Origin of the sequence: Trinickia sp. EG282A (genome assembly GCF_040965455.1) — a bacterium.
GTDB classification, from domain to species: Bacteria; Pseudomonadota; Gammaproteobacteria; order Burkholderiales; family Burkholderiaceae; genus Trinickia; species Trinickia symbiotica.
The window spans coordinates 1,193,381-1,308,723 of sequence record NZ_JBFRCC010000001.1; the positions used below are offsets into that span (position 1 = coordinate 1,193,381).

The 115,343-nt window shown below is 61.8% G+C and carries 95 protein-coding genes, 1 tRNA gene and 3 pseudogenes (2 of these 99 running past the window's edge); 68 read left to right on the forward strand and 31 right to left on the reverse strand.

Annotated elements, in window-relative coordinates; all coding sequences use genetic code 11:
- Positions 1-669 carry the 3' portion of an Ldh family oxidoreductase gene (locus AB4Y31_RS05530; protein WP_368673032.1) on the forward strand. It extends 306 nt beyond the left edge of the window, so only the last 669 of its 975 coding nucleotides appear in the window; its start codon lies beyond the left edge, outside the window; it ends in the stop codon at positions 667-669.
- Between the two features lie 168 nt (positions 670-837).
- Here the strand turns inward: AB4Y31_RS05530 and fdhA are convergent, their stop codons facing one another.
- The 3 genes from fdhA to AB4Y31_RS05545 all read right to left on the reverse strand — a co-directional run bounded on the left by fdhA (position 838) and on the right by AB4Y31_RS05545 (position 4,601).
- Positions 838-2,037 (reverse strand): formaldehyde dehydrogenase, glutathione-independent, encoded by a 1,200-nt coding sequence (gene fdhA / locus AB4Y31_RS05535; protein ID WP_368673033.1) that lies wholly within the window; start codon positions 2,035-2,037, stop codon positions 838-840.
- Between the two features lie 50 nt (positions 2,038-2,087).
- Entirely contained in the window at positions 2,088-3,317 is a 1,230-nt protein-coding gene (locus AB4Y31_RS05540; protein WP_368673034.1) for a M24 family metallopeptidase, read from the reverse strand.
- A gap of 129 nt (positions 3,318-3,446) precedes the next feature.
- Positions 3,447-4,601 (reverse strand): 2Fe-2S iron-sulfur cluster-binding protein, encoded by a 1,155-nt coding sequence (locus AB4Y31_RS05545; protein ID WP_368673035.1) that lies wholly within the window; start codon positions 4,599-4,601, stop codon positions 3,447-3,449.
- Positions 4,602-5,008: 407 nt separating this feature from the next.
- Here AB4Y31_RS05545 and AB4Y31_RS05550 point away from each other — a divergent pair, with 407 nt between their 5' ends.
- From AB4Y31_RS05550 to AB4Y31_RS05615, 14 genes and pseudogenes are all read left to right on the forward strand, one after another.
- Entirely contained in the window at positions 5,009-5,734 is a 726-nt protein-coding gene (locus AB4Y31_RS05550) for a GntR family transcriptional regulator (protein WP_368673036.1), read from the forward strand.
- A gap of 58 nt (positions 5,735-5,792) precedes the next feature.
- Positions 5,793-7,292 (forward strand): aldehyde dehydrogenase, encoded by a 1,500-nt coding sequence (locus AB4Y31_RS05555; RefSeq protein ID WP_368673037.1) that lies wholly within the window; start codon positions 5,793-5,795, stop codon positions 7,290-7,292.
- Between the two features lie 4 nt (positions 7,293-7,296).
- The gene (locus AB4Y31_RS05560) at positions 7,297-8,190 is read left to right on the forward strand and encodes a dihydrodipicolinate synthase family protein (protein WP_368673038.1); all 894 of its coding nucleotides are present in this window, start codon (positions 7,297-7,299) and stop codon (positions 8,188-8,190) included.
- Positions 8,191-8,205: 15 nt separating this feature from the next.
- Positions 8,206-9,534 carry an NAD(P)/FAD-dependent oxidoreductase gene (locus AB4Y31_RS05565; RefSeq protein ID WP_368673039.1) on the forward strand — a complete coding sequence of 443 codons (1,329 nt, stop codon included), beginning with the start codon at positions 8,206-8,208 and terminating at the stop codon, positions 9,532-9,534.
- 64 nt (positions 9,535-9,598) lie between these two features.
- Positions 9,599-10,486 (forward strand): ABC transporter permease, encoded by an 888-nt coding sequence (locus AB4Y31_RS05570; RefSeq protein ID WP_368673040.1) that lies wholly within the window; start codon positions 9,599-9,601, stop codon positions 10,484-10,486.
- The gene (locus AB4Y31_RS05575) at positions 10,479-11,597 is read left to right on the forward strand and encodes a glycine betaine/L-proline ABC transporter ATP-binding protein (RefSeq protein WP_368673041.1); all 1,119 of its coding nucleotides are present in this window, start codon (positions 10,479-10,481) and stop codon (positions 11,595-11,597) included. The genes AB4Y31_RS05570 and AB4Y31_RS05575 overlap by 8 nt, the downstream gene beginning before the upstream one ends.
- Before the next feature lie 303 nt (positions 11,598-11,900).
- Positions 11,901-12,902 (forward strand): glycine betaine ABC transporter substrate-binding protein, encoded by a 1,002-nt coding sequence (locus AB4Y31_RS05580; protein WP_368673042.1) that lies wholly within the window; start codon positions 11,901-11,903, stop codon positions 12,900-12,902.
- Between the two features lie 37 nt (positions 12,903-12,939).
- Positions 12,940-13,857 carry a LysR substrate-binding domain-containing protein gene (locus AB4Y31_RS05585; protein ID WP_368673043.1) on the forward strand — a complete coding sequence of 306 codons (918 nt, stop codon included), beginning with the start codon at positions 12,940-12,942 and terminating at the stop codon, positions 13,855-13,857.
- Positions 13,858-14,026: 169 nt separating this feature from the next.
- On the forward strand, positions 14,027-14,971 hold the full coding sequence (locus AB4Y31_RS05590; protein ID WP_368673044.1) for a DMT family transporter: 945 nt from the start codon (positions 14,027-14,029) through the stop codon (positions 14,969-14,971).
- Positions 14,972-15,092: 121 nt separating this feature from the next.
- Positions 15,093-15,524: pseudogene (locus AB4Y31_RS05595) on the forward strand (alcohol dehydrogenase catalytic domain-containing protein); the annotation flags it as partial.
- Between the two features lie 15 nt (positions 15,525-15,539).
- A complete protein-coding gene (locus tag AB4Y31_RS05600; protein ID WP_368673457.1) occupies positions 15,540-16,172 on the forward strand; it encodes a zinc-binding dehydrogenase in 633 nt (210 codons plus the stop codon).
- A complete protein-coding gene (locus AB4Y31_RS05605) occupies positions 16,169-17,272 on the forward strand; it encodes a mandelate racemase/muconate lactonizing enzyme family protein (protein WP_368673045.1) in 1,104 nt (367 codons plus the stop codon). Before AB4Y31_RS05600 ends, AB4Y31_RS05605 begins: the two co-directional genes overlap by 4 nt.
- A 161-nt stretch (positions 17,273-17,433) precedes the next feature.
- Positions 17,434-18,690, forward strand: a complete 1,257-nt coding sequence (locus AB4Y31_RS05610; protein WP_368673046.1) for an SRPBCC family protein — start codon at positions 17,434-17,436, stop codon at positions 18,688-18,690.
- Positions 18,691-18,777: 87 nt separating this feature from the next.
- A complete protein-coding gene (locus AB4Y31_RS05615) occupies positions 18,778-19,548 on the forward strand; it encodes a pyrroline-5-carboxylate reductase (protein ID WP_368673458.1) in 771 nt (256 codons plus the stop codon).
- A gap of 92 nt (positions 19,549-19,640) precedes the next feature.
- Here AB4Y31_RS05615 and AB4Y31_RS05620 read toward each other — a convergent pair whose 3' ends face one another.
- Complete coding sequence (locus AB4Y31_RS05620; RefSeq protein WP_368673047.1) at positions 19,641-21,002, reverse strand: MFS transporter; 1,362 nt, start codon at positions 21,000-21,002, stop codon at positions 19,641-19,643.
- A 208-nt stretch (positions 21,003-21,210) separates the two neighbouring features.
- Here AB4Y31_RS05620 and AB4Y31_RS05625 point away from each other — a divergent pair, with 208 nt between their 5' ends.
- The 6 genes from AB4Y31_RS05625 to AB4Y31_RS05650 all read left to right on the forward strand — a co-directional run bounded on the left by AB4Y31_RS05625 (position 21,211) and on the right by AB4Y31_RS05650 (position 27,889).
- A complete protein-coding gene (locus tag AB4Y31_RS05625) occupies positions 21,211-22,071 on the forward strand; it encodes an N-formylglutamate amidohydrolase (protein ID WP_368673048.1) in 861 nt (286 codons plus the stop codon).
- Positions 22,072-22,143: 72 nt separating this feature from the next.
- Positions 22,144-23,145: a LysR family transcriptional regulator gene (locus tag AB4Y31_RS05630; RefSeq protein ID WP_368673049.1), complete on the forward strand. Its 1,002-nt coding sequence runs from the start codon at positions 22,144-22,146 to the stop codon at positions 23,143-23,145.
- 307 nt (positions 23,146-23,452) lie between these two features.
- Positions 23,453-24,496, forward strand: a complete 1,044-nt coding sequence (locus tag AB4Y31_RS05635) for an ABC transporter substrate-binding protein (protein ID WP_368673050.1) — start codon at positions 23,453-23,455, stop codon at positions 24,494-24,496.
- Between the two features lie 449 nt (positions 24,497-24,945).
- Positions 24,946-26,274 carry an NAD(P)/FAD-dependent oxidoreductase gene (locus AB4Y31_RS05640; protein WP_368673051.1) on the forward strand — a complete coding sequence of 443 codons (1,329 nt, stop codon included), beginning with the start codon at positions 24,946-24,948 and terminating at the stop codon, positions 26,272-26,274.
- A gap of 37 nt (positions 26,275-26,311) precedes the next feature.
- A complete protein-coding gene (locus tag AB4Y31_RS05645; RefSeq protein WP_368673052.1) occupies positions 26,312-26,665 on the forward strand; it encodes a RidA family protein in 354 nt (117 codons plus the stop codon).
- A gap of 75 nt (positions 26,666-26,740) precedes the next feature.
- Positions 26,741-27,889 (forward strand): branched-chain amino acid ABC transporter substrate-binding protein, encoded by a 1,149-nt coding sequence (locus tag AB4Y31_RS05650; RefSeq protein ID WP_368673053.1) that lies wholly within the window; start codon positions 26,741-26,743, stop codon positions 27,887-27,889.
- 231 nt (positions 27,890-28,120) lie between these two features.
- Here the strand turns inward: AB4Y31_RS05650 and AB4Y31_RS05655 are convergent, their stop codons facing one another.
- On the reverse strand, positions 28,121-29,173 hold the full coding sequence (locus tag AB4Y31_RS05655; RefSeq protein ID WP_368673054.1) for a proline racemase family protein: 1,053 nt from the start codon (positions 29,171-29,173) through the stop codon (positions 28,121-28,123).
- 299 nt (positions 29,174-29,472) lie between these two features.
- Here AB4Y31_RS05655 and AB4Y31_RS05660 point away from each other — a divergent pair, with 299 nt between their 5' ends.
- The gene (locus AB4Y31_RS05660) at positions 29,473-30,015 is read left to right on the forward strand and encodes a MarR family winged helix-turn-helix transcriptional regulator (protein ID WP_368673055.1); all 543 of its coding nucleotides are present in this window, start codon (positions 29,473-29,475) and stop codon (positions 30,013-30,015) included.
- Positions 30,016-30,175: 160 nt separating this feature from the next.
- On the opposite strand, the gene AB4Y31_RS05665 is transcribed toward AB4Y31_RS05660, so the two are convergent.
- Positions 30,176-30,820 (reverse strand): TetR family transcriptional regulator, encoded by a 645-nt coding sequence (locus AB4Y31_RS05665; RefSeq protein WP_368673056.1) that lies wholly within the window; start codon positions 30,818-30,820, stop codon positions 30,176-30,178.
- A gap of 218 nt (positions 30,821-31,038) precedes the next feature.
- Between AB4Y31_RS05665 and AB4Y31_RS05670 the strand changes: the two genes are divergently transcribed.
- Positions 31,039-33,075, forward strand: a complete 2,037-nt coding sequence (locus AB4Y31_RS05670) for an FAD-dependent oxidoreductase (protein WP_368673057.1) — start codon at positions 31,039-31,041, stop codon at positions 33,073-33,075.
- A 9-nt stretch (positions 33,076-33,084) separates the two neighbouring features.
- On the opposite strand, the gene AB4Y31_RS05675 is transcribed toward AB4Y31_RS05670, so the two are convergent.
- A complete protein-coding gene (locus AB4Y31_RS05675) occupies positions 33,085-33,741 on the reverse strand; it encodes a TetR family transcriptional regulator C-terminal domain-containing protein (RefSeq protein ID WP_368673058.1) in 657 nt (218 codons plus the stop codon).
- A 609-nt stretch (positions 33,742-34,350) separates the two neighbouring features.
- Between AB4Y31_RS05675 and pruA the strand changes: the two genes are divergently transcribed.
- From pruA to hutG, 6 genes are all read left to right on the forward strand, one after another.
- Positions 34,351-35,961: an L-glutamate gamma-semialdehyde dehydrogenase gene (gene pruA / locus AB4Y31_RS05680; RefSeq protein ID WP_368673059.1), complete on the forward strand. Its 1,611-nt coding sequence runs from the start codon at positions 34,351-34,353 to the stop codon at positions 35,959-35,961.
- Positions 35,962-36,005: 44 nt separating this feature from the next.
- Positions 36,006-37,082 (forward strand): ABC transporter ATP-binding protein, encoded by a 1,077-nt coding sequence (locus AB4Y31_RS05685; RefSeq protein WP_368673060.1) that lies wholly within the window; start codon positions 36,006-36,008, stop codon positions 37,080-37,082.
- A 206-nt stretch (positions 37,083-37,288) separates the two neighbouring features.
- Positions 37,289-38,572, forward strand: coding sequence for an ABC transporter permease (locus AB4Y31_RS05690; RefSeq protein ID WP_368673061.1), 1,284 nt, complete (start codon positions 37,289-37,291; stop codon positions 38,570-38,572).
- Positions 38,573-38,576: 4 nt separating this feature from the next.
- Positions 38,577-39,413, forward strand: coding sequence for an ABC transporter permease (locus tag AB4Y31_RS05695; RefSeq protein ID WP_368673062.1), 837 nt, complete (start codon positions 38,577-38,579; stop codon positions 39,411-39,413).
- 85 nt (positions 39,414-39,498) lie between these two features.
- On the forward strand, positions 39,499-43,257 hold the full coding sequence (gene putA, locus AB4Y31_RS05700) for a bifunctional proline dehydrogenase/L-glutamate gamma-semialdehyde dehydrogenase PutA (protein ID WP_368673063.1): 3,759 nt from the start codon (positions 39,499-39,501) through the stop codon (positions 43,255-43,257).
- A gap of 106 nt (positions 43,258-43,363) precedes the next feature.
- Positions 43,364-44,167: an N-formylglutamate deformylase gene (hutG, locus tag AB4Y31_RS05705; protein ID WP_368673064.1), complete on the forward strand. Its 804-nt coding sequence runs from the start codon at positions 43,364-43,366 to the stop codon at positions 44,165-44,167.
- Positions 44,168-44,246: 79 nt separating this feature from the next.
- Here the strand turns inward: hutG and AB4Y31_RS05710 are convergent, their stop codons facing one another.
- The 5 genes and pseudogenes from AB4Y31_RS05710 to AB4Y31_RS05730 form a co-directional block, all read right to left on the reverse strand.
- Positions 44,247-44,531 carry an XRE family transcriptional regulator gene (locus AB4Y31_RS05710; RefSeq protein WP_107151575.1) on the reverse strand — a complete coding sequence of 95 codons (285 nt, stop codon included), beginning with the start codon at positions 44,529-44,531 and terminating at the stop codon, positions 44,247-44,249.
- Complete coding sequence (locus AB4Y31_RS05715; RefSeq protein ID WP_368673459.1) at positions 44,506-44,910, reverse strand: type II toxin-antitoxin system RelE/ParE family toxin; 405 nt, start codon at positions 44,908-44,910, stop codon at positions 44,506-44,508. Before AB4Y31_RS05715 ends, AB4Y31_RS05710 begins: the two co-directional genes overlap by 26 nt.
- A 184-nt stretch (positions 44,911-45,094) precedes the next feature.
- Positions 45,095-45,553: pseudogene (locus AB4Y31_RS05720) on the reverse strand (electron transfer flavoprotein subunit alpha/FixB family protein); the annotation flags it as partial.
- A 22-nt stretch (positions 45,554-45,575) separates the two neighbouring features.
- Complete coding sequence (locus AB4Y31_RS05725; protein WP_368673065.1) at positions 45,576-46,166, reverse strand: HutD family protein; 591 nt, start codon at positions 46,164-46,166, stop codon at positions 45,576-45,578.
- A 10-nt stretch (positions 46,167-46,176) separates the two neighbouring features.
- Positions 46,177-47,364, reverse strand: coding sequence for an NAD(P)/FAD-dependent oxidoreductase (locus tag AB4Y31_RS05730; RefSeq protein ID WP_368673066.1), 1,188 nt, complete (start codon positions 47,362-47,364; stop codon positions 46,177-46,179).
- A 170-nt stretch (positions 47,365-47,534) separates the two neighbouring features.
- Between AB4Y31_RS05730 and AB4Y31_RS05735 the strand changes: the two genes are divergently transcribed.
- Entirely contained in the window at positions 47,535-49,208 is a 1,674-nt protein-coding gene (locus AB4Y31_RS05735) for an electron transfer flavoprotein-ubiquinone oxidoreductase (RefSeq protein WP_368673067.1), read from the forward strand.
- A 72-nt stretch (positions 49,209-49,280) separates the two neighbouring features.
- Here the strand turns inward: AB4Y31_RS05735 and AB4Y31_RS05740 are convergent, their stop codons facing one another.
- Entirely contained in the window at positions 49,281-49,661 is a 381-nt protein-coding gene (locus AB4Y31_RS05740) for a VOC family protein (protein WP_368673068.1), read from the reverse strand.
- Between the two features lie 110 nt (positions 49,662-49,771).
- Here AB4Y31_RS05740 and AB4Y31_RS05745 point away from each other — a divergent pair, with 110 nt between their 5' ends.
- The 3 genes from AB4Y31_RS05745 to AB4Y31_RS05755 all read left to right on the forward strand — a co-directional run bounded on the left by AB4Y31_RS05745 (position 49,772) and on the right by AB4Y31_RS05755 (position 52,291).
- Positions 49,772-50,338, forward strand: a complete 567-nt coding sequence (locus tag AB4Y31_RS05745; protein WP_368673069.1) for an RBBP9/YdeN family alpha/beta hydrolase — start codon at positions 49,772-49,774, stop codon at positions 50,336-50,338.
- Between the two features lie 355 nt (positions 50,339-50,693).
- Positions 50,694-51,266 carry a YbhB/YbcL family Raf kinase inhibitor-like protein gene (locus tag AB4Y31_RS05750; protein ID WP_368673070.1) on the forward strand — a complete coding sequence of 191 codons (573 nt, stop codon included), beginning with the start codon at positions 50,694-50,696 and terminating at the stop codon, positions 51,264-51,266.
- A 26-nt stretch (positions 51,267-51,292) separates the two neighbouring features.
- Positions 51,293-52,291: a bestrophin family protein gene (locus AB4Y31_RS05755; protein WP_368673071.1), complete on the forward strand. Its 999-nt coding sequence runs from the start codon at positions 51,293-51,295 to the stop codon at positions 52,289-52,291.
- 94 nt (positions 52,292-52,385) lie between these two features.
- Here AB4Y31_RS05755 and AB4Y31_RS05760 read toward each other — a convergent pair whose 3' ends face one another.
- Both AB4Y31_RS05760 and AB4Y31_RS05765 read right to left on the reverse strand, forming a co-directional pair.
- Positions 52,386-53,399, reverse strand: coding sequence for a LysR substrate-binding domain-containing protein (locus AB4Y31_RS05760; RefSeq protein WP_368673072.1), 1,014 nt, complete (start codon positions 53,397-53,399; stop codon positions 52,386-52,388).
- 79 nt (positions 53,400-53,478) lie between these two features.
- Entirely contained in the window at positions 53,479-54,360 is an 882-nt protein-coding gene (locus AB4Y31_RS05765) for an RNA polymerase sigma-70 factor (protein WP_368673073.1), read from the reverse strand.
- A gap of 187 nt (positions 54,361-54,547) precedes the next feature.
- Between AB4Y31_RS05765 and AB4Y31_RS05770 the strand changes: the two genes are divergently transcribed.
- Positions 54,548-55,315, forward strand: a complete 768-nt coding sequence (locus AB4Y31_RS05770; protein ID WP_368673074.1) for an SDR family oxidoreductase — start codon at positions 54,548-54,550, stop codon at positions 55,313-55,315.
- Positions 55,316-55,348: 33 nt separating this feature from the next.
- Entirely contained in the window at positions 55,349-56,344 is a 996-nt protein-coding gene (locus AB4Y31_RS05775) for an MDR family oxidoreductase (RefSeq protein WP_368673075.1), read from the forward strand.
- A 35-nt stretch (positions 56,345-56,379) separates the two neighbouring features.
- Here AB4Y31_RS05775 and AB4Y31_RS05780 read toward each other — a convergent pair whose 3' ends face one another.
- Positions 56,380-57,513, reverse strand: a complete 1,134-nt coding sequence (locus tag AB4Y31_RS05780; protein ID WP_368673076.1) for a lactonase family protein — start codon at positions 57,511-57,513, stop codon at positions 56,380-56,382.
- Positions 57,514-57,628: 115 nt separating this feature from the next.
- Between AB4Y31_RS05780 and AB4Y31_RS05785 the strand changes: the two genes are divergently transcribed.
- From AB4Y31_RS05785 to AB4Y31_RS05800, 4 genes are read left to right on the forward strand one after another with little or no spacing between them, the layout of a single operon-like run.
- On the forward strand, positions 57,629-58,675 hold the full coding sequence (locus tag AB4Y31_RS05785; RefSeq protein ID WP_368673077.1) for an ABC transporter substrate-binding protein: 1,047 nt from the start codon (positions 57,629-57,631) through the stop codon (positions 58,673-58,675).
- A 20-nt stretch (positions 58,676-58,695) separates the two neighbouring features.
- On the forward strand, positions 58,696-60,192 hold the full coding sequence (locus tag AB4Y31_RS05790) for a sugar ABC transporter ATP-binding protein (RefSeq protein WP_368673078.1): 1,497 nt from the start codon (positions 58,696-58,698) through the stop codon (positions 60,190-60,192).
- A complete protein-coding gene (locus AB4Y31_RS05795) occupies positions 60,192-61,139 on the forward strand; it encodes an ABC transporter permease (RefSeq protein WP_368673460.1) in 948 nt (315 codons plus the stop codon). Before AB4Y31_RS05790 ends, AB4Y31_RS05795 begins: the two co-directional genes overlap by 1 nt.
- Entirely contained in the window at positions 61,136-62,083 is a 948-nt protein-coding gene (locus AB4Y31_RS05800; RefSeq protein ID WP_368673079.1) for an ABC transporter permease, read from the forward strand. Before AB4Y31_RS05795 ends, AB4Y31_RS05800 begins: the two co-directional genes overlap by 4 nt.
- A gap of 1 nt (position 62,084) precedes the next feature.
- Here the strand turns inward: AB4Y31_RS05800 and AB4Y31_RS05805 are convergent, their stop codons facing one another.
- A complete protein-coding gene (locus AB4Y31_RS05805; protein ID WP_368673080.1) occupies positions 62,085-63,563 on the reverse strand; it encodes a mannitol dehydrogenase family protein in 1,479 nt (492 codons plus the stop codon).
- A gap of 70 nt (positions 63,564-63,633) precedes the next feature.
- Between AB4Y31_RS05805 and manD the strand changes: the two genes are divergently transcribed.
- The 4 genes and pseudogenes from manD to AB4Y31_RS05825 all read left to right on the forward strand — a co-directional run bounded on the left by manD (position 63,634) and on the right by AB4Y31_RS05825 (position 67,233).
- Positions 63,634-64,842: a D-mannonate dehydratase ManD gene (gene manD, locus AB4Y31_RS05810; protein ID WP_368673081.1), complete on the forward strand. Its 1,209-nt coding sequence runs from the start codon at positions 63,634-63,636 to the stop codon at positions 64,840-64,842.
- 10 nt (positions 64,843-64,852) lie between these two features.
- Positions 64,853-65,890, forward strand: coding sequence for an L-idonate 5-dehydrogenase (locus tag AB4Y31_RS05815; RefSeq protein ID WP_368673082.1), 1,038 nt, complete (start codon positions 64,853-64,855; stop codon positions 65,888-65,890).
- Between the two features lie 83 nt (positions 65,891-65,973).
- Positions 65,974-66,294, forward strand: a pseudogene (locus tag AB4Y31_RS05820) (MFS transporter); the annotation flags it as partial.
- Between the two features lie 105 nt (positions 66,295-66,399).
- Positions 66,400-67,233, forward strand: a complete 834-nt coding sequence (locus tag AB4Y31_RS05825) for a GntR family transcriptional regulator (RefSeq protein WP_368673083.1) — start codon at positions 66,400-66,402, stop codon at positions 67,231-67,233.
- Positions 67,234-67,340: 107 nt separating this feature from the next.
- On the opposite strand, the gene AB4Y31_RS05830 is transcribed toward AB4Y31_RS05825, so the two are convergent.
- The 8 genes from AB4Y31_RS05830 to AB4Y31_RS05865 all read right to left on the reverse strand — a co-directional run bounded on the left by AB4Y31_RS05830 (position 67,341) and on the right by AB4Y31_RS05865 (position 75,266).
- The gene (locus tag AB4Y31_RS05830; RefSeq protein ID WP_368673084.1) at positions 67,341-68,516 is read right to left on the reverse strand and encodes an NAD(P)/FAD-dependent oxidoreductase; all 1,176 of its coding nucleotides are present in this window, start codon (positions 68,514-68,516) and stop codon (positions 67,341-67,343) included.
- Positions 68,513-69,895 (reverse strand): NAD(P)/FAD-dependent oxidoreductase, encoded by a 1,383-nt coding sequence (locus tag AB4Y31_RS05835; protein ID WP_368673085.1) that lies wholly within the window; start codon positions 69,893-69,895, stop codon positions 68,513-68,515. Before AB4Y31_RS05835 ends, AB4Y31_RS05830 begins: the two co-directional genes overlap by 4 nt.
- Positions 69,882-70,229, reverse strand: coding sequence for a (2Fe-2S)-binding protein (locus tag AB4Y31_RS05840; protein ID WP_368673086.1), 348 nt, complete (start codon positions 70,227-70,229; stop codon positions 69,882-69,884). The genes AB4Y31_RS05835 and AB4Y31_RS05840 overlap by 14 nt, the downstream gene beginning before the upstream one ends.
- On the reverse strand, positions 70,219-71,352 hold the full coding sequence (locus AB4Y31_RS05845; RefSeq protein WP_368673087.1) for an NAD(P)/FAD-dependent oxidoreductase: 1,134 nt from the start codon (positions 71,350-71,352) through the stop codon (positions 70,219-70,221). Before AB4Y31_RS05845 ends, AB4Y31_RS05840 begins: the two co-directional genes overlap by 11 nt.
- A gap of 7 nt (positions 71,353-71,359) precedes the next feature.
- Positions 71,360-72,154 (reverse strand): ABC transporter permease, encoded by a 795-nt coding sequence (locus tag AB4Y31_RS05850; RefSeq protein ID WP_368673088.1) that lies wholly within the window; start codon positions 72,152-72,154, stop codon positions 71,360-71,362.
- A gap of 14 nt (positions 72,155-72,168) precedes the next feature.
- The gene (locus AB4Y31_RS05855) at positions 72,169-73,074 is read right to left on the reverse strand and encodes an ABC transporter permease (protein ID WP_018444103.1); all 906 of its coding nucleotides are present in this window, start codon (positions 73,072-73,074) and stop codon (positions 72,169-72,171) included.
- Complete coding sequence (locus AB4Y31_RS05860) at positions 73,067-74,134, reverse strand: ABC transporter ATP-binding protein (protein WP_368673089.1); 1,068 nt, start codon at positions 74,132-74,134, stop codon at positions 73,067-73,069. Before AB4Y31_RS05860 ends, AB4Y31_RS05855 begins: the two co-directional genes overlap by 8 nt.
- Before the next feature lie 94 nt (positions 74,135-74,228).
- Positions 74,229-75,266, reverse strand: a complete 1,038-nt coding sequence (locus AB4Y31_RS05865) for an ABC transporter substrate-binding protein (RefSeq protein WP_368673090.1) — start codon at positions 75,264-75,266, stop codon at positions 74,229-74,231.
- Positions 75,267-75,469: 203 nt separating this feature from the next.
- Here AB4Y31_RS05865 and AB4Y31_RS05870 point away from each other — a divergent pair, with 203 nt between their 5' ends.
- Together AB4Y31_RS05870 and AB4Y31_RS05875 are read left to right on the forward strand one after the other, a co-directional pair.
- Positions 75,470-76,378, forward strand: a complete 909-nt coding sequence (locus AB4Y31_RS05870; protein WP_368673091.1) for a LysR substrate-binding domain-containing protein — start codon at positions 75,470-75,472, stop codon at positions 76,376-76,378.
- A gap of 160 nt (positions 76,379-76,538) precedes the next feature.
- Positions 76,539-76,871 (forward strand): hypothetical protein, encoded by a 333-nt coding sequence (locus AB4Y31_RS05875; protein WP_026230305.1) that lies wholly within the window; start codon positions 76,539-76,541, stop codon positions 76,869-76,871.
- Between the two features lie 176 nt (positions 76,872-77,047).
- Here the strand turns inward: AB4Y31_RS05875 and fabI are convergent, their stop codons facing one another.
- Complete coding sequence (fabI, locus tag AB4Y31_RS05880; RefSeq protein WP_368673092.1) at positions 77,048-77,839, reverse strand: enoyl-ACP reductase FabI; 792 nt, start codon at positions 77,837-77,839, stop codon at positions 77,048-77,050.
- A gap of 129 nt (positions 77,840-77,968) precedes the next feature.
- Between fabI and AB4Y31_RS05885 the strand changes: the two genes are divergently transcribed.
- The 5 genes from AB4Y31_RS05885 to AB4Y31_RS05905 all read left to right on the forward strand — a co-directional run bounded on the left by AB4Y31_RS05885 (position 77,969) and on the right by AB4Y31_RS05905 (position 84,477).
- Positions 77,969-79,837, forward strand: coding sequence for an extracellular solute-binding protein (locus AB4Y31_RS05885; RefSeq protein ID WP_368673093.1), 1,869 nt, complete (start codon positions 77,969-77,971; stop codon positions 79,835-79,837).
- Positions 79,838-79,843: 6 nt separating this feature from the next.
- A complete protein-coding gene (locus tag AB4Y31_RS05890; protein WP_018444110.1) occupies positions 79,844-80,896 on the forward strand; it encodes a microcin C ABC transporter permease YejB in 1,053 nt (350 codons plus the stop codon).
- 52 nt (positions 80,897-80,948) lie between these two features.
- Complete coding sequence (locus AB4Y31_RS05895; protein ID WP_368673461.1) at positions 80,949-82,010, forward strand: ABC transporter permease; 1,062 nt, start codon at positions 80,949-80,951, stop codon at positions 82,008-82,010.
- Positions 82,007-83,653, forward strand: a complete 1,647-nt coding sequence (locus AB4Y31_RS05900) for an ABC transporter ATP-binding protein (RefSeq protein ID WP_368673094.1) — start codon at positions 82,007-82,009, stop codon at positions 83,651-83,653. The genes AB4Y31_RS05895 and AB4Y31_RS05900 overlap by 4 nt, the downstream gene beginning before the upstream one ends.
- Positions 83,654-83,793: 140 nt before the next feature.
- Entirely contained in the window at positions 83,794-84,477 is a 684-nt protein-coding gene (locus tag AB4Y31_RS05905) for a C40 family peptidase (protein ID WP_368673095.1), read from the forward strand.
- A gap of 405 nt (positions 84,478-84,882) precedes the next feature.
- Here AB4Y31_RS05905 and AB4Y31_RS05910 read toward each other — a convergent pair whose 3' ends face one another.
- Positions 84,883-85,842, reverse strand: a complete 960-nt coding sequence (locus AB4Y31_RS05910; RefSeq protein WP_368673096.1) for a patatin-like phospholipase family protein — start codon at positions 85,840-85,842, stop codon at positions 84,883-84,885.
- Positions 85,843-86,117: 275 nt separating this feature from the next.
- Here AB4Y31_RS05910 and gltX point away from each other — a divergent pair, with 275 nt between their 5' ends.
- Together gltX and AB4Y31_RS05920 are read left to right on the forward strand one after the other, a co-directional pair.
- Positions 86,118-87,530, forward strand: a complete 1,413-nt coding sequence (gene gltX / locus AB4Y31_RS05915; protein WP_368673097.1) for a glutamate--tRNA ligase — start codon at positions 86,118-86,120, stop codon at positions 87,528-87,530.
- 136 nt (positions 87,531-87,666) lie between these two features.
- A tRNA-Ala gene (locus tag AB4Y31_RS05920) sits at positions 87,667-87,742 on the forward strand.
- A 132-nt stretch (positions 87,743-87,874) separates the two neighbouring features.
- Here AB4Y31_RS05920 and AB4Y31_RS05925 read toward each other — a convergent pair.
- On the reverse strand, positions 87,875-89,065 hold the full coding sequence (locus tag AB4Y31_RS05925; RefSeq protein WP_368673098.1) for an MFS transporter: 1,191 nt from the start codon (positions 89,063-89,065) through the stop codon (positions 87,875-87,877).
- A gap of 308 nt (positions 89,066-89,373) precedes the next feature.
- Here AB4Y31_RS05925 and AB4Y31_RS05930 point away from each other — a divergent pair, with 308 nt between their 5' ends.
- Complete coding sequence (locus tag AB4Y31_RS05930) at positions 89,374-90,678, forward strand: MFS transporter (RefSeq protein WP_368673099.1); 1,305 nt, start codon at positions 89,374-89,376, stop codon at positions 90,676-90,678.
- Positions 90,679-90,691: 13 nt separating this feature from the next.
- A complete protein-coding gene (locus AB4Y31_RS05935; protein WP_368673100.1) occupies positions 90,692-91,486 on the forward strand; it encodes a substrate-binding domain-containing protein in 795 nt (264 codons plus the stop codon).
- A 116-nt stretch (positions 91,487-91,602) separates the two neighbouring features.
- On the opposite strand, the gene AB4Y31_RS05940 is transcribed toward AB4Y31_RS05935, so the two are convergent.
- Positions 91,603-92,544: a LysR family transcriptional regulator gene (locus AB4Y31_RS05940; protein ID WP_368673101.1), complete on the reverse strand. Its 942-nt coding sequence runs from the start codon at positions 92,542-92,544 to the stop codon at positions 91,603-91,605.
- Positions 92,545-92,901: 357 nt separating this feature from the next.
- Between AB4Y31_RS05940 and gabT the strand changes: the two genes are divergently transcribed.
- The 7 genes from gabT (at position 92,902) to AB4Y31_RS05975 (ending at position 103,939) form a co-directional block, all read left to right on the forward strand.
- Positions 92,902-94,179, forward strand: coding sequence for a 4-aminobutyrate--2-oxoglutarate transaminase (gene gabT / locus AB4Y31_RS05945; protein WP_368673102.1), 1,278 nt, complete (start codon positions 92,902-92,904; stop codon positions 94,177-94,179).
- Entirely contained in the window at positions 94,176-95,609 is a 1,434-nt protein-coding gene (locus AB4Y31_RS05950) for an aldehyde dehydrogenase family protein (protein ID WP_368673103.1), read from the forward strand. The genes gabT and AB4Y31_RS05950 overlap by 4 nt, the downstream gene beginning before the upstream one ends.
- Before the next feature lie 361 nt (positions 95,610-95,970).
- Positions 95,971-97,737 carry a hydantoinase B/oxoprolinase family protein gene (locus AB4Y31_RS05955; RefSeq protein ID WP_368673104.1) on the forward strand — a complete coding sequence of 589 codons (1,767 nt, stop codon included), beginning with the start codon at positions 95,971-95,973 and terminating at the stop codon, positions 97,735-97,737.
- Between the two features lie 10 nt (positions 97,738-97,747).
- Positions 97,748-99,838, forward strand: coding sequence for a hydantoinase/oxoprolinase family protein (locus tag AB4Y31_RS05960; protein ID WP_368673105.1), 2,091 nt, complete (start codon positions 97,748-97,750; stop codon positions 99,836-99,838).
- A gap of 142 nt (positions 99,839-99,980) precedes the next feature.
- Positions 99,981-101,345, forward strand: a complete 1,365-nt coding sequence (locus AB4Y31_RS05965) for a cytosine permease (RefSeq protein ID WP_368673106.1) — start codon at positions 99,981-99,983, stop codon at positions 101,343-101,345.
- Positions 101,346-101,434: 89 nt separating this feature from the next.
- A complete protein-coding gene (locus tag AB4Y31_RS05970) occupies positions 101,435-102,571 on the forward strand; it encodes a porin (protein ID WP_368673107.1) in 1,137 nt (378 codons plus the stop codon).
- A gap of 78 nt (positions 102,572-102,649) precedes the next feature.
- Positions 102,650-103,939: a PAS domain-containing protein gene (locus tag AB4Y31_RS05975; protein ID WP_368673108.1), complete on the forward strand. Its 1,290-nt coding sequence runs from the start codon at positions 102,650-102,652 to the stop codon at positions 103,937-103,939.
- Here AB4Y31_RS05975 and AB4Y31_RS05980 read toward each other — a convergent pair.
- Positions 103,894-105,285 (reverse strand): PLP-dependent aminotransferase family protein, encoded by a 1,392-nt coding sequence (locus tag AB4Y31_RS05980; RefSeq protein WP_368673109.1) that lies wholly within the window; start codon positions 105,283-105,285, stop codon positions 103,894-103,896. The two genes, AB4Y31_RS05975 and AB4Y31_RS05980, sit on opposite strands and share 46 nt — an antisense overlap.
- A 201-nt stretch (positions 105,286-105,486) precedes the next feature.
- Entirely contained in the window at positions 105,487-106,467 is a 981-nt protein-coding gene (locus tag AB4Y31_RS05985; protein ID WP_368673110.1) for an AraC family transcriptional regulator, read from the reverse strand.
- Positions 106,468-106,817: 350 nt separating this feature from the next.
- Here AB4Y31_RS05985 and AB4Y31_RS05990 point away from each other — a divergent pair, with 350 nt between their 5' ends.
- The 7 genes from AB4Y31_RS05990 to AB4Y31_RS06020 form a co-directional block, all read left to right on the forward strand.
- A complete protein-coding gene (locus AB4Y31_RS05990) occupies positions 106,818-107,684 on the forward strand; it encodes a xanthine dehydrogenase family protein subunit M (RefSeq protein WP_368673111.1) in 867 nt (288 codons plus the stop codon).
- Between the two features lie 14 nt (positions 107,685-107,698).
- Complete coding sequence (locus AB4Y31_RS05995) at positions 107,699-108,157, forward strand: (2Fe-2S)-binding protein (RefSeq protein WP_368673112.1); 459 nt, start codon at positions 107,699-107,701, stop codon at positions 108,155-108,157.
- Positions 108,158-108,169: 12 nt separating this feature from the next.
- Positions 108,170-110,533, forward strand: coding sequence for a xanthine dehydrogenase family protein molybdopterin-binding subunit (locus AB4Y31_RS06000; protein WP_368673113.1), 2,364 nt, complete (start codon positions 108,170-108,172; stop codon positions 110,531-110,533).
- Between the two features lie 14 nt (positions 110,534-110,547).
- Positions 110,548-111,504, forward strand: a complete 957-nt coding sequence (locus AB4Y31_RS06005; protein ID WP_368673114.1) for an AAA family ATPase — start codon at positions 110,548-110,550, stop codon at positions 111,502-111,504.
- A complete protein-coding gene (locus tag AB4Y31_RS06010; RefSeq protein WP_368673115.1) occupies positions 111,501-112,706 on the forward strand; it encodes a VWA domain-containing protein in 1,206 nt (401 codons plus the stop codon). The genes AB4Y31_RS06005 and AB4Y31_RS06010 overlap by 4 nt, the downstream gene beginning before the upstream one ends.
- A gap of 277 nt (positions 112,707-112,983) precedes the next feature.
- Positions 112,984-114,255 carry an efflux RND transporter periplasmic adaptor subunit gene (locus AB4Y31_RS06015; protein WP_368673116.1) on the forward strand — a complete coding sequence of 424 codons (1,272 nt, stop codon included), beginning with the start codon at positions 112,984-112,986 and terminating at the stop codon, positions 114,253-114,255.
- 18 nt (positions 114,256-114,273) lie between these two features.
- Positions 114,274-115,343, forward strand: the 5' portion of a protein-coding gene (locus AB4Y31_RS06020; protein ID WP_368673117.1) for an efflux RND transporter permease subunit. Its footprint extends 2,041 nt past the window's final position; 1,070 of the gene's 3,111 nt are visible here — the first part of the coding sequence; the start codon lies at positions 114,274-114,276; the stop codon falls past the right edge of the window.

Below are 115,343 nucleotides of genomic sequence, written 5' to 3' on the forward strand. Positions count from 1 at the left end.
AAGGCGTTCGGCGTCACCGTCTTTGCACAGGTTAACAATTTTACTGCGGGTGAACTGGGCTACTACCCGCGGCGCTTGGCGGAGCAGGGCTTGGTAGCCCTCGCGGTGACGAACGCGACTGCGCAGATGACGACGCTCGAAAGCCGCAAGCCGGTCTATGCGACCAACCCGATGGCATTTGCGGCACCGCGTGCCGGCGGCAAGCCATTCGTGATCGATCAAGCAACCAGTGCGACGGCTTTCGTCAACGTGAGGCAAGCGGCCGAGCGTGGTGATTCCATACCGGAAGGCTGGGCGGTCGATGCGAATGGCGAGCCGACCACCGATGCACGCAAAGCGGTCGAAGGACTCCTGCTCGCCTTCGGCGGTGCCCGTGGCGCCAACCTCGCGCTCATGATCGAAATCCTGGCGGCCGGTATGACGGGCGGAAATTGGTCGATGGATGCGCCGTCGTTTGCGACGGGCAGCGATTGCCCGGCAGTCGGCCTTTTTATCGTTGCCATCAAGCCGGATCTGCTCGTGCCGAACTTTGTCGAAAGGCTATCGGCGCAAATTGAAAGGCTTGCGGGGCAGGGCGTGAGGATTCCCGGCAGTCATCTGAATGTCACGGAACTCAATGTTCCCGATGATTTGATCGAGAGAGTTCGCGCGTTCAATCGGGTGGCGTGATTGGGGTGGCGTGAAGCCGGCGGTGGGTGCCGCGGGTGCGCGGGGCCCTCAAGGGCCCCGTTCGATGATGATGCGCCGCGCATCGCTTCCCCGGCCAGCGACGATGAACAAGCGCTGCACTTGCGGCCGAAACCCGGGTCGCGTCGTTGGACGCGGACCCGTTGCCGATCAGGCCGCCTTAAGGCTACCGTGCGGATCGATCACGAATTTCTTCGGCACGCCCGAATCGAATTCGGCGTAGCCGCTCGGCGCTTGATCGAGCTCGATGACGTTCACGTTGACGACTTCGGCGATGTTCAGACGGTCGAACAAAATCGCCTGCATCAGATTGCGGTTGTACTTCATGACCGGCGTCTGACCTGTGAAGAACGAATGCGACTTCGCCCAGCCTAGGCCGAAGCGTACCGAAAGGCTGCCTTGCTTCGCCGCTGAATCCACGGCGCCCGGATCGTCTGTCACGTACAAACCGGGGACGCCGATCTTGCCGGCGGCCCGCGTGATTTCCATCAGTGAGTTGAGCACGGTGGCGGGCGCCTCGTGTTGCGAACCCGAGTGGCCATGGCCACGAGCCTCGAAGCCGACGCAATCGATGGCGCAGTCCACTTCCGGTTCACCGAGCAGAGCGGCGATTTGGTCCGCTAGCGAAGCATCTTGCGAAAGATCGACGGTTTCAAAGCCGACGCGTCGAGCGTGTTCGAGGCGCTTCGGATTGACGTCGCCGATGATCGTCACGGCTGCACCGAGCAATCCAGCGGATGCCGCCGCGGCCAAGCCGACGGGGCCGGCGCCCGCAATATAGACCGTCGAGCCGGGGCCTACGCCGGCAGTCACCGCACCGTGATAGCCGGTGGGCAGAATATCCGACAAACACGTGAGATCCCGAATCTTGGCCATCGCGCGGTCGCGGTCCGGGAACTTGAGCAGATTGAAATCCGCATACGGAATCATGACGTATTCGGCTTGGCCGCCGATCCAGCCGCCCATATCGACGTAGCCGTAAGCGCCGCCTGCACGCGCTGGGTTGACGGTGAGACAGACGCCGGTGTTTTGCCCCTTACACATCGGGCAACGGCCGCAAGCAACGTTGAACGGGACCGAAACCAAGTCGCCTTTTTTCAGCGTGACGACGTCGGAACCCACGTCGATGATTTCGCCGGTGATTTCATGACCGAGAACGAGCCCAGCCGGCGCCGTGGTACGGCCGCGAACCATATGCTGGTCAGAGCCGCAAATGTTCGTGGCGACCACTCGAAGAATGACGCCGTGATTGGCCTTGCGGCCGGCAGGATCGACGAGTTCCGGGAAGGCGATGCTGCGCACCTCGACTTTCCCAGGACCCACGTACACGACTCCACGATTACCTGACATGATGTCTCCCAGTGCTATGAAGATTTGAAAGCGTGCTTGAACGGCAACACTTACAGCCAGTCGGTCTCGAAGCTGCAATCAGTGAGCGAGACGCAACCGTGCTCGGTGAGTACGACTTGCTGTTCGAGCTTGACGCCCTGCGTGCCCCCGTCCGCACCGATGTAGCTTTCGACGCACACCGTCATGCCGACTTCGAATCGGCCGTCGTAACCCGCGCTTTGCCAATCGACGCTATGTGCGATCGAGGGGTATTCGTCGACCATACCGATGCCGTGCGCCAGGCAGCAATACCGGTTCTTGACGTATTGATCGGGAATTTTCCAAGCTTTTTCCGAAAACTCGCGGAACGTCATGCCCGGCTGTAGAAGGTTCATGTTGAAATGAACCTGCGTGTAGGCAAGCTCGTATAGCTTGCGCTGCTCGTCCGAGGGGCGCCCGTCCCCGACGAGCCATGTGCGCGAAATATCCGAGCAGTAGCCGTTCGGTCCGACCATGTCCGTGTCGAAGGCGAGCAAGTCGCCCTTTTGCAGGACACGCGAAGAACACTCGTGCATCCACGGATTCGTGCGGTCGCCGGAGGCGAGCAGCCGGGTTTCGATCCACTCGCCGCCGTGCCGGATGTTCTCGTAATGAAGGTTGGCCCAGAGGTCGTTCTCGGTGATGCCGGGGCGCAACTCGCGCCGCATGCGCTCGATGCCCTTTTCGGCGGTACGCAGGGATTCGCCCATCAAGACGAGTTCGCCGGCCGACTTGATCAGGCGGGCCGTCTCCATGAGTGCCTGGCCGTCGAGCAGGGTGATACCGTTCTTTTCCAGGTAGGCGGTGCCGAACGGATCGAGACGGTCGACTGCCAGCAGGCGCTCGCCCGGGGCATGCTTGCGGAAGACGTCTACGATATCGGCGCCCCAGGTCTGCGCGCGTTGCTCGGCTTCATGGCCTGCGTTGAAGAAAGTCCAACTGACGGGGTGGCGCAGTTCGACATCGTGGCCTAGCCCATCCCACACATGATCGCTGCTATGAAACTCCCAGGCGATAATGCGGCCGTCCGCGAAAACCATGATGTATCGAGCGGGATTGCGGCCACACCAAACCGACATGTTGGACGAATCGGTCGCATAGCGAATGTTTACCGGGTCGTACAGCAGGATCGCCGGGCATTGATGTTTGAGCAGTTGCTCCTGCACGCGAGCGAGCCGATACGATCGTACCTCGCGCAAGATCGCCTCCTTGCCGCCCGCTTGAACTGTACTGTGTGCATCGGAAAGCTGGTCGCCCGCCATCCTGCGTCTCCTTGAATGATTTTGATCCTGCGTTTTCGGGGGATAAGCGGATCCGACGGGTGGTGTGAACCCGCTTCAAAACATGCCGTGACTACATCGCTTGCGTTTTCGTCGACGAACTGGGGGTGACTACAGTTCGAGCACCAAGTCCGACGTCGGGCGGCTGCAGCAGAGCAAGCGGAATCCTTTCTGGACTTCTCGATCGCGAATGCCGCCGTTGTGTTTCATGTCGACCTCGCCTTCGAGCACCTTCGTCTTGCACGTGCCGCAGATGCCTTGGCTGCAAGACGAGGGGATGGCGACGCCGGCTTTTTTCGCGGCGGCGAGCACGGTTTCCGACGCGCTCATCGTGAACGTCTTCGACGAGCGCGAGAGTTTCACGGTGAACGTCCCTTGCGATGCATCGCCCTGTGGCGCGGCGGTTTCCGCGGTCTGTGCCGTCTCCATCGTTGCCGCACCCGCCGAGAAATCGAAGCTTTCCTGGTGATAGCGCGCCGGGTTGTGACCGCCTTCGCGCAGCAATGTCTGCGCGGCTTTCATGTAGCCGGCGGGGCCGCAAGTGAACACCTCGCGCTCGGCGTAGTCCGGTACCCATTCGGAAAGCTGCTGCAGACTGAGGCGGCCGATGGGCCCCGACCAATCGCTTTCGTTTCCGATCGCTTCGCAAAGGAAGAATGTGCGCAGGCGAGGCGACAGCGCCACGAGCCTTTCGAGTTCTTTGCGGAAGACGATATCCGCCGGCGTCCTTGCGCTGTGTACGAATACGATGTCTCGATCGAGACCAAGATCGATGCTCGCACGCGTCATCGACATCAGCGGCGTGACGCCGGAACCGGCGGACAGGTAAAGCGATTTCTTGGCGGCGGGCGCTGCTGTCGGCGTGAAGCTGCCGGACGGGCCGTACGCGCGCAGCTGGCTGCCGGGCTTCATGTTGTCGTGAAGCCAGTTGGACACGATGCCGCCCGGCACTCGCTTTACGGTGATCGACAACAGATACGGCCGCGTCGGCGGAGACGAAATCGTGTAGCAGCGCTGGACCGTCTGACCTTGTACGTTTGCCGACACGGTCATGAACTGGCCCGGTTCGAAGCGAACCGGCGTGCCGTCGCCCACGCGGAATTCGAAGCTTTTGACGTCGTGGGTCTCGTCGACCACACGAGCACACGTCAGGACCTGTTCCTCGCTGCTCGCCCACACTTTCGTGCCGCTCTCCCAGGTGCTCGCATTCGAGAGCCGATCTTCCGCTTGCTGCTCAGGGACGAACATTCTTTCTACCGAGTTCATAGCCTCAACTTTCCATCGGGACACCTTGCGCGCTCATTCGGCTGCCTACCAGCGCGTGAACTGCTCAGCGTGCGTTGTCATCAATCGCGAAGCTGGGCGCGCTTCGGTACGTGCCACCGGGCTCTTCTTCTGATGTTGCGGTTGGAGGTTCAGAGTGCCTTCGCTGTAATCCGAGTATTGGTGGGCGGCGAGGGCAGCGTCAATGCGCTTTATTTTCCGGCCGCTATTACATTTGGTTATGCGTCGAAGGCCGCGCTGCGCGGCAGCCAGCAGCGCGCGACGCGCCGCTGACATCGGGCGGACGGGCTGCGTAACCTTCGGATTTCTCCGGAGTTTCCCGTAAACGACACATTGTCTTCTTGACTAATACAATCTGTAGACACACGATAAATGCAAAGGAGCCTGGTATGAAGCAGAACGTCGTTGAGACTGACCGTGAGGACGGGCACGCATCGTCCCAAGACCGCAAAGGTGCTTTGGGACAAGCCTTGCGGCACCGCATCCTCAGCATGGAAATCGCGCCTGGAGCGACCTTGGATGAAGTGGCGTTGAGCGAAGAGTTCGGGCTGTCGCGCCCCCCCGTGCGTGAACTGATGCGGCAGATGGCGGCCGAGGGGTATCTCGAACTCGAGGCGAACCGCGCGCCGCGCGTGGCTTCCATGAACTACGACTCGCTGCGAAACTACTTCTTGGCCGCGCCCTTGATTTACATGGCGACGACGAAGCTTGCGGCAACGCACGCCACGCAGGCGGAAATCGACAACCTGAAACGGATCCAGGAGTTGTTTTGCGCGGCAGTGGAAGCGGGCCATGTTGATGACCGGGTGATGCGGAACGATGAGTTTCATTTGGCAATCGGCAAGGCGGCGCACAACCCGTATCTATTGCCGAGTTTGTGCCGTTTGCTGATCGACCACGCACGGCTCGGCAAGACGTTCTACCAGCCGCGCGACGAGCGCATGACCGCTGAACTCGCGGAAGCCATCCAGCAGCATGAGGCCATCATCGATGCCATCGAGCGCCGCGATGCCGAAGCGGCGGGGGAAATCGTGCGTGCGCACGTCTTCCTCGCGCGGCGGAACATGGCGGCGTACGTCACGCCCGAAGGCATCGACGTGCCGTTTGATTTCTAGCTTCGCGAACCGAGCGGTTCGTTCGGTTGCTCTAAGAATCCTGCTACGAGAGACTGATATGACTGATTTGCTGTCCAAGAGCGAGTATCGAAAGATCGCGCGCGAGTTGAAGCTGCCGAGCAAAGCCATCATCGACGGCAAGGCTTGCGATGCGGCTCTGGGCGAGACGTTCGCGACGACAAATCCGGCAACGGGCGAGCATCTCGCCGACCTGCCGGCTTGCTCGAAGGAAGACGTCGACGCGGCTGTCGACAGTGCGCGCGCCGCATTCGAGGACGGGCGCTGGTCGAAACTGCATCCCACTGCGCGCAAGCAGGCGATTCTTCGATTGGCCGACCTCATGGAGCAGAACGCGCTCGAGTTGTCCGTCATGGAAAGTCTCGACGCCGGCAAGACGATCTTCGACTGCCAGACCGTCGATGTTCCCGAAACGATCCACGTCCTGCGCTGGCATGCCGAGGCTATCGACAAGATCTACGATCAAGTCTCGCCCGCGTCGGACAACCACATTTCGATGATCGTGCGCGAGCCGGTTGGCGTCGTGGGCCTCGTATTGCCGTGGAATTTCCCGCTGCTGATGTTGGCATGGAAGATCGGGCCGTCTCTCGCGGCAGGTTGCTCGCTGGTGGCCAAACCCGCCGCGGAAACGTCGCTCACCGCGTTGCGCGTTGCCGAGCTCGCGCTCGAAGCAGGCATTCCCGCCGGCGTCTTTAATGTCGTGACCGGTAGCGGCCGTGCTGTCGGCGAACCCATCGGACGTCATCCCGACATCGATATGGTGTCTTTCACGGGCTCCACCGTGACGGGGCGACGCTTCCTGGGCTATTCGGCCGAGAGCAACCTCAAAGAGATCGTGCTCGAAATGGGTGGCAAGAATCCGTGCGTCGTGATGCCGGATGCCACGGATCTCGATTCAGTGGCTGCTCACATCGTCAATGGCGCGCTCTGGAACATGGGCGAGAACTGTTCGGCGATTTCCCGGCTCATCGTTCATCGCGAGATCAAGGCGACGCTGCTCGACAAGATCATGAAGATCGCGGACGAATGGAAAGTTGGCGACCCGCTCGACCCGGCAAACCGAGTTGGTCCACTGGTTTCGCAGCAGCACTACGAGAAGGTTGCGTCGTACCTTACAGACAACGTCAAAATCCTCTACGGTGGTCAGACGAGCGAAAGTCGTTACGTCCATCCGACCATCATCGAAGTCGAGAGCAACGACGCGAAGCATGCGCGTGAAGAAATCTTCGGCCCGGTTTTGACGGTCATTACCGTCGACAGCCTGCAGGAGGCGATCGACATCGCGAATGACACCGAATACGGCCTGGCTGCTTCGGTCTTCGTCGGCAACGGTAAGCGTGCAATGCGTGCGGCGCGCGCGATACGAGCGGGCACCGTGACCGTGAATTCATTCGGCGAAGGCGACATTACCACCCCGTTCGGCGGCTACAAGCAATCGGGCTTCGGTGGGCGCGACAACTCGCTCCACGCGCACGACCAGTACACGCAACTGAAGACGATCTGGCTCGACCTGAACGATAACGAAGAGAACGACGAGTAAAGACATGAAAGACTTCCAATTCACCGGCATCAATCTAGCAATTAGTACTCCTAATGATCAGAACGGCAAGCTGGACTATGACCGGCTGGAGCAGTTGATCGAGCGCTATATAGCCGTCGGCATCCGCGGTTTCGTGCTCAGTTCAGGTACGGGCATGCACGTCTATCTCTCGCAGGAAGAGTCGAAAGCGCTCGTCGCATTCGGCGCCAAGGTCATCAACGGGCGCGCCAGGGTCATTGCTCAGACATCGGCACTACTCGTCGAAGACGTCGTGGAGCGGACGCGTCATGCGGCCGATTGCGGCGCGGACGGCGTGATGGTATTGCCGCCGTTCTTCGAAGGACCGACGGACGACGATGGCGTGGTCGAGTTCTACTCCGCGGTCGCACGCGGCGGCTTGCCCATCATCGGCTACAACGTGCCGCAAGCGGTGGGCGTCGAGATCACGCCGTCGCTCTTCCATCGGCTCTATGAGATTCCCGAATTCGTCACCGTCAAGGACAGCAGCGGCGATTTGGCCGCACAGGCCGCTCTTGTTAGAACCGGCCTGCCGATGATGAACGGCGCGGACCCGCTCGTCCCCTACGCACTGTATGCGGGTGCGCGTGGCCTCATCTGGGGAGGGGCGAACTTTGCACCGAAGACATGCCTCGACGTGGTCAAAGCGGCGCAAGAACGTCGATGGGACGACGCGCGAGAGATCTGGCGTCTGCTTGAGCCCGCGATGTCATTGATTTGGCAAGGCGACTATGTGCAGTCCGTCTATGCGGCGGCTGAGATGACGGGCTATGGCGCGGGCAATCCGCGTCGTCCGTTGTCGCGTCTCTCGGCCGCGAAGATCGATGCTTTGAGGACTGCCCTCGGAGATCTGGTCGAGCGCGAACGGTCGGCAGTCTAAGGAATCGAGCGAAACATGAAGTTCGTAGCAAGCAAACTGCCACAGCAACTCGGGCAATCTGGCTGGGTCTCGATGCTGCCTCCGCGAACGCCGCATGGAGCGCTGAACGGCACTGTCAACGTGGACGTCGTGGTCATCGGCGGCGGCTTCGCCGGGCTATCGGCGGCTAGGCGTCTGTCGCAACTCGATCCGAAGCTGAAGGTCGCCGTCCTGGAGGCCGGAGAAATCGCCGAGGGGGCGACCGGGCGCAACTCGGGTTTCATCATCGACTTGCCGCATGAAGTCTCCTCCGAGGACTACGGCGGCGGGGAGGCCGACGCGCGGCGACACGATATCAAGGTTCATCGGATGGCGATCGCGCTCGCTCGAGACCTGGCGATCGAAAAGGGCTGGGGCAAGGACATCTTCGATCCGTGCGGAAAGTACAACGTTGCGTTGGGGCCGCAGGGTGATAAGCACGTCGTGTCGTATGCGAAGGAACTCGACAAGGTGAAGGAGGAATATCGCCTTCTCGATGCCAAGCAGATCGCCGCGGTCACGGGCACGACCTCTTTCACGTCGGCGATCTTCACGCCGGGCACGGTCATCATCCAACCGGCGGCCTACATCAGGGGATTGGCGGACTCGTTCTGCGGCCCGGTGCGGTTGTTCGAGAACACGCCGGCGCTGTCGTTCGAACGGCTGGGTTCGTCCTGGTGCGTCAAAACACCGAACGGTACTGTGAACGCGGGAAAGATCATCCTGGCGAACAACGGGCAGGCGCAGAACTTCGGCATTTTTCGCGGCGTTCTCCTTCACGTCTACACGTACGCGTCGATGACCGAGGCGTTCGATCCATCGCTGATGGGCGGCGAGCGATCGTGGGCGGCCACGCCTGCGTTCCCGATGGGCACGACGGTGCGTCGCGTACGCGGCGAGGCGGGCGATCGGGTTTTGATTCGCTCTCGTTATACCTACAACCCGACGATGCGGGTCAGCGAGGGGGCGATCGAGCGGGCGGGTCGCGTTCACGACCGCAAGTTCGAAGCGCGCTTCCCGATGCTCAAAGGGGTGCGCATGCAATACCGATGGGCAGGCGCCATGGCGCTGACGTGGAATGGCGTACCGGCATTCGGCGAGATCGAGCCCGGCATTTTCGCTGCAATTGCCTGCAATGGGGTGGGTGCGACGAAGGCCACGGCGTCCGGGATCGCCGCGGCCGAGGCGGCCTTGTGTATCGATTCGTGGCTAGTGAACGTCTTCAAAGGCTTCGCCGCGCCAAAGCGGCTCCCGCCGCAACCGTTTTTGACGATCGGCGCCACGGCAAATCTAAGCATGAAGGAGTGGTCGGCCGGTTTGGAGTAGCGAGTCGCATTTTCACGCGAGTCGGCACGGCTTTGCCACGTGCATCGGAAGGATGGAGGAGCAAATGGACTGGTTAACAAATTTCCCGCACATGCAGGACGATGCGCTTTTACACATGAAGCGTTCGATCGATGATGGCTTTCGTGCATTCACCTCGGCATACGGCGATCCGATCGACGCGGCGTTCCAACCGCTGCAGCAATTCCTGATCGCGGCGGAGCGTTTTATGACGCACACGCCGTGGCCGGTCATCATGTTGTTGATTCTCGCTGTCTCGTGGGTGGCCAGCAGGAATTGGAAGATCGTCGCCGGGTGTCTCGTGACGCTTGCGTTGATCGGGTACCTGGACATGTGGGAGGACACGATGAGAACCGTGTCCATGATTTTCGTCTGCACGGTCTTGTCGATCGTCTTCGGCTTGCCAATAGGCATTCTGATGGCGAAGTCCGACCGCGTGCGAAAGGTGATCGATCCAATACTCGATGTGATGCAGACGATGCCGAGCTTCGTTTATCTGATTCCTGTGGTGATGCTGCTCGGCATCGGTCGCGTGCCTGGACTCATCGCCGTCGTCATTTACGCCATTCCGCCGATGATCCGGCTGACCAACCTCGGCATTCGCCTAGTCGACAGAGACATTCTCGAAGCGGCCGATGCTTTCGGCTCCTCGGGCTGGCAGCGGCTCTTGAAGGTGCAGTTGCCGCTTGCGCTCCCGACCATCATGGCGGGGGTCAATCAAACGATCATGATGGCGCTGGCGATGGTGGTCGTGGCGGCGATGATCGGCGTTCAGGGGCTCGGCCAGCCCGTGCTGAAAGCGATTGCCAATCAGTACTTCACGCTCGGCATTTTCAATGGCTTGGCCATCGTGGGCATTGCGGTGATCTTCGATCGCATCAGCCAAGCCTATGGCAAGCGGCTCCAAAAGCATCAAGAGGTGGTCCATGGCTGAGATCAGATCCAGCGGTATCAAGATCCAACATCTTTACAAGATCTTTGGGCCGCAAGCAGAATCCCATGTCGACGCCGTCAAGAATGGGCTATCCAAGGCTGATCTGCTTCAGAAAACCGGACACGTGCTCGGCCTGCGCGATATCAACCTGGATATTCCAGCCGGCTCGATTCAAGTGATCATGGGTCTATCGGGCTCGGGCAAATCGACGCTGATCCGGCACATCAATCGACTGATCGACCCGACTGCCGGAGAAGTGCTGATCGGTGGGGTGGATGTATGCAAGATGGGGTTTCGGGGGTTGCGCGAATTCCGTCGACGCCAAACGGCAATGGTTTTCCAGAAGTTCGCACTGCTGCCCCATCGGAACGTGCTCGACAACGTCGTCTACGGCCTCGAAGTGTGCGGCGTGAAGCGCAGCGCTTCGGTTGAGACGGCCATGCGATGGATCGATCGCGTCGGTCTCAAGGGCTTCGAGCAGCGGTTTCCCAATCAGTTGTCCGGTGGGATGCAGCAGCGGGTGGGTCTCGCGCGCGCACTTGCCATGGATGCCCCCGTTCTCCTCATGGACGAGGCGTACTCCGCGCTTGACCCGCTTATCCGGATGGATATGCAGACCGTGCTGTTGGATCTTCAAAAGGAAATCAAGAAGACGATCGTCTTCATCACGCACGATCTCGACGAGGCCCTGCGCCTCGGCGATCAAATCGCGATCTTGCGTGACGGAAACATCGTCCAGCAGGGCACGAAGCAGGACATCGTCCTGCGTCCCGCCGACGAATATGTGACCAACTTCGTCAAGCAAGTGAACCGTGGGCGTGTCGTGTGCGTCGAGGCCGTGATGACGCCCTGGCGCGCAGGTTCCACTGGAGTGGGGCAGTGCATTGCGGCAGGCACCACGGTGGAGGACGCGATCTCGATGCTGGCGCGAGACCCCATAGTCGAGGACCTGACCGTCGTTGGAACGGGAAGCCTGCCGCTCGGCACCGTGAATCTGCGTCAATTGGCATGCGCGCTCACTACAACACCTGAAGCGCTGTGCGACTCCGCTCACGTGCGGGACCATGGGCGCGCTTTGATCGATGCGCCTGCAGCCGTTTCCCGTGGATAAGCATTATCAACGTCTGGATAAGCCATGTTCAATTACGTCGAACGAAGCTGCCGATCCCCGTTCGCAAGCAGGTGGCAGACCTGACAAAGCGTTTTCCCCTGTACGGATAAGCAAGCGCGACCGTGTCGGTAGCCGGCCCGGTCCAGAATTGAGCAGGGTTGTTTGAGTGGGTAGCAGATGATTCGAAATTATCAGGTAGTCGTCAAAAAACAGTTAGTTAGTACTCCGAAGCAGTTAAAAATGCTGAAGAGAATGTGGACCAATGCATACCGGGGAAGATCGGGCACCTTTTAGGGTACTGCCATGAAAGTGAAATTTTTGGGCGCACTTGTCGCAGTTGGATTGATCTGTGGAAGCACGCAGGCGAACGCCGCCGGTTGTGGGAGCGTGACTGAAGCAAACATGAACTGGCAGAGCGCTGAATTCGAAGCGGCCGTCGACAAGGTCATTCTGTCGGAAGGTTACGACTGTCAGGTCAACCTGGTGGTAGGGGATACGGTTCCGACGTTTACTTCGATGGTGGACAAAGGGAAGCCGGACCTGATTCCCGAAGAGGGCATCGACCTGCTTCCCGCCATCGCAAAACAGGGCATCGAGGAGAAGAAGATCGTTCTCGCCGGCAAGATCATCAAGGAAGGTGCCGTTTATGGCTGGTACATTCCCAAGTATATTGCCGATGCGCATCCCGACATCAAGACCATTCCCGATGCGTTGAAACACCCCGAACTGTTCCCCGATCCCGAGAATCCCGGGAAGGGCGCGATCTATAACGGCCCACAAGGATGGGGCGTCACCGTCAACACCGCCCAATTCTATAAGGCATTCAAAGCCCAACAAGCCGGGTTCAGGCTGGTGGATACCGGTTCGGCGGCGGGCCTCGACGGATCGCTCATAAAAGCCTACGAACACCATCAAGGGTGGCTGGGTGTCTACTGGGCGCCGACGTCTCTGCTGGGCAAATATCCGATGGTGCGGCTCGAGGCTGGCGTGCCGCTCGATATGGCTGAGTGGAAGCGGTGCACGACCGTCGCTAGCTGTCCCGATCCGAAACCGACTGCGTGGCCGGGAAGCCGGATGTACACGATGCTCTCCAAGTCGTTTGCGGATAGGGCAAGCCCGGATGTCATCAAGTATCTGAACACGCGTACGTACACAACCGACGATCTCCAGAAAGTCATGGCCTGGATGACTGACAATCAGGCGACTGGTGAGGATGCTGCCAAGCATTTCCTCAAGACGGAACCCGATGTCTGGACGAAATGGGTCACGCCGGCTGCCGCGCAGAAGATCAAGGCGTCGCTCTAAACGTACCGTTCTTTTAACCTCGACGATGAAGGCGGTCATGGATGGCGTGAAAGGCTATCGCAGACTCATACCCTCACTCACGGCACTCGTTGAATTCGAAGCGGTCGCTCGGCTCCGAAGCTTTACGAACGCTGCTCAAGAGTTGGGGGTGACGCAGGCGGCCGTCAGTCGGCAGATACGGCTGCTCGAAGACCTGCTCGGCATCCGCCTGCTGGACCGCTTGCATCGCAAGACCACGCTGACAACCGAGGGCGAGGCGTTGTACTCGGTCGTCTCGCAGGCATTGGGAAAAATCGCGGGCGTATTCGACAGGCTATCGACGGGAATCGAGGACGAGGAGGTTGTCCTAGCGGCGACCGCGGCATTTTCGCATTTCCGGCTGATGCCTAGCCTCGCGAGGCTCAAGCGGCTTCTGCCCAATCTGCGAGTGCGACTCACCACGAGGATGTTCACGGGCGACCTTCGTCACACCGAGGTCGATGCCGAGGTTCGCTGGGGCAATGGAAAGTGGAGCGACGGCACCTCGCAGCTATTGTTTGACGAACAGGTGTTTCCGGTGTGTTCGCCTGCGTGGAAAGACGAATATGGCGAGCCCGGGTCGCTGGACGAACTGGCGAACATGACGCTCATTTCGGACGACCCTACGTCGGAAGGATGGCTGACGTGGGAAGAATGGTTCCGCGCCGTCGGCGCGCGTCCGATCAAACTCAGGTATGGCGTCCGCACCTCTCTTTACAACGATGCGGTGCAAGCGGCGCGGCTAGGGCAAGGCGTCGCGCTCGGTTGGGGACGGTTGCTTCATGAGCATCTTGCATCGGGCGAGCTGGTTGCGCTTACCAGCGCGTGCCTGCCGTTGAGCGACGCTTACTACCTGGTGATACCTCACGGGAAGGCGATGTCCCCGACGGTACAAACGCTGGTCGAGCTACTGCGTAATGCCGCCGGGGTGGCCTGACCCATGTTCCGGGCGCCCATGACGCGTCGTCGAATCGCAATCAGATCGTCACGCGTGTCGCGACCCCGGCACGAGTTTTGGTACCGGCACCTGATCGTTCCGCTTCGCGCGCGCATCCGCGGGGCTGTGGGCGATGCGATCGACCTTGCCATTTCAACGGTGTACGAGCATGCGACTGACTAGAGCTGCCTTCGTTTTTCTCGGTGTTATCTGGGGTTCGAATTTCATCTACATGAAGTGGGCCACTGCGCTCATTACGCCCATGCAGGTTGCCTTTTTGCGGGTGCTTTTCGGGTTCCTCCCGCTCGCATTTTTTGCATGGTGGCGAGGCGTGATCACACGGGATCAACTGCGTCTCCTGCCACACTTCCTGGTGATGGGGGGCGGTGCGACGGCCTTCTATTACGTCGCCATCATCAAAGGAACGGCGGTCCTGCCGTCGGGAATTGCCGGTGTACTGGGAGGATCGATCGCGCTCTTTGCCGCGATCTTCTCCTTGCTGTTGCTTCGCAGCGAGAAGTTCAACGCACTCATGGCAACTGGCGTCGTGCTCGGATTCGTTGGGATCACGATGATTGCGCGCCCCTGGGACAGCGCCGGAAGCGCAATCGATTTGCGCGGCGTGGGCTGGCTGCTGGCGAGTTCGATGACGCTGGGGCTCTCCTATATCTATGTACGGCGGTTCTTGTCTCCGACGAACCTTTCGCCGCTCGCTTTGGCGACTTGGCAAATGGGATTGGCGCTGCTCATTCTGGGCGGCATGACCGATTTCACGGGGATGGGCCGTCTATTCCTCGACTGGCGCGCGGCCGCCGGCGTTGCTGTTGGCCTCGGCATCTTGGGAACCGGCGCGGCCTTCTTAATCTATTACTACCTGCTTGAGAAGCTTGGCGCGGTGGCGTCGTCCAGTTCCAACTATCTTGCGCCGGCGGTGGCCTTGCTTATCGGTTGGTGTGTCGGAGAACGCTTCGGCCTCGTAGAGGTGATCGCGATCGCTCTGATCTTCCTCAGCGTATTTGTGCTGCAGATCGGCCAGCAGCAGTCTGCCGCGACCATAAGGCGAAGAACACTGATGGCATCTCGTCCCGGCCTCATCGACGCGGACGAGGGCTAGCTGGACCATGCTGGCGGCGAACTCACGGGGGCGTTACATTCCGACCGCCCGTCGCGGGCTTCTTTGAATCTCCTTGAAACTCCATAGAGAACACACGATGTCATATTCAATCCCCAGCACCATGCACGCCGTTCTGCTAACGGGCTTGGGCGGCCTGGACAAACTGGAATATCGCACCGATGTCCCCGTGCCGCAGCCTGGACCGGGAGAAGTCCTGATTCGCGTTCGCGCATCGGCTGTCAACAACACGGATATCAATACGCGAATCGGTTGGTATTCGAAATCCATCGATAGCGACACCGGCTCAGGCGGGGCGGAAGGATTCGAAAAGGTGGACGGTTCCGATGCGTCCTGGTCGGGCGCGTCATTGCATTTTCCTCGGATTCAGGGGGCCGACTGCTGCGGGCATATCGTTGCGGTCGGGGTCGGCGTCTCGCCTGCCCGCATTGGAGAGCGCGTGCTCGTCAGCAACTTGCTGCGGACGTACGTCGACTACAGACCATTCGAATGTTGGACGTTCGGCAGCGAGTGTGACGGAGGGTTCGCGCAATTCGCCGTTGCCCCGTCGATGGAAACGCTAAAGGTCGTCAGCGAATGGTCGGACGCGGAGCTCGCATCGATCCCATGCTCTTATTCGACTGCCGAGAACATGTTGCATCGCGCGAAGGTCGGCGCCGAAGTGGTACTGATCACCGGCGCCTCGGGCGGCGTGGGGTCCGCCGCTGTTCAGTTGGCCAAGCGGCGCGGCGCGACCGTCATTGCGCAATGTTCATCAAGCAAGGCGTCGGCGCTTCGTGAACTCGGCGCTGACAGGGTTGTCGATCGTCAAGCCGATTTGGTATCGATCCTCGGTGAAAACTCCGTGGATGCCGTAATCGACGTCGTCGGCGGTGAACAATGGCCGAGCCTGCTCAAGGTGCTTCGTTTAGGCGGCCGCTATGCCATCGCGGGTGCCATTGCCGGTCCGGTGTCCAAGATCGACCTTCGCACGCTGTACCTCAAAGATCTGACGTTGATGGGGTGCACGTTCCAAGAGGACGAAGTTTTCTCGAATCTGATCTCTTATCTCGAGCGCGGAGAAATCACGCCGCTGGTGGCTAAGACCTTTCCATTGAAAGACATTCGGCTTGCCCAAGAAGAATTTCTGAGCAAGGGGCATCTTGGCAAGCTCGTGCTGATCATTCCGGAGGTAGATGCATGAAGATCAAGCAGATTCACCTATACCAGTACGAACTTCCTGTCTTGAACGGACCGTACCGGATGGCTCGGGCAGACGTCTATTCATTGACGACGACGCTGGTCAAGCTGGTCGCGGACAATGGACTGTACGGCTGGGGAGAAACGTGCCCTGTCGGTCCGACCTATTCCGAGTCGCATGCAAGCGGTGCGCTGGCCGCGCTGTCCGAGATCGCGCCGGGGATCATCGGGACTGCTGCGTTACCGGTGCCCCTGCACGATCGCATGGACAGCCTGCTCAACGGTCACACCTATGCGAAAGCGGCCATCGATATCGCGCTGCATGACCTGCTGGGCAAGCATTACGGCGTCAGCGTTTCCGATCTCCTCGGCGGCGCGTTGGCGGAGCGGTTGCCTTCGTATTACGCCGTGACGATCGGTGTGCCCGATGAGGTTGCCCGCGTAGCGGCGGAAAAGCGCGACGAAGGTTATCCGCGTTTGCAGTTGAAGGTCGGCGGCAGAGCAATCGAAGAAGACGTCGAGTCGATTTCGAAGGTGTGGGAGATCATTCGAGGTTCCGGCATCCGTTTGGCAGTCGACGCCAATCGCAGCTTAACCACGCGTGATGCGATCCGGCTCAGCCACGAATGCGCGCATATTCCCTTCATCATGGAGCAGCCTTGCAATACGTTCGAAGACTTGCAGGCGATCCGGGGTCTTATCAAACACGCGCTCTATATCGACGAGAGCTGCCTCAACCTCAACACGGCGATTACCGCGGCCGGCACGGGATTGGTCGACGGGTTCGGCATGAAGGTGACGCGACTGGGCGGGCTGCATCCGTTTCGCGCCTTCCGTGACCTGTGCGTCGCGCGCAACTTGCCGACCACTTGCGACGATGCCTGGGGCGGGGACCTGATCGCGGCGGCGTGCGCGCATATCGGCGCGACGGTCCCGCCTGCGTTGCTCGACGGCGTTTGGATCGCGGCGCCGAGGATCGATGGGCACTTTGATTCGAAAAATGGCGTTCGTGTGGATGGCGGGCACGTCCGGCCCCCGCAGGGCGTCGGCCTGGGAATCGAGCCCGAGGAGGCGATGTTCGGCGATCCGATTGCTTCGTTTTGACGCGCCGCGGATCGTCGCTCGAGTGTGGCGCCCGATTCATAATTCAATGTAATAGTTGGCCGAAAATAAAGCGCATTGACGCCGATTTAAGGTAATCGAATACTCACGAGAACGCGGGAACGTCGGAAATCCCGGTACCCTATCAATGTTGGAGAAAGACGATGTCAGAAGTTCAGTTGAAGACCCTGGGTGAGCTTGTGGAGAGCCGGGAGCCGGGGTGCGGATTACCCGGAGAAGTCTTCATCCGGCCGGACATCTTCGAGACCGACGTGGACATCTTTTTCTACAAGCACTGGATCATGGTCGCGGTGACGGCGGACGTGCCGGAACCGGGTGACATCTCTGTTGTCGATATCGGTAAGGCTTCGGTCATCATCGCACGAGGCGACGACGAGCAAATTCACGCGTACCGCAATGTGTGCCGCCACCGCGGCGCGCGTTTGAAGGATGCCGGGAAGTCGACGGTCGGCATGCTCGTCTGCCCTTATCACCAGTGGACGTACGACCTCGAAGGTAGCTTGTGTCACACCAAGCACATGGGCAAGGACTTTGATGCGACTTGCCGCAATCTGCGGCCAGTGCATCTCAAAGTGGTCGGCACACACGTGTTCGTATGTTTCGCGGATGAGCCCCCGGCCGACATCGCGAAGCTCGAAGAAACAATGACCCCGCGTTTCGCCCCGTACGATCTGCAGAACACAAAAATTGCGTTCGAGTCCGAGATTATCGAAGACGGCAACTGGAAGCTCGTGATGGAGAACAACCGCGAGTGCTATCACTGCGAAGCGGGGCATCCGGAGCTGACGCTTTCATTCTTGCCGGAATCCACGGGTGCCAGCGCGGACGACATGGATGAGGCTGGACGTCGAGCACTCGACGCCTATAACAAGCTCAACGCCGACAGCCAGGCAAATTGGGAAAGCGAGGGCTATATTTGCTCGGCGGTCGAAGAACTCAGCGGCGAAGTGGCCACCCATTTCCGCACGCAGCGGCTGGTCATCGCGACCCATGGCGAGTCGCAAACGATGGATACCAAGGTCGCGTGCGAGAAACTGCTGGGCAATCTCACTCGCCGTGATCTGGGCGACACCCATATGTGGACGCACAACTCGTGGACTCACGTGATGAGCGATCACGCGATGATTAGCTACATCGTGCCGCTCACGCCGGACAAGACGCTGGTGCGCACGAAGTGGCTGGTGCATGCCGATGCGGTCGAGGGTGTCGACTACGACGTCCGGAAGCTGACCGAGGTCTGGGTTGCAACGAATGCGCAGGACGCGAGCCTCGTCGCTATCAATCATCGCGGCGCGCAGGATCCCGGCTATATCCCGGGGCCCTATTCGCCGACGACCGAGAGTTACGTCGTCCAGTGGGTGGATTGGTATGCGGGGCGTCTGAAGGCGCACGGTATCTAAGCCGATAGGCCGCTTCTCCGCAATACGCTGAAACATATGCAAAGGCTCGGTAGTGCAAAACCCGCCTTCAACCTTGAGAGGACCCTAATGCGGCTCGGATTTATCGGAACCGGCGTCATCACAAAAGCGATCGTTACCGGCCTCATTCGTTCCGGCCTGGCGTTCGATCGGATAGCGCTGTCGCCTCGTAACGCTGAAACAGCAGCGGAACTCGCTACACTGGATCCGCGCGTCGAGGTGTGCACGAGCAATCAGGGCGTGCTTGACTCGTCGGACATCGTATGCGTTGCCGTTGTGCCGCAAATCGTCGCCGAAGTCCTGCGAGAGCTTCATTTCGAAGTGCGGCATCAGGTCATTACTTTCGTTCCGGGGACATCGATCGCGAAATTGAGTCGGCTCGTTCGGCCCGCGATCAAGCTTGTTCGCGCGATACCGTTGCCGGCGGTTGCCGATGGCAAAGGATGCACCGCAATCTACCCGCCGGATGGCGTCGCCAAATCCGTGTTTTCTGCCCTTGGCGAAGCGGTTGAAGTCGAAAGCGAACATCAGTTCGACGCATTGCACGCCGTAACGTCGACGATGGCGAGCTTCTACGCAGTGCTTGAACAGCAAGCATCGTGGTTAACTCAACAAGGGCTCCCGTACGGCGCGGCGCGCACCTTTGTGTCCGGGTACTGTGTTGGCTTGGCACACGAAACGACTCGGACAGGGCAGACGTTTTCGGAGATGATCGAGTACCTCATGACGCCAGGCGGTTTGAATGAACAGCTGCATGCCGAGCTTTCTTCCCTTGGCGCCTATGGTCACTACGGCGATGCGCTGGATCGAGTGTTCGCTCGCGTTCAAGATCGGGCATAGCAGTGTAACGCTGGAATTTGGCGCCGATCCGGAACCGTCATAGCCGCCGCCGCTGGGCGGCCAAGCCAAGTTTGATGGTGACGGGAAGACGGCTAGTGCGAATAGCCCGCAGCTGTTTCCGTGAGGCTCTTGCCTTTGGTTTCTGGTGCAAGCCATTGCGACAACGCCGCACCGAGGGCGGCGACGCCGGCCGCCGCGAGCATCCATGTCGACGTGCCGAGGTGCGTCATCGACCACGGCAGCAGGAACGTTCCGAGGCCCGCGCCGATCCGACTGACGGCGGCCGCGAACCCCGTCCCCACACCGCGGACTTCGGTCGGGAAGACCTCGGCCGGATAGATGCCGGTCAGCGTCGTATAGCCCGCATTGACGAAAGAGAAGGCTAGAAAGAGCGCCAAAACGATCATCGGCGGCGCGCTGGGCCAGAGGCCGATAACCGCCAGCACGACCGTGCATAGCCACTGCGGCGGCACAGTCAGTGCGCGGCGCCCGATCTTGTCGATCAACAGGACCGTAAGCACGACCCCGGCCACGGCAACCGCGGAGAGCCCGACGCCGCCGGCGAGCCCCCCGCCCAAGCCATATTTCTGCAGCACGCTATCGGCAAACGTGGCGATGGCGAAATACGGCGTGACGGCACAGAACCAGAACATCGACATGAACAGCGTGGCGCGCCAGTAGCGTCGGCAAAAGAGAATCCTCATCCCTGCACGGTCGCCGGTGGCGGATTCGCATTCGACATCGGCCATATCCGCCGCGTGCTGCATATATCGTTGAGCAACGGCGCGGGCCTCCCCACAGCGTTTCTGATTCCACAGCCAGCGAGGCGATTCGGGCAGGCCGAGCCGCGCGCAGAACAAGATGGCGGCGATAAACGTGCTTGTTCCGAGGATGAATCGCCAGCCGAGGTGGGTCGACGCGTTCAGCGCGAAGCCCACGGCAAAGGCGATCATGAACCCCGCATACCACGCGACCAAGGTGACGCCCATGAGCCGCCCCCGAAGCCGGGCCGGGGCGAACTCCGACATGAGCGGCCAACCCACAGAGTACTCGGCGCCGATCGCGACACCCATCATCAGGCGAACGATGAATAGCTGTATCGGCGAAGTGACGAAGAATTGCATCGCCGAGGAAATCAAGAACAAACCCATGTCCATCGTGAACAGCGGCTTGCGTCCATACTTGTCGGCGGCCCAACCTCCTAGCGGGGAGCCGAACAAGATGCCGAACAGCGCGCTCGCGGCAATCGCGCCTTCCCAGAAGGTCGAAACGCCAAGATCGGCGGTTAGTCTGGCCGTGACCGGTCCGACGATCCCGAGGATGTAGCCGTCGAGAAACATCCCTCCGGTTAGGACAAAGATCATTCGCCGCAAAAAGCGCCGCTTGGACGCGGTCGACGTCTGCGCGTCGGTACTTCGCGGCACTGCGCCTAGCGTCTCCTTGTGCAATGACATGGTAGGCTCCTCGGATCTGATGAATATTTCGCGCGCCTAAGGCAACGCAGTACTATTTAAGCGCTCCTTATGGACAGGCTAAGCGCCGCTATCGCTAGCGAAGCGAGATACGCGTTCCGCTACCTTGGACTGATCCACGTTTGTGCAGACATCGACGCATTGCCTGCAAGGGTAGCCGGACATAGAGCGATGCGAACCTGAGGGCCCCATGATGCAGAACACGGCTTACGGACACATCTTCAGCGCCGACTCGCCGATCCTCCTCGTCACGCCGCATGCGGGTGCCGAGATTCCTGACGATCTGCTGAAGTATTCGGCCTGGCGCGACGTTCAAGGACGAGTGGCCGATCCCGCCGGACTCGCGCTGCAAGCGGTGGCGCCGAACTGCGGCGTGTCGCATATCTCGGCTCGCTATCACCCCTGCGTGATCGACTTCAACGTGCCGGCTTCCGGTCGGCCTTTGTCGCGCCGCTTGAATCGCAATGGGTTGTGCCGAACTCATACGGCGGCAGGTCAACCGCTGTACGATCCGGGTTGCGAGCCGGACGATGCGCAGGTCGACGCGCGCGTCAAAAGCTGCTGGCTTCCCTTTCATGAGGCCGTTGCCGCGGAGCTATCGCGCCTTCGATCCCGCCACGACAATGTGTTGTTGCTGGTGTTTCATGCGAGTTTCTGGTTGTCGCCCTATCGCGATCGATTCGATGCGTCCGACTGTAACGTCGGCACCGCGCGCGGCAAGGCTTGCGACCGGCGGCTCGTGTCGTGCCTGACGGAGCAGGCCAAGGCGCACGAGCACTCATGGGTCGTCAACGGCAGGATAGCCGATGCGTTTTCCGCCGAACATTATGGCAACCCCGAGGGCGGCGTCCATGCGATAGAGGTCGAGGTGGCCGGCCGCTGGCGGGCGGAGCTGGAGCGCCTCAGGCTGCAAGGGGAAGGGGAAGACGGAATACGGCCGAGCGCGTTCTGGGCTGCGCTGTTCGGGGCGCTCGAAGCGGCGCTGCGCGGCTTGCCGCCCGTACGTGAAGACATGGGCCTTGCGGCACGGGTCCATGGCAGCGCAGACTAATGGTGCGCGAGCCGGCACGTTCGGGTCGTGACGACGTCCGTGCTACCTTCCGATGTCTCCGCGCAGCCAACTATGAAAGAAAGCGTACCTGAACAATATCCCGACTGGAGCCTGTTGGCGAGCTGGGTCGCCGTCGTCGAGGCCGGCTCGATCTCCGACGCGGCCGATAGGCTTGCGATATCGCAGGCTGGAGTCTCGCAACGTATAAAGGCGCTCGAAACGTTACTAGATACGACGTTGCTCGATCGCACGACGCGTCCGGCTCGTCCGACGGCCGCGGGGCAACGCTTGTTCGAGCACGCCACGGTGCTGCTCACGGGCGCCGACGAGATGGTGGAAAGCGTACGCAACGTCACGCGAGCAAAGCGCGTGGTGGTGCGGCTAGGCTGTGTCGATTCGTTCGCGGCGACGATTGGGCCGATCATCATCAAGGCGCTCTCGGGCACATCGCATCAGATTCGCTTGTGGTCCGGCATCACGCCCACTCTCGATGCGCAGCTTGAGGCACGCCAACTGGATATGGCGGTGACGACCAACGGCATTTCTCAAGCGCCAGGCATTCGCCGGCAGAAGCTATTTTCCGAGCCGTACTTCGTCGTCTTGCCTGCAAGCTTCGAGGTGGACCGATTCACAACGCTTGCCGATCTGAGCCGCAACCTCCAATTCATCCGCTACAGTGCGCGCTCGGTGATCGGGCAGCACGTCGACGCCTATCTCGCGTCGAACTCGGAACACATCGAGCGGACCTGCGAGTTCGACGCCACGGATCCCATGCTGAGCCTCGTGGCGGCGGGGTTGGGCTTTGCGGTCACGACGCCGTTATGTCTATGGCAGTCCAGACACTACGTGCCGGATGTTCGCGTAGTTCCGCTTTCATCGTTCTCCCGGCATGGGCGGCCCTATCACGGGCTGAGTCGGTCGTTCTTCCTGGCGTTTCGAGAAAACGAACTGGGCCACCTGCCCGCCGACATGTATGAGCTACTGCGGCAGTCTTTCGAGCGTCAGGTATCGCGCGATATCGCCAAGGCGCTCTCGCTCAAGCAGGAACAGATCTGCCTGTCCGACGAAGCCTAGCCGGTCCTCATGCGGTTCATGATGTATTGCATAACCATCGTGAATGTTCCTTACCCTGGTTTTACGACGGCATAGATTGCCGTTACATGTCATCGACGAAAGAGCGTGAAGGGGATTTTCGACACGCGTCTTCCATAACGAAGAGGCATGCGAACGTGAAATCTGCGCGAGCACGTTGAACGTTCGAATCGGAGTGCTGGCACTTGCCCAGCCATTCTTCGGAATGGTGACGAAGCGGGAAACGCTGCCCAGCATAAGGGTGGAGACATCGGAAAATCACTTGGTGAGGCTTTAAATGCGCAGCTCTATGAAAATGTTGGCGCTGGTTGCGATGAGCATGGGGATGGCAACCGTGCATGCGACCGCATCGGAACTTGTTTTTGCATCGTGGGGTGGATCGTATCAAGACGCACAAAGCGTCACGGCGATCAAACCGTTCGCGTCGAAGTCGGGCGCTCAGGTCAAGATGGATACCTACAACGGCGGCATCGCTCAGATCCGAAGCCAGGTAGAGACGAACAATGTCACGTGGGACGTCGTCGATATGCAGCTGGCCGATGCGACGCGTGCCTGCGATGAAGGGTTGCTCGAAAAGATCGACCCGTCGACGCTGGGCGCCGGCGCCAAGTCTGATTTTGCTCCCGGCGGGATTTCGGACTGTATGGTGGGTAACGTCGCCTGGTCTACGGTCATCACGTACAACAAGAATGCGTTCAAGGGCGCCGAGCCGACCAAGATCGCCGATTTCTTCGATCTGAAGAAATTCCCGGGCAAGCGTGCGCTGCGTAAGTCTCCGGAAGGCGCGCTCGAATGGGCGTTGCTGGCAGACGGTGTCGCGCCGGCGGATATCTATAAGACGCTTTCCACCCCTGCGGGTGTGGACCGCGCATTCAAGAAGCTCGATACGATTAAGTCGTCGATCGTATGGTGGGAAACCGGCGCACAACCGCCCCAGTTGCTCGCGGACGGTGAAGTCACGATGTCGAGTGCCTATTGCAATCGCATCTATACGGCGATCATGCAGGACAAGAAGCCGTTCGGTTTCCTGTGGGATGGCGAGGTCAAGAATATCGAAGGCTATGCGGTCGTCAAGGGTTCCAAAAACGTGAAGGCGGCTCAGGATTTCGTCCGCTTTGCGACGTCAACCGAATCCCTCGCGAAGCTGGCATCGGCAACGGCCCTTGGGCCGATGCGCCAGTCGTCGTTGGCTCATGTCGATCAGAAGGTCGCGCCTTACCTGCCGACGGCGCCGCAAAACCAAAAGGACGCAATCACGTCCGACGTGGCATTCTGGGCCGATCACTCCGACGATCTGAACCAGAAGTTCGCCGTGTGGCTGGGACAGAAATAAGCGGACGAGGCTGACCGCTTGTTTGATTGATTGGAAGCCGTGGCGGATCCGAGTGTCTCATTGATGTCCGGCTCCACTACGGCTTCCTTTGTTTCCTATTTGCCTGCACCTCGAAATTTCGCGCAAAGCGAACAAGCTGCGGCAGCACGACATCAAAAAGAAGCGCTTGCAAGCGAGTGAGGTTCAGGACCGTTGCCGCTTCGCCATAGCTCCCAACGGTGAAGCCGTTAGTGCCGACCTGACAGGACAGTCGTATTGAAGCTCTACATCAGGGTTTTTGATGCTTGAGTGACTTTCACGCTTTCATACGCAATATGGACGTAAATCGGGTCATCCAATGATTCGGACCATGCGAGCGCATGGTTCGGTCAGCAGGGATACGTTCCGTCATTTGGCCGCAAGGCGTTGATTGCGCTGTGCCGCCTGCGTTTTCGACCGTGGAGTACTTCATGAATATTCAGCGCCCTTCGGGGCCGGAAGCTGCCGCAGGAAAGTTTCCGACGTATCACGATGGTTCGGGCTGGAACGCCATGCTACCGGTGCGGGCGAGAGGCGGTTCGACGCATGTTCGGCGATTCGCAACGATTGTGATCGGCGGCGGATATACCGGTCTGGCGGCGGCACGTCGTATCGCTGAACTGCGTCCGGAAGAACAGGTCTTGGTGTTGGAAGCGTCGGCGATCGGAGAGGGCTCTTCCGGTCGCAATTCGGGCTTCGTCATCAACTTGCCGCACAACACGAAGATGGCGGGGCACACTAGCCCCGTCGAAGTCGCGCGTAAACAGATTCGGCTCTATGAAGCCGGCTTGAAATGGCTCGAGCAGCTCGTTCGCGAGCACGGGATCGACTGCAGCTGGAATGCGGCCGGGAAGTTCCATGCGGCTGCCGGCGATTCTGGTGTCGAGAGCCTTCGCGCCTCGCTCGCTCAATATCGAGAGTGGGGCGTCAGCTACAAGGAATTCGATCGCGATGCGCTGCGACAGAAACTTGGAACTAGCTATTACCGATATGGCTATCATTCTCCCAACAATGTATTCGTTCAGCCAGCCGCGTTGATTCGCGGTTTGGCTGATTCCTTGCCGGCGAATGTTGTTCTGCTGGAGGGCGAGCCAGTTGTTTCGCTTAGCGAATCGTCACCATTTCAGATCGCCACCACGCAGGCACGATACGTTGCCGATCGGGTCGTGCTGGCCAATAATGGGTTCGCTAAAGAGTTGGGCATCCTGCGCGACAGACTCATCACGATCTTCACCTACGCCGCATTGACTCCAGAGCTGCCCGAGGCCGAATTGAAAAAGCTTGGCGATGCGCCGGAGTGGGGGGTCATTCCCGCGAATCGCCTGGGGACGACACTACGGCGCGTACAGGGCGGCCGGTTCATGGTGCGCAGTGCGTACTCGTACGAACGAGAGCAGTCGCCGGCCGATACGCTGGCTCAATTGACAGACAGCTACCGGCGCCGCTATCCGAAAATGAAGTCCCACCGATTCGAGTACTTGTGGGGCGGCACAACAGCGTTGACTCGAAATGGCGCGACGTATTTCGGCGAATTGCGTCCCGGTTTATTCGCATCGCTAGGGTGCAATGGAGCCGGCGTGCTGAAGGGCAGCACCTACGGGAAGCTGTTGGGCGAGATGGCCTTGGGCTCGCAGTCTTCGTATTTGTCGGATGCGCTGAGTCTGGAGGGGCCAAGCTGGTTGCCTCCTGAACCGTTTCGCCGGATCGGCGTTGTTTCCGCCATCAAGTACCAGGCCGCGCTCGCGGGTCCGGAACGGTGATCGTTTTGTTCTTTTATCTTATCGAGGAAAATCGAAGATGCCGGAAATCAAGCGTAGTCACGTAGGGAACCGCCTGTCGGAAGTCGCCGTGCACCAAGGCACAGTCTATCTGGCTGGACAGGTGGCCAGCGATATTTCCCAAGACATGGCGGGACAGACTCGGCAGGTCCTGGCCGCTATCGATTCACTGCTTACGCAACATGGATCGGACAAGTCTCGCATTCTTTCCTGTCAGATTTTCCTTTCGGACATGTCGCAGGTTGCAGCAATGAATGAAGTCTGGGATGCGTGGGTGGTACCCGGGCATACTCCGCCCCGTGCAACTGTGGGTGCGGTGTTGGCTTCGCCTGAGAAGCTCATCGAAGTGGTCATTGTCGCTTCGGTGGCTTGAACGGGCTGTCATGGATTGTGTGGAATCGGCCGGTGGCGGTTCCAGGCTGATTTGTCTTTTACCTGAGGTCAAAAAATGAACAATATTCGCATGAGTGTGCTCGCAACTACAGTCACGGCGATTGCGCTATCGATGGCATGCGGGTATTCGTATGCGGAGCAGGTGGTCAAGATCGGCGTGTCGAGTCCGCTTACGGGGATCAATGCTTCGAACGGCAAGGACATTGAGAACGGGGTGCGACTCGCTGTGGAAGAAGCGAATGCGCAGCACATCAAGCTGGCCGGCCAGGAGGTTCGCTTCGAGGTCGATTCGGTGGATGACCAGTCCGATCCGCGCATCGGCGTCCAGGTCGCACAGAAGCTCGTGGACGATGGCGTAGCCGCTGTCGTCGGGTACTATAACTCCGGCGTGGCGCTTCCATCCGCACCGATTTTCGCAAAGGCCGGTATTCCGCTGATCGACCCGGCAGCGACGAATCCGGCCATCACGCGGCAGGGATACAAAACCGTATTCCGCATCATCGCAACCGATGTTCAAAACTCCGGCAATGCCGGCAAGTACGCGGTGACGGTCATGAAGGCGAAGCACATTGCTGTCATGGACGATCGCACCGCGTTCGGCCAAGGGGCTGTCGAGGAATTCAAGAAGGCAGTGAAGGCTGCAGGCGGCAAGATCGACGCCGCCGAATACACCAACGACAAGGCGGTGGAATTCAACGCCCAGCTCACGAACATCAAAGCCGCGGACGCCGACGTTCTGTATTACGGCGGCGGCGACAATCAGGCGGCACTCATCGTGAAGCGGATGCGGCAGCTCGGCATGCATACGCAATTCGTCGGAAGCGGCGGTATTGCCGACAGCATTTTCCTCAATGTCGCCGGCCCAGCCGCCGAAGGCGCGATGGCTTGGGAATACGGCCGTCCTATTGACTCGCTGCCGCGGGGCAAAGCATTCCAGGAAAAGTACAAGAAGCGGTTCGGTATCGACATCCTGACCTACTCGCCGTTTGCGTACGACTGCGCATGGGTCGTCATCGACGCAATGAAGCAAGCCAACACCGCGAAGCCCGCCGAGTTTTTGCCGGCGCTTCATGCAACGCACTACGAAGGCATCACTGGGAAGATCGCATTCGACGAGAACGGAGACCTCAAGAATCCCAGCTCGACGCTCTATCAAGTGAAGGGTGGGCGCTGGACGCCGGTGACGACGATCGGGGCCGAGTAAGCGTCAGCGTTCCTTTACGGTGTGCAGCGCTGTATCGGAGTCTTCTATTGGACTTGCCGTGGAACTGGCGCCATGGATAGCCGCCAGTTCCGGGACACATCAATACGCTGACACGCTCTTGATGAATAAACAATGGCGATTGCATGCGGACTGTTTCCGCGCATTGCAATCGCCATCAGAGCCAAGAGCGTTGAAAACTAACTCAAGACGTAGTGCCAGATAACAACTCGGTCATGCCCAAAGATCGCCGACAGTAAAACCGTTCGGGAATGGATCGGTCGGGTCCAATACCCATGTGTTGTACCCGTAGATCCAGGACCGGCCGGAGATCGTTGGTACGACGGCCTTATAGTCGCCGATGCGTGTTTCCTCGATCAGGTTCCCGGTGTAGGTGATTCCAAGCAATCCCTCGTGGCGGAATGGCTCGTTCAATTTCAGTTTGCCCTTGGCATGCAGCGTAGCCATCTTTGCGCAGGTGCCTGTGCCGCAAGCGCACCGATCGATCGCGCCCGTCCAGGTTGCGGGATTGTCGAAGTCGACCGCCCCGCTCGCCACCGTCACGGCATTGCGCCAGTCGGCGTTCGGATTGTCCGTGGGACCTGAGAGCTGGGCGATCGTGATGCCGATGCCGGGATAGTGAGGATGTGAAACGGGCAGTTGGTCCTGAGCGGCTTTGGTGATCAGCGCGCCGATACGCGCGATTTCCTTGCCGTGCTCGGGAATGAGCTCGAGGCCCTTGAATTGTCGGACGTCGGCGATCGCATAGAACATCCCGCCCCAACCTACATCAACCGTCACTTTGCCCAGCGTGGGAACGTCGATCACCGCATCGAGGTGAGCCGCGAACGCGGGAACGTTCTTGAACGTAACCTGCGTGACCTTCCCGTCCTTGCACTCTGCTCTGATGCCGATGAGACCTGCGGGCGCTTCCAACTGGAACTCGGTGACGGGCTCCGTCATCGGCAGCATGCCGGTTTCAAGAAGCACGGTTACAACCGAAATGGTGTTGCCGCCGCTCATCACGGGGTACTCGACCTGTTCCATGATGATGTAGCCCGCAGCGGCATCCGGATGCTTGGCCGGCACGATCAAATTGCAGCAGACCGGCGGGTAGCCGCGCGGCTCGCGCAGCATGAGCTGACGGATCTGATCGTCGTTTTTCTCGAGCCATTTCATCTGCTCGTAGACGGTATTGCCCGGGATGTGGGGCACACCGCCGGTGATCACCCGCATGGGTTCGCCCGCGTGGGTTTCCACCGCATGGAACATTCGCTTGAAAGTCATATCAGTCGATTTTCGAAACTTGAAGCCATAGTGCGATGGGGCTTCGTTGGTCATGGAACGTCACTGGAGCACGCGAACGGCACGACTCCCTTCCAGCTACAGGCGCGCACAGCGAGAGCGGATGGATGTAGATTAGTACCAAATGGAACTATGTGCAAGACGCGGAAGTCGTGATTGCGGTTTACCCGAGGCCGCCGCGAAGAATGATTCCGACTGCCGGAACGCCTCGGCTGTCGGTGTTCTTCAGGACGAGTCCGAATCATAGATAATCGCAAGACTCCAACCGATTTCAAACCCGTATGTCCGTTATCACCAAATCCAGCAGTCGTCGCAGAGCGAGCGATTCCGACTCGATAGAGCAAGACCTGCAGACCGTTGAAGACGAAGAGGTATTCCGCGCGGTGGTGACCGGCAACCCCACGAAGACGGCATGGATCGTGACGCTTTGGTCAAACGTATGGCGGGAGAAGACCTTTGCCGAGATGACGGAGCGTTGGGGCGTATCGCGTGACGAGTTCAACGTCCTTGCCTGTCTTGGCCAGTGCGGACCGCTGAGGGCGAAAACGATATGCGATGTCACTGCGAGACCGAAGAACAGCATCAGTCGTGCCGTCACGCAACTGTCGGCCAAGCGTTTCATCTCCCAGCAAACGGATGCCAATGATCGGCGTAATACGCGGCTGGCGATCCTGCCCGAGGGGAAGCGGATGCTCGACAAACTATTTCCCATCGCCCGCGCCAATCAGGAAGCCATGCTGGAGATTCTCGACGAGAAAGAGCGCAAGACGCTGGACCGGATCTTCGACAAACTGACTGCGCATCGGGGGCAGTGGCTACCCTAGCGCCCTTAGTTGGAAGGGCGGTCCTTTTCGGCCGTCGAGACATCAGCTGTTGGAGAACACCCGACGTATCGGGACGTTCCAGGCGGACTTGGCCACTTGGTTCGATTTATGTTGCGCGCGTGGTCGAACGCATGAAGGCGTTGAGCGCGAAGTACGTCGTTCAAGCGTGCTTCGGGCACGCGAATTCCGGCATTCCCCGACGCGCGAAGAAACGCTGAAGCTCGCGGCTCTTCGCCCGGCGGCCGGTGAAGATCTCGACGTATTCGGCGATGCGCATCATCCGCACCGGCATGTCCTCCTGTGTTTTCATCGACACATAACCCAGCTGCACAAGATACATCGCACGGGCTCGCACGTCGGCGGTCAGCGGTTCGTAGCCAAACCGTTCGAACAGCCTCGTCAGCGCCGCGATACGATTCGCATCGGCGTCCGCTATTTCGGCGGCAATCGCGGGGGATTGCTGCGCCCAGCTTCTGATCGCCGCCTCATGGCGCGAATCGAAAATCGCGTCGTCGAACCAGCAGTCGAATACGTTCAATGCTGCTTCGCAGACGCTCTCGGCATACGCCTCCGTTTGCCGAATCCAGTTGCCGGTGTTCTTCGACTTCCAGCGCAACAGCAGTGCCTCCAATAGCGCTTCCCTGTCCGTAAAAAACCAATAGAAGCTCGTCCGCGACAAATTGAGCTTTTTTGCAAGCGGCAGGATTCGCACCGATTCGACGCCCCCGTCGAGCAGGCATTCATAAGCGGCGTTCAGCCATCGTTCAGGCGAGCCGCGTGCGTCATCGGCATTCGAATTTTCCATCAGATTGGGCCCTTACTTCGGCAGATCGTCTTTACGACCGGTGCATCGTTCTGATATCGGCGTCATCCCGCCAGCCCCGGATGATTCCAATGTTTGACGGGCGGAGGCATGCTGATCAATAGACATTAGTGTACTTCAACTTGACAGAGGTGTACATGAGCCGTAGCCTTCATCACAAAAACAGGCAACGCGATGTTCTAACCTTAAGGAGACGACTCATGTCCAGCGATGCGCTGTTGCAGCCGTACACACTCAGACATCTGACCTTTCGCAATCGCATCATGACGACGGCGCATGAGCCGGCTTACGCGGAAGACGGTATGCCGAAGGCGCGCTATCGCGCCTATCACGTCGAGCGTGCGAAGGCGGGCGTCGCCTTAACGATGACGGCGGGATCGGCATCGATCTCGAAGGATAGCCCGCCGGTTTTCAATAACATCCTTATCTACAAGGACGAGGTTGTCCCTTGGATGCGGGATCTGGCGGACGAATGCCGTGAGCATGGCGCCAAGGTGATGATCCAACTGACGCACCTGGGACGCCGTACGCGCTGGGACAAGGGCGAGTGGTTGCCGGCAGTATCGCCGTCGCACCGGCGCGAACCGGCGCATCGGGCGTTTCCCAAGCAAGCGGAGGATTGGGATATCGAGCGCATTGTCAAAGACTATGCGGACGCCGCGGAGCGCGTGAAGGCTGCCGGCCTGGATGGGCTGGAACTCGAAGCGTACGGACATTTGATGGACCAGTTTTGGTCGCCGCTCGCCAATACGCTGGAGGCGCCGTACGGAGGCTCGCTCGACAACCGTCTTCGCTTTACGTTCGATGTGTTGCGCGCGATTCGCGAGCGCGTTGGAGAGGCGTTCGTCGTCGGGATCCGCTACACGGCCGATGAAATTATCGCGGGCGGGATTACCCGAGACGAAGGCATCGAAATTTCAAAGAGGCTCAAGGAGAGCGGGCTCGTTGATTTTCTCAATGTCATCCGCGGGCATCTGGAGACCGATGCGGGCCTGACCGACATCATTCCGATCATGGGTATGAGAAGCGCGCCGCACTTGGAGTTTGCCGGTGATATCCGGCGCGCGACGGACTTCCCGACTTTTCATGCCGCGCGCATTCAGGACGTGTCGACGGCGCGCTATGCAATCGAATCGGGGAAAGTCGACATGGTCGGGATGACCCGCGCGCATATGACCGATCCTCATATCGTGCGCAAGATCGTCGAGGGGCGGGAGGACGACATCCGCCCGTGTGTTGGCGCGAACTATTGCATCGACCGGATATATCAAGGCGGCGCCGCGTTCTGCATTCATAACGCGGCGACCGGCCGCGAATTGACGATGCCTCATTCGATCGGGCGCGCACCAGTGAAGCGCAAGATCGTCATCGCGGGTTCCGGCCCCGCTGGGCTGGAGGCTGCACGGGTGGCGGGCGAGCGGGGGCATGACGTCGTCGTATTCGAGGCGATGGGAACGCCCGGCGGCCAGATTCGCTTGACAGCTCGCAACCCGCGTCGCAAGGAGATGATGAGCATTATTGACTGGCGTATGTCTCAGTGCGAGAAGCTCGGCGTGCGTTTCTCGTTCAACACCTGGGCCGACGCGGAAGTCATAAAACGCGAGAATCCGGATGTCGTCGTGATTGCGACGGGCGGCGTGCCGCACGTCGACGTTTTGGCGGAGGGTAACGAACACGTGATTTCGACGTGGGACATCATCTGCGGCGATGTCAAGCCGGCAATGAATGTTCTCATCTATGACGACGCGGGCGATCACGCCGCGCTGCAAGCGGCGGAGACGATTGCGCTTGCAGGCGGGCACGTGGAGATCATGACGCGCGATCGCACATTTTCACCCGAGGTGATGAGCATGAACCTGGTGCCGTACATGCGCTCATTGCAGAGGCAAAATGCCAAGTTCACGGTTGCCTACACGCTCGAGGCCGTGCGCCGCGAGGGCAAGGAATTCATTGCCGTCATCGGCAGCGACTATGTCGAGATTCGCGAAGAACGTCGATACGACCAGATCGTCGTCAATCATGGAACCGTCCCCGCGGACGAGCTTTACTTCGAATTGAAGCCGCAGTCCCGAAATCTTGGCGAAGTGAACTATGACGACCTCATCGCCGGGAGGCCCCAAGCCGTCGACCGAAACCCGGGCGGCCGCTTTGCACTCTTTCGAATTGGGGATGCCGTCTCCGCGCGAAACACCCACGCGGCGATCTACGATGCGCTCAGACTGATGAAGGACGTTTGACGCTGCCGGTCAGTGCCGCGGACGCGTCATATTCATCCGCCAGACGCGTCCCGTGGCGTCGTCAATGACCCCATGAAACACGCCGATCACCTCGTCGATCGTGATCGACGCGGCAACGCGATGTTCGATCCACAAGCCGTGCACGAGAGCCATCGCTTGAATGGCGTGGATCGTCGCCGTCGTCCGGTCGCAGCCGGCTTGCCGCAAGTCGAAGATGAAGTTCGACCGAAGGCGCCGGGAAAATGCCGCGCAAAGCCGTTGGACCTCGGCGTCGTGCGCCGATGAACTCCACATGTGCGGCCAAACGTTCGCGGCTCCCGGGCTCATGACCTCATCGCTGAAACACATGTCCGCCGTGAATTTCATGCGTTCGACGGGATCGGCGATACCGCGCCGTCCGGCAGTGAGTTGCTCGCGGACGCGTCGGATCAGATAGACAAACGTTTTGTAGACGAGGTTGCCCTTGTTCTCGAAATGATGGTGCACGAGGCCGACCGACACGCTTGCGTGCTCGCTGACCTTGCGGATCGTCAGATTCTCTAGCCCCACTTGGCCGACCACTTCAAGTGTCGAATCGATCAGGCGTAGGCGCATGCCCTCGTACTGCGCGTTGTCGTCTTTTCTGGCATCGCTCGCGGATGACGTTGCCACATTCGTTTGCTGCATCTGCATTCCTTCGTCGGAGGCGCCAAACCGGTAGCAATGCGCGGTTCGCGCCGGCTGGGCGATGGCAGAAATGGTACATCCAAACGAGATTGCATTGGTCGTTTGTTCAAACAGTACTAACCGATTCGTCTGGAGTGTTGTTGCGTTAGATTGAACAGACGTTCATAGAGCATGCGCATGATTCGTAGCCGCGTTGCCCTTTTGGGGAGCGCCGATGCGCTGCACCCTGGGGAAAGTACGGGGTTCTGTTTATTTTTGATTCGAGCCCGTCGCATATATAGTTGGGCGTAACGACATTGTGCTGAACGGTTGTTCAGTGATCCTCCAAGAAATGCCGCTCTTCGGTAGGCATCGCAAGGCAGGGGGCGCAACATATTCGCTCGCTATCGCGGGACCGGCTGAACGGATGATCAATCCATAACAGGTGCCAATCCTCAGCATAAGTTCGATTGAAACAACGAGCCGTTTTTTGGGGCGGAACTAACCTGCAAACGTAGATTTTCAGCGGGCCGATCGGGCGCAGAGCCTTGTGCGATAAGGGAAAACCCGGTATTTGAGGCCCCAGCCCATTCGGTACGTCGTCCCGAAAGTTCTTCTAAAGGAGTTAGCGTGATGTCAGGTCCCCAATTTCCGTTGCCGGCCAACGAACCGGAAGTCCACTTCGGCAAGGGAACGGCAGCGGCAGCCGAGTTGAGCCGCGCGCTCGAGACTCGCGAGGTGGTTGAGATTCCGACGGTCATTGGAGGCAAGCGATATTTCTCGAACGATGTGGTCGAAGTGCGTGCGCCGCACGACACGCAGCGCTTGCTCGCTCGAATCCATCGCCCTACGCAAGCGCAAGTCAATGAAGCGATCGAAAGCTCCAAGGCTGTGGCTCGCGACTGGGCAAGCCTGACCCATGCGAGCCGCGCGACGATTCTGCATCGCGCCGCGGACATCGTGGGCACGCGCTCGCGCATGAAGATCAATGCGGCCACGATGCTCGGCCAGAGCAAGACGATCGAGGAAGCCGAGCCCGACAGCGCGTGTGAGCTCATGGATTTTCTGCGTTTCAACGCCTACAACGCGCAGCGCGTCTATGCCGAGCAGCCGATGTCGGTGCCGACGGCCGTGAACCGTGCCGATTGGCGTCCGCTCGAAGGCTTCGTCTACGCGGTCTCGCCGTTCAACTTCACGGCGATTGGCGCGAATCTGACGACGGCACCCGCGATCATGGGCAATACCGTCCTTTGGAAACCTTCCGAGAAGTCGGCGCTCGCGAATTACATCTTCTTCGAAGCGTTAGAAGAAGCTGGCCTGCCGCCCGGCGTGATCAACTTCGTGCCCGGCGAGGCCGAGATGACGACGCGCGCAGTGATGTCCTCGCCTGACCTGGCCGGCATTCACTTCACGGGCTCCTCCGCCGTCTTCCAATCGTTGTGGAAGGGTGTGGCATCCCAGGTCGAGCGCTTCCGGACCCTCCCGCGCCTTGTTGGCGAGACGGGCGGCAAGGACTTCGTGCTCGCGCATCCGTCGGCCAACGCGGCCGAAGTGGCCATCGCGCTGATCCGCGGCGCGTTCGGCTACCAGGGGCAAAAGTGCAGCGCCGCATCGCGCGCCTATATCCCGCGTAGCCTGTGGGGCGCCGTGAGCCAGCAATTGCGCGATCGACTTGGCGAACTGAAGGTGGGGGACGTGGCCGATCCCGATACGTTCATGGGTGCGGTCATCTCTCACGCATCGCATCAAAAGCTGTCGCGCGCGATCGAGGCCGCGAAGGACGATGCAGCCGTGACCGTGATTTCGGGTGGCCGCACGTGGTCCGAACCGGGCTGGTTCGTCGAGCCGACGGTCCTGCAGGTCAGCGATCCGAAGCATGTGCTCATGACGGAGGAGTTGTTCGGGCCAGTGCTGTCGGTGTTCGTCTACGACGACAACGCATGGGACGACACGCTCACCCTGATCGATTCGACCAGCCCCTATGCGCTCACGGGTTCGATCTTCTGCACGGACCGCTTCGCGCTGCATCAAGCCGAAAGCGTGCTCATCAATGCGGCCGGCAACCTCTATCTGAACGACAAGCCGACGGGCGCGATGATCGGGCAGCAGCCGTTCGGCGGCGGCCGCGCGAGCGGGACGAACGACAAGGCGGGCTCGTATCTGAACCTGCTGCGTTGGGCTTCTCCGCGCGTTGTGAAAGAAACGTATCTGCCCACGCGCGAGTGGCGGTTCGGCGCCTGATTTGCCGCTACTGCTTCTGAGCCGAAGAACCCTGAGGAATGGCGATGTCTACGATTGTCTCTTTCAAGAACGTCCAGAAAACCTACGACGGCGAAACGCTCGTCGTGAAGAACCTCAACCTCGAGATTCGCGAGGGCGAGTTTCTCACGATGCTCGGGCCGTCCGGGTCGGGCAAGACGACGTGTCTCATGATGCTGGCGGGATTCGAAACCGCCACGCATGGTGAGATCCTTCTTCAGGGTAAGCCGATCAACCGGATTCCGCCGGAGCGGCGCAACATCGGCATGGTGTTTCAAAGCTATGCGCTGTTTCCGCACAAATCGGTAGCTGAGAACCTTGCGTTCCCGTTGAAGGTGCGCAAGGTGTCGAAGGATGAGATTGCGCGGAAGGTGAAGCGCGCGCTGAACATGGTGAACATGGACAAGTTCGCCAATCGCATGCCGGCTCAGCTTTCCGGCGGCCAGCAGCAGCGGATCGCCGTTGCGCGCGCACTGGTGTTCGAACCGGCGCTCGTGCTGATGGACGAACCGCTCGGCGCGCTCGACAAGCAACTGCGCGAGCAGATGCAGTACGAAATCAAACAGATCCACGAACAGAGCGGGCTTACCGTCGTCTACGTGACGCACGATCAGAGCGAGGCCATGACGATGTCCGACCGCATTGCGGTCTTCAATAACGGCATCATCCAGCAACTCGCCTCACCGTCCGAACTCTATGAAAACCCCGAGAACGCGTTTGTTGCCCGGTTCATCGGCGAAAGCAACGAGCTGAAGGGGACCATTTCGTCGGTCGATCGTGAGCGTTGCAGCGTTCGCCTCGACGGCGGACATAACATCGTCGCCAGTGCGGGTGCCGCGATTCACGTGTCGGGCAACACGAGCGTTTCGCTGCGGCCGGAGCGCATCATGGTGGGCGAGCAGGCGCGCGCGTGCGACAACGTCTTCAATGCGGGCGTCAAGGACTTGATCTATTACGGCGATCACCTGCGGGTTGTCATGCAGGTGTGCGGGCGCAACGACTTCATCGTGAAGCTACCCAATGACGGCGTGGCGCGTCGGTTGCGTATCGGCGACTCGGTGGACATCGGCTGGATGGCCGACGCCTGTCGAGCGTTGCAGTAATCCCGGATCGCAGATTTTGCTGGAATTTTTCGGGTAGTTCTGTTGATCCGGGCACAACAATCAACCCCGGCGGATTATTAGGACTACTGATTGCATTTCGATGCTGCGGAATCGAATCGGCTGTTCTATTCGTCGGCCGGGCAGGTCGAATGTAGTCGCTTGTGTCGTTGCATCGAGGAGGAGGGCGCGGTAGCTACCGCCGAACCATGATGATTCTGCCAACTGATTTTGCGGTACCACAGGGAGACGCCGAGCAGGCGGTCGTGGCCGATTCGAGGAACCTGAAGGCGAGGCTCCGTAGTGCGGAACGCACCGAGCGCGTCAAGGCGATGCTGCTCGTTTTTCCGCTGCTGGCATTCCTCCTGGTTACGTTCCTCGTCCCGATTGGAAGCCTGCTCATGAAAAGCTTCAGAGATCCGACGGTTTCGCGGGAATTGCCCCATGCGGCAGCCTTGTTGCGCGACTGGAGCCCCGCAGCGGGCAAGCTTCCGGGTGAGCAAGTTTACGAAGCATTCGGCCGGGACTTGATCGCGCTCAAGGGAACGGACGGGATGAGCCGGGTCGCGGGGCGGTTGAACTATGACGACTCGGGCATGCGGAGTCTCATCATGAAGACGGCGCGCCGGCTCGGTGAAGCCGGCGCGGGAACCTGGCAGCAACGCTTTTCCGCGATCGATTCGCGCTGGGACGACCTCCATTCCTGGTCGACGCTCAAGTATGCCTCGTCGCCATGGACGCTCGGCTATTACCTGAAGGCGTTCGATTTCATGCGCGACGAGCGGGGCGCCATCGTCAGGCAACCGGATGGTCAGCGGCTCTACGTCGACGTGTTCGTCAAGACCGCGTGGGTCAGCATTTCGGTGAGTGTGCTCTGCCTGCTCTTTGGCTATCCCGTCGCTTACTTTCTGGCCAACATCCCCCCTCGGTACAGCAACCTGCTCATGATTCTCGTGCTGCTGCCATTCTGGACGTCGATTCTGGTGCGGACGACGGCATGGGTGGTCGTGCTGCAAACTCACGGCGTACTCAACGATGTCCTCCAGCGCCTGGGTTTGACGGACCACGCGCTGTCGTTGATCTACAACCGCTTCGGCGTGCTGGTGGCAATGACGCACATTCTGCTGCCGTACTCGATCCTGTCGTTGTACAGCGTAATGAAGGGCGTGCCGAATCTCTATTTCAAAGCGGCGCGTTCGTTGGGGGCGGGGCCGGTGCGTTCGTTCTTCGAAGCGTATTTTCCCCAAACGCTGCCGGGCGTGGGTGCAGCCGGCATGCTGACGTTCATTCTCGCTGTCGGCTACTACATCACGCCGGCCATCGTTGGCGGCCCTGACGATCAGCTGGCGAGCTACTACATCGCCTACCACGTCAATACGACGCTCAATTGGGGGTTGGCAAGCGCACTCGCGTCGATCCTGTTGGCCGGTGTGCTCGTTGTCTACGGCCTGTTCGTAAAGCTCACCGGCGGCGCCGGCGTGAAACTGGGGTAACGCAATGTTCAGTTTTCCAGCCTATGTGACGGTGTGGGGCCGTCTTGGACGATTCGTGCATGTCGGCGTATCGCTCCTCGTGCTGCTGTTCTTGGTGTCGCCAGTGCTCGTGGTGATGCCGCTGTCGTTCAACTCGCAGCCGTACTTTACCTATCCGATGCCGGGCTTGAGCCTGCGTTGGTATGAACAGTTCCTCGGCAGTTCGGAGTGGATGCTGGCGTTGAAGAACACGCTGATCACCGGCGTGTCGTCGACGGCGATTGCGACGGTGCTCGGCGTGATGGCCTCGCTCGGTTTGACGAACCCGCGTCTGAAAGGCAAAGCGTTCATCACCGGCGTGCTCGTCTCACCGATGATCGTGCCGCTGATCATCACGGCCGTCGGCGTGTACTTCGCCTTCAGCCCGCTCGGCCTGACCGGCAGCTTGTTGGGCCTGATCCTCGCCCACGCCGCGCTCGGCGTTCCGTTCGTCGTTGTCACCGTCACCGCCACGCTGGCCGGGTTCAACGAGTCGCTTTCGCGCGCCGGACGTAGTCTCGGAGCGTCGCCCCTCAGAGTGCTTTTGCAAGTGAAGCTGCCGATCATCGCACCCGGCGTCGTATCAGGTGCGCTGTTCGCCTTTGCGACTTCGTTCGATGAAATCGTCGTCGCGCTGTTTCTCACGGGACCGGATCAACGCACGATCCCGCGCCAAATGTGGGGGGGCATCCGCGAGCAATTGAGCCCGACCATCCTCGCGGTGGCCACGGTTCTCGTCGTCGTCTCGACGCTGCTCCTGCTGACGCTCGAGCTTCTCCGTCGCAGAACCGAACGCCTGCGAGGCACCGCTGCGGCGTTTTGAACGGGCGGCTCGCGAGTGGCGAGCCGTTTTACGAAGTGCACCTATCGATCCTCTGAACATCATCATGTTGTCGGAAATCCAAACCATGCGGACCGTTGCGACGGATCTCTCCATTTTGCGTCAGCGTATTCGCGACGCGACGGCCATGCGCGAAGAGGACGTCGTCCAAGCATTGATGCAAGAAGCGCGGATGGATGCGCCTACGCTCGCGAAAGCGCAGGATCTTGCCGCGCGTTTGGCGCAGGGCGTGCGAGATGCGCGCATCGATGCGGGCGGCGTCGATTTGTTGACGCAGGAATTCTCGCTCGACAGCCGCGAAGGCATCGCCTTGATGTGCCTGGCCGAAGCCATGCTGCGGATTCCCGACACAACGACTCGCAACCAGTTGATTCGCGACAAGATTGTCGATGCCGACTGGCGCGCGCACATCGGCAAATCGCCGTCGCTGTTCGTCAATGCCACGGCCTGGGGCCTGCTCGTTACCGGCAAGCTGCTGAAGCAGCCGGACGAAAACGCCCTGGCCGAAGCGTTGACGCGCGTCGTCCGCAAGGGCGGCGAGGCGGTCGTGCGCGCCGGCGTCGCGTACGCAATGCGAATGCTCGGTAAGCAGTTCGTCACCGGGCAGACCATCGAAGAGGCGATCGGCGTCGCACGAGGCCGTGAATCGAACGGGTATCGGTACACCTACGACATGCTGGGCGAAGCTGCGTTGACCGATGACGATGCACGGGCTTACTTCGAGTCGTATCGGCATGCGATCGAAGCGATTGGCAAGGACGCACGGGCGCGCGGCCCGATTGAAGGCCCCGGGGTGTCGGTCAAGATTTCGGGCTTGCATCCGCGTTATGAGTTGCCGCAGCGCGAGCGCGTACTGAACGAGTTGTATCCGCGGCTGTTGGAACTCGCGGAGTTGTCGAAGCGCTACGGCATCGGCTTTCACTTGGATCAGGAAGAATCCGCCCGCTTCGATCTGACGCTCGAAATGTTGGAGCGGCTTTGCCGCGAGCCGAGCTTGCGCGGCTGGAACGGCATCGGCATTTCTTTGCAGGCATACCAGAAGCGTGGCCGTGCCGTCGCCGATTGGATCATCGCGCTCGCGCGTTGCACGGGGCGGCGCATCAATATTCGGTTGGTCAAGGGCGCTTACTGGGATACTGAAATCAAGTTGGCGCAGGATGCAGGTGCGGCGGGCTATCCCGTGTTCACACGCAAGGTCCATTCCGATGTCAGCTATATCGCCTGCGCCAAGGTGCTGCTCGGTGCGCCGGACGCCATCTTCCCGCAGTTCGCGTCGCATAACGCATTCACCATTGCCGCAGTTCACACATTGGCCGAGGGCAAGGAATACGAGTTTCAATGTCTGCATGGCATGGGCGAAACGGTATACGACCAGGTCGTTGGGCCATCGAAGCTCGGGCGTGCGTGCCGGGTCTACGCGCCGGTGGGACCGCATGCGACGCTGCTTGCCTACCTCGTGCGGCGTTTGCTCGAGAACGGTGCCAACTCGTCGTTCGTCAATCAGATCGTCGATCCGGCCGTCAGCATTGCGGATATCGTCGAAGATCCCGTCGCGCGCGCAGCACGTACGGGCGGCAAGCCGCATGCCGGCATTCCGGCTCCCAGTGCCGTCCTTCCGGGGCGGGTCAATGCGTCGGCATTGAGCTTTGCCAATTCGGTTGAGTTCGACACCGCCGTTGCGCAGATTCGAGCGGATCGAATCGCGGCGCGGGCGATCGTCGCCGGCGATGTCGAAGGTGCGGGCGCTTCGTCCGCGGATGCGACTCGCCTCGTGTATAGCGCCAGCGATACGGCGGAGGCGATCGGCACGGTGGCCGAGGCGAGACTGTCCGACGTTGTAAAGGCTTTGTCCCAAGCGCAGGCGGTTGCCGTAGCGCAAGCCACCATGCTTGCGGCAGACCGGGCTGCGATGCTCGAGCTCGCGGCCGACGAAATCGAGCGTTCGAGCGCCCGGCTTGGCGCGTTGCTGGTTCTCGAGAGCGGTGCCACGCTGGCGGAGGCGGCCGACGAGGTGCGAAGCTCCGTCAACCTTTGCCGCTTGTATGCGTACCAGCTCCGTGCCGATCGGCACCTTGAGGCCGCACGGCCGCTCGGTGTCGTCGTCAGTGTGACGCCGGCATCGTCGCCGCTCGCAACCTTCGTCGGACAGATCGCGGCGTCGCTGGCCGCAGGCAATGTCGTGATCGCGAAGCCTTCGATCGATGCGGCCTTGATCGGATACGAGGCGGCGCGGGCGTTCCATCGTGCCGGCGTGCCGGAGGGCGTCCTTCAATGCTTGCCCGGCGGGCGCAATACCGTCGGTCAACCACTCGTCACTGAGGCGCCTGTCGCCGCCGTGGTGTTTTCCGGCACGGCCAAGGCCGCGCGATCGATCGCCGCCGAGCTCGCCACGAAGGCAACGCCGCCGAGGTTTCTCAGTACCGTGGGCAGTGTCAACGCGATGGTCGTCGATAGCTCGGCGTTGCCCGAGCAGGTGATCTCCGACGCCGTCGTCTCCGCTTTCAAAAGCGCGGGGCAGACCGCGTCGTCGTTGCGCCTTCTGTGCCTGCAGGATTCTACGGCGGACAAGGTACTGACGATGCTCAAGGGTATGCTCAGCGAGCGTCGGACCGCCAGTCCGCTCAGCGCCGCATCGGACATAGGGCCGGTTGCTACGCGCCGCGTTCGCGATCGCGCCGAGACGTACATCGAGCAACTGCGGCGAAAGGGATATGCGGTGACGCGCGGCTCGCTTTCCGCTGTGTGTACGAAGGGCAATTTCGTCGCGCCGACGATCGTGGACTTAGGCGATGCACAAGCGCTTGCGTCGCTCGATCCCACGGTGGCCGGTCCGATTCTTCACGTGGTGCGATTCAAGACCGGCGAAATGGCCTCGCTGCTCCGGCAGCTCCGCACGATGGGCTGTGCCGTTCAAGGTCTGCACACGCGTATCAACGAGACCGCGGGAACGCTGCTTTCGGCGTCGGCGGCGAACAGCATCTGCGTCAATCGAGCAATGCATGGCGCATTCGTCGGCATGCAGCCGTTCGGCGGTGTGGGCGCCTCCGGTACGGGCCCGATGTGGGGCGGCCCGTTCACGTTGTTCGCGCTGACGCGCGATGCCGCGCCGTCGTTCAATGCGCCGGCGGGGCCGTTCGCTTCGGCGCCCAATGCAGTGAGCGAGAAGTTCTACGAATTTCCGGTGGAGACTGCGGACGGGAAGTTCATGGACCGCCGCAAGGCAATGGAGCTGGCACGCGCGGCTAGCCGCTCCCATGTCGAAGCGCTCTTCGCGCGCGCGCCCGAGTGGCTGTCCGCGAAAGACGAACAGGTTGCGATTGCGCGTTTGAAGCAGCGGCTCGTGGGGCAGATCGAAGGACTGGCGCCGATTACGCTGCCGGCGTTGACCGGAGAGGAAAACACGGTCGAGCTTCTGCCGCGTGGGCAAGTGCTGTGCGCGGGTGCGTCGCCTTTCGCCGTCGTCGCGCAAGCGATGGCCGCCTGCGCGTTCGGCAATCGGATCGTACTGCTTCGATCGCCGGTGGCCGATGCCGTCGCTCGCACGTTGGGCGATGCCTGCCGTGTCGTCGATTCGGCCGACGCCGCTCGTGTACTTGACGGGGACTTCGCCGGTGTGTGTCCCGATCTGGTCATGCTGGGGCGGGAGCAGAAAGGCATCGCCGAAATTCGTTCGGTGGCCGCTGAACTCGCGATCGGCTGTGTGCAAGAGGACAGTGAAGGGCAGTACGACTGGGTCCAGCTTGTGCGCGAACGCGTGACGACCGTGAACGCGAGCGCCGCCGGCGGCAATACGCAGTTGATGGTGCTGAGCGAGGACGCGGTTTGAGTCTCGACTTCGAGCGCCGCTCGGTGCGGGTCCGAGTTTTAGGTGCCAGTGCGTTTTACGTGGTGGCCAAACCGCATACCGATTCAGCAATGTTGGAGAACTCCGTTTGAGCGATACCCGCTTTCATTTTCATCAGGGAATCGTGCCGCTTCTGGTCTCGATTCCTCATCTTGGTACGGAAATCCCCTCGGACATTCGCGCGCGACAGACGGAAATCGCGGGCGTCGTGGCGGACACCGATTGGCATCTCGACCGGCTCTACGGTTTTTTGGCGAGCATGGGGGCATCCGTGCTGGGCGCGCGTTTCTCGCGCTACGTGATCGATCTCAATCGTCCGGCGAGCGGCGAGAGCCTTTATCCGGGGCAGACGACAACGGGGCTTTGCCCCACCGAGACGTTCCGCGGCGAGCCGCTGTATCCGGACGGTGGTTCGCCCGATCCGAGCGAAGTGGGGCGCCGCTTGAACGCGTATTGGCATCCGTATCACGCGAAGCTGCGACAGGAACTGGATCGCTTGCGAGCCGAGTTCGGCAGCGTTCTGCTGTGGGAAGCGCATTCGATTGCCAGCGTCCTTCCGCGGTTGTTCGAAGGCAAACTGCCCGATCTGAACATCGGAACGAACTCCGGTAGTAGCTGTGATGCGCGGGTGCTCGATGCAATGACGGCCTCGCTGAAGGATCAGCCGTTCACGTGGGTCGCAAACGGACGATTCAAGGGCGGGTATATCACGCGCGCCTATGGTCAGCCGGAACAAGGCATACACGCGGTTCAGCTCGAGATGTGCCAGTCGACGTACATGGACGAAACGGCGCCGTTCGAGTATCGGCCGGATCTCGCGGCGCGGGTCGCACCCGTGGTCGAGGGCATGGTGTCGGCGGCGCTGAAGGCGGTACGCTCGCTGCCGTGCTGATCGAATAAGTCGGATGTGACAAAGCCCGCATTAGGCGGGCGTATGTTCGGGTAGTTGAAGAGCTTGGTGTGCGACGTTGTCAGGCTGCCAGCTTAAATTCCATTCGCTTGCCTAGCGCCGTAAGAGCGCTTGCCAGCGTTGTCAGTGTAAGGCTTGTATCTTCCTCGTCCAGCAAGCGATTCAATGCTGCCCGGCTCGTGTGCATGCGTTCCGCCATCGCTGTTTTGGACAGTTTTTGAGCCTTCATCTCCTGCGCGATTTGCCACGCGATGATTCTCTTCATGGCGGTAGCTGTTGCTTCCTCGAGCCGACCTTCTTCGGCGAGGAAGTCGTCGAAGCTACTTCCGACGTGCTTGTTTGCCATGTGGGGACTCCTTCGATTGCTTCGCACTTGCCGCGTCGTGAGCTTGCCGCATTCTTGTACGGGCGAGTTTCAGGTCAGGCGCAGGCGTTTGCTGTGACTTCTTAATGAAGCCGTGGAGCAAAATCATCTTGTCGCCAATGACCGTGAAAAGCACCCGGGCAATCCTCTGCCGCAAGTCAACCCGGACCTCCCAGATGTCTGCCTCCATCTTTCGGACCAAAGGCATTCCAATCGGCCAGCCAAGCTCGACGGTTTTGATGTCGTCGCCGATGGACTTTCGGTCTTCGATGTCCAGCCCACGAAGCCACTCGCGAACGGGCTCATTGCCATTTTCTGACCGATAGAAATAGACAAAGAGCACGCGGTCGGACAGGGCCATGCGGGAAGCAGAGTCTGGGAACGTTGCTATCGTACCAAATTTGGTACGCTTGTCAATGGGGATTTTTGGGGCTGCGGCTGCCCGTGGTATGCAATTCGCGCCCTTGTGCCTTCGCCCGGTTTGCAGGCCAAGAATGAAAAACGCGGGCATTGCGCCCGCGTTCGAATCGGAAGGAGTCCGCCAATCAGAGCGATTTGGCGAGTCCCGGGACTGCTTCGAACAGGTCAGCGACGAGACCGTAGTCCGCGACGCCAAAGATGGGTGCTTCCGCATCCTTGTTGATCGCAACGATGACTTTTGAATCCTTCATGCCCGCCAAGTGCTGGATCGCGCCCGAAATGCCCACCGCGACATAGAGTTCGGGGGCGACGATCTTGCCGGTTTGACCGACTTGCAAATCGTTCGGTGCGTAGCCGGAATCGACCGCGGCGCGCGAGGCGCCGATCGCCGCACCGAGTTTTTCCGCGAGCGGATCGAGCAACGAAAAATTCTCGGCGCTGCCGAGGCCGCGGCCCCAGGAAACGACAACGCGTGCGCCCGTAAGATCAGGGCGATCGCTCGCGGCGATTTGGCGACGCACGAATATCGAGAGACCGGTATCGGGAACGGCCGGCACCTCGACGATTTCCGCGTTGCCGCCTTCGGTCCGCGCGGCTGCTTGATCCTCAAAAATTTGAATCGGGTGTCCGGGCCGGGACGGGCTCGATGGTCACGATGAGCGGAGGCGCGGCTCCATGATGAGCCGGCTCGACGCGAAGTGGCCGATCGACACTGATGACGATCATGAACTGTCCCGGCTGGATCGAGCCGTCCGTGCCGATGTCCGGTTCGCTGTACCGGCACGCACTGTCGAGCGCAATCACGATCGCCGCGCACCCGGGCGGGACGATCGTCGCGACGACGATCGGATTGACTGTCGTCCGATAACGCCCCGCCGCAGTCATGATGTTCAGGGCGGTAACAGGCCCATCGACGAGGGTTGCGTCCCACTCGGTGCCGCCGTCATACTCGACAGCCGTCAACGGCGCGAGCCTGATGACCGAAGCTCTGTGTCGCAGCGTCACACCCTTGCCGCGCAGCAGGAAAGACACGCGTGCGATACTGTCGAATCGCGAGTATGGGCCATCGCGTTCCACTTGCGCGACGCTGACTCGCCATTCGGTCCCGTGCGTCGCAAGCGTCTGCGTGACCCCGCCTCCGTTTCGCCACGGCTCGACGGGGACCGATGAAAGCGCACGCACATCGATGGCTGACATCGCCCGTTCCTCAGGACACCGCGCCGAGCCCGTATTTCCCCGTCAACAATTCGCCCGTCGCGAAGCGATCGATCGAGTAGGGCTTGAGCGAGACGTCGGTCGGCAACCCGAGCGTTTCCTGGGCCAGCACGCGGCCGACCGTCGGCGAAAGTTTGAAGCCGTGACCGGAGAAGCCATAGCCCACGACCAAGCCTTCGATACCGGGCAGCTTGCCCAGGACGGGATTCCAATCGGGCGTGACGTCGTAGACACCCGTCCATGACGAAGCGATGCCGGCGGTTTCGTAGGCCGTGAAACGTTCGGCCACTTGAGCGCCGACTTCGACCACATAGTCCATCGGAATATCGCCTTGCTCGGTTTCGGCCGCGTTGAGCTTTTCGCCGACCACGCCTTCGCTCACGAGCATCTGATTGCCGCCGTAGCTGCGGTAATAGAGCATCCCGGGCGAGGCCAGATCCTTGAACACGGGCATCGAGTACGTATATTTGGCCGCCTCGCATTCCAGGGCCAGCACGGCATGACGTTCGGGCATGATCGGAAGATCGCGTCCGGTCCATCCCGCCAGCTCGGGCGTCCAGATGTTTTGCGTGCTGACGACCATCGACGTGGCAAAGTCGCCGATGCTCGTCGAAACGCCGACAACCTTGTTGTTCTCGAACAAGATCTTGTTGACGGTGGCGTTTTCGCGAATCGTCACGCCGCCGCGGCGAGCCGCTCGCGCGAAACTCGTCGCCACCAGATAGGCATCGGCGAAGCCGGCTTCCGGCTCGTAGCCGATGAGTGCCGCGTCGTCGAATTGCGCGATCGGCAGCAATTCCTTGGCCTGTTTGCGGTCGAGCAACTCCAGCGGAATGCCTTGCTCCTTCTGTTGCGCCAGCGAGGCGCGCAGCGGCTCAAGCTTGTCGCCCTCGCCGGAGACGATCATGTAGCCGCACTTCACGAGGCCGCACGACGCTTCCTCGTCGCCAAGATAGTTGGCGAAGTTATTGAATACGTCCCACGATTTGCGGGCGAGTTCGACGTTCTCCTTGACGGAGTAATGCGTTCGCAAAATGCCCGACGATTGCGAGGTCGTTCCCGCCCCGATCGTCCCGCGGTCGAGCACGAGCACGTTTTTCGCGCCCAGTTTGGACAGCTGGAAAGCCACCGAGCTGCCGATGACGCCCGCGCCGATCACCACCACGTCATATGTATTCACAGTTCCATTCCCTTCGAGAACGAGGTTTGAACGAACTGTGGGGCGCGAATAACCGGCGCGCGAAAATATAAGAGGCGACGATCTTTAGCAAAAGCGCATTTGACGTCTGTACGTTGTGCGAACGGCGAGTCGACGATATCGGCTCACGAAACCCCGAATGCCTTGCCGCTATGAATATGAACAGCCTTGTCGAGCAATACGGTCCGCGCGAGTCGATGGAATACGACGTCGTGATCGTCGGCGGCGGGCCCGCGGGCCTCTCGGCCGCCATCCGGCTCAAGCAGCTCGCGCAGGAAAAAGGCGTCGAGTTCGGCGTATGCGTGCTCGAAAAGGGGTCCGAGATCGGTGCGCATATTTTGTCGGGCGCGGTCATGGACCCGCGCGCCATTACCGAGCTCATTCCCGACTGGAAGGACAAAGGCGCGCCGCTGACCGTGCCCGTCACCGAAGACCGTTTCCTCTTCCTCTCCGAGAAAGGCGCCTTTAAGACGCCCAACTGGGCGCTGCCCGGCAACTTTAAGAACCACGGCAACTACGTGATCAGCCTCGGCAACGTGACGCGCTGGCTGGGGCAGCAGGCCGAGGCGCTCGGCGTGGAGATTTTCCCGGGCTTTGCGGCCGCCGAGGTGCTCTACAACGAAGACGGCTCGGTCAAAGGCGTCGCGACCGGCAATATGGGCATCGGCAAAGACGGCGAGCCGACCGAGAACTTCCAGCTCGGCATGGAGCTGCACGCGAAGTACACGCTCTTTTGCGAAGGCGCGCGCGGGCACCTCGGCCGGCAACTGAACGACAAATTCAAGCTCGACCGCGATGCCGATCCGCAGGTCTACGGCATCGGCATCAAGGAACTGTGGGAGATCGATCCGGCGAAGCACCAGCCCGGGCTCGTGATCCATACGGCAGGCTGGCCGCTCGATACGCAGACGTACGGCGGCTCGTTCCTCTATCACGCGGACAACAACCAGGTGGTCGTAGGCTTCGTCGTCGGCCTCGGCTATTCGAACCCCTACCTCTCGCCGTTCGAGGAGTTCCAGCGCTACAAGACGCATCCGGAGATCCGCAAGGTGCTCGAAGGCGGCAAGCGGATTTCGTATGGCGCGCGTGCGATCACGGCGGGCGGCCTCATGTCGCTGCCGAAGCTCGTGTTTCCGGGTGGCGCGCTCGTCGGCGACGATGCCGGTTTCCTCAATGCTTCGCGGATCAAGGGTTCGCATGCGGCCATCAAGAGCGGCATGCTCGCAGCCGAAGCAGCATTCAACGCCGTGCAGGCCGGACGGCAAGGCGACGAGCTCTCGGCGTACCCGGACGCATTCAAGCAGTCGTGGCTCCACGAGGAGCTGAACCGCGCGCGCAACTTCAAGCAGTGGATGAGCAAAGGGCTCTATCTCGGCACGCTGATGGTCGGCATCGAGCAAAAGCTGCTTGGCGGAAACGTGCCCTGGACCCTGCATCACCAACATCGCGACAACGAGACGCTGAAGCCCGCCTCGCAGTGCACGCCGATCGTCTATCCGAAGCCCGACGGCAAGCTGACGTTCGATCGGCTTTCATCGGTCTTCCTGTCGAATACGAACCACGAGGAAAACCAGCCGGCGCACCTGACGCTGAAGGATCCGACAGTGCCCGTCGACATCAATCTGCGCACCTATGCCGGGCCGGAAGGCAGATATTGTCCGGCCGCCGTCTACGAATTCGTCAAAAACGAGGACGGCAGCGAGCGGCTCGTCATCAATGCGCAGAACTGCGTGCATTGCAAGACCTGCGACATCAAGGATCCGACGCAGAACATCGTCTGGGTCACCCCGGAGGGCGGCGGCGGGCCGAACTATGCGAACATGTAACGGCGGAGAATCGCGAAGAATCACGGTGCGAGCTTCCCACGGCGCTCGCCCGCTGAACAACGTCGCGCTTCTCTAATGCCCGCCGTAGGGCCGCGTAATGATCTCGAGCAGATGGCCGTTCGGATCCTCGAAATACGCGCCACGACCGCCGTCACGCGTGCTGATTTCGCCTTCGCGTCGTTGGGCAGGGTCGGCCCAATACCGCAGCCTGCGGTCCTGAATGCGCTCCATGATCCCGCTGAATTCGGCTTCACTGACAAGGAAGGCATAGTGCTGCGCCGTTATCCGATCGTCGGATTCCATGAAGTCCATCGTTACGTCGTTGCTGAGATGCACCGTGAGAAACGGCCCGAACGGCGTGGGCTTGGGGAGCCCTAGAATCTCGGTCAGAAACGTTGCGGACGCGTCCCTATCGTGGGCATAGACGATCGTGTGATTCAAAGCGATGCTCATGGCTGACCTCCGCGCATTTGAAGCGCCAGCCGACGAACAATTCATCGGCTCGGTTATTCTGACAGAGACCGTCAGGTCTTACACTGGACGCCCTTTCATGGAGAAAAAAGATGAGTCGACGCTTCCTGATCGCGCCCGGTTACGGGAATTCGGGACCAACCCACTGGCAAAGCCTCTGGGAGGCGACGAAACCGGGGAACTGGTCTCGCATCAAGGTCGAAGACTGGGATCACGCCGTTTGCGACGAATGGGTGGCGGCGATCGATAATGAGGTGAGGGCGCTCGGCCCCGATGTCATCGTCGTTGCTCACAGTCTCGGTTGCCTGGCGGTGGCGCATTGGGCCGCGCGGCAGGCGCGCGCCATTCGAGGGGCGCTGCTCGTAGCCGTTCCAGATCCGTCGGCGCCCGCATTTCCGCGCGCTTTCACGGTCGGGTTTTCGGCTGTGCCGTCCTCGAGATTGCCGTTTCCCAGCATTGTCGTTGCAAGCAGCGACGATCCGTATGGATCGATCGGTCATGCGCAGTACTGTGCAAACATATGGGGCAGCGAGTTCGTCGACGTGGGAGCACACGGGCATATCAACGCCGCCAGCCAACTGGAAGACTGGGCGGAGGGATATCAGCTTCTACAGCGACTCGATACGAGCGCACTGGCCCAGCGCACTGATTCGCGGTAAGCCGGATAGCGACGACGCGCCCCGATCGGGTACTGATCCGGATGCGCGTCCATCGCCCCTCGCAAAGCAGCCGAGCGCCATATGTTCTGAGGCGCGGCGAGTCTGGGCTGGGCCTATCCGTCATCGGGTCGGCCTAGCTTTGATCCGCGTCTCGCAAGCTCGAACGAACTTCAGAGAGACGCAAGCCGATTGTTGTTTTCGCGGCAACACGGTGAACCCCTTCGCGGGGCTACTGCCGTTCGACGTCCATACCTACAATCCGTTTCGACGATGGCCGCGCAAGCGATCCTGCCAACGTCGATCAGGCACATCCATCGATCCTCAACATCTTGGGTAAGTCGCAACGGAGCTCACTATGGGCCTCAACGGCGTTTTGCGAGCAGCTCTCTGCTCTTCAGCACTTTTGGCAATCGTGCCCGCAACCGCTCTTGCCGAGCGCTTTTCCGTACAGGTGGACGACCTGGATCGCGGACAGTTCATGAGCGAACAGGTCAACGGCGGATTTGGATGTCACGGCGCCAACGTTTCGCCCCACATCTCGTGGTCCCATGTTCCTCGCGGCACGAAGAGCATTGTCGTCACGATCTACGACCCGGATGCGCCGACGGGTGGACTCGGTTGGACGCATTGGGAAGTCGTCAACATTCCCGGGTCGGATACGTCGATCGAAAAGGGCGCCTCGGGCAACCCGACGCTGTTGCCCGCGGGCGCCGTCGAAACGCTGACGGACTTCGGCGATTCCAGGTACGGCGGACCTTGTCCGCCTGAAGGCGAATCGCATCGATACGTCGTCACTGCATCGGCGCTTGCAGTCCCAAGTATCGATGTGAAGGCGGCATCGAGTCCGGCGCTCGTTGCTTATCAGATGCATGGAAAAGTTATCGCTCAAGCGCACTACGTCGCGACGTATCACCGGCCGGCGGACTGATCGCCCAATCGGTGGCGGGAATCGACATGCACCTTGGCAAATCCTATAGGTTATCCGAGTTCCTGGTCTGGACGCGGCGGCAAATCTACGCGCTCGTCATTTGTGGCTCGATACCCGTCATCCTGTTCAAGTTCTGCGCGATGACCTGGCTATCGGTGCCGTTGACGATCGTTGTACTGCTCGGTACCGCCACATCGTTTATCGTCGGCTTCAAGAACGCGCAGACATACAATCGGGCAATGGAGGCGCAAGACGTCTGGACCGGCATACTCGGCGCGAGCCGAAGATGGGGGCAACTGGCGCGCGATTTTCTCCGCGAAGAAGACACCCGCCGCGATCTAATCTATCGGCATCTCGCCTGGCTCACTGCACTGCGTTACGAGTTGCGCCGCCCGCGCGCTTGGGAAAGCATGAGCAGGCGGTTCAATGCCGAGTACAGCCGTCATTACCGGATACCGGAATGGGACAAGGGTCTTGGTGAAGTTCTGCCGAACTATCTGACTGCATGGGAGACTGAACGGGTGTTGGGTTGCGCTTCAGCGCCGACGACCCTATTGAGTACCCAGGGTGCATTGCTCTCGGAGCTCCATGCTACCGGGCATCTGGATTCAGCGTTCTATCTGGAGCTTCAACGAGCACTTGGCGATTTCATTGCTCTTCAGGCGAAAGCGGAGCGCCTCAAGAATTTCCCTTATCCGCGCCAATATGCGACCGTCAGTGCGCTGTTCGCGCGATTTTTCTGTTTGCTTTTTCCGTTCGGATTGCTTCACGAGTTCGATAGGTTAAATGACGGTGTAAGCGGTTTCATGCACGGAAACATGATCTGGCTCGCCGTGCCGTGCAGCGTCGCCGTCTCGTGGATGTACACATCGCTCGAGCAGGTCGGGGAAAGCACCGAAAATCCGTTCGAGGGTGGGGCCAACGATGTGCCAATTTCGACGATGTGCACCTTGATTGAGCGTGACCTCCGATCGATGCTGGGTGAGACGACCGAGGATCCGGCGCTGGAGACTATTGCGCTATAAAGGCGACCAGCTCACGGTTGGCTGCGCGATTTCCAGCTCGGCGCGACATCTCATCGTCGAGTTTCGGTCCATCGAGTCGCGAATCGCAGGAATATCAGGCAGCCGGCTCCTGCTCAACCGGCTGCAACCTGGTCATTGCGGTAGGACACTGAAGGTCGAGTGCCCTCGTATGCTCGGTCATATATTCGATGAACGCGCGGATGCGGGCGGGAAGCAGTTTGCGACTCAGATAGCATAAGTAGTGACCGCCATCGTCGGGTGCATGTTTCATCAGGCAGCTGACGAGGCGTCCGTCACGCAGAAGATCGCGCACCTGATAGGCGGGCAACTGCGCAAGTCCTAGTCCGTCGAGCACCGCCTGCACGACCAGATCGGGATCGTTGAATGTATGGCTTGCAATGGGCTGGCGCCCCTGCGGGAGACCATCGACTTTGAATTCCCACTCTTTGACGCGGCCGGACGCCGTCAATAGGTTGATGCACCGATGCCCGTCCAAGTCGCCAATGTGGCGCGGCAATTCGTAGAGGTGCGCATAGGCAGGCGACGCGCAAACAATCATCTGCATCGGAATGAGCCGGCGCGCAACGATGCCGCTGTCTTCGATGCGTCCGTCGCGAAAAGACACATCGACGCGATCGGCGGCGAAGTCCGCAGGCCGGTCGTTCAGCAACAGCTCCAGAAAGATCTCGGGATATCGCGCGTGAAAGCCCCGCAAAAGCGGCGCGACGATTTTACGGCCAAAGCCTGGCGTCGAGGCGATGCGCAGATGGCCCCGGGGCGGCCCATTGCGCAGCTCCCGCATGTCTTCCAGCGCTTGTGCGATGCGAGCCAGACCCGGCTGGCAGTTTTCATAGAAAAGCTCGCCCTCACGCGTCAATGAGGTGCTGCGCGTCGTGCGTACGAAAAGGCGCGCGTCGAGCTGGGCTTCGAGTTTCTGCACGTTGCGGCTGACGGACGAGCGACCGATGCCGAGGCGGTCACCCGCGCGTGCAAAGCTGCCTTCGTTGGCGACGGCCAGGAATGATATGACGCCGGCGTAACTGGTTGCAAAGCTGCTGGCCAGCGGATCGTCGATGCCGCTCGGGAGGCGCGATGAGTAGTCTGACATGGAAGCGGAGTCGTAAAGTACCTGCTTCCTAGACGTATTGGTTCGATCGCCTGTGACGCGATCGGTGAAAATTTTTTGGTCAACCGTTGCCGTACATGGCACCGATGCGTGCGAGCTTATCGGGGTTGCGCTGAACTTGCACGGCAACGATGCGAGCCCCGTCGGTTTCGAACGACTGTGCCGATTCGAGTCGGCCTTCGATAAAGCGCAGCAGCGCCCACTGACCGTTGAGCAGTACCAGCTCGTGGTGCAATTGACTGCCAAAGCGCAGCGAGGACGCGTAGAAAAGTTGCGCGATGCGTCGACCGCCCAACAATGGTTTCGGGAAGCTCTGAACTTTGCCGCCGCCATCGCCGAGCAAAATGGCGTCTTCGGACAGAAACGCGTTGATCGACGGGAAATCGCCGCGCTCGAGCGCCTGCACGAACGCCTGCAACAGGTGACGATGTGTTTCGCGAGCAATCGAATAGCGCGGTCGCGCGTCTCGCAACTGCGCTTTTGCACGGCTGACCAATTGACGGCACGCCGCTTCGCTCTTGCCGATCGCCTGCGCCACTTCCGCGTAGTCGGCGTCGAAGACCTCGTGCAGCAGGAAGGCGGCGCGCGCCTCGGGCGTCAGCCGCTCGAGCAGCAACAGAAAAGCCACGGAGACATCGTCGGCACGCTCTTTCGCCTCTTCCGGGGTAGTGGGCGAGCCCGTCATCTCGGGCTCGGGCAACCAGATGCCAGCGTAGTGTTCGCGTTGGACCTTGGCGGCGCGCAGGCGATCGATGGATATCCGTGTCGTGACCGAAACCAGCCATGCCTCTGCGTTGTCGATCGCTTCGCGGTCCGCCGTATGCCAGCGCAGCCAGACGTCCTGCACGATATCCTCGGCCTCGGCGACAGACCCGAGCATTCGATAAGCGATCTTCTGCAATCGTGGGCGGAGCCCGTTGAAGACGAGTGCGTCATCATCCATGTGAGATCCATACGGCTTGCGAAAGCGGAGATGGGCGGATGGAACGAGATTCTCTCATCGTTGATGCGGTTTTGCTGCCGTCCGGCGAATCGCCCCGCTATGTACGCGCGGCGCGGCTGCCGGCTTCGCAACAGCCGATCGAGTACCATGTGAGAGGTTGCGTCGACGCATAAGAGGAGAGAAGGGCATGACAGATGGAGCGGGAAGGTCAGCAAGAACGGCGATCGTGACGGGCGCGGGCAGCGGGATCGGTCGAGCCGCCGCAACGGCATTGCTGAAAGACGGATGGCATGTGGCGCTGCTCGGGCGCCGCATCGAGCCGCTCAACGAAGTGGCCGACGATCCAGCCTTCGCCGGGCGTGCGTTCGCCCATTCATGCGACGTGGCGGATGCCGGCGCCGTCGAGCAGGCCTTTGCCACGATCGTCGAACGATTCGGCCGGCTCGATCTTCTTTTTAACAATGCGGGCGTTTCGAATCCTCCCGGGCCGTTCGAAGACTGGACTCCCGAGCAATGGCGCACGGTGGTCGACGTCAATCTGAATGGCATGTTCTACTGCATTCAGCAGGCATTCCGTGTCATGCGTTCGCAGCGGCCGATGGGCGGGCGCATCATCAACAATGGCTCGATTTCGGCCAGCGCACCGCGGCCGAATTCGATCGCCTATACGGCCACCAAGCATGCGGTGAAAGGCATGACGAAGTCCGCGGCGCTCGATGGTCGCAAGTACGACATCGCAGTCGGCCAGATCGATGTTGGAAACGCGCGCACGCCGCTCGCCTCGCGAATGGAAAAAGGCGTTCCGCAAGCGAACGGCGAGATTGCAGCCGAGCCGCTGATCGATGTGGACATCGTCGGCCAATCGGTGCTCTATATGGCCAATCTGCCGCTCGAAGCGAATGTGCTTTTCCACACCGTCATGGCGACGAAGATGCCGTTCGTGGGGAGAGGGTAGGCCAAGGTTGATGCGTCGTTCTCGTCCAACGAAATGGAGGCGCTCGTGTTCAATGCAATCCTCGTCGATAAGAAAGATGATCGTTATGAAGCTGAATCGGTGTCGCTCGACGAATCCCGTCTTCCGCCCGGCGACGTCCTCGTCAATATCGCCTACAGCACCCTGAACTACAAGGATGCGCTTGCGATTACGGGGAAAGGGGCGGTGGTTCGCAGCTTTCCGATGGTGCCGGGCATCGATTTGGCGGGCACGGTCGAGCGCAGCGACCATCCGGCCTTCGCCGCAGGCGACCAGGTATTGCTCAACGGTTGGGGCATCGGCGAACAGCATTGGGGTGGGCTCGCGCAAAAGGCGCGCGTGAGCGGCGATTGGCTGACACCGTTGCCGAAAGGGCTTTCGCTGCAGCAGACGATGGCAATCGGTACTGCCGGATACACAGCGATGCTCTGCATCATGGCGCTCGAGCGTCATGGGCTCAAGCCGCCGCAGGGCGACGTGCTCGTCACCGGTGCGAATGGCGGCGTGGGCAGCATGGCGATCGCGCTGCTCGCAAAGCTCGGGTACCGCGTCGTCGCATCGACAGGGCGTCTTCAGGAGTCCGACTATCTGCACGGGCTCGGCGCGGCTGAGATCGTCGATCGAAATACGCTTTCCGAACCGGGGCGTCCGCTCCAGAAGGAACGTTGGGCTGCGGCCATCGATTCGGTCGGCAGCCATACACTGGCCAATGTCTGCGCGAGCCTACGGGCGAACGGCGCCGTTGCGGCATGCGGGCTTGCGCAAGGGCTCGACCTTCCCGCGACCGTCGCGCCGTTCATCTTGCGCGGCGTGAGCCTGCTCGGCGTCAACAGCGTTTACCGCTCCGCGGCGGAACGCGCCGAAGCATGGCGGCGGCTTGCGCGCGACCTCGATGCCGCATCGCTCGACGCAATGACGAGAACGATTGGCCTTACGGAGGCGGTCGACGCCGCCGGCGAGCTGTTGAAAGGCGTGGTGAGAGGGCGCCTAGTCGTCGACGTCAGTCGCTGAAGCTCGAGCGTGCGGGGTCACGGCGATGTCGCTTATTATTTCGTGCGGAACGTCGCCGCCTGGACGCACATCGGCGTGCCGACGTGCACGCTATCGGCTTGCTCCAGCGGAATTCCCGTGTGCGGATCCAGGCGCCACGATGCGAGTAGATCGCTGTCTTGATTCGCCACGAACAAGAATTTGCCGGACGGCGATAGCGCGATGCTTCGCGGCGTTTTCCCGCCACTCTGGCTGGGCGATGCACCGACAATCCGCCCGCTACCTTCCTCTAGCGCATAGGTGATTACGCTGTCATCTCCGCGCAAGCTTGCGTATAGCTGGCGACCGTTCGTCGATACGACGAGGCCGGCGGCAAAGCTTGGCATCGAACCGGCGGGCAGCATATCTGTGCGGTCGAGCCATCGCAACTCGCCCGTATCGCGGTCATATGCGAGCCGATCGATGGCATTCGCCAGTTCGCAAATCACATAGGCGATCGCTCCGTTCGGATGAAAGGTCAGATGGCGTGGTCCCGAGCCAGGCGCCAACTTCAAGGGGGCGGTATTCGCAGGACCGAGCGCGCGGCGTGGCTGGTCGAGACGATAGGTCGTCAACTCATCGGTGCCGAGGTCGGCCACGATGACGAACCGGTTGTCGGGGCTCGGCACGGCACAATGCGCATGCGGGACGGATTGTCGGTCGTCACGTGGCCCGCGACCCTCATGAGTGAACTCGCTCGTCACGGACGTCAGCGTGCCGTCGGTAAGAATCGAAAAACTCGCGATATGCCGCCTCGGCTCGTCGTCGTTTCGCTCTCGCGCATAGTTGGCGACCAGCGCGACCTCACCGCGAGCGTCCGTCGCACACCAAGCCGTCAATCTGCCGCGCGTGCGCTGCCTTTGTCCGACGAGCGTCAAGGCCCCGTTTGCCGCATCGATCCGCAACGCGCTGATGAAGCCTTCCGGCGAATCAATAAGCTCGCTCGTCGCGTAGAGCATCCTTCTCTCCTGGACGACGGCGAGGTAGGTCGGATTGTCGATGTCGGTGAATTCGGCGAGAAAAGACAGGCGTCCTGAGGTCTCGTCTAACGAGAACACGGCAATTCCGTTTCCGTTCGCAGTTGCGAAATGCGGAATCGGTCGATTCAGGCAGCCTGCGAATACCAATGTGCGGTCTGTGCGGTCGTTCATCGTCGTTCGCTCCCAAGGCGGCAGCCTCGAACGTCCCTTATCGCGCTTGCTGGAAAATACCTACTTGTATGGTAGTAGGTCATGACGTACGATGCAACGAACGAAATCGACCAACATGAGAGGGGAGACGGCGGTGGCCAACAGAACATCCATCACGCGGCTCGCCGGCATCACGCTGTTTGCATTGAGCGTGGTCGCCAGCGCGAATGTGGCGACGGGCGACACGTCGAAAGCAAAGATCGCGCTATCGAACAGCTATGCGGGCAATACATTCAGGCAGCAGCAGTTGAAAATCTGGGCGCAAGTGGCGGGGCAGGCGAAGAAAGCGGGCCTCATCGCGGACGCGCCGGCGTTCACGACGGCCGAGAATCAGGCGACGGAGCAGGCCCAGCAAATCCAGAACCTTGTGCTGCAAGGCTACAAGGCGATCGTGATCAACGCGGCATCGCCGACGGCGCTCAACGGCGCGATCAAGCAAGCATGCGCGGCCGGCGTCGTCGTCGTATCGTTCGACGGCATCGTCACCGAGCCGTGTGCCTATCGCATCGAGGCCGATTTTCATAAGATGGGCGCCGAGGAAGTCGACTTTCTTGCGAAGAAGCTCGGCGGCAAGGGCAATCTGCTCGAAGTCCGCGGGTTGGCCGGTGTTTCGGTCGACGACGAGATTCATCAGGGCATCGTCGACGAGCTCAAGCAATATCCGGGTATGAAAATCGTCGGCTCGGTCTATGGTCAATGGACGCAGACGGTCGCGCAAAAGGAAGTGGCGGGCATCCTGCCGTCGCTGCCGCCGATCGACGGCGTCGTGACGCAGGGAGGCGACGGATATGGTGTTGCTCAGGCGTTTCGTGCCGCAGGCCGCAAGATTCCGACGATCATTCTCGGCAATCGTCAGGAAGAGCTCGCATGGTGGCAACAGCAGGGTATCGACAGCTATCAGACGATGTCGATCGCGGCCGATCCGGGTTCGTCGAGCTTTGCGTTCTGGGCCGCCCAGCAGATTCTCGCCGGTAACAAGCTGCCGCACGAGATGTCGTTGCCGACGCTTACCGTGACCTCGGACTCGCTCGCGAAAGTCTTGCCGAAGACGGCGCCCGGTACGGTTGCCAGCAACGTCTTCACGCGCGAGCAGGTTATCGATATGGTTCAAAGCAAAAAGTAAGCGGGCGGATTGCCAATCCGATGAGCCATCCCGAAAGCGCGGCCCTTTCCGAGGCGCGCGAGGCGCCTCCCCGCATTCCGTTACTCTGCGTGCGCGGCGTCAACGTGACGTTTGGGCCGGTGCGTGCTCTTCAGCGCGTCGACTTCGAGTTCGCCGTGGGCGAATGTGTAGCCGTGGCGGGTCACAACGGCGCGGGCAAGTCCACGCTGATGTCGGTACTTTCGGGCGCGCGCCGTCCCGATGCCGGCACGATCGAGGTTGCCGGCCAGCGGTTCGACGGCGGCTTCGATGCGCGCGAGGCGCGCGCCCTCGGTATTCGCTGCGTCTTCCAGGAGCTTTCGCTCTGCCCGAACTTGACGATCGAAGAAAATATGCGCGCCGTGCATCCGCAATTGAGGCACTTCGGCTGGCGGCGGCGGGCGCGCGCGATCATCGAAGATCAGCTCGATGCGATCTTTCCCGGGCATGGGTTGCGCGGCACCGACGTCGTCGGCGACCTCACGCTCGCCCAACAACAGATGGTCGAGATTGCGCGCGGCTTCGCATCGGTCGACGCGCCCGTGCGTCTCGTCATACTCGATGAGCCGACGTCGAGTCTCGATCGCTATACGGCGGACCAATTGCTCGCATTCATCGGGCGTTGCGCGCAGGCGGGCGTGACCTGCATCCTGATCACGCATATGCTCGAGGAAATGCTCCGATCGGCGCATCGCGTCATGGTGATGCGCGACGGCAAGGTCGTCTCGACGCTCGATGCGGCTCATTTGCAAAAGGAAGCCATCATTCGCGCGATGGGGCAGTTCACGGACGAGACGGCTTCGGCGACGCAGCGCGCGCAGACGTCGCAGGCCGGCGAGTCGGCCTTTCGCTGGAACGTCGGCCCGCGACGGCGCACCGTCATCGAAGCGCGCCGCGGAGCGATCGTCGGTCTCGCCGGCCTCGCGGGCCAAGGGCAGACGCTCGCGCTGCACGATATCTACGTCGAGTCGCGCAAACGCGGCTCGAACATACGCGTCGCATTCGTCGCTGGAGACCGGCGCGCCGATGGCGTGTTCATCGACTGGACCATCGCCGAGAACCTCGATATCCGCTCGCTCTACAACCGTGACAGCCGAAACTGGCTCGATCGCGCAGCGTTGCGCGATCTTTTCGCTCGATGGGCGAAGCGAATCGATATTCGCGGCGCCGCGCCGACCGACAACATCCTTGCATTGAGCGGCGGCAATCAGCAAAAGGTCCTATTCGCGCGTGCGCTCGCCTCGGATGCGGAGCTCGTGTTGATGGACGACCCGACGCGCGGTGTCGACATCGGGACGAAGCTCGAAATTTATCGCCTGCTGCAAGCCGAAGCGGCCAACGGGCGAACGTTCGTCTGGTACACGACGGAGAACGACGAGTTCGCGTACTGCGAGCGCGTCTATGTCTTTCGCGGCGGCGATGTCACGCGCGTGCTCGACGCGAGCGAATGCACGGAGCAGGCGTTGCTCGCGGCGAGTTTCGAGGAGGCGCAATCATGATGGGGTTCGCGAGGGCCGGTATGCGTCGGGCGGAACGGCGCGCCATGCTGCCGGCCGTATCGCTCGCCGCGGTGTTGGTTCCGATGTTCGTTGTCCAGCCGAACACGCTCAGCTACTTCGGGATGTCGATGTTGCTGAATCTCGGTGTGCCAATCGTCTTCGCGACGCTGGCGCAGCTAGCGGTCATCACCGCCAACGAGCTCGATCTGTCGATCGGCTCGTTCGTGAGCCTCGTGACCTGCATCGGCGCGACGCTGCTCGATCGCTCTCCGTGGCTCGGCTGGACGGCGCTCGCGGGTTGTGTCGCGCTCTACGCGCTCGTCGGCGCGCTGGTGGAATCGCGGCGCATTTCATCGGTGGTCGTGACGCTGGGATTGTCCTTCGTCTGGAACGGGCTCGCGGTCTTGCTGCTGCCGTCGCCGGGCGGCACGAGCCCGGTCTGGCTCGCGACACTGATGGGGCTGCAGGCGCCGTACGTTCCCGCGCCGCTCATCTGGAGCGCCGCGATCGCGCTCGTGGCCCACTGCCTGTTGATGCGCTCCCCAGCCGGCGTCGCATTGCGCGGCGTCGGCGGCAATCCCGAGGCGATGCGTCGATGCGGGTGGTCGGTCGTGCGTGCCAAGGCGATTCTCTTCGGCTGCGCGGGCATGCTCGGCATCTGCTCCGGGCTCGCGCTGCTCGGTCTCACCACTTCGGCCGACGCGAACATCGCCTTGCGCTATACGCTGTTCTCGGTTGCCGGCGTGATTCTCGGCGGCGGCGAGTTCGTCGGCGGACGCGTGTCCGTGATCGGAGCCGTGCTAGGAGCGGTCACGCTCACACTCGCTTCGTCGTTCCTCGCATTTCTGCAGATTGCGCCGGAATGGCAGATCGGTTTTCAGGGGCTCATTCTGATCGCCGTTCTCTCATTGAGACTCGTATTCCGCCGCAAGCGAGGCCGCCGATGAAAAGCGTGCTTGCCATTCGCGAGCGGCCTTGGTTCTGGTCGGTCGGCGGTGCCGTGCTCGTAGGCCTGGCCGCCTCGCTTGCATTCGGTCCGCGGACGGCCGGCAACATGTTGTCGGCCGCGTCCGCATTCGTCGTTTTCAGCGTGCTCGTCGGTCTCGGGCAGATGCTCGTCGTGACGAGCGGACCAGGCAACATCGATCTGTCGATTCCGGCCACGATCGCGCTCGCGGGCAGCGTGGCGATGCACGTGATGGCGCGCAACGACGCGGCGATTCCTGTCGGCGTTGCAGTCACTGTCGCGACGGGCGTCGCCGTCGGGTCGTTCAACTACCTGCTCATTCGCTTGCTGCGGATTCCACCCATCATCGCGACGCTCTCGTCGAGCTTCGTGCTTCAATCGATCGCGATCAGCCTTGGGCACGGGAGCGCGGCGCCGCCCCCGGCGCTGGAGGATTTCGCGCTCGGACATTGGCTCGGCATCTCGACGCTCGCGTTCGTCGCGCTTGCGCTGACGATCGTGATCGGCATCGCGCTCTTCAGGCTCGTGCAAGGACGCAGCTTGTCGGCGCTCGGGCAGAACGGGCGGGCCGCGCATCTTGCCGGCGTGCGCGTCGAACGCGTGCGCTTCGCGACTTATGTCGCCTGCTCGGTTCTGGTGGCGCTCAGCGCGCTGCTGCTTTCGGGCTTTTCGGGTGGAGCGACGCTCGATATGGGCGCCGACTACATGCTGCTGTCCGTCGCTGTGGTCGTGATCGGCGGCACGCAAGTATCAGGTGGCCGCGCCAGCCCGACGGGCGTATGGGGTGCAGCCTGTTTCCTTTTCCTCGTGAACGCGCTGTTGAACGCCAGCGGTACGGGGGCGGGCGTGCGCGCAATCATCTATGGGCTGCTGATCATCGCCGTGACGGCGGTGGCGGGTGGGGCGAGGGCGCTGCGATCCTGACTCAAGCATAGGCGGCAATCGCGTGCAATGTGCCTTTGCGAAGCGCTTGCAACGCTTCGACGAGCGTCTGCCGCAAGGACGCGCTGCGCGCCAGCTCGGTCGGAAACACTTCGTGAACGTCGAGCAGCACCCGAACCAGCGCGTCGGGCGATCCGCCCGCCGAGGCCGCGAGCGATTGCAATCGGTCGGCAAGCGGGTCATGAATTTCGTAAGGCACGCCGGCGTCGGTGCGGCCAAGCAGAAACTGCATCCATGCCGCAACGGCGAAAGCGAGGCGCGAAAACGATTGCCGCGTCGCGATTCGCTTGGAAAGCGTGGCGAGAAGCCGTAGCGGAATTTTCTGGCTGCCGTCCATCGCGATTTGCGCGCAGCGATGCTTGAGAGCCGGGTTCGCAAAGCGCTCGAGCAAGGCGTCGCGATAGGCGAAAAGGTCGAACGACAGCGGCACGTTCAGCGTCGGCGCGATTTCGGAGGTCATCAGCGCGTGAATGAGACGATGCATGGCACGGTTTGCGATGGCCGCGTCGACGGTCTCGATGCCGGCGAGCATCGACAAATACGCGATGGTCGAGTGCGTCGCATTGAGCATGCGGAGCTTGGCGAGTTCGAACGGCGTCACATCGCCGACCAGTTGCGCGCCTACGCGGTCCCACGCCGGACGGCCCGCCGGAAAGTGGTCCTCGACGACCCATTGGCGGAACGGCTCGCAGGCAACGGGGGCTCGATCCTCGTAACCCAGCGCCGCGCGCGCGGAGACCAAGTCGGCTTCGGTTGTCGCGGGCACGATGCGGTCGACCATCGTGGAGGGGAACGCGACATGCGTTTCGATCCAGTCCGCCAAGCCAGGGTCGACGGCCCGTGCGAAAGAGCAGACGACGCGCCGCAGCGCGGCCCCATTGTGTGCGAGGTTGTCGCACGACAGCACGGTAAGGGGATTGCCGCTGTCGCGTCGCATGCGCAAGGCGGCCGTGAGAATACCCGGCACAGTGACGGGCGTCTCGGGGTAGGCGAGATCATGCATGACGCCGGGGTGGCCGAAGTCGGCGTCGCCGGCGTTCGCGTCTCGGCAGTAACCTTTTTCCGTCACGGTCAGAGAAACGATTCGGACGTGTGGGTCGGCGAGGCGCGCGAACAGCGCGGCGCGATCGTGCGGCATGGCGAGGACTTCGCGCAGCGCGCGCACCACCGTCACGCGCTCGCCTTCCATTCCCCGCTCGACGATGCTGTAAAGGCCATCCTGCGACATGAGCGCATCGCGTTTCGCGACGTCGCCCTGCAACGTGACGCCGCAAATGCCCCAGTCGCCGCCCGCGGCGATCATGGCCTCCTCGGTGAAAAGCGCTTGATGCGCGCGATGGAAGTTCCCGATGCCGAGATGAACGATGCCAATGCGCGGTTCGCGCCAGGCTGGCGACAGCAGATGCGAGCGAAGCTCCGGCAGAACGCTGCGCGCGAGACGGGGCGGCGTGAATCGGTTCATGATTCCTCTCAGTGCTTCCTGTTGATATACTTGTATGGTAGCATGGGTCGATCCAAACGAGGATGCGCACATGAAGATCATTCGAGCGGACGTGATCGTCACCTGTCCCGGCCGCAATTTTGTCACGCTGAAAATCGAGACCGACGAAGGCGTGTACGGCATTGGCGACGCCACGCTCAACGGACGCGAGCTTGCGGTCGCCTCGTACCTGCGCGATCACGTCTCGCCGACGCTGATCGGGCGCGATGCGAGTCGCATCGAGGACATCTGGCAATACCTTTACAAGGGCGCCTACTGGCGCCGCGGGCCCGTCACGATGACGGCGATCGCCGCGGTCGACATGGCCCTCTGGGACATCATGGGCAAAAGAGCGGGCTTGCCGCTCTACAAGCTGCTGGGTGGAGCATCACGCGACGCTGTGATGGTCTATGGCCATGCAACGGGGCGTGACATTCCCGAGGCGCTCGATCGCTATGCGCAGCATATCGAAGCGGGATACAAGGCGGTGCGCATTCAGTGCGGCGTGCCGAATATGCGTTCGGTCTATGGCGTATCGAAAGGCTCGGACAAGTACGAGCCCGCGAAGAAGGGGATCGTCGATGAAGAAAGTTGGTCGTCGGAGAAATACCTGGACTTCATTCCGAAGCTCTTCGACGCCGTGCGAGATCGATTCGGCTTCGAGACGCATCTGCTGCACGACGTTCACCATCGACTGACGCCGATCGAAGCGGCGCGCCTTGGCAAATCGGTCGAGCCGTACCGTCTCTTCTGGCTCGAAGATCCGACGCCTGCCGAGAACCAGGCCGGTTTCCGCCTGATTCGCGAGCATACGGTGACGCCGATCGCGGTGGGCGAAGTATTCAATTCGATTTGGGACTGCAAGCAACTGATCGAAGAGCAGTTGATCGACTATTTGCGCGCGACGCTCACGCATGCAGGCGGCATTACGCATTTGCGGCGCATGGCCGATTTTGCGTCGCTCTATCAAGTGCGAACAGGGTGTCACGGGCCGTCGGACCTGTCGCCTGTCTGCATGGGGGCGGCGTTGCATTTCGATCTGTGGGTGCCGAACTTTGGCATACAGGAATACATGGGTTATCCCGAAGCGGCGCTCGACGTGTTCCCACATGCGTGGCGCTTCGAGAACGGCTTGATGCATCCCGGTGAGGCGCCGGGGCACGGAGTGGATATCGACGAAGCGCTGGCCGCGCGCTATCCCTATGAGCCGGCCTATCTGCCCGTTGCCCGTCTCGAAGACGGCACGCTCTGGAACTGGTAAGGAGTCCTCTATGTTCGCCGCTGTCCTTCACGAACCGAAGCTGATCCGAATCGACGACGTCGAACCGCCAGAGCCCGGGCCTGGGCAGGTGCGCGTGCGTGTGCGCGCGGGCGGCATCTGCGGCTCCGATCTCTCCTATTACTTCAAAGGCCGAAGCGGTGATTTCAGGGTGCGTGAACCTTTTGTGCTCGGGCATGAGGCGGCCGGCGAAATCGACTGCACGGGTGAAGGCGTGACGGGTCTCGCCAAGGGCCGGCGCGTGGCGGTGAACCCGGGCCTTGCCTGCGGCGTGTGCCGCTATTGCCGCGCGGGCATGTCGAACCACTGTCTCGACATGCGGTTCATGGGCAGCGCCTCCACGTTTCCGCATACGCAAGGCATGTTTCGTCAGCAGATCGTGGTTTCCGCTTCCCAGTGCGTGCCGCTGCCCGATAGCGTCGACTTCGCGCAGGCCTCGATGGCGGAGCCCGTGGCGGTCGCGCTGCATGCCGTCAAGCAGGCCGGTTCTCTCGTCGGCGCGCGGGTACTCGTGATCGGCTGCGGCCCGATCGGGTGTCTCCTCGTCGCCGTCGCGCGGCGCGCCGGTGCGCATCGCATCGTCGCGGTCGATCTGTCGGACCATGCGCTCGGAACGGCACGCCAGGTCGGCGCGGACGACGTCGTCAATGCGGCGGATTCCGCGGCAATTGGCCGCTGGGCCGAAGCGCGCGGATTCTTCGACGTCGCGATCGAAGCATCGGGCAGTCCTGCCGGCCTCGATACGGCGTTGCGATCGGTGCGCGCCGGCGGTACGGTCGTGCAGGTCGGCAATCTGCCGGCGGGCCCGTCGCCTGTGTCGGCCAATCTCGTCATGTCGAAGGAAATCCGGTATGTCGGCTCGTTTCGTTTCGCCGATGAGTACGCGATCGCAGCCGAGGAAATCGCGGCGGGCAGGATCGAACTGCGTCCGCTGATGACACACGCCTTCTCGTTTGCGGAAGCGAACCGTGCCTTCGAAATTGCCCACGATCGCTCGCAATCGATGAAGGTGCATCTGCGTTTTGAATGAGCGATGTGGAGCACGGACGCCCCACTACGCGCTTTCTCTTTCGTACAACGCCCGTCAAGAGGCGAACTTCAGGAGACATGCTCATGATCAGAAGCCAGCGTTGGTTCGTCGTCGCGCTGTTTTTTCTGGCCGGCATCATCAATTATCTCGACCGCGCCGCGCTGTCGATTGCCGCGCCGCTGATTCAGAAGGATCTGCATTTTTCCCACGCCGAACTGGGCATCGTATTCAGCAGCTTTTTTCTCGGCTATGCGGTCTTCAACTTCGTCGGCGGCGTGCTGTCGGACAAGCTCGGCGCGAAACGGGTATTCGGTGCCGCGATGGGCGTCTGGTCGGTTTTCTGCGGCGCAACGGCGCTCGCCACGGGGATCGTCTCGCTCATCGTTCTTCGTGTGCTGTTCGGTACGTCAGCGTAGAAGGGGCATGGTAGTATGGTGAAGGCCGGCCACGCCCGTCGGATGGCCGACCGTCAATCTTCAGAAGTGCCCCTCGCGGGGCCATCGAATCGCATGAAAGCCGCTCCCGAATCGGATGTCGTTTCCGTCGACGCGCCGCCGTCGCGCGTCTCCGTCCCCCGTGCCCGGCGGCGCGTGGGCCCGGCCGTCGCGGCACGCAGCGCACTGCCCGACCTGGCGAGCCAGGTTTCGCTCGACTCGCACGAGCCGATCAGCAGGCAGATTTTCCGCGCGCTGCGTCAGGCCATCTTCATCGGGCAGATGACGCCGGGCACGCCGCTCTCGGAAAAGGAAGTCTCCGAGCTGTTCCATGTCTCGCGTCAGCCGGTGCGCGAGGCGTTCATCAAGCTCGTGGAGGCGGGGGTGCTGCAGGTGTTGCCTCAGCGCGGCACGCTCGTGAAGAAGATCTCGCCGAGAAAAGTCAGAGAAGGCCGCTTCATTCGTGAGGCCATCGAAACGGCGGTGGTGCGCAAGGCGGCCGAATCGATCACCCATGCGCAGCTGCAGATGCTGGCCGAAAACATTCGCGAGCAAAAGCTCGCGGCGAATCTCAACGATACGGCGGCGTTCCTTGCCCTCGACGAGGCGTTCCATTATTCGATCGCTCAATCGATCGACTGTATCGCCGCGTGGGAAACGATACAGGACATCAAGGCGCAAATGGATCGCGTCCGGTACCTGAGCCTCGCCGATGTGTCGCCGCTCGATCTTCTGATTCGGCAGCATGCAAAGATTCTTGCCGGACTGCGTGCACACGATCCGGTCGCGGCCGAGGAGGCGATGCGCCGGCACTTGCGGGAAATCCTCGTGTCACTGGGGCCGGTCGCGGCGCGCAATCCCGATTGGTTCGAGGCGGACGAGCCTGAACGCGTGCCGCTTTCGTCGTAACCCGCGACGACGGCGCTAAGCGCTAAACGGCTGCGCCGCCGCCACGCCGTCAAAGCGCAGCGGTCGCGCATGATTCGCGTCGCACGGGAGTCGATCAGGACTCCTTCTCAATGCGCGACGGGAACGGTAGGCGCGATGGCACGCTCCGCGAAGCGCTCAATCGCGAACGGTTCGATCGGCAGCGTACTGCGGCCGGCCGTGACCAACTCCGCGACGATCCGTCCTACCACCGGTCCCAGCTCGAAGCCGTGCGCGGAAAAGCCGAATGCATGCACGGCCTTCGGCGCGGTCCGGCTCGGACCGATCACGGGGATACCGTCGGGCATGAAGCCTTCGATCCCGGCCCACGTGCGATTGATGCCGACGTCACGCAAATGCGGAAAAAGGTCGAGCGCCGTGCGGGCGTTCGATGCGAGCTGCGCGAAGTCCACCTCACCCGCGCGCGACGGCATGTCGACGCGGCCGCGCACGCCGCCGCCGATGAGCACCGTTCCGTTGTCGAACTGCTTGAACGACAGCGGCCGGCCCGTTGCCCCGACGACGGGAGAGCAGAACGGTGGCACGCGATGCGTGATCGTCAGCAGCAGCGCCACGGGTTCTTCGGGCACGGGCTCGCCGATCTGGCGGGCGAATTCGCCGGCCCATGCGCCCGCTGCGTTGACCACATATTCCGCCGTGAAGCGACCGTTTTTCGCGTCGATCGCCCAATGCTCGCCCATCCGCTCGACCGCGGTGACGCGGGCGTCTTCGTGCACGATGACACCGAGCCGCTCGGCCGCGCGACGAAATGCCGTGACCGTGCGAAACGGCAGGGCGTGACCATCGTCAGCCACCCAGATGCCGCCGGTGACATGCGGCGCGACGGCCGGCAGCAAATCTCGAACGGTCGCCGCATCGACGAGCTTTTCATGCGTGAAGCCGCGCTGATGAAGATCGGCCACGCGTGCGCGCAGTGTCTCCAACTCGGCTTCCGACTCGGCAACTTTCAATTGACCGCTCGGCACGAAGCCGCCGGTATCGTCGATGAGCTCGGGCAGTCGATGCCAAAGCGCGCGCGATTCGAGCGCGAGCGGGATTTCGGCGATGTGGCGCCCGAGCGTGCGCACGCCGCCCGCGTTCACGCCCGACGCGTGACGTCCGCAATATTCGGCTTCGAGCACGGTCACGCGAGCGCCCGCTCGCGCGAGATGCACGGCACTCGAGAGTCCATGAAGGCCGCCGCCTATTACGACGACATCGGCACCCGAATGCGACGGATTCGCGCTTGGGCTTGCGTGGCTCATGACTCGCGCGCCAGTTCGCCGAGCGTGATCGGCTTGATCGGCGGCCGAATCCGGTAGTAGCCGACTTCGGCTGGCGATACACCGCGCGCTTCGGCGATGACCTCGGTTACTGTCAGCCCGCAAAGGCGCCCCTGGCATGGGCCCATGCCGCAGCGGCCGAACGACTTCGCTTGATTGGGACCCGTGCAGCCGAGCCGTACATGCTCGCGCAGCGTTCCGGCCGTGACTTCCTCGCATCGGCACACGAGCACATCGTCGGACGGAACGCGGTTTTGCTGCTTGGGACGATAGAGAGCGTCGAGGAACGGGCGTATCCGAAGATGCGCGGCGAGTTGACGTCTAACCGGCGTCGCATGACGGTCGCGCTCGGCTTGGTCGATCCGTCCAACGGCGCAGGCCGCGGCGAGCCCCGCGAGCTCGCCGAAGAGCGCCGCGGCAGTCGCGCCGCCAATTCCCGCGCCATCGCCCGCGACTTGAATGCCGGGCACGCTGAGTTCGCCCCATTCGTCGGCGAGCGGCACGAAGCAGAGTTGCGCATCGTCCCAGCGGTGCTTTGCGCGCAGCGCCCACGTGAACTGCGTGTTCGGCACGACGCCTTGATGCAGCAGCACGAGTGGTGTCTCGATGCGCTGACGGCCGCGCGCGTCGACGAAACGAATCGCCCGCACGGCGTCATCGCCCTCGATCGAAAGCGACGTGGCGCCTTCATGAAACGGCACACCCGCGCGCCGCAGCGCGCGCATCATCGCGAGTCCCTTCCTCAGATAGCGCCAGCCGGCGAGCGCTCCGCCGAGATGGCCGAGCGCCCGGCGCTTGTCGGACGCATCCGTCGTATCGACGATCGCGCGCACCGGCACGCCGGCCCGAACGTACTGCCAGCCGAGGAGATAGAGCAGGGGGCCGCAACCGGCGAGCACGACGGGCTCGGCAGGAACCGTATCGGCGGTCTTCAGCAGAATCTGCGCGGCACCGACCGTCAAGACGCCGGGCAGCGTCCATCCTGGGACGGGGAACGGGCGCTCCATCGCACCGGTACAGAGAATCACGCGTTTTGCCTTGAACGAACCGACGCGACCTTCGCGAAGGTAGTGAACCGTTCGCTCCGGCGTGACCTGCCAGACGGCCGCATTGCCGATATGTCGCGCTGACGAGCGCTGGAACGCTTCGACGATGATGCGTCCCGCGGCATAGTCGGGACCGAGGATATCAAGGCGCTTCTCGGGCGCGCCGCCGACGCCGCGATAGATTTGCCCGCCCGGCGCGGCTTGCTCATCGAGGAGCACGACCGACGCGCCCAGTTTCGCGGCTCGGGTCGCGGCGGCCATGCCGGCCGGGCCGCCGCCGACGATGGCAATATCGACGAGTTCAGGGGTGTCCATGCGCGTCCTCCGTCGCAACGGTAAAGAGCGTGCGTGCGCGTTCCTGCGTGCGGATTTTCATGCCGTCGCGGACTTCGATGAGGCAGGTCTGCCGGTTCGGCTCGCCGTCGATCTCCATCAGGCACTCGAAGCAGACGCCCATCATGCAATAGGGCGCCCGGGGCGCCCCGCTCACGGGCGTGCCGCGAAAGCGTACGAGACCGGCTGCAAGGAGCGCCGCGGCGACGCTGCAGCCCGACGGCACCGGGATCGGGGTGCCGTCGAGCTCTACCGTGACGTGCGGCACGCCGTCGCCATTCGGCGCGAGTCGGGTGAAGAGGCTGCTAGTGGGCATGATGGCTGGTCCATTCCGAATGCAAGAAGCGGTCGCCCGCGAAGACATCGATTTCCTCCGGCGCCTCGGCGCCGGCGATCCAGGGAGCGAGGCGCAGCGCGTGCGCCGCGGCGAGCGTGACGCCGCTGTGACACGTTGCAACGAAAGCGCCGCGATACGTTGAGGACTCCTGATAAATCGGAAAGCCATCGGGGCTCATCACGCGGAGCGCGCTCCAAGCGCGCACGAGGCGCAGTCCCTCGAGCACGGGAAAGCTGCGGATGCCGCGCCGCGCGATCGTCGCGAGCACGCTCGTCGTCGTCGTATCGTCGAAGCCGACGTCTTCCATCGAATCGCCGAGCTGGATCGTCCCCTCGTCGGTCTGGCGCACGTAGGTCGTCGGGTAGTCGAGGAACGGCGCCACGCGTTCGCCGACGAGAACCTGCCCGCGATTCGGCCGCACGGGCGCATGAAGGCCGAGCGAGGGCGCGAGCCGCGCATTGCCGAGTCCTGCCGCGAGCACGACCTTCGGGGCTTTCCAGCTGCGGCCGTCGCCGCGCACGACGAACGCGCCGCCCGTCGGCTCGACCTCGTCGACGTGCTGATTCCGATACCACTGGACGCCGCGTGCTTCACACGCGCCGTAAAGCGCGCGCAAGAGCTTGAGGGGATTTACATGGCCGTCCATCGGCGTGTAGCTTGCGCCGTACACCTCGGGGCCGATCGCGGGAAGCCGCGCTTTCAGTGCGTCGTGGCCGAGCATTTCGAACGGATAGGGCTCGTCGAGCCGATCGCGCAGCCAGGCGAGCCGCGTCTCGCGTTCGATGGCCTCGCTCTGCGAATGAACGAAGTGAAAGCCGCCGGGCTGCTCGAGTTCGACATCGACACCGGATTCGTTCTTCAGCGCCGCCGCGAGCCGCGGCCAAAGTCGGGCGGAGCTCATCGTCCATTGTGCATATTCGGGCAAGCCATATCCTTTTCCTTGCACCCAGACGAGCCCGAAATTGCCGCGAGAGGCGCGAAATGCATCGTCGCCTTCGTCGAGTACCGCGACGCGCGCGCCGTTGCCCGCGAGGCCATATGAAATGGCCATGCCGACGAGGCCGCCGCCGATCACGATCACATCGGGTTCAATTGTTGTCATCGCGCGTTCAACCTTTGCCGATCAGGACGCGATCGAGCCCCACGACGCGGTCGAGCGCGATCATCAGCAGGACCGTGCCGACGATCAGCACGGTGGAAATGGAAGTCACGAGAGGATCGATGTTCTGAGCGATATCGTTGTACATCGCTACGGGCAGCGTGGTGGTGCCCGGCGTGGCGACGAATATCGTCATCGTCAGTTCGTCGAAACTCTGAATGAAGGCAAGAATCCAGCCGCCGGCCACCCCGGGCAGCAGCATCGGCAGCACCACCCGGCGAAAAGCCGTGAACCGGCCGGCGCCGAGCGAGCGCGCCGCGCGCTCACCGTCCCGATCGAGCCCGGCTGCCGCGGCGAGCACGAGGCGCAGCGCATAGGGCATGACCACGATGACATGGATCAGTGCGAGCCAGAAGAACGAGCCGGTCAAGCCCGCCATCGTGAAGAAACGCAGGAAGGCGACGCCGAGCACCACATACGGGATCATCAGCGGCGAGAGGAAGAAGCCCATCAAAGCGCCACGCCCGGCGAACCGGTAGCGCGTGAGCGCGAGCGCCGCCGGCACGGCGAGCGCAACGGCGAGGGTGGCCGAAACGGCGCCCAGGCGGATCGAAAGCCAGAATGCGGTAATGAAGTCGTCGGCTTGCGCCAGTGCCCTGAACCAGCGCAGCGAAAGCCCGCCGCTCGGCAGCGAGATATACCCTTTGCCCGTGAACGAGACCGCCACCACCACGACAAGCGGCGCAAGCATGAACGCGATGAAGAGCGTGTGATAAGCGAGCGAGAAGAAGCCGTTCTTGCGCATTTCGAACGCCCCCGTCACGACTCGAACACCGCGGCGAAGCGCTTTTCGACGAGCCGGTTGCAGCCGATGATGATCGCGACGTTCGCGATCAACAGCAGCACCGCGATCGATGCGCCGAGCGGCCAGTTCAGCGTGCTCAGAAACTCGTCGTAAGCGGCTGTCGCGACGACCTTGAGGCGCCGGCCGCCGATGATGGCTGGCGTCGCGAACGCCGAGGCGGCGAGCGCGAAGACGATGATGCTGCCCGACAGCACGCCTGGCAGCAATTGCGGAAAAACGATGCGGCGGAAGACGGTCAAGCGCGAGCCGCCGAGCGAGAGGCCCGCGTTCTCGACTTGGGCGTCGAGTTTCTGGATCGATGCCCAAACCGAAATCACCATGAAGGGGACAAGCACGTGGACGAGCGCGATCGTGACGCCGGTGAGCGTGAACAAAAATTTCAGCGGGGAATCCGTCAGATGCAGTGCGAGAAGCGCCTGATTGATGAGTCCCTCGCGCCCCATCAGAATGGCCCAGCCGAGCGTGCGCACGACGACCGAAATCAGCAGCGGGCCGAGGACGATCAGCAGAAATACGCTGCGCCACGGTGCCTTCATGCGCGCAAGAATCAGCGTCTCCGGCACGCCGAGCACGACCGAGAGCGCGGTGACGATAAGGGCGAGGCCGGCTGTGCGCGCAAAGATGTCGTGGTAATAGGGATCGCCCAATACCTCCGAATAGTTGGCCCACGTGTAGGCAGGGAGAATGCCGAGCGTGCCGTCGAACGCGTGGAACGACAGCAGCGCGATCATGATCATCGGCACGACGAGCAGCCCGAGGAAGAGCAGCAGCGCAGGGGCGGCCAGCAGCCAGGGCGCGCGCGCTTCGCTTGCGCGACGCGCTCGCGGCGCCGCCGGCAGCGGCGAAGAGAGCTCAGACATGCTGTGCCTCCGCGCGCAGCATATGCAGATCGGAGTCGGACCACGCGATCTTGACCGCTTCGCCTTCGAGCGGCGGCGGCATGCCGATGTTGGGCTGGCTCATGCGAAAGGGCCCGAGCGCGCTATCGATTTCGAGCATCCAGTGGTTGCCGAGGAAAAGCCGCGTGCGCACGCGTCCCGCGAGCCCATCCTCCGTTTCGGATGCGAAGCGCAGTTTCTCCGGCCGCACGTAGACGTGCACGGTGTCGCCGAACTCGCGCTCGCCGTGCGGGATATGCGCGACCTGTGAGCCGAGTTGCACGATGCAGCATCGCGCATGCCGCCCGATGACCTTGCCCGCGAGCGCGTTCGTGCGGCCGAGGAACGTCGAGGCGAAAGGCGATTCCGGGTGCTCGTAGGCGTCGAACGGCGCGGCGATCTGCACAATGCGGCCGCCGTGCATGACCGCGATTCGGTCGCTCATCGTCATCGCCTCGACCTGATCGTGCGTGACGAGAATCGTCGTGATGCCGAGCTGACGCTGGATCGCGCGCAGCTCGATATGCATCTCCTCGCGCAGCTTCGCGTCGAGATTGGACATCGGTTCGTCGAGCAGCAGCACCTGCGGTTCGATGACGAGCGCGCGCGCGATCGCGACGCGCTGGCGCTGCCCGCCCGAAAGCTCGCGCGGCAAGCGTTTTTCGAGGCCGTCGAGGCGCACCATCGCGAGCGTGTCGCGAATGCGGCGCACGCGCTCTGCGCGCGGCACCTTGCGCATCTCGAGGCCGAAGCCGACGTTGTCCGCCACCGTCATATGGGCGAAGAGGGCATAGCTCTGAAACACGACGCCCATGCCGCGCTTTTCAGGCGCAAGCCCGGAGATGTCGCGGCCACCGAGGACGATGCGACCGCCCGTCGGTTCGACGAAACCCGCGATCATCTGCAGCGTCGTCGTTTTGCCGCAGCCCGACGGCCCGAGCAGCGAAACGAATTCGCCGCGCTCGACGCCAAGCGAGAGACCGTCCACGGCCGAGAACTCGCCGTAGCGTTTCGATAGGTTCTCGAGTTGCAGGAACGCCATGGTGTGATGCAGCTCCACTTCGGAATGCAATAGGCTCGACGTCAGGCGATAGGCAGGGCGGCGCACGTTGCGTCGGCCGCCGTTCGCATCACGCTCAACGTTCCACCTGCCTGTTCCACTCATTGGTCCATTGCGTTCGTTTTTCGTTGACGATGGTCCAATCCGTTTTGACGAGCTTGCCGATCTGGTCGTTGCCATAGGGCACGGTGGCGGCGACTGCCGGGTCGAGCTTCGTTTTACTGTTGACAGGGCCCCAAGCCTGCGTCTTGGCGAGAACGGTCTGCACCTCGGGGGAGAGCAGGTACTGGACGAACTGCTGCGAGAGCTGGGGCTGCTTGTTATCGACGACGGGGCAGGTCGCGGTCAGCAACGCCATCGCGCCTTCCTTCGGATAGACGAAGCGGATCGGAAAGCCGGTCTGCTCCAGCGTGTAGGTGCGACCGCTGCCCCATACCGCGAGCGTCACGTCACCGTTCTGGAACAGCTCCGTCATCTTGCCCGGCGACGGCTCCCAGGCGAGCACGTTCGGCGCGACTTTCTTGATGAGCGCATCGAAGCCCGGCGCGATATTCGATTCGCCGCCGCCATTCATCCGGGCGAACATGACGAGCGTCTGCAAGCCGTAGGTGTTCGAGATCGGCGGAATCGCGATCTTTTGCTTGAATCGCTTGTCGGTGAGCGCGGACCACGAATCGGGCGGTGGCAGCCCCGCTTTCTTGAACGCATCGGCGTTATAGGCGAGACCCGTGGCAACGACGCCTAGCGCCACCGAGCGATCGCTCATGTGCGCGAGCGGATAGAGATCGTGATAAACGGGCGCATCGGCGAGCTTGTCGCAAAAGCCGAATTGCACCGCCTGATACATCGGTCCGTCGTCGAGCAGCACGACATTGAGTTCTTCCTTGCCCTTTTGAGCCTGCAGCTTCGCGAGCGTGTCCGTGGAATTGCCGGGCACGTAGACGATCTTTACGTCGTGTGCCTTCTCGAACTGCGGAATGATCGTCTTTTCGAAGGCCGTCTGCGTTGAGCCGCCATATGAGCCGACGTAGAGGGTTGGCTGGGCCGACGCGCCAGTTGCGCCTAGCGCGAGCGTGGCCGCGAGTGCCGCGGCGGCGAGGCTGGTCTTTCTCAATGTCCGCTCCTTCTTGCCTGCACGGTTGACGAAATTCGTTTTCAAACACAAAACGGTATGGCTCCCCGGTTGGGGCCGAAGCGCCGCTTCGCATGGATGTAGCAAACAATACGGATGCCGAAAACAGATGGAAAATCGTTTTTTTTCGGAGAACAATAACATTCGGTTATGGGGCTAATCCAGCCACTCCGTCCGAGACTCACATGAAGCTGCGCCAGCTCGAGGCCTTCAGGGCCGTCATGCTTTGCCACACGGTCACACGCGCGAGCGAGATGCTGCACATCTCACAGCCGGCCACGACGCGGCTCATCGCCGATCTCGAACAGTCCTTGGGGTTTTCCCTGTTCGAGCGCGCGAAGGGTCGGCTGCACCCGACCGTCGAAGCCCAGGCGCTCTACGAGGAAGTGCAGCGCTCGCTGCTGGGCCTCGACCGGATCGCGCGCGCGGCCGACGAGATCCGGGCGTTGCAGCGCGGCACCTTGCAGGTGGCCGCGGCGCCGGCCATCGCGTTGTCGTTCCTGCCGCATGCGATCGCCGACTATCTGGCGACTCATGCGGAGGCGAACGTATCGCTGCTCGTGCATTCGTCGCGCACGGTCGTCGACATGGTGGTCGGCGAGCGCTGCGATCTCGGCATCGCGATTCTGTCGATGAACCATCCGGGCGCGCACGGAGAGCGCCTGATTTCGACGAAAATGGTTTGCGCGCTGCCTGCCGGCCATCGGCTTTGCTCGGCCAGTGTCGTGCGGCCGCGGGACCTTGCGGGCGAGCGATTCGTCGCGCATCCGCGCACGCTCGATTCGAGGCTGCGTATCGACGCGCTCTTTGCCGCTCACGGCATTGCGCCGAAGGTACAGCTCGAGACGCAGGTGTCGCATACCATTTGCTCGTTCGTCGAGGCGGGTGCCGGCGTTTCCCTCGTCGATGCGGTCACGGCCTGGGGCTATCGCGGCCCCGGTGTGATCTTCAAGCCGTTCGAGCCTGAACTATTGACCGATTTCTCGATGCTGACGCCGTCGCAACGTCCGCCCGCGTTGTTGTTGAAATCGTTCGTCGAGCATGTGCGGCGATTCGCGCTCGACCAACTCGATCCCCGCTTCGTCGAGGCCTGAGCCACCTACGCGACGACTGCCGCGACGGCCGGCGACTGCTATATAGCGCAGCAACAGTTACAAGTATGAAATATCACGAAAGGAGGCATGCGGTATAGTCAGTTCCATCGAGGATCGCTCTCGAACCTGTCGAACGCTTCCATTGGATAGAGCTGTCATGATGAAACCTGCACGCATCCTTTCGTACGCCGTCGCTACACTCGCGATCGGCGCCTCGAGCGCGGCGATGGCGCGCGTGGACATCGGTGTGAATATCGGCGTACCGGCGCCTGTATACGTCGCGCCGGCGCCCGTCTATGCGCCTCCTCCGCCGCCTGTCGTTTATGCGCCGGCGCCTCCGGCGATCGTCATCGGCTGGCATGGCGACCGGTACTGGGATGGCGGACGCTGGTGGGACCGCGACGATTGGTATCGCCATCACGGCGGCTGGCGCGGCCGCGATTGGCACGATCGCGATTGGCATGATCGCGGGCGGCACGAGGGATGGCGCTGAGAGCTGTAGGGCACTCCGTGGTCTGGCCTTTCAATGCCCCGGGGTAGTGCTGCAGGCGGCCAACGCCATGTGACGCGATTTCTCTGCTTCCAGGAAACAAAAAGTCGCCCGTCGAGACAATCGGCGGGCGACTTTTTTATGACTCGAGGCGGGCCGGGCAGGCCCGCGTGAACTTCTTATTCGGCCACGGCGGCCATTCCCCCGACGACGGCATGAAAGCCGCTATCGACGTGAACGATTTCCGCCGTCACGCCGCTCGCCAGTTCCGAGAGAAGGAAGGCGGCGGTATTGCCGACTTGCTCGATCGTCACATTGCGCTTGAGCGGCGCGTTTTGCTCGACGAAGTCGAGAATCTTGCCGAAGCCCTTGATGCCGCTCGCGGCGAGCGTTTTGATCGGGCCCGCGGAGATCGCGTTCACGCGAATGCCCTTCGGACCGAGCGAGCCGGCCATATAGCGGACGCTCGCCTCGAGTGCCGCTTTAGCGACGCCCATCGTGTTGTAGTTCGGAATGACTTTTTCGGCGCCGAGATAGGAGAGCGTCAAGAGCGACGCGTCCTGCGAGAGCAGCGGCAACGCGGCCTTCGCCAATGCCGGAAAGCTGTAGGCGGAGATGTCGTGCGCGATGCGGAAGTTCTCACGCGTCATGCCGTCGAGAAAATCGCCAGCGATTGCTTCGCGCGGCGCAAAGCCGATCGAGTGAACGAGACCGTCGAGCGTCGGCCAATGCGCCTTGAGCGATGCGAACAGGGCATCGATCTGCGCATCGTCGGCAACGTCGCATGGAAAGACAAGCTCGCTGCCGAATTCGGTCGCGAACTCGGTGATACGGTCCTTGAAGCGGTCGCCGACGTACGTGAACGCGAGCTCGGCGCCTTCGCGCTTGCACGCTTGCGCGATGCCGTAGGCGATCGAGCGGTTCGACAGCAGACCGGTCAGCAAAATGCGTTTTCCAGCGAGAAAGCCCATGAATTCTCCTCTAAAGACGGTATAGACAGCGCCGGCCGGCACAGCGCGCGATGGCACGTTCGGCCCGCCCGGCGTGGGTTTGGGTAGAATTCTCTCACAACGCCCACCTCGACCAACCGAAAGGTGCTCATGAAGACCGGTTTGCGAAGGACCGCCGCGCTGCGTTTTCTCGTTCGTTCATTGATCGCTCTTTCCTGTGCCGGTTGGTTCGCCGTGCCGTCGCCCGCGTGGGCCGTCTATGCCATTGCGCAATTTGGCAGTCCGAAATATCCGCCGGGCTTCAAGCATTTCGACTATGTCAACCCGGATGCGCCGAAAGGCGGCACGCTCATCCTCTCGAACCCGGACCGCCTGACGAGTTTCGACAAGTTCAATCCATTCACGCTGCGCGGCAACGCGGCGCCCGGCATTGGGATGTTGTTCGAGACGCTGACCACGAACAGCTCGGATGAAATGGCCACGGCGTATTGTCTGCTTGCCGACGATATCCGCGTCGCGCCCGATCGCCTGTCGGTCACGTTCCACATCAATCCGCGCGCGCGCTTTTCGAACGGCGACCCCGTGACGGCCGCCGATGTCAAATACTCGTTCGATACACTGACGAGCCGGCTGGCCGCCCCGCAGTTCGCGGCCTATTTCGCCGAGATTTCGCGCGCGGTTGTCGTCGATCCCGCGACGATCCGCTTCGACTTTCGCCAGCCTAACCGCGAGTTGCCGCTGATCGCCGGCGCGATGCCCGTGTTTTCGCGCAAGTGGGGCATGAAGCCCGACGGCGCGCGCGTGCCGTTCGATCAGCTCGCATTCGAAAAGCCGATCGGCAGCGGACCGTACCTGATCGAGAGCTACGACGGCGGCCATACCATCACTTACCGGCGCGACACTTCGTATTGGGGCGCATCGTTGCCCGTGCGAATCGGGACGGACAACTTCGATCGCGTCACCTACAAGCTCTACTCGGACAACACGGCCCGGCTCGAGGCATTCAAGGCCGGCGAGTACGACGCGCTCGTCGAATACGTGGCGCGAAACTGGGCACGGCGCGACGTCGGCAAGCGATTCGACGACGGCGAGCTCATCAAGCGCGAGTTTCGGCAGCACAACGGTGCGGGCATGCAGGGCTACATCATGAATCTGCGCCGCCCGCTCTTTCAAGATCTGCGCGTGCGCAAGGCGCTCGATCTCGCATTCGATTTTCAGTGGCTCAACAGCCGTCTGTTCTTCGGCGCCTATACGCGGCTGCAAAGCTATTTCGCGGACAGCGATCTGCAGGCGACGGGAATGCCGACGCAAGGTGAGCTGAAGCTTTTGAATCCGTTGCGCGCGCAACTGGATCCGGCTGTTTTCGGCCCCATGCCCGTGCAGCCCGATACGGACCCGCCGAATTCGCTGCGTGCGAACCTGCTGAAGGCGAGGGCGTTGCTTTCCGCGGCTGGCTGGACCTATCGCAACGGTGCGCTGCGCAATGCCAAGGGTCAGCCGTTCGAATTCGACGTTCTCGAAGACGAAAGTTCGCGCGGCGCGATGGAGCCCATCGTCGCGGCCTATGCGCGCAACCTGGCGAAACTCGGGATCAAGGCCAATTTTCGGGCCGCCGACTTCGCCCTGATCCAGAAGCGCTACGAGACGTTCGATTTCGACATGACCTCGCTGCGCTATCCCGGCGTTCAAGTGCCGGGCGTCGAGCAAGTATCGCGTTTCGGCAGCAAGTCGGCCGACGAGCCCGGCTCCGACAACATGATCGGGCTCAAGTCGCCGGCCGTCGACGCCATCCTGCACTCGCTCGTCGGTGCGCAGACGAAGGAGGACCTCGTCGACGCAACGCATGCACTCGATCGCGTGCTGATGAACGGCTATTACGTCGTGCCGCATTGGTTCAGCACGACGCATCGCATTGCGTACAAGCGCGAGCTGCGCTACCCGGATACGCTGCCGCTGTACTATTCGGCGGAGGACTGGATCGTAACGATGTGGTGGCTCGATCCCCGCTCCGGAGGATGACCGACCATGTGGGCCTATATTCTTAGACGGCTGTTGTTGATGATCCCGACGTTGATCGGCGTGCTGACGCTCACGTTCATCGTCATTCAATTCGTGCCCGGCGGTCCCGTCGAGCAGCTCGCCTACGAGTTGCGCAAGGGAACCGCGCAGGAAGGGCAGGCCGCGGCGCCGCCGTTCGGCCTGCGCGCGCACACGGGCGTCGATGCCCGCCAGATGGCGCAACTGAAAGCGCTCTACGGATTCGACAAACCGCCGCTCACGCGTTATTGGCTGATGCTCTCGCGCTTTGCGAGGTTCGATCTGGGGCAAAGCTACTTCCGTCATCAAAGCGTCTGGTCGCTCGTGATTTCGAAACTGCCTGTCTCCATCAGCATCGGGTTGTGGACGTTCTTTTTGACTTATCTGATATCGGTGCCGCTCGGGATTGCGAAGGCGATCCGCAACGGTTCGCCGTTCGATGTGGCGACGAGTCTCGTGGTACTCGTCGGCTATGCGATCCCAGGCTTCGTGCTCGGCGTGCTGCTGCTCGTGCTGTTCGGCGGGGGCTCGTTCCTACAGATCTTTCCATTGCGCGGACTCGTCTCCGACAATTTCTCTCAGCTCTCGATCGGCGGCAAGATCGTCGACTATCTCTGGCATATCGCGTTGCCGGTGACGGCATCGGTGGTCGGCAGTTTCGCGGTGGTGACGATGCTGACGAAGAACGCGTTTCTCGACGAGATCAAGAAACAGTACGTACTGACGGCGCGCGCCAAAGGCCTCGGCGAGCGGCGCGTGCTGTGGAAGCACGTCTTTCGCAATGCGATGCTGCCGCTCGTCGTGGGCTTTCCGGCCGCGTTCATCGGTGCCTTCTTCACGGGCAGCCTGCTGATCGAAACGCTGTTTTCGCTCGACGGTCTCGGCCTGCTCTCGTACGAGTCGGTCGTGCGGCGCGACTATCCCGTCGTGCTCGGCACGCTTTATCTGTTCACGCTGATCGGGCTCGCGACGAAGCTCATTTCGGACCTCTGCTACGTCTGGGTCGATCCGCGCATTCAATTCGAGCAACTGGAGCGCTGATTTGAGCCGAGCCCGTCCCCGTCTCGATACCGACGCCGAACCGCGCCGCGACCTGCCTGCCGCGTTCGTCTCGCCGACGCCTGCGCGCCGTGTCTGGCGCCGCTTCAAGGCACAGCGTCTCGGCTACTGGAGCCTCATCGTCTTTGTCGTCGCGTTCGTCGTGAGCCTCGCGGGGCCGATATGGTCGAACGACAAGCCGCTCGTCGTGCGCTATGACGGCAGGCTTTATTTCCCGCTCGTGAAGACCTACCCGGAGACGGCGTTCGGCGGCGATTTCCCGACGCCGGCCGACTATCTCGATCCCTACGTCCGGCATCGGTTCGCGTTGCCCGGCAACTTCGCCGTCTATCCGCTCAATCACTATTACTACGACACGCTGAACTACTTTTCGAAAGCGGCGAACCCCGCGCCGCCGTCGCACGAAAACTGGCTGGGCACCGACCAGCAGGGCCGCGACGTCTTCGCCCGGCTCGTCTACGGGTTTCGTATTTCCGTCGAGTTCGGGCTCGTGCTGACGTTCATCGGCAGCATTCTCGGCATCGTCGCGGGCGCCGTGCAGGGTTATTTCGGAGGCCGAATCGATATCATCGGGCAGCGTTTGATCGAGATCTGGAGCTCGCTGCCCGAGCTCTATCTGTTGATCATCTTCGCGTCGATCTTCGAGCCGAGCCTGCTGCTGCTCGTTGTACTGCTGTCGCTGTTCGGCTGGATCGGCCTATCCGATTACGTGCGCGCCGAATTCCTGCGTAACCGGACGCAAGACTATGTGCGCGCCGCGCGCGCGATGGGTTTATCCAATTGGCAGATCATCCGGCGCCATGTGCTGCCGAACAGCATGACCCCCGTCATCACGTTCCTGCCGTTCCGGATGAGCGGTTCGATTCTCGCGCTCACGAGCCTCGATTTTCTCGGCCTCGGTGTGCCGCCCCCGACGCCGAGCCTCGGCGAGCTGCTCTCCGAGGGTAAAGCGAATCTCGATGCCTGGTGGATTTCCGTCGCGACGTTCGGGGTGCTCGTCGCCACGCTGTTGTTGCTGACGTTCATGGGCGATGCGTTGCGCAACGCGCTCGATACGCGTATTGCCGATGCGATGCGCGCGGGAGGCAACCAGTGAGTTCGAAGCCGACCCGTGAGGCGCGAGCGGAGCATGAAGCCAACGGCGAGCCGCTGCTTTCGCTCGAAAATCTGCGCGTGTCGTTCGGCGACACCGTTGCCGTCAGCGATGTGACGTTCGCGATCGCGCGCGGCGAACGCGTCGCGCTCGTCGGCGAATCGGGCTCGGGGAAGACAGTGACGGCGCTCGCCATACTGCGTCTGTTGCGTGATGCCGAAGTGGGCGGGGCGATTCGGTTCGCGGGCGAAGACTTGATGATGAAAAGCGAGCGCGAGATGCGGGGACTGCGCGGCGCTGATATCGCGATGATCTTTCAGGAGCCGATGACGGCCCTTAACCCGCTCTATACGATTGGCGAGCAGATTGCCGAGACGATCGTCGCGCACGACGGGGTGTCGGCCGATGAGGCGCGGCGGCGCGCGATTGCGCTCATCGCGCGCACGGGCATCGGCGAACCCGAAAAGCGCGTGACCAGCTACCCGCATCAGCTATCGGGTGGCCAGCGGCAGCGCGCGATGATCGCGATGGCGCTTGCATGTCGTCCGCGGCTATTGCTCGCCGACGAGCCGACGACGGCGCTCGACGTGACGATTCGCGCGCAGATCGTCGATCTCCTGCTCGAGCTGCAGATCCACGAGGCCGAGCGGCGCGGCATGGCCGTGCTGCTCATCACGCACGATCTAAATCTCGTGCGCCGCTTCGCCCAGCGCGTGGCCGTGATGGAGAAGGGCGTGCTCGTCGAAAGCGGCCCCGTCGAGCGGATTTTCGCCGAGCCGCAGCATCCTTATACGCGCCGCCTCATCGAGAGCCGCCCGCAGCGAGCCGTTCATCCTGTGCTGCCGATCGCCCCGACCGTGCTCGATGCGCGCGACGTCTCGGTGACGTTTCGCACGCGAGCAACCGGTATCGCCGGCTGGTTTCGGGCCGGGCGCTTCACCGCTGTCTCCAACGCGAGCCTCGCCGTGCGCCAAGGGGAGACGCTCGGCATCGTCGGCGAGTCCGGCTCCGGCAAGTCGACGCTCGCGATGGCGCTGCTGGGCCTGCAGCGCGCGTCCCAGGGCGCGATCGAGTTTCAGGGGCGTGCGCTCGCGAGCTACCGCGGGCGCGAGCGCACGCTGCTGCGATCGAATATGCAGGTTGTCTTTCAGGATCCGTTCAGCTCGCTCTCGCCGCGCCACACGATCGAGCGGATCGTCGGGGAAGGGCTCGAGCTGCATCGCCCTGAACTGGGCAGGGCGGCCCGGCGCGATAAAGTCATTGCCATGCTGCGCGAAGTGGGGATCGATCGCACGGCACTCGCGCGCTATCCACACGAGTTCTCCGGCGGCCAACGTCAGAGGATTGCGATCGCACGCGCGCTTGTCCTGGAACCGCGCTTGCTCATACTCGATGAACCCACGAGCGCGCTCGACGTCTCGATCCAGCAGCAGGTGTTGGCGCTGCTGACCGCACTGCAGGATAAATACAATCTCGGCTTCATATTCATCAGTCATGACCTCGCGGTCATCGGCGCAATGGCGCATCGCGTCGTCGTTATGCAAAACGGCGCGATTGTCGAGACGGGGGATGTCGAGAAGATATTTTCGACTCCCGAGCATTCGTATACACAAAGGCTCGTGGCCGCAAGCATGGGGACAGGGTAGGCGTGAAAATGCCAGGCCCCGGGCGCTGATCGCGTCCTGTTATCGTTTTTTTAAATTGTTTTGACAACTAGTTACATTCTGGCTAGTATCGTCCAAACTTTTCGCCAGACCGCTGATTCTTAAGCAAATTCTACCGACCGATGCAGCATCGATACTTTGCCCAGGCTCGCTCGCGCGTCGTCACCGTAATGCTAGTTGGCGCGCTAATGACAGCAGCTGCCAGTGCATTCGCAGACGAAGCGAACAATTTGTCGCAAAGCACCGCAATCTCGATTCAACCCGGCGCCGCTCCGACGCCTCTTTTCGTCGCTCCTTCCCCTGATTCGCAAGCCGTCCCGGCGCCCATGACCAGTGGCGGCCGCGCGAAGGCGTTTCTGTCGGGAATGGCGGGCAAGGCTGGCGATGTCGTCGTCGGCGCGCTGAACATGATTGGCGTGCGCTATCGCTGGGGCGGCGATTCCCCCGATTCGGGGCTCGATTGCAGCGGCTTCGTCCGCTACGTCTTCCAGGACACGCTCGGTTTGGCGCTGCCGCGCCGCGCCGAGGAGATGAGCCGGGTGGGCGAAAAGGTGCGGATCAGCGATTTGAAGCCCGGCGATCTCGTGTTCTTCAATACGATGCGTCGTACGTTTTCTCACGTCGGCATCTATATCGGCGACAACAAGTTCGTGCATTCGCCTTCGACGGGTAGCACGATCCGCGTCGACGATCTCGACGATCGTTACTGGGAAAAGCACTTCACCGGCGCGCGCCGCGTCGAGGCCGATTTTCCGGCGGAGCAGCTGCGCCAACGCGTGAGCATGGACGCCAAGGGTAGCAACTAAGCCGTTTCCGGTACTTCTCTCAAACGGGGCCCCTTCTCAGGGCCTCGCTTCTGGACGTCCGTCCCGCCCCCTAAATCCTAGTTGAACGCGTCTTCTCGCCCTGTAGTTTTGCAGGCGAGGAGCGGCGTTTTCACGCCCAACTCAATTCGCCATACTTTTCGGTTGAGCGAGTTTTTCGCCGACGTCCCAAAACCGCCCGAGGCAGATCTCGTCTCGGGTACCGGTAGGGCTTGCAAATAATCCAAAATCAACGAGCTACGCGGGGGGCTTCCCGTCGTATGAGGAAACCCTCTCGGCGAGGGCTGCTCGAGCGTTGTCAAACCCAAGGGCTGATTGAAGATCGATGGTCATCGACCTTTAGTTTGAAGATTCGCGCCGCGCATTATCCAGTTCGCCCGTTCCTGACTACGCCGCGCGCGCCTGACTTGCCGCCAATTTTTGTTCTAGCTGCCCGAACGCCTTGGCGACGGCCTCCTCGCCAGCGAGGATAGCCGCATTCCGTTGCCCGAAGTCGCTCCCGCTCATCGCGGCGAGATTCGGGCGAATCACGAAGTCGGCATATTTCTCGAGCTCGTAGGTCTTGATCGTTTGACCCATGATCGTGAATGTCTGAAGCAGCACGTCGAATGAGCTTTGCGTGAGCGCCGTTTCGGGGTTGGCCGAGATGTCGACGGCCACGACGAAGTCGGCACCCATGCGGCGCGCGAACGACGCGGGAACGGGGCTCACGAGCCCGCCGTCGACATACTCGTGCCCGCCGATCGTCACGGGTTCGAAAATCGACGGCACGCTGCATGACGCACGCACGGCGACACCGGTATTGCCGCGCTGAAAGAGGATCGGCTGCCCCGTGCGCAGGTCAGTCGCGACGATGCCGAGCGGCTTCGCCATCTTTTCGATCGGCCGGTTGGCGAGCGTTGCATTGACGTAGTTCTGCAGCGCGACGCCTTGCAGGAAGCCGCGTGCGCGAAACGGCATCGCCCAGTCGCTGATCGACGCCTGGTCCATCGTCAATGCGAGCTTGTTGATCGCAATGCCCGTCATCCCCGACGCGTAGAGTGCGCCCACGACGGAGCCCGCACTGGTGCCGCAGACGATGTCGGCGTGCAAGCCGCGCGCTTCGAGCGCCTTGATGACGCCGATGTGGGCGAACCCACGAGCGGCGCCGCCACCGAGCGCGAGCCCAATCCGCAAGGGACGTGACGGAATGGGTACGACGGGCGGCGTGCTCGGCGCAAGCGAGGCGGTGGTGTCGCTCGTCGTTTTCGAGGGCGGCGACGCGCAGGCGCCGAGGAGGGCCGAGGCGCAGGCAATCGAGAAACCGCGCCGTGAAAGGCGCGGCGGGCGGGATGAAGATGAGCTCAAACGATGTCTCCAACTGCAATGAATGCGCCGTGTCCCGAACAAGCGGACGGGTCGCTCGCAGGCAGCGTTGATCCACGCCACTGCGTGTGATGCGACGAATTCTGGACGGCGCGCGGGCACATCATAAGGCAAACGGCTGCTCGCGAGCGCCCGGTGCCGTATCCATTCCGCGCTCGACAACGCGCTCGGCGCGGCGAGCGTGTTTGCGTCACACGTTATAATTGCGGTCTCTTTTTCGCCGTCCGCATCGCCGCTTTCGCGCGCCAAACTCGCCTATGTCTACCGTCCGTACCCGTTTCGCCCCGAGCCCCACGGGCTTCATCCATCTCGGCAACATCCGCTCCGCGCTCTATCCGTGGGCGTTTGCGCGCAAGATGAAGGGGACGTTCGTACTGCGCATCGAGGACACTGACGTCGAACGTTCGACGGCCGCTTCCGTCGATGCGATTCTCGAAGGCATGGCATGGCTCGGCCTCGATTACGACGAAGGCCCTTACTACCAGATGCAGCGCATGGACCGCTACCGCGAAGTGGTTGCGCAAATGGTCGAGAAAGGGCTCGCCTATCCGTGCTACATGTCGACGGAGGAGCTCGACGCGCTGCGCGAGCGACAACGCGAGGCGGGGCTCAAGCCGCGTTACGACGGAACCTGGCGCCCTGAGCCGGGCAAAGTCCTGCCGACGCCGCCTGCCGGCGTCGATCCCGTGATTCGCTTCAAGAATCCGCTCTCGGGTGTCGTCGCCTGGGACGATGCAGTGAAAGGGCGCGTCGAGATCTCGAACGACGAGCTCGACGATCTCGTCATTGCACGGCCCGACGGTACGCCGACCTATAACTTCTGCGTGGTCGTCGACGATATCGACATGCGGATCACCCACGTGATTCGCGGCGACGATCACGTCAACAACACCCCGCGGCAGATCAACATCATGCGCGCGCTCGGTGCCGAGCCGCCCGTCTATGCGCATCTGCCCACGGTGCTCAACGAAGCGGGCGAGAAAATGAGCAAGCGCCACGGTGCAGTGAGCGTCGTGGGCTATCGCGACGCGGGTTATTTGCCCGAGGCCGTGCTGAACTATCTGGCCCGGCTTGGTTGGTCGCACGGCGACGCCGAAATCTTTTCGCGCGAGCAGTTCGTCGAATGGTTCAATCTCGAGCACCTCGGCAAGTCGCCGGCGCAATACGACCATAACAAGCTGAACTGGCTCAACAACCACTACATCAAGGAAGCCGACAACGCGCGTTTGGCCGATCTCGCGAAGCCTTTTTTCGCCGAGCTCGGGATTGATGAAGCGACCCTTGCGAGCGGCCCCGATCTCGTCGGCGTCATCGCGCTCATGAAGGATCGGGCGACGACGATCAAGGAGATCGCCGAAAACTCCGCGATGTTCTACCGCCTGCCCGCGCCCGAGGCGGACGCGTTGGCTCAGCATGTCACCGACGCGGTTCGCCCGGCGCTCGCGGAGTTGGCCGCGGCCTTGCGTTCTGCGGAGTGGACGAAAGAGGGTATCGCGGCGGCGATGAAGGCGACGCTTGCCGCTCACAAGCTCAAGATGCCGCAGCTCGCGATGCCGGTACGGCTTCTCGTTGTGGGGACGACGCATACGCCGTCGATCGACGCAGTGCTTGCGCTCATCGGTCGCGAAGCTGTGGTGGCGCGGATCGAGAAGGGCCTGTCGGCCACCTGATCGCGGACGCGGACGGCGCGGTGCTCGCGGTCGCGGTGCGGCGTGGTTTGCTCGTGCACCGGAAACTGCACGAAGCGATGTAAGGGGTATTTACAAGTTAGAGAAGGGCATATAGAATCTCGTTTCTGTTCTGCAAGGGGGTATAGCTCAGCTGGGAGAGCGCTTGCATGGCATGCAAGAGGTCAGCGGTTCGATCCCGCTTACCTCCACCACCCGATAGTCCGGGGAAGCACAGAACAGTCAGAAAAGCCTTGAGAGATCAAGGCTTTGTCTTTTTCTACGGTCCGTAGATCGCCCCTGTAGTCCGCAGTTTTTCCACGTCGCCGATCATAGGCCAAGCGTGTCTACCGGTTCCGAGAGAGTCCAAAAAGCGCGTCGTACAGCGTCAGCGCGACGCCTATCCCCAAGCCCACTGCGAAGACCGCTGTTGCCATAGCGAATGTCCCGGTCGCGAGCGTCATCGATGCGATGGGGACGACTGACAGGATGACGACGTTGTTGAGCGTCTCGGCGGTTGCCAGAACCACGCCCTTGTCGTGTCCCGAACGTTCAGCCAGCACGGTCGTCGCCGAGGGGGCTCCGGCCCCGAGGGCCGCGCCCCATGCCGCGAGGCAGACGAGCGCGCCGAGCACCGGTAGCGGCAGAAGATGAAATGCCGCGACGGAAGCGATTAAAACGCTCGTCACGACGATCAGCGAACGCTCCTCTCTGCCGGTCAGGCGCCGCAGGTTACCGGCTGACAAATTGCCGATCCCTAGCCCGATGCCGAACGCGGTCGCGCTCATCCCCATGTCGGCGACGTCGAGCTGATAGCGCTGGCGCAACACTTCTCCCGACAACAGGAAAGCGGATACGCCCGTTCCATTCCATAAGCCTTTCGCGAGCAGGGGGCGGGTGACGTTAGGGTTGCGGAGCCACCTGAAGCCGTGGGTTTCGCGCGTCACTGCGGTGGTGGGACTTTTCGGCATCACTGCGGTACCGATCATGAAAGCGACGATGCAGCCGGTCGACATCAGCAGGAACGGTGCTCGCCAGCCGACCCAGGTGGTCAGCAGGCCCGCTATCGCGGGGCCGAGCGCGATACCGAATGTCATGCCCAGCATGACGGTCCCCATCGCGGACGCATGGCGCGCGCGCGGCACAACCTCGGAAATCAGCGCGAACGAGGCCGGAATGATGATTGCCGAAGCGAGGCCGCCGAAGATCCGGAGGGCGATCGCAATGCCGAGCGTCGGCGAGAACGCGATGCCCACGCCGTCGATCGCAAACGATAGCAATGCGATCAGCAGGAGGCGGCTCCGATTGATGCGGTCCGATAGAGAGCCGAGGAACGGCGCCGCGACGGCATAGGCGAACGCGTAGCTCGAGATCAGCCAGGCGATGTGAACGGAGTCGGTGTCGAATGCGACGCTTAGCGGATTCAGCATCGCGGACAGCATGAACTCGCTGGCGCCCACGAAGAACACCGACACCGACAGAACGGCCAACAGGATGCGATCTTTCTCCGCGCTGGAAACGGCTTCAGATGACGACACGTCTTGTCCTATAAGAATGCGAAATGGCTCGATAAGTTGTTCGATCGATATGCAAGCTTTCCTCCGCTGGGCATATCCAAATGGCTTCGATGATAGCGACGCCTGAAGCTCTCGACCGATTCGCGCAGCAATGTAGGACAGAGGTGGCGAGCGGCCATCACCATCGATTGATCAACATCACGCATCAATCGATCTGAAACTTGCACTTCACATCGGAGGCTGTTCCAAGGAACAATGCGTGGTCGCTCAGTAGCTCATCGCATGACCTGCCGGCGGCGCATGAACTAGAACCGTCCGGAGACACCTCCATGCAACAACCAGCCGCCATCGCTTCCGATCGAGGTCGTGCAAGCGCGACCGTACTCCGCGTTACCGCCGGCAACTTCCTCGAGCAGTTCGACTTTTTTCTGTTCGGCTTCTATGCGACGCAAATCGCTGCGGTTTTCTTCCCGTCGTCGAGCGAGTTCGCCTCCTTGATGATGACTTTCGCCGTGTTCGGCGCGGGCTTTTTGATGAGACCGATCGGCGCGATTGTCCTTGGCGCATATATAGACGATGTCGGCCGCCGCAAGGGCCTTATCGTCACGCTTTCGCTGATGGCTGTCGGCACGATTCTCATAGCCTTCGTGCCTGGCTATGCCAGCATCGGCCTCGCCGCACCTGCGCTCGTGCTGCTAGGCCGTCTGCTGCAGGGTTTCTCGGCAGGCGCGGAGCTCGGCGGAGTCTCGGTCTACTTGGCCGAGATGGCGACGCCGGGCCGCAAAGGCTTCTACACGAGTTGGCAGTCGGCCAGCCAGCAGGTCGCGATCGTCGTCGCGGCCACGCTCGGATTCGCGCTGAACCAATGGCTCAGCAAGAGCATGATCGCCGAATGGGGGTGGCGGGTGCCGTTCTTCGTCGGCTGCCTGATCGTCCCTTTCATTTTCGCGCTGCGCCGCAATCTCACGGAAACCCGAGCGTTCGAGCAGCGCCAGCATCGGGCCAATGTGCGTGAGGTATTCCGCACGCTGGCTCGACACTGGGCCATCGTGCTTGCCGGCATGATGCTGGTCGCGATGACCACCACGAGCTTTTACCTCATCACCGTCTATGCGCCCACGTTCGGCAAGACGGTGCTGCACCTGAGTACGGCCGATAGCTTGCTTGTCACACTATGTATCGGCGTGTCGAATTTCATCTGGTTGCCAATTGGCGGCGCGCTGTCGGACCGTTTTGGCCGCCGTCCGCTTTTGGTCGGCATGAGTGTGCTTGCTGTGCTGACCGCTTATCCGGTGCTCTCCTGGCTCGCGCATGCACCCAGCTTCACGAGCATGCTCGGAGTACTGCTATGGCTGTCGTTCATGTATGGCGTCTATAACGGGGCGATGGTGGTTGCGCTCACCGAGATCATGCCCGCCGAGGTACGCGTGGCCGGCTTCTCTCTCGCATACAGCCTGGCAACAGCCGTATTCGGCGGCTTCACGCCCGCGATTTCCACGGCGCTGATTCAATGGACGGGCGACAAGGCCGCACCGGGATACTGGTTGAGCTTTGCCGCCGCCTGCGCGTGCTGCGCGACCTTCATGCTGTACCGGCGCGTGCCGGCTGCATTGGGTGCGGTCCAATCACAATAAGAGGAGACGTTTGATGATGCGAACCCTCCGTTCCGTTTTGCTGAAATGCCTTGCTTTCGCTTTTATTGGCAGCACGGTTGCAGCGACGAACGTGCAAAGCGCGGAGCTGCATGTGATGACCTCGGGCGGCTTCACGGCGGCATATCAGTTGCTCGGTCCGCGCTTCGCCGCGGCAACAGGAAACACGCTGGATACGATCCAAGGGCCGTCGATGGGCAAGTCCGCCGCCGCCATACCGAACCGGCTCGCGCGCGGCGAGCCCGCCGACGTCGTGATCATGGTCGGCTATGCACTCGACGATCTGATCAAGCAAGGCAAAGTCATCCCCGGCTCGCGTGTCGAGCTCGCCGATTCGCGCATCGGCATGGTGGTTCGCGAAGGCGCGCCGAAACCGGATATCAGTTCGCTCGATGCATTGCGGCAGACGCTTTTGCACGCGAAGTCGATCGCCTATTCCGACAGCGCAAGTGGCGTATATATCGAGCGCGAGCTTTTCAAGAAGCTCGGAATCGAAGACGACATCAAGCAAAAGGCGAAGATGATTCCACGAATTCCGGTTGCATCGGTGGTTGCGACGGGTGACTATGAGGTCGCCTTTCAACAGGTCAGCGAGTTGCTACCTGTCAAGGGCGTAACGTTCGTCGGCACCATTCCTGAATCCGTGCAGTCCGTCACGCGCTATGCCGCGGGTATTCCGACCGGTGCGTCGCATCCTCGGGAAGCCAAGGAGCTGCTCGATTATCTCTCATCGCCCGAGGCCCGGCCTGTGGTCGAATCGACAGGGCTCCAACCGGTCAGTCAGCATTGAGCCGATCCGCGCGCGGGCAGGGGGCAGGGCTGCTGCAACGGTCCATGTCCAAAAATGGTCGAGGGTGCTGCCCAACCTGACCGAGAAACACTTTTGAGCGCACCTGCCCGAGCGGCTCACGATTCCCGTCGCATCGTTTTTTTCCCGGCGCCGCGGGGGCCTCGTGCGCCTTGCAAGTCCACAATCATGCGGTAAAACTCTTGCGCCGCAGGTGTCAGCTGGCGACCGCGGCGGCTCACGAGACCAACGCGCCGCGTCACTACCGGGTCGACGAGCGGTACGCTCGTCAGTAACGGATGCTCGGACTGAGGCATCGCCATGGACGGCACGGCGGCGATTCCGAGCCCGGCTTCGACGAGCCCGAGCGTGGTAGTCACATGGCGCGTTTCACAGACGCTCGGTGCGCGCGGTGCGATGGCCCCGAGCGCTTGGTCGAGCAGCAGGCGGTTTCCAGACGTCCTGTCGACGGACACGTAGTCGTGTTCATAGAACTCGCTCCATGAGACGCGCTTCTTACTCGCCAGCGGATGATTGCGCCGGCATGCCACGACGAACCGGTCTTGCGTGAGCAGCTTGAATTCGACGTCAGCATCCTGACTACCGACGAAGCCGACGCCGAAGTCGGCTTCGCCGTTCTTGACCGCGTTCAATACTTCGTTCGCGCTTGCGTCGAAGAGCTTGACGCGGATACGCGGATAACGGAGGCGATACTGCGCGATGACGGTTGGCAGAAAGTAGTGCGCAGCGGAAGGTACGCACGCAATGGTCACGTGTCCCAGCCGGCTCGAGGACACTTCGCGGATGCTGAGCAGTGCGGCATCCAGGTCATCCAGCAACTGCTCGGCGCTCGGCGCGAAGGCTTGGCCGACCGTCGTCAGGTACACACGGCGCGTGGTGCGCTCGAACAGACGCACGCCAAGCGCTTCTTCGAGCTTGTCAATGCGTCGGCTAAGCGCCGGCTGCGAGATGTTGATCGATTCGGCGGCCTTGCGAAAGTTGCCAAGCTTGACCAGCGCCGTGAATGCCTGCAGATCGTTGAGATCCAAATGGATGGCCACCGTGCGTGCTCACTGTCCTGAAAACGACATATTGTGCACGAGGCGAGCCGGCGCCAGGTATGGCCGCAGGTCGCGGGGCACGCGTAGAGCGCGGCGTCGACCTCCGTGCCGGCGAATAGGCGCGCGCAGAACCAGCGTGTATTGCCTCGGCAAACCATACAGTGCCCAAATAGCGCTGTCCCAATGTGTCTGGCATCGACATCAGCCCACGGCATATTCTGACCGGACAGTCCGGCAATCGAAGCAAGACACACCCCTGCCAAAGTCGCAGAGCCCAGACGCATTCCGACGATTGCCCTGTACCTCAACAACCAGGAGTCGAACGTGTCGCAGACCGAGCAAACGAACCGGGCTTTGATGGCCCGCCGTAAAAAGGCCATTCCACAGGGTATCGGCAACGCGCATCCCCTGTTCGCTGCGCGTGCGGAAAACGGAGAGATCTGGGACGTGGAAGGCAAGCGCTACATCGATTTCTGCGCCGGCATCGCCGTGCTCAATACCGGGCATCGCCATCCGAAGATCACGAGCGCCGTTGCACGACAGGCCGAAAAGTTCACGCACACCTGTTTCCAGGTCGTGGCCTACGAATCGTACGTGGAATTGGCGGAGCGGATTTCGTCGCTGGCCCCCGGCGACTTCGAAAAGAAGGCGTTCTTCATGACGACGGGAGCCGAGGCCGTCGAGAATGCCATCAAGGTGGCACGCCACTATACGAAGCGCACCGCCGTTATTTCGTTCGACGGGGCCTTCCATGGACGGACTTTCATGGCGATGGCGCTCACCGGAAAAGTCGCACCCTATAAGGCAGGCTTCGGCCCGACGTCGGCGGATGTCTATCAAGCCCCCTATCCGTCGGCGCTGCACGGCATCTCTATCCAGGACTCGATCGCGGGCATCAAGCGGTTGTTCAAGTATACAGTCGACCCGGATCGTGTCGCGGCCATCATCGTCGAACCTGTTCTTGGGGAAGGGGGCTATATTCCGGCGCCCGCGGAATTCCTGAGACAGCTTCGGGCGCTTTGCGACGAGCACGGCATTCTGCTCGTGGCCGACGAGATCCAGACGGGCATTGGACGCACCGGGCGCATGTTCGCGATGGAACATTCGGGCGTGGTGCCGGATCTGACGACGCTCGCGAAGGGACTCGGGGGCGGCATGACGATTTCGGCGGTCGTCGGCCGCGCCGACGTGCTCGACTCCATCCCGGCCGGCGGACTCGGGAGCACCTACGCAGGTCATCCGATGGCATGCGTTGCAGCGCTCGCCGTCCTCGACGCAATGGAAGAGGAGCAACTGTGCGCGCGCAGCGAAGCGCTCGGCAAGCGCCTGCGTGATCGCATGAATGCGTTGCGGCAACGCGTTCCGGAAATCGCCGATGTTCGCGGTCTCGGCGCGATGACGGGCGTGGAGTTCTCCAAGGGGGGGCAACCGGCCCCCGAGATTGCGAACGCAGTCAAGGCCGAGGCGTTCGAGCGTGGTTTGCTGCTTCTCACGAGCGGGACGCACGGCAACGTGCTGCGAATCATGCTGCCGCTCACGGTCTCCGACGAATTGGTCGATGAAGGCCTCGACATCATCGAGCAGATCTTGCTCGCCCACGCATCGGCGCAAAGTGTCGGTGGAGTGTTCGCATGAAGCACAGCTACATCGGCGCTGAGTGGGTGCCGGGCAGCGATGTTTACCGCGACGTCAATCCGTCCGATACCTCCGATGTCGTAGATGAGTTCTCACTCGGCGACGAAGCGCTCGCGAACCATGCGATCGACGCGGCGTTCGATGCATTCAAGGGCCGGCGCATGCTCGGCATCCAGGCGCGAGCCGATGCGCTCGATAAGGTGGGAAGCGAACTCCTCGCGAGAGCCGATGAGCTGGGTGAGCTGCTTTCGCGCGAAGAGGGCAAGACGCGACCGGAAGGGGTCGCGGAGGTCAGGAGAGCGGGCCAGATCTTCAAGTTTTATTCCGGGGAAGTGCTGCGCCAGCGCGGCGAGCGCCTCGATTCCGTGCGACCGGGCATGACGATCGATGTGGTCAGAGAACCTGTCGGCGTCGTGGGCATCATCACGCCGTGGAACTTCCCGATCGCAATTCCGGCATGGAAGGTCGCACCCGCATTGGCGTACGGAAACTGTGTCGTGCTGAAGCCCGCGGAGCTCGTTCCGGCCTCGGCGTGGGCACTGGCCGATGTGATCGGCCGTGCCGGATTCGGCGAAGGTGTGTTCAATCTCGTACTGGGACGGGGAAGTGGCGCGGGGCAGGCTATATTGTCGAACCCGAAAGTCGGAGCCATCAGCTTTACGGGTTCGACGACCGTCGGCGCTCGAGTGATGGCCGCGGCCGGTCCGCGGTTCGCGAAGATGCAGCTCGAAATGGGCGGCAAGAACCCGTTGGTCGTCGCCGACGATGCCGATATGGCAGTCGCGCTCGAATGCGCAATCCAAGGCGCCTTCTATTCGACTGGGCAGCGATGCACCGCGACGAGCCGCATCATTGTCACGTCCGGAATCTACGCGGAGTTTCGCGACGCGCTAGTCGAGCGCGTCTCGCGATTGCGCGTCGGACACGCGCTCTCGCCGAACACGGATATCGGTCCGGTCGTGAGCGAGCGGCAATTGAGGTCGAATCTGGAGTATGTCAAGCTCGGTTCCGAGGAGGGGGCAACGCTCATCTATGGCGGCACGCTCAAGGACTGCGAAACCAAGGGCTTCTATATGAAGCCTGCGGTCTTCGCCGACGTCGATGCACGCATGCGTATCGCGCGGGAAGAAATATTCGGGCCGGTCGCCTGTCTCATTCATGCAAAAGACTTCGATGACGCGCTGGAGATAGCAAATGACACGGAGTTTGGCCTCTCGGCCGGCATTTGCACAACGTCGCTCAAGCTCGCGGATCGGTTCAAGCGGGAAGCCCAAGCGGGCATGGTCATGGTGAACGCACCTACGGCGGGTGTCGATTACCATGTGCCGTTCGGCGGCCGCAAAGCGTCGAGTTACGGCCCGCGGGAGCAGGGAAGCTACGCAGCCGAATTCTTCACCACAGTAAAGACTTCATACACCCATCACGGCTAACGAAGGCACCGCACCGCCTTCGTACCGGCCGCCCGCCGGCTGCCGCGAGAAGCCAGCTCCGGCTTTCGTTCTCGAGTCGCAATGAGTGACTCGATGCATTCCTCTTTTCAGCGGTTTCTCCGCGAATTCCCGTCTTGAGGCAGTGGGCGGCACTTGCGCCGCACCGTAGGGCGTTCTTCGTCGAACGCCGTCGAACGTCGGCTTCGCACGTGTATGGCTCGCGCGAGCAGCACAGCATCCGCGACGGGTTGTCCGGCTGTGCATTGCCCCGGGATTTTGACGTTTATAACCTGCTTGACATCGAACTGGGCTACGCAAGCCGTGCGGCCCGACGAACGAAGACGATCAACCGGAGAACGTGATGTCACGAGATGTCGATCCGATTACGCTGGCCGTCGTGCGAGGGGTGCTGGAGACCACTCAGCGCGAAATGACCATGACGCTGGAGAAGACTGCTCGGTCGAGTGTGTTCAATGTCGCACACGATTACAGCAATGCCATTTTCAACGGTCGCCCTGAGATGATCCTGCAGGGGCAGGACATTCCGATCCACCTCGGCGGCCTTATTCCCGCGATGAAAGAGGTCGCCCGCTTCTTTGGAGAGGATATCCGCGACGGCGATATCGTCTACCACAACGACCCAGTCTACAAAGGCAGCCACATCGTCGACTGCTGCATGTACAAGCCGGTGTTCTACAACGGCGAGCTCGTCTTCTGGACCGTCTGCAAGGGGCACGTCACCGACATCGGCGGCCCGGTCCCCGCGGGATACAACCCCGACGCGCGCGAGATCTATGCCGAAGGCCTGCGCATCCCTCCCGTCAAGCTATGGGACAAGGGCGTCGAGCGGTACGACGTCGTCAACTTCATGTTGAGCAACATGCGCTCGCGCCGCGACCAGGAGGGCGACCTCAAGGCGCAGCTCGGCGCTGTCAACGTCGGTGCTCGTAACCTGATCGCGCTGCTCGACAAATACGGTGTGGAGACGGTCCGTGCGTGCGTGGACGAACTCATGGAGATGGCGGACCGCCATATGCGCCAGATCATCCACGCGGTACCGGACGGCGTCTACGAAGCGAGCGCCAGGCTCGAAGATTCCGGGCATGGCTACGGCGAGATCGAAATCAAGGCGACAGTCGAGATCAAGGCCGATACGTGTCACATCAAGATCGAGAGCCCGCCGCAGATTCCTTATTTCATCAATTCCTATGAAGGCAATTCGATGTCGGGCGTCTACCTGGGCCTCATGATGTTCGCTCAGCTCGATCCGCCGTACAACGAAGGCCTCTATCGATGCGTCAGCGTGGATCTCGGCCCGAAGGGTACGCTCTGCAACGCCGAGGAGCCCGCGCCGCACGTCAACTGCACGACGACACCGATGGAAACGCTCGCCGACGCCGTGCGTCTCGCGCTCGAAAAAGCGCAAGGCGAGCGCGCCGTCGGGTCCTGGGGCCATTCGAGCGGCGTCAACATCGCGGGCCACGATCAGCGCACGGGCGACGAGTACGTCACGATGGTCCTCGCATCGCTGATCTCGGGCGCAGGCGCGACGGGTTACATGGACGGATGGCACGCGTGCGGGCCGCAATGCTGCTTCGGCGCGCTCTATTCGGGCGACATCGAAACGCTCGAATATTCCTATCCGATCGTCATTCATCGTTTCGGGCTCGTCACCGACAGCGCGGGGGCCGGCGAATATCGCGGCGGCAGCGGCACGGTCTGGGAGGTCGAGCCGATCGGACACGAGATGACGGTTGTCAGCTTCGGCGAAGGCCGCAAGCTCCCCGCGATAGGCGCGAACGAAGCCACGAGCGCGATGCCGGAGCGCAAGCTCGGGCGCGTCGAGCTCAAGCGTCACGGCAAGGTTATCGAGACCTACAAGCAAAACGCCGTGATGACGGTGCGCGACGGTTATTCGCTCGCCACCTTCAATCCGGGCGGAGGCGGCTGGGGTTCGCCGCTGCGTCGCCAGCCGCACAGCGTGGCGGGCGACGTGCGCAACGGAATCGTATCGATCGAAGCCGCTCGTGCCGAATACGGTGTGGTCATCGATGCGGAAAGCCTCGAGATCGACTTCGCGGCAACCGAGGCATTGCGCGCCGAGCGCCAATCATCCCAACATCAATGAGGCCAACCAAATGACGAGCACACGATACCGCCTTGGTGTGGATGCGGGCGGCACCTTCACTGATTTTGTCCTCGCCGATGGAGCGGGCCAGATGCGCCTCTTCAAGGCAACGTCGACGCCGGAGGATGGTACGCGCGCGATCGCCGACGGCCTCGCGCAAATCTCGGAAGCGCTCGACAAGCCGGTCAGCGAGATATTGTCGAACCTCGATTTATGCGTGAACGGCACCACCGTGGCGTTGAACGCACTCATTCAGCTAAAGGGCGTCAAAACCGGTCTGATCTGCACCTCGGGTCACGAGGATTCGCTCGAAATCCGTCTCGGGCACAAGGAGGAGGGGCATCGCTATGACGCCAAGTATCCGCCTGCGGCGATGCTGGTCGAGCGCTACTTGCGCCGGCCGATTCGCGAGCGGGTGCTTGCCGACGGCACCATTCATACCCCGATGAACGAGGACGACGTTCGGGAGGCCTGTGAGTTCTTCAGAGCACAAGGCGTGCAGGCCGTGGCGGTCTCGTTCGTTTGGTCGGTCTCGAACGGCGTGCATGAGAGACGGGCGGCCGAAATCGTTCGCGAGCTGCTTCCCGACGTTTACGTGTCCGTGGGTCTCGAAGTGTTTCCGCAGATGCGCGAGTACACGCGAACGTCGACGGCGGTCGTCAATGCGTATCTGGGGCCGGTGCTCGGCCGATATGTCAGCCGGATCGAGAACTTCTACCTGGACAACGGCCTGAAGGCGCCGGTGCGTTTCTATCAATCCAATGGGGGAATGGCTTCGCCGAAGGTGATGAGCGCGCGCGCCGTCAACGCCATCAACTCGGGCCCGGCATCGGCGCCGCAGGCTGCCTTGTTCGTTGCGAAGCCGTTCGGCTACCGCAACCTGATCACGGTCGATATGGGCGGCACGTCGTTCGACATCACGCTGACGAAGGAGGGCGTGACGAACGTCAACAAGGACATCGATTTCCTGCGCTACCGGATCGGCACGCCGATGATTCAGGTCGAGACGCTCGGCGCGGGAGGCGGTTCCATCGCGTGGATCGACTCGATGGGGCTCCTCAAAGTGGGCCCGCAGAGCGCGGGTGCCGTGCCGGGGCCGGCCTGCTATATGCGCGGAGGGCAAGAGCCCACCGTGACGGATGCGAACGTGGCGCTCGGCTACCTCAACCCGGTCTCGCTGCTCGGCGGACGCGTCAAGATCGACGGTCAGGCCTCGCGGACGGCGATCGAAACGAAGATTGCAAAGCCCCTTGGCCTTTCCGTCGGCAAGGCGGCATACGGCATCTACAACATCGTCAACGTCAATATGATCAACGGCATTCGCCGTGTGTCGATCGAGCGTGGATATGACCCGCGCGACTTCGTGCTGATCGCGGCGGGCGGTGCCACCTCTTTGCACATTGCCGCGCTGGCGCGCGAGATCGGCGTGAAGACCGTCCTTGTGCCGAAGCTGGCCTCGGGCCTATGCGCATTCGGGCAGTTGCTGTCCGACGTGAAATACAACTATATGGCGGCTTGCCCGATGCGTGTCGACAAGCATGCCAATCTGGGCCGCGTTCAACAACAGTTCGAGCGGCTCGAAGCCGATGCCGTGGCGGCCCTCGCGAAGGAGGGCTTTGCGCGCGACCGAATCCGCATCGAGCGCCAGCTCGATATGCGTTACACGGGGCAAGTCCACGAATGCTCGGTGACCATCGGCTCCATGAACGTGGGCGCCGATACCATCGACGGTATCCGCGAGATGTTCGACGCGCGTCACAAGGCGCTTTATACGTACGCCGAGCCCGACAGCCAGGTAGAGATCGTCAATATCGAGAGCACGGTGTACGGCGTGCTCGATCAGCCGCCTGCTCAGGCGATCCCGCCTGGCGTCGGCGATCCCGAGGTCGTGGTCAAGGCACGCCGGGAAATGATTTTCGCCAACGGCCACGATATCGAAACGCTGTCGTCGCCTGTCTATGACGGCACGCGCCTCGGTGCGGGCGACCTGATCGTCGGTCCCGCCGTCATCGAGGAAATCACGACGTCCATCGTGCTGCCGCCCGGCTGGCGTGCACGGCTGGACCAGACAGGCGCTTACGTCCTGACCGACGAAAGCTGATTCCGGATAACAAGGGAGACCACGCCGACGCAAATCGGCCGATGCGTCGGCGGCCGAAGTTGATCGATTAGGAGTCCTCATTGGCTCGCCATCGACGTTGCATCGATGTGAGCCGATTTTTATTCGTTACGTGGGAGCGCAAATGGAACTGAATGCTATACAGGACGGCTCGGACGACGGTTATTCGACGAGCGCCGTTCCGGCAACTGCAAGGATGTCGAAGTTGTCTTTGACGATGGCATGGTGGGCGACCTGCAGCGCCATGTTCTGGCTCGTGGTGTCGGCGACGCTCGCGATCAATTTCGGTACGGTCAACACGTTGATCGGGCTTGGACTGTCCGTCGTGGTCTATAGCTTGATCAACAAGGTCATCGTCCGATACGTGGTTTCCAACGGTTTGTCGGTGGCGCTCTTTTCACGCGTGTTGTTCGGCAGCGTCGGAGCCGCGTTGGCGACATTGATTTTCTTCGCGACGGCGATTTACTACGCGCTCTTCGAGGGATCGGTCATTGCGGTCGCCATCAACGCCTATTTCCCGGCGATATCGGTGAAGCTGGCGTACCTGATCGTCGTCGTCTACAGCGTCTTGCTCGTTTTCGGCAGCGTGCAGACGTGGCTCGACAAGTTCAACGGGGCGCTGCTTCCTTTCTATCTGCTCGGCCTGATCGCAGCCGTTGTTCTGGCGCTCATGAGCGGCGGAGACCATACGGCGTGGATCCATCTTGGCCCGACGGGCGGTGCTCCGACGTACGGCTGGTGGAATTGCTTCACCGCGTTCATGGGTGTATGGATCATGATGATGTACACCTGGGATTACGCCCGCTTCGGACGCCAGTCGGACACGCGCTACCACGAGAATTTCAACTTCGGGTGGTCCTTCTATACGTTCACGTTCGTCATCAACGGCATTGCCGGAATTTTTCTCGCGAGCACGTTGGCGGGAAGCGGAGCGCTCAGCGAAGTATCGGTCGTCTTCGCGTTGTTGAAGCTGATGGGATTCGCCGGACTGCTGTTCGTCTGGGTCAGCCAGACGCGGATCAATACGGCCAATTTCTATCTGGCCTCGACGAATATGCATTCGTTCTTCACCGCCGTATTCGGTCTTCATCTGCCCAAGTTCTTCTGGTCGGTGGTGGCGGGCGTGATCGTCTATTTCCTGATGCTGACGAACGTCTTCAGCTTCATCCTCCAGGCGTTGGCGTTCCAGGGCATTTTCGTCGTCGCATGGGTCGGCATCGCCGTCATGCATATCGTCTCCCCGCACTACGAGGCGATTTTCGGCAAGCAGATCGAGTATCGCTCGGAGCGCGTCGTTGCGTTCAATCCGTGTGGCCTCGTTGCCTGGCTCGCGTCGTCGGCGCTTGGCATCGCCTTGCTCGAAGCGGGCGGCACGACGGCAACGTTCTCCGCGCCCGCGGCAGCCGTGGCTTCCGCAATCATCTATCGCATCGGGCTTTCGCTCGCGAGCAAGCGGTCGTTCGTTCGCGAACTGGTCGCAAGCGAATGAGCCGCCTTGCGGCGGCCTGATCAACTGCTCCACAAAAAACCGCGCGCCCGTCGCAGCGCGCAAAACGACGACAGAAGAGGAATCCGGTAATGAAAAAAGCAGCAATGGTAGGGGCAACGCTCGCCCTGATGTCTTTGGGTGCGCGTGCGCAAAGCACGGTGACGTTGTACGGTATCGTCGATCTCGGCATCGACTATGCAAGTAATGTGAGCAAGGCGTCGAACGGGACCGCCATAGCGGGAAGCGGCGGCCGGCTCTTCCAGATGCAAAGCGGCGTGCCGCTCGGAAGCCGCTGGGGGCTTCTCGGCGGCGAAGACCTCGGCGGTGGCCTGCGAACGGTGTTCCGGCTGGAAAGCGGCTTCGACGCCGCAAACGGTGCGCTCGGCGGTGGCCTCGCGTTTTCGCGCAACGCTTACGTCGGTCTGTCTTCGAAGCAGTTCGGTACGGTCACGTTCGGCCGGCAGTGGGACGCAAACGTCGATCAGCTCGAGGCCTTTACGCTCAACGGCCAATATGGCGGTTGGTATTTCGCGCACCCGAACGATATGGACAACCTCGACAATGGGTTCTCAGTGCCGAACGCCATCAAGTATGTGAGTCCGACGTTCGGCGGCGTGACGGTCGAAGGCCATTACTCGCCGGGCGGCGTAGCCGGACAGTTCTCGACGAACTCCACCTACAGCGCCGCGGTGGCGTATGCCGGCTCGCAGGTCAGTGCGGCGGTCGGGTACCTGCATATCAACGATCCGTCGACGGCTGTCGCAGGCTACGTGTCGGGCGGCGGCTTTGCCAATGCCGTCTATGGCGATGCGCTGGCCGCCGCGCGCAGCCAATCCGTGCTCGCCGTCGGCGCGTCGTACAAGCTCGGCGCATTCAAAGTATCGACGGACTTTTCGAACACCGTATTTCGGCCGAGGTCGGGCGGCGCCAACCTGACGTTCCAGAACTACGAACTGTCCGGGTCGTATCAGTTGACGCCTGCGCTCGTCGTCGCTGGCGGGTTCACGTACACGGTCGGCCACGACGATCGGACCGATACGTCGCCGAAGTACGAACAGCTCAATTTGCTCGCGCAATATGCGCTCTCGAAGCGGACATCGGTCTACGCGATGGTGGCCGGCCAGAAAGCCTCCGGCGACGCGCCGGTCGCACAGATAGCCGGATTCAACCCGTCGAGCTCGAACCGGCAGCTCGCGACCCGGCTCGGGATCACGCATTCGTTCTGACGTCGGGCGAAGCTTGGCGCATGCGTGTTTCGGCACGCCTGCGTTGCGCTTCGCATCGATGTTTCTCGGAGAAAGCTGATGAAATGGTTCGGCCAGCGCAACGGGACGGCGCCGACGAAGGAAGAAAGTCACCAGGACGCGCTCATCGCGAGTGTCTCGACGTTGCGAGAACAGGCCGACGAGCTCGAGCGGGAGAACGCCGCACTCATCGTTCGGCTCGATGCGGTCGAGCGCGCGATGCGTTGCGGGTGGTGGGAGATTCATCTGCACGACGATGCAGTACCCGTCGGCCGGGCTTTAAGCTCGTGGTCCGAACGGTTTTGCGAGCTGTTGGGATACGGCGGGGGCGAGCTCGGGCCCGCTTTCGATGCGTGGCTTGCTTGCGTGCATCCCGACGATCAGCCCGCGTTGTCGAACGCGCTGCGGCGGGCGGCGCGCGGCGGTGCCGATGCGGCGGCGACGGTGGCGCACCGTGCCAAGCATCGGCGCGGCGGCTATCGATGGTACGAGATGCACATCGCCGGGCGCTACGAGTGGCCCGGCGATGGGCACACGCCGCACGGCGTCACGATCGTCGGCACGCTTACCGATACCGAAGAAGCCGCGCGACACCAGCGCGAACTCGAGAAGGTACGCGCCCGCTTCGAACTATCGCGGGAACTGCTGGTCGACGGCATATGGGATGTCGAGATCATTGCGGGCGATCCGCTCAATCCAAAGAACGTCCTGTGGTGGTCGGATCAGGTCAGGCGGCTGCTCGGCTTTTCGACGGTCGAGGAGTTTCCCGATGTCGCGGAGAGCTGGACATCCCGGCTTCATCCGGACGATGCCGAACAAGCGGGGAAAGCCTTCATCGAGCATTTGTCCGATCGCTCCGGGCGTACCGGTTATGACGTCGAATATCGGCTGCGTTGCAAGAACGACGAATACCGCTGGGTCCGATCGCGCGGCCAGACGCTTCGCGATGAGCGCGGTTTGCCGTTGCGGACAGTGGGTGTCATGACGGACATCCATGCGTCGAAGATTGCGCAACAGCTTGCCGCCGCGGAGGAGGCGCTGAAGGCAAGCATGCTCGAAAGCATCAAGGAGATCGGCGAAATCGTGTCCACGATACGCGACATCGCGCGCCAGACGAACCTCGTTGCGCTGAACGCAGCCGTCGAAGCAGCGCGAGCCGGCGCGTCGGGCCGGGGCTTCTCGGTGATCGCGGGCGAGGTTCGGCTGCTATCCACCCGTACGCGCGAGGCGACCGAAGCAGCCATGAAAATCCAGTCGGAGCTCGATCGCCGACAACGTGCCCGGTCAAATTCGAGTCAGTCCACTCACGCGGCGGCAAGGAATTCGAAGAGTGCGTTGTTGTCGCAGTAACTCACGTTGAACCGCAGCCAGGGAGTTGGCGCTTCGTGGTGAGTGAAAAGATGCCCTGGCGCCAGATAGATGTCCTTGTCGAGCGCACGGCTCGAAAGGGTGCGTGAGTCTTCGTAACGCGGATGTCGGGCCCATACGAAGATTCCCTCCGGGGTCTGGTTGAACATGACCAGGCCCGCCTCGGCGAGTTTTTGCCGCGCGCTGCATTGCGCGTTAGCAAGCTGCTCACGTAAGCCTTTCAGATGCTTGCGATGGCGTCCGTCGATGAGCACCTGGTAGACGATGCGCTCGCCTATCTCGGAGCTCGTCAAGCCCATTGCCATTTTCAATTGCGCCAGGTCCTCGATGAGGTCCGGATGCGCAGCGATGTACCCGACGCGCAGGCTCGGTGATATGGTCTTCGAGAAACTGCCGACGTAGATCACGCGTTCGAGCTGATCGAGGCTCGCGAGCGGTCGGCGCGCCGACGCGTCGATGTCGGCGCAGACGTCGTCCTCGACGATGAGGAAGTCATGCTTGGCCGCGAGTTGCAGGACCTTATGCGCCGTGGCGGGCGAACAGGAGATCCCGGTCGGGTTGTGAAGGCGCGGATTCGTGAAGTACGCTTTCGGCTGATGCTTTGCGAGTAGTTCCGTGAAGGTGGCGAGGTCCGGTCCGGTCGGTGTCAGCGGCACTCCGACGATATCGACTCCGATCCGCTTCAGATGCGCGAAGAGCAGGCTGTAGCCGGGAGAGTCGACGAACACGGTGTCGCCGGGCTTGATCAGATGATGAATGAGCAGGCTCAGCGCATGCGCGGCACCGCTCGTCATGAGCACCTGTTCCGGTGGGCAATATATCTCCTGCTGATTGAGACAATCGGAGATCTTCCACCGCAGCGGCAAGTAGCCTTTCGGTATGCCGTAGCCGGTCATCGAGCCTGCCGAATTCAGTGCCATGTTCCGGAGGGTGCGGCGCAATCCTTCCTCGTCGAGCCAACGCGGCGGCAGCCAGCCACACCCTGGATTGATTTCGGCCGAATGGTTTTGCCATATCCGGTTCAGCATCCAGAGAGAGTCGAAAGAGGTATTCTCGTTGGCAACCGTCTCGGGGTTCAGATAAGACGCGTGCTGGAAGCTTCGGACGAAAAACCCGGAGTTCTGGCGCGGAACGAGAGACCCGTCGGCGACGAGACGGTCATAGGCGTCGACAACGGTTGAGACGCTGACGCCATGCGATTCGGCGAAGCTGCGAATCGAAGGCACCTTCATGCCGGATTGGAGCTTGCCTTCCGCAATCAACCGATGAAAATGCTCAATGATCCTTTGCGTCAGGGACTTTGTCGGGTCAGCAGACAACGAAAGCACGGTACCGATCCTCTACTTTGCTGTAACTGAGCTTGGCTGTAGTGGTGAGTCTGACGGGCAGCGCTCGTGAAGGCACGGCGCACGCCTGGTCTCCATGACGATGGCCGCCAATGCCGCTACTTTACGAAGCTGAAAAGAATCGGGCTTGTCCGTGAGCGTCCAAACTTTTGGACAAGGGCGGCTTTGGCCGCTGAACGCCGACTATTGGTAGTCGATGGGCGCCAAGCCGGCGTCCTGTCGAAAGACGCGGCTGAAATAAGCCGGATCGGAGAATCCGACGATCATGGCGATTTGCGTCACGCTGAGTCTGTTTTGCCTTCTATTGGCGAGGAGCCGTTTCGCTTCGGTCAGTCGCCGGCTTCGAATGACTGCCGTCAGCGTTTCTCCATTCTCGGAGAAAATCTTCTGCAGATACCGCTCCGACACGCCGATCGCGCTCGCGACGTCTGCGGGCTGTAATGCAGGATCGGAAAACCGTTGCTCGATGAATCTCATCGCGCGAAGCCTGTGACCGCTACGGACTGACGTCTCGTTCGGGCTCGATCTTTCATCGGTGAGCGCGAGTATCAGCAGGTCGAGCAGCTGCTGCTCGATCCGCGCATTGATCTCCGCCGGCAACGCAGGCGCATGCCTGAAGTAGGACGCGGCGAAATCGAGAAAGAGCGCCGTACAGGGCTGGTTGGCGGAAGCGAGCGTCGCGACGCAGTCATCGACGCCAGGCAACCTCGAGCGCAGCGATCGGCACGGGATACGCAGCGTCCGTAAGCAGAGGTGCTCCGGATTCTCGAACAGATAGGCCTCGGCACCGTTGACGATCGTGAAGTTTCCCGGTTCGACGAAAGCCTCTCGGCCGCGCTGAGTGATCAGCACCGGGCTCAGTTGCGGCATTTCGATGACGTAAAACTCGTCGGCTTCCGCATTCGCATGTGAGCGATGGCGCTGCGTCACCATCGGATCGCAGTACAACGTGCACGCGCGGATTCCGCCCGCATCGATTCTCTCGATCGATCCGCCACGAAAATCCGGCCCGATCTTGACGTCCATCGGGAAGTAATTGATCTCGATGATGTCGGCCCACTCGTGAGCGGTGCGTTCGCGCTGTAGATAAGCCGGCACTTCATAGGTGCAAGTCTGCCGGACAACCGGTGCGATCGGCGTTGGCTTGCCGGTCTGATTCCGCATGCTCGCGTACCCCTTACGACGGACTGATCACTGCAGGTCTGCGGAGCAGCAAGAGGTGATGTCTTGACGCCAATAAAGCAGCTGCGGCCTGACTCTACATCGCCGAAATAGCCTGAGCAACAAGGGTATTCGCCGGATATCGAATGAAGCGTTTACCGAAGCGAGCGAAAACTCGAGGCTGGTGTGCTGCTCCCGATGGCCGCACAGTGCGCGAGTGCGGGCGCTCGGATGTATCTGGTGGCTGGAATTTGCGACTCTTACTCTCGGATACCGCGGTCTCGGACTCGGCCATGCGAGCCCATTTGCGGATTCGTCTTGCAATGCGAACGTTGATGAAAGGACACAGCCGAATGGCCTCGAAGCTTGACCCCCACCTACATCTAGCCGGAACGGTCGAAGAAGCGGTCGCTGCTTTGCGCGACTATGGCGACGGCGGCGCGCCGCTGGCCGGTGCAACGTGGATTATGCGGGCGCCGATTCGTCGAGAAACGCTCAAGAGGGCGTATGTATCGCTCGCCGCGATCGACGAGCTCAGGGCCATCAGGAGCACGGACCGAGAGTTCAGCATCGGCGCGTGCGTGACTCATGATCAGTTGGTATTGCAGTTCGCCGCCATACCAGGCTTCCGGGCGTTGACCGACGCGGCCGGCAAATCGGCGAACCCCGCCGTGCGCGGCGCCGCGACGATCGGCGGCAACCTGTCCGCGACCGATTTTGCCGCGGCCGATCTTGTGCCAGCGTTGATGAGTCTTTCTGCCGAGGTCGAACTGGCATCCGAGAACGGATCGAAACGGATGTCGATGGAAGCGTTCCTCGAGACGAGGGCGTCGCTCGAGCCGGGCACCATCGTCCGCTGTGTCTCGATACCGAAGCGCGCGTATCGTTCGGCGCATGCGAGGCTCCCGTTGCGCAAGGCCGGAGATTACCCCGTTGCAATCGTCAGCGTCGCGCTGGACGTCGCTTCCAACGGGTCTGTGAGCAACGCGATGGTCGCGGTCGGCTCCGTTGAAGACAAAGCACGGAGATGGTTCGAGTTGGAGAGTGAACTCGTCGGACGCCCGTTGGATGCGCAGCACTCGAAGCTGCTCGCCACGCGCCACGCGCAGGTCTTCAAAGGCCGAGAGGGTGTGGAAGCGCCGGGCTGGTACCGCCTGCAAGTGCTGCCGACGCTTCTTTCTCGCGCCGTCGCCGACATCCAGACACAACTTCGGACCTAACGCGGGAGGACAAATTGGCGATTTCCTTAAAGGTCAATGGCGAATCATGCACGGCGCGCGGCGGCTCGCTTACGCCGCTCATCGATGTGCTGCGAGACGAACTTTATCTGACCGGGGTCAAGCCGGTATGCCGGGAAGGCTTTTGCGGCGCATGCACGGTGCTCGTCGACGGCAAGCCGACGGCCTCGTGTCTGACGCCGATCGGGGCGCTCGGCGAGCGGGAAGTCGTGACGGTCGAATCGCTGGCCGCAGGCGGGCAGCTATCCGCGCTGCAGGCGGCGCTCGAAGAACACGATGCCGTGCAGTGCGGAATGTGCTTTCCCGGCATGGTGATGGCGCTCACCGGCGTGTTGGCGCGTCTGCCTGGCGCCACGCGTGAGGAGATTCGATCAGCGTTGAGTGGAAACATATGCCGGTGCACAGGCTACGAGCGCATCATCGACGCAGCCGTGTCGCTCGCGGCGGCCAAATAGGGGATCTCCGATATGTCAGACCCGACAACCGCGGTGTCGAACCTCCCTAGGCGCGATGCCCGAGACAAATTGCAGGGCCGCACGCAGTATACGATCGACCGGGTACGCCCCGGGATGCTGCATGGCTTCGTACTGCGCTCGACAGTCGCGTCGGCGCGTATCACAGGCATCGACCTGACGCGCGCCCGCACGATGCCAGGCGTGCGCGCGATCGTGACCGGCGAGGACGCGCCGAACCGTCACGGCATTGGCATCGCCGACGAGCAATTGTTCGCCACGGACCAAATTCGCTTTCTCGGAGAGCCGATTGCGGCGGTCGCCGCGGACACGCTCGAGCAGGCGCGCGACGCCGCCGAAGCCATCATCGTGCAATGGGAGCCATTGCCCGCCGTGCTGACGATGGAAGAAGCGCTGGCCGATGACGCGCCCCTTGTCCACCCGAATTGGAAGGACTACGAAGTACTTTTCGAGGGCAGCGAGCGCGCCGGCAACATCGCCTGGGAAGCGACCGTCGTTCGCGGCGATACGGAGGCCGCTTTTGCGCGTCCCGACGTTCGCATCGTCGACACGACGTTCCGTGTGGGCCGCCAGAACCATCTGTCGTTCGAGCCGCGCGCAGTGGTGGCAAGCTACGAGGACGGGCGTTTCCATATTGAAACGTCGACGCAGGTTCCATGGACGGTCCGCAATACGACGGCGCGCGTGCTGGGCGTTCCCCCGAGCCAGGTTCGCGTGACGGTGCCGCCCGTGGGTGGCGCGTTCGGTCTCAAGTTCGACTGCGCGCTCGAGCCGTTCGCGGCATTGCTTGCTCGTGTGACTGGAAGACCCGTGCGCATCGTCAACACCCGTCAAGAGGAGATGCAGATCTGCTTGTGCCGCGAGAACGCAGAGATACGGATCCGGTCCGCCGTGACGCGCGAAGGAGAGATCGTTGGACGCGAGGCGGTCGTGCTGATGGATTGCGGCGCGTACGGCGGAGAGCAGATCTTCCTGACGACGATGACCGCGCACACGCTCGGCGGAAATTATCGGCTCCGTTCCGTGCGGATCTCCACGCGTGCCGTCTATACGAACACGCCGCCCAACGGCGCGTTCCGCGCCTGCAACGGCGTGTACAACACCTTTGCGCTCGAGCGTCACACCGACGAGATTTGCGCCGAGATCGGCATGGACCGCTTCGGATTTCGCCGGCGCAACGTGCTCGGCAATGGCGATCTCGGATCGACAGGGCAGGTCTTCCAGGGCGATGTCCTGGGTCCTATGCTCGACAAGATGTCGAACGTCATCAAGGATCGGGGCTCGAAGCGTCATCTGGCCGATGGTCGTCTCTATGGACGCGCGACGGTGGTCGGCACATGGTTCATCTTCGTCGGCCCTTCGGCGGCAACGGTCAACGTCAATGCCGACGGCAGCGCGACGCTCGTCACATCCGGCGTCGAGATCGGATCGGGATCGATGATGCAATCGCTTCCGCAGATCGTCGCACATACGCTTGGGATCAAGCCCGAAAACGTCATCGTACGCGCGGCCGATACCGATGCGGCCGGATATGATGTCGGTATCGGCGGAGGCCGGCAAACTGTCGCCCTCGGCGCTGCCAGCCTCGCGGCAAGCGTCGAGGTTCGCAAGAAGCTGCTCGACGTCGCCTCGGAGATGCTCGAGGTGGGTGCCGATGACCTGGTTCTTCGGAACGGGCGAGTCGAGATCGTCGGCGCAAACGGTTCGGGTGTCACCCTCTCGAAAGTGGTGGAGCACGCGCACAAAACCGTTGGGCCGCTAGCCGGCACCGGCTCGTTCACGAAGCCGGGCGTCGCGGCAATGCCCGGCTGCGCGGCGGGGCATTTCATCGATGCGATCGATATTCCCGTCTTCGCCGTTCACGATTGCGAGATCGCCGTGGACGCCGACACCGGACATGTCGAACTACTCTCGTATACGGTCGTTCAGGATGTTGGGCGCGCACTCAATCCTCGTGCGATCGCCGGCCAGATCCAGGGCGGTGTGGTACAAGGCCTCGGGTATGCGCTCCATGAGGAGATCACGCTCGACGAGCAAGGGCGTGTTCGCCAGAACGGGCTCGATACATTCCGTGTCCCGCTTGCGCAGGATGTTGTGCCGGTGGACATCCACCTCCACGAAGGTGCGCCTTCGATCGGACCGTTGGGTGTCAAGGGGGCCGGCGAGGTTCCAATCCTCAATGTGGCCGCCGCTATCGCTTGCGCGGTTTCGGATGCCACGGGCAAGAGCGTTTACGAATTGCCGTTGACGCCGCCGCGTGTGCTCCAGATGATGCTCGAAGAGGATTCCCAGCCACGCTTTCCGCACATTCGCGAAGCATGGTCCGACAACGTCCTCGCTAAACCCAAATGTGCGTAGCCACGGCTCGAGACATGCGCATCGATCCACAAGAAGGGGCCGATGAAAGTTGCGACGCGACGATCGGCGCGGGTTTTCCTACGATTGACAGCGTGGCCGATGGGCTCCGCAGTGTCGGCTACCACGCGACTCGGCGGCTCGCTACCGCGGTTTTTTTGGCGCTGAGGATGAATCGCCCGCTGCTGCTCGAGGGCGAGCCCGGTGTGGGCAAGACGGAGCTCGCCAAGGCACTCGCGAAGATGCTGCGGCGCAGCCTGGTTCGGCTGCAATGTCATGACGGGATCGAGCAGCGCCAAGCCGTTTATGAATGGAACTACGCCGCGCAGTTGCTGCATATTCGCGCAGCGGAGGCGGCCGGCGAGGGGGGCGAGAGCGAATCGGCGGTGTACGACACACGATACCTTTTACGGCGCCCGCTGCTGCAGGCGCTGCTGACGCCGGCGCCTGGCGCTGTCTTGCTCATCGATGAAATCGATCGTGCCGACGAGCCGTTCGAAGCCTTTGTGCTCGAATATCTCGGCGAATACCAGGTCACGATTCCCGAACTGGGTACGATCAGGGCGGGGGTACCGCCGATCACGATCCTCACCGGCAATCGAACGCGAGATCTTGGGGAAGCCGTCAAGCGCCGCTGCCTTTATCAATGGATCGATCACCCGGACGCCCAGCGCGAGCTGTCGATCATCCTCGAACAGGTTCCCAAGACGAGCCAAGCCCTCGGCGAGCAGATCTCCGCGTTCGCCCGCCGTTTGCGGGAAGGGGCAGCGGATGTGGATTTCCATCGCGTCCCGGGCGTCGCCGAGACGGTAGAGTGGGCTCGCGCGCTGAACGTGCTCGGCATCTCCGAACTCGATCCGGACACCGTCGCGGAAACGGCCGGCGTGCTTTTCAAAGACCCCGATGACCTCGATGCGTTGACGCCCGAGCGCGCGGCAGGCCTTCTTCGAGCGAGCACGGCATTCGAGCAATGAGCGAAGCACGCGTCTCGAAGCCGGGCGCGTCCTCCCACATCGCGTTTTTGCGGCACGTCGTCGCGTTCGCGCGCGCGTTGAGGACGGCGGGCATTCGTGTCGGTTCATCGAAGATCGCTCTCGCCCTGGAGGCGGTTTCGCTCGTGGGCATCGATACGCGCGAAGACGTCTGTGCGGCGCTCGAATGCCTGTTGATTTGCCGCGACGCGGACCGGTTCGTTTTTCACGCGCTTTTCGACGCTTGGTTCGATGCGGGTGCATCGCACGGTCAGCCCGTTGCGCAAGAGGTGTTCCAGGAAGCCGTGGGCTCGGCCGCAACGCAGGAGCGCCGACGAGTCCGAGACGCGGCCCCACAATGGCCGCGTGCGAGAACAGCGCCCACCGTGGAGTACCGCATCCGATTCGGCGGCCCTCTGACGGCGAGCGACAAGGAACGGCTCAGATTTTCTGATTTCGGTACGCTCGACGCGCTCGAGTATCGCGAGGTGCAGCGGGTGGCTCGCAGCATTGCCGTGGCACTTCCGAGCGCGAAGGCGAGACGTCATCAAGCGACGCTCGGCTCCGCGAGCTCGAGTCCAATCGATTGGCCGCGTGCGCTGCGCGAAGGCGTGCATACCGGCGGTGAGCTGATTCGCCTACCGAGAGCAAGGCGTCGGCGGCAACGGCTTCCATTGCTAGCCCTCGTCGATGTCTCCGGTTCCATGGAGCGCTACGCGCGGATGTGGCTTACATTCTTGCATATGGCCATACCGCTCGATGGCAGGCGCGATGTGTTTGCGTTCGGCACGCATATCACCGATTTGAAGCGATGTTTCGAGTGCGGCGACGTCGATGAGATGCTGACGCGCGCGAATGCGGCGATCGACGACTTCGCGGGCGGTACGCGTATCGGAGGTTCGCTCGCCCAATTGCGGCGGCGCTACGGGCACCGGTTCGTCGGCGGGCGTACCGTCGTGGTGATCATCACCGACGGGCTGGAGACGGGCAACCCAGACGTGCTGCACGACGAGTTGAGCTGGCTCAAACGCCGTGCGCGCTGTCTGCTATGGCTCAATCCCATGATGCGCTTCGAGGAATACGCACCGGTCGCCCGCGGAGCGAGCGCACTTCATCGATATGCGGACACGATGCTTGCGGCCCACAACCTTCATAGGCTCGAAGAAGCCGCGGCGCATCTCGCGCGATTGCTGGCATCGGCATGAAGACGTCGCTCACGTCTTGGCAAGCGCGGCATGTGCGGCCGAGCGTCTGCGGACGATTCAGGTTGACAATTATTATCGAGGCCGCCGCGAGCCGGACTGAGCCACGTGCGCGAGCGGCGCGCCACATCACACAATATTACAAGCGGCCTTCGTGTTAACGAACGAAATGCGCCGTAATGAATCGTTGCCGCCGTTTTCCTGACTTTTCGATAAAGTCGAGCCTGCATTCCGCTTGCCACGGCGAACCGTCGCGGCGCTCAACTATTTGGCTCGCCCTATGCAGGAATTGAACGAAGTCGGTCAAACCGTCTCGAACCCGGTCAACCGTTCGCGTCGCTGGCGCTCGGTCGCGGTGCTGCTGCTCTTCGCGCTCGTCGTCGCCATCATCGTCTATCACGTGACGCATCGAGGCGCAGCGCGCACGGGCACGCCGGCGCAAGTCGTCACGGTCGCGCCCGCGACGCTCGGGGACATGCCCGAAACGCTCGCCGAGCTCGGCACAGTCACGCCGGTCGCGACCGTGACGGTGCTACCCCAATTGAGCGGCTATCTGACGGCCGTCGCATACAAGGAAGGTCAGGACGTCGAAAAAGGGCAATTGCTTGTACAGATCGATCCGCGCCAGTACGAGATCGACAAGCAGCAGGCCGAGGCACAGCTCGCGAAGGATCAGGCGGCGCTCGGACAAGCGCGCTCCGACCTTGCGCGCTACGCGGAGCTCAACGCCAGGAAATCGATCGCGCAGCAGACTTACGTCGACGAGCAGTTCACGGTGCAGCAAAACGAGGCCGCCGTGAGGGCCGACAAGGCCAGCATCGCGCAATACGAGCTCGATCTGGCCTATTGCCGGATCACATCCCCGATTTCGGGGCGCGTCGGTCTGCGTCTCGTCGATCCAGGCAACTACGTGACGGCGTCGAGCTCGACGGGCGTCGCCGTCGTGACGCAAATGAAGCCGACGACGGTCGAATTCACAGTGCCGCAGGACTCGCTAGGCTCGGTGCTCGAGCGCATGCAGTCAGGCGCGAAGCTGCCCGTCACCGTCTATGGCAGCAACGACAACAAGCAGATCGCGACGGGCACGCTCTACGCCATCAGCAATCAGGTGGCGACGAGCACGGGTACCGTCACGCTGCGCGCGATGTTCGCGAACGACGACGAAAAGCTCTACCCGAACGAGTTCGTCAACGTGAAGCTGCTGGTCGATACTTTGCACAATGCCGTGCTCGTGCCCACGCCGGCCGTTCAAACCGGCGCGCCGGGCACGTATGTCTATATCGTCAATGCGGACGATACGGTCTCCGTGCACAAAGTGACGACAGGGCCGACCGACGGACGGTACACGGCCATCCTCTCGGGTCTTTCGCAAGGCGAGCGGGTCGTCACCGACGGCATGGACCGATTGAGCGACGGCGCCAAGATACGCGTCGCCGGTGCCGGTGCAGGTGCCGCTGGCGCGCGCGGCGCGGCGGCGTCGAGCGGGGCCAGCGCGGCCAGCGGGGCGCATGCGCACCATCGCTCGAGCGATGATGAAACTCGAGCGTCCTGAACGAAGGCCTACGACCCGATGAGTCTTTCCCGTCCGTTCATTCTCCGGCCGGTAGCCACGTCGCTGCTGATGATCGCCCTCGTGCTCATCGGCATTGTGGCGGTGCGCTATCTGCCGGTTTCGTCGTTGCCGAACGTCGATTACCCCACGATTCAGGTCCATACGTCATACCCGGGCGCGAGCCCCGACGTGATGGCGACCACGGTGACGGCCCCGCTCGAAGTGCAGCTCGGCGAGATCCCGGGCTTGCAGCAAATGACGTCGTACAGCTCGGACGGCTCGTCGATCATCACGCTGCAATTCGATCTTTCGTTGAGCCTCGATGTGGCCGAGCAGGACGTCCAGCAGGCGATCAACGCGGCGAACAGTTACTTGCCGAGCGGCTTGCCCGCGCCGCCGACGTACGCCAAGGTCAATCCCGCGGACCGGCCGATCCTCACGTTGGCCGTTACGTCGAAGTCGATGTCGCTGACTCAGCTTCAGGACTATGCGAACAATCGGCTCGGCACGAAGATCTCTGAAGTGCCCGGGGTGGGCCTGGTCACGACGGCGGGCGGGAATGTGCCGGCAGTTCGCGTCGAAGCCGACCCGAAGAAGCTCGCCGCCTACAACCTCAATCTCGATGACCTGCGCACGCTGCTCGCGAACGTCAACGTGAGTCAGCCGAAGGGCAACTTCGACGGACCCGAGCTCGACTATACGATCAACGACAACGATCAGATCGCGGATCCGAAGGACTACCTCGACACCGTCATTGCGTATCAGAACGGCTCGCCTGTCTATCTGCACGATGTGGCGCGCGTGACCTCGGCGGCGCAGGACGTGGCGCAGGGAGCGACCTATAACCGTGCGCCGGCCATTATTCTGAACGTGCAGCGCCAGCCGGGGGCCAATGTCATCAAGACGGTCGATCAGATCATGAAGCAGCTTCCGGCGCTCGAATCGACGCTGCCGGCGGGCATGAAGGTCACGGTCGTCTCGGATAGCACGGGGATCATTCGCGCTTCGGTGCGCGACGCGGCGCTCGAGCTGGTCCTCGCCGTCGTGCTCGTCGTGGCCGTCATCTTCGTCTTCCTGCGCAACGTGCC

Coding starts and splice junctions, on each gene's coding strand:
- AB4Y31_RS05670 (WP_368673057.1), top strand. CDS start 31,039: ATGTCCAGCGATGCGCTGTTGCAGCCGTACACACTCAGACATCTGACC.
- AB4Y31_RS05845 (WP_368673087.1), bottom strand. CDS start 71,352: ATGACAACAATTGAACCCGATGTGATCGTGATCGGCGGCGGCCTCGTC.
- AB4Y31_RS05645 (WP_368673052.1), top strand. CDS start 26,312: ATGCCGGAAATCAAGCGTAGTCACGTAGGGAACCGCCTGTCGGAAGTC.
- AB4Y31_RS05800 (WP_368673079.1), top strand. CDS start 61,136: ATGAAAAGCGTGCTTGCCATTCGCGAGCGGCCTTGGTTCTGGTCGGTC.
- AB4Y31_RS05985 (WP_368673110.1), bottom strand. CDS start 106,467: ATGCGGAATCAGACCGGCAAGCCAACGCCGATCGCACCGGTTGTCCGG.
- gabT (WP_368673102.1), top strand. CDS start 92,902: ATGGCCCGCCGTAAAAAGGCCATTCCACAGGGTATCGGCAACGCGCAT.
- AB4Y31_RS05675 (WP_368673058.1), bottom strand. CDS start 33,741: ATGCAGCAAACGAATGTGGCAACGTCATCCGCGAGCGATGCCAGAAAA.
- AB4Y31_RS05815 (WP_368673082.1), top strand. CDS start 64,853: ATGTTCGCCGCTGTCCTTCACGAACCGAAGCTGATCCGAATCGACGAC.
- AB4Y31_RS05665 (WP_368673056.1), bottom strand. CDS start 30,820: ATGGAAAATTCGAATGCCGATGACGCACGCGGCTCGCCTGAACGATGG.
- fdhA (WP_368673033.1), bottom strand. CDS start 2,037: ATGTCAGGTAATCGTGGAGTCGTGTACGTGGGTCCTGGGAAAGTCGAG.
- AB4Y31_RS05870 (WP_368673091.1), top strand. CDS start 75,470: ATGAAGCTGCGCCAGCTCGAGGCCTTCAGGGCCGTCATGCTTTGCCAC.
- AB4Y31_RS05615 (WP_368673458.1), top strand. CDS start 18,778: ATGCGGCTCGGATTTATCGGAACCGGCGTCATCACAAAAGCGATCGTT.
- AB4Y31_RS05990 (WP_368673111.1), top strand. CDS start 106,818: ATGGCCTCGAAGCTTGACCCCCACCTACATCTAGCCGGAACGGTCGAA.
- AB4Y31_RS05840 (WP_368673086.1), bottom strand. CDS start 70,229: ATGCCCACTAGCAGCCTCTTCACCCGACTCGCGCCGAATGGCGACGGC.
- AB4Y31_RS05975 (WP_368673108.1), top strand. CDS start 102,650: ATGAAATGGTTCGGCCAGCGCAACGGGACGGCGCCGACGAAGGAAGAA.
- AB4Y31_RS05795 (WP_368673460.1), top strand. CDS start 60,192: ATGGGGTTCGCGAGGGCCGGTATGCGTCGGGCGGAACGGCGCGCCATG.
- AB4Y31_RS05710 (WP_107151575.1), bottom strand. CDS start 44,531: ATGGCAAACAAGCACGTCGGAAGTAGCTTCGACGACTTCCTCGCCGAA.
- AB4Y31_RS05765 (WP_368673073.1), bottom strand. CDS start 54,360: ATGGATGATGACGCACTCGTCTTCAACGGGCTCCGCCCACGATTGCAG.
- AB4Y31_RS05770 (WP_368673074.1), top strand. CDS start 54,548: ATGACAGATGGAGCGGGAAGGTCAGCAAGAACGGCGATCGTGACGGGC.
- AB4Y31_RS05930 (WP_368673099.1), top strand. CDS start 89,374: ATGCAACAACCAGCCGCCATCGCTTCCGATCGAGGTCGTGCAAGCGCG.
- AB4Y31_RS05575 (WP_368673041.1), top strand. CDS start 10,479: ATGGCTGAGATCAGATCCAGCGGTATCAAGATCCAACATCTTTACAAG.
- AB4Y31_RS05760 (WP_368673072.1), bottom strand. CDS start 53,399: ATGTCAGACTACTCATCGCGCCTCCCGAGCGGCATCGACGATCCGCTG.
- AB4Y31_RS06005 (WP_368673114.1), top strand. CDS start 110,548: ATGCGCATCGATCCACAAGAAGGGGCCGATGAAAGTTGCGACGCGACG.
- AB4Y31_RS05775 (WP_368673075.1), top strand. CDS start 55,349: ATGGAGGCGCTCGTGTTCAATGCAATCCTCGTCGATAAGAAAGATGAT.
- AB4Y31_RS05590 (WP_368673044.1), top strand. CDS start 14,027: ATGCGACTGACTAGAGCTGCCTTCGTTTTTCTCGGTGTTATCTGGGGT.
- AB4Y31_RS05755 (WP_368673071.1), top strand. CDS start 51,293: ATGCACCTTGGCAAATCCTATAGGTTATCCGAGTTCCTGGTCTGGACG.
- AB4Y31_RS05555 (WP_368673037.1), top strand. CDS start 5,793: ATGACTGATTTGCTGTCCAAGAGCGAGTATCGAAAGATCGCGCGCGAG.
- AB4Y31_RS05655 (WP_368673054.1), bottom strand. CDS start 29,173: ATGACTTTCAAGCGAATGTTCCATGCGGTGGAAACCCACGCGGGCGAA.
- AB4Y31_RS05950 (WP_368673103.1), top strand. CDS start 94,176: ATGAAGCACAGCTACATCGGCGCTGAGTGGGTGCCGGGCAGCGATGTT.
- AB4Y31_RS05890 (WP_018444110.1), top strand. CDS start 79,844: ATGTGGGCCTATATTCTTAGACGGCTGTTGTTGATGATCCCGACGTTG.
- AB4Y31_RS05620 (WP_368673047.1), bottom strand. CDS start 21,002: ATGTCATTGCACAAGGAGACGCTAGGCGCAGTGCCGCGAAGTACCGAC.
- AB4Y31_RS05580 (WP_368673042.1), top strand. CDS start 11,901: ATGAAAGTGAAATTTTTGGGCGCACTTGTCGCAGTTGGATTGATCTGT.
- AB4Y31_RS05695 (WP_368673062.1), top strand. CDS start 38,577: ATGTTCAGTTTTCCAGCCTATGTGACGGTGTGGGGCCGTCTTGGACGA.
- gltX (WP_368673097.1), top strand. CDS start 86,118: ATGTCTACCGTCCGTACCCGTTTCGCCCCGAGCCCCACGGGCTTCATC.
- AB4Y31_RS05960 (WP_368673105.1), top strand. CDS start 97,748: ATGACGAGCACACGATACCGCCTTGGTGTGGATGCGGGCGGCACCTTC.
- AB4Y31_RS05630 (WP_368673049.1), top strand. CDS start 22,144: ATGAAAGAAAGCGTACCTGAACAATATCCCGACTGGAGCCTGTTGGCG.
- manD (WP_368673081.1), top strand. CDS start 63,634: ATGAAGATCATTCGAGCGGACGTGATCGTCACCTGTCCCGGCCGCAAT.
- AB4Y31_RS05885 (WP_368673093.1), top strand. CDS start 77,969: ATGAAGACCGGTTTGCGAAGGACCGCCGCGCTGCGTTTTCTCGTTCGT.
- AB4Y31_RS05690 (WP_368673061.1), top strand. CDS start 37,289: ATGATGATTCTGCCAACTGATTTTGCGGTACCACAGGGAGACGCCGAG.
- AB4Y31_RS05600 (WP_368673457.1), top strand. CDS start 15,540: ATGGAAACGCTAAAGGTCGTCAGCGAATGGTCGGACGCGGAGCTCGCA.
- AB4Y31_RS06000 (WP_368673113.1), top strand. CDS start 108,170: ATGTCAGACCCGACAACCGCGGTGTCGAACCTCCCTAGGCGCGATGCC.
- AB4Y31_RS05780 (WP_368673076.1), bottom strand. CDS start 57,513: ATGAACGACCGCACAGACCGCACATTGGTATTCGCAGGCTGCCTGAAT.
- AB4Y31_RS05835 (WP_368673085.1), bottom strand. CDS start 69,895: ATGGACACCCCTGAACTCGTCGATATTGCCATCGTCGGCGGCGGCCCG.
- AB4Y31_RS05735 (WP_368673067.1), top strand. CDS start 47,535: ATGAATATGAACAGCCTTGTCGAGCAATACGGTCCGCGCGAGTCGATG.
- AB4Y31_RS05650 (WP_368673053.1), top strand. CDS start 26,741: ATGAACAATATTCGCATGAGTGTGCTCGCAACTACAGTCACGGCGATT.
- AB4Y31_RS05855 (WP_018444103.1), bottom strand. CDS start 73,074: ATGTCTGAGCTCTCTTCGCCGCTGCCGGCGGCGCCGCGAGCGCGTCGC.
- AB4Y31_RS05660 (WP_368673055.1), top strand. CDS start 29,473: ATGTCCGTTATCACCAAATCCAGCAGTCGTCGCAGAGCGAGCGATTCC.
- AB4Y31_RS05955 (WP_368673104.1), top strand. CDS start 95,971: ATGTCACGAGATGTCGATCCGATTACGCTGGCCGTCGTGCGAGGGGTG.
- AB4Y31_RS05905 (WP_368673095.1), top strand. CDS start 83,794: ATGCAGCATCGATACTTTGCCCAGGCTCGCTCGCGCGTCGTCACCGTA.
- AB4Y31_RS05715 (WP_368673459.1), bottom strand. CDS start 44,910: ATGGCCCTGTCCGACCGCGTGCTCTTTGTCTATTTCTATCGGTCAGAA.
- fabI (WP_368673092.1), bottom strand. CDS start 77,839: ATGGGCTTTCTCGCTGGAAAACGCATTTTGCTGACCGGTCTGCTGTCG.
- AB4Y31_RS05560 (WP_368673038.1), top strand. CDS start 7,297: ATGAAAGACTTCCAATTCACCGGCATCAATCTAGCAATTAGTACTCCT.
- AB4Y31_RS05805 (WP_368673080.1), bottom strand. CDS start 63,563: ATGAACCGATTCACGCCGCCCCGTCTCGCGCGCAGCGTTCTGCCGGAG.
- AB4Y31_RS06015 (WP_368673116.1), top strand. CDS start 112,984: ATGCAGGAATTGAACGAAGTCGGTCAAACCGTCTCGAACCCGGTCAAC.
- AB4Y31_RS05610 (WP_368673046.1), top strand. CDS start 17,434: ATGTCAGAAGTTCAGTTGAAGACCCTGGGTGAGCTTGTGGAGAGCCGG.
- AB4Y31_RS05585 (WP_368673043.1), top strand. CDS start 12,940: ATGGATGGCGTGAAAGGCTATCGCAGACTCATACCCTCACTCACGGCA.
- AB4Y31_RS05875 (WP_026230305.1), top strand. CDS start 76,539: ATGAAACCTGCACGCATCCTTTCGTACGCCGTCGCTACACTCGCGATC.
- AB4Y31_RS05685 (WP_368673060.1), top strand. CDS start 36,006: ATGTCTACGATTGTCTCTTTCAAGAACGTCCAGAAAACCTACGACGGC.
- AB4Y31_RS05935 (WP_368673100.1), top strand. CDS start 90,692: ATGATGCGAACCCTCCGTTCCGTTTTGCTGAAATGCCTTGCTTTCGCT.
- AB4Y31_RS05745 (WP_368673069.1), top strand. CDS start 49,772: ATGAGTCGACGCTTCCTGATCGCGCCCGGTTACGGGAATTCGGGACCA.
- AB4Y31_RS05785 (WP_368673077.1), top strand. CDS start 57,629: ATGAGAGGGGAGACGGCGGTGGCCAACAGAACATCCATCACGCGGCTC.
- AB4Y31_RS05635 (WP_368673050.1), top strand. CDS start 23,453: ATGAAAATGTTGGCGCTGGTTGCGATGAGCATGGGGATGGCAACCGTG.
- AB4Y31_RS05605 (WP_368673045.1), top strand. CDS start 16,169: ATGAAGATCAAGCAGATTCACCTATACCAGTACGAACTTCCTGTCTTG.
- AB4Y31_RS05545 (WP_368673035.1), bottom strand. CDS start 4,601: ATGAACTCGGTAGAAAGAATGTTCGTCCCTGAGCAGCAAGCGGAAGAT.
- AB4Y31_RS05860 (WP_368673089.1), bottom strand. CDS start 74,134: ATGGCGTTCCTGCAACTCGAGAACCTATCGAAACGCTACGGCGAGTTC.
- AB4Y31_RS05740 (WP_368673068.1), bottom strand. CDS start 49,661: ATGAGCATCGCTTTGAATCACACGATCGTCTATGCCCACGATAGGGAC.
- AB4Y31_RS05540 (WP_368673034.1), bottom strand. CDS start 3,317: ATGGCGGGCGACCAGCTTTCCGATGCACACAGTACAGTTCAAGCGGGC.
- AB4Y31_RS05570 (WP_368673040.1), top strand. CDS start 9,599: ATGGACTGGTTAACAAATTTCCCGCACATGCAGGACGATGCGCTTTTA.
- AB4Y31_RS06010 (WP_368673115.1), top strand. CDS start 111,501: ATGAGCGAAGCACGCGTCTCGAAGCCGGGCGCGTCCTCCCACATCGCG.
- AB4Y31_RS05970 (WP_368673107.1), top strand. CDS start 101,435: ATGAAAAAAGCAGCAATGGTAGGGGCAACGCTCGCCCTGATGTCTTTG.
- AB4Y31_RS05750 (WP_368673070.1), top strand. CDS start 50,694: ATGGGCCTCAACGGCGTTTTGCGAGCAGCTCTCTGCTCTTCAGCACTT.
- AB4Y31_RS05790 (WP_368673078.1), top strand. CDS start 58,696: ATGAGCCATCCCGAAAGCGCGGCCCTTTCCGAGGCGCGCGAGGCGCCT.
- AB4Y31_RS05550 (WP_368673036.1), top strand. CDS start 5,009: ATGAAGCAGAACGTCGTTGAGACTGACCGTGAGGACGGGCACGCATCG.
- AB4Y31_RS05830 (WP_368673084.1), bottom strand. CDS start 68,516: ATGAGCCACGCAAGCCCAAGCGCGAATCCGTCGCATTCGGGTGCCGAT.
- putA (WP_368673063.1), top strand. CDS start 39,499: ATGCGGACCGTTGCGACGGATCTCTCCATTTTGCGTCAGCGTATTCGC.
- AB4Y31_RS05850 (WP_368673088.1), bottom strand. CDS start 72,154: ATGCGCAAGAACGGCTTCTTCTCGCTCGCTTATCACACGCTCTTCATC.
- AB4Y31_RS05965 (WP_368673106.1), top strand. CDS start 99,981: ATGGAACTGAATGCTATACAGGACGGCTCGGACGACGGTTATTCGACG.
- AB4Y31_RS05640 (WP_368673051.1), top strand. CDS start 24,946: ATGAATATTCAGCGCCCTTCGGGGCCGGAAGCTGCCGCAGGAAAGTTT.
- AB4Y31_RS05725 (WP_368673065.1), bottom strand. CDS start 46,166: ATGTCAGCCATCGATGTGCGTGCGCTTTCATCGGTCCCCGTCGAGCCG.
- AB4Y31_RS05625 (WP_368673048.1), top strand. CDS start 21,211: ATGATGCAGAACACGGCTTACGGACACATCTTCAGCGCCGACTCGCCG.
- AB4Y31_RS05825 (WP_368673083.1), top strand. CDS start 66,400: ATGAAAGCCGCTCCCGAATCGGATGTCGTTTCCGTCGACGCGCCGCCG.
- AB4Y31_RS05565 (WP_368673039.1), top strand. CDS start 8,206: ATGAAGTTCGTAGCAAGCAAACTGCCACAGCAACTCGGGCAATCTGGC.